General features: G+C 44.3%; 78 protein-coding genes and 3 pseudogenes. 50 read left to right on the top strand and 31 right to left on the bottom strand.

Annotated features, from left to right (window positions below; genetic code table 11):
• Positions 1 to 120: 120 nt before the first annotated feature.
• Positions 121 to 303: a hypothetical protein gene (locus NBH15_RS12100; protein ID WP_250822758.1), complete on the top strand. Its 183-nt coding sequence runs from the start codon at positions 121 to 123 to the stop codon at positions 301 to 303.
• Between the two features lie 88 nt (positions 304 to 391).
• On the opposite strand, the gene NBH15_RS12105 is transcribed toward NBH15_RS12100, so the two are convergent.
• The 4 genes from NBH15_RS12105 to NBH15_RS12120 all read right to left on the bottom strand — a co-directional run bounded on the left by NBH15_RS12105 (position 392) and on the right by NBH15_RS12120 (position 5,476).
• Entirely contained in the window at positions 392 to 610 is a 219-nt protein-coding gene (locus tag NBH15_RS12105) for a hypothetical protein (protein WP_010800879.1), read from the bottom strand.
• Positions 607 to 1,083 (bottom strand): DUF3990 domain-containing protein, encoded by a 477-nt coding sequence (locus tag NBH15_RS12110; RefSeq protein ID WP_010800878.1) that lies wholly within the window; start codon positions 1,081 to 1,083, stop codon positions 607 to 609. Before NBH15_RS12110 ends, NBH15_RS12105 begins: the two co-directional genes overlap by 4 nt.
• Positions 1,080 to 1,301 (bottom strand): DUF3791 domain-containing protein, encoded by a 222-nt coding sequence (locus NBH15_RS12115; RefSeq protein ID WP_010800877.1) that lies wholly within the window; start codon positions 1,299 to 1,301, stop codon positions 1,080 to 1,082. The genes NBH15_RS12110 and NBH15_RS12115 overlap by 4 nt, the downstream gene beginning before the upstream one ends.
• 152 nt (positions 1,302 to 1,453) lie before the next feature.
• Positions 1,454 to 5,476: a glycoside hydrolase family 2 TIM barrel-domain containing protein gene (locus NBH15_RS12120; RefSeq protein ID WP_128134437.1), complete on the bottom strand. Its 4,023-nt coding sequence runs from the start codon at positions 5,474 to 5,476 to the stop codon at positions 1,454 to 1,456.
• Positions 5,477 to 5,680: 204 nt separating this feature from the next.
• Here NBH15_RS12120 and NBH15_RS12125 point away from each other — a divergent pair, with 204 nt between their 5' ends.
• The 3 genes from NBH15_RS12125 to NBH15_RS12135 are packed head-to-tail and all read left to right on the top strand — an operon-like array spanning position 5,681 to position 10,062.
• A complete protein-coding gene (locus NBH15_RS12125; protein ID WP_186958590.1) occupies positions 5,681 to 7,891 on the top strand; it encodes a patatin-like phospholipase family protein in 2,211 nt (736 codons plus the stop codon).
• A gap of 50 nt (positions 7,892 to 7,941) precedes the next feature.
• Positions 7,942 to 9,351: a sialate O-acetylesterase gene (locus tag NBH15_RS12130; RefSeq protein WP_250822759.1), complete on the top strand. Its 1,410-nt coding sequence runs from the start codon at positions 7,942 to 7,944 to the stop codon at positions 9,349 to 9,351.
• A gap of 39 nt (positions 9,352 to 9,390) precedes the next feature.
• Complete coding sequence (locus NBH15_RS12135; RefSeq protein WP_009860024.1) at positions 9,391 to 10,062, top strand: DUF2461 domain-containing protein; 672 nt, start codon at positions 9,391 to 9,393, stop codon at positions 10,060 to 10,062.
• A 47-nt stretch (positions 10,063 to 10,109) separates the two neighbouring features.
• Here the strand turns inward: NBH15_RS12135 and NBH15_RS12140 are convergent, their stop codons facing one another.
• On the bottom strand, positions 10,110 to 11,318 hold the full coding sequence (locus NBH15_RS12140; RefSeq protein WP_250822760.1) for a hexokinase family protein: 1,209 nt from the start codon (positions 11,316 to 11,318) through the stop codon (positions 10,110 to 10,112).
• A 370-nt stretch (positions 11,319 to 11,688) separates the two neighbouring features.
• On the opposite strand from NBH15_RS12140, the gene NBH15_RS12145 reads away from it, so the two are divergent.
• On the top strand, positions 11,689 to 12,096 hold the full coding sequence (locus NBH15_RS12145; protein ID WP_186958586.1) for a DUF3836 domain-containing protein: 408 nt from the start codon (positions 11,689 to 11,691) through the stop codon (positions 12,094 to 12,096).
• Positions 12,097 to 12,199: 103 nt separating this feature from the next.
• Here NBH15_RS12145 and NBH15_RS12150 read toward each other — a convergent pair whose 3' ends face one another.
• A complete protein-coding gene (locus NBH15_RS12150; RefSeq protein ID WP_250822761.1) occupies positions 12,200 to 13,564 on the bottom strand; it encodes a TrpB-like pyridoxal phosphate-dependent enzyme in 1,365 nt (454 codons plus the stop codon).
• A 156-nt stretch (positions 13,565 to 13,720) separates the two neighbouring features.
• On the opposite strand from NBH15_RS12150, the gene NBH15_RS12155 reads away from it, so the two are divergent.
• From NBH15_RS12155 to NBH15_RS12195, 9 genes and pseudogenes are all read left to right on the top strand, one after another.
• Positions 13,721 to 14,947, top strand: coding sequence for a DcaP family trimeric outer membrane transporter (locus NBH15_RS12155; protein WP_128134441.1), 1,227 nt, complete (start codon positions 13,721 to 13,723; stop codon positions 14,945 to 14,947).
• Between the two features lie 15 nt (positions 14,948 to 14,962).
• Entirely contained in the window at positions 14,963 to 16,186 is a 1,224-nt protein-coding gene (locus tag NBH15_RS12160) for a DcaP family trimeric outer membrane transporter (protein WP_250822762.1), read from the top strand.
• Positions 16,183 to 17,070, top strand: a complete 888-nt coding sequence (locus NBH15_RS12165; RefSeq protein WP_250822783.1) for an SDR family oxidoreductase — start codon at positions 16,183 to 16,185, stop codon at positions 17,068 to 17,070. The genes NBH15_RS12160 and NBH15_RS12165 overlap by 4 nt, the downstream gene beginning before the upstream one ends.
• Before the next feature lie 20 nt (positions 17,071 to 17,090).
• Complete coding sequence (locus NBH15_RS12170) at positions 17,091 to 18,278, top strand: phosphoribosylaminoimidazolecarboxamide formyltransferase (protein WP_250822763.1); 1,188 nt, start codon at positions 17,091 to 17,093, stop codon at positions 18,276 to 18,278.
• 215 nt (positions 18,279 to 18,493) lie between these two features.
• Positions 18,494 to 19,036 carry an RNA polymerase sigma-70 factor gene (locus NBH15_RS12175; RefSeq protein ID WP_128134445.1) on the top strand — a complete coding sequence of 181 codons (543 nt, stop codon included), beginning with the start codon at positions 18,494 to 18,496 and terminating at the stop codon, positions 19,034 to 19,036.
• 72 nt (positions 19,037 to 19,108) lie between these two features.
• Positions 19,109 to 20,083 carry a FecR family protein gene (locus NBH15_RS12180; protein ID WP_250822764.1) on the top strand — a complete coding sequence of 325 codons (975 nt, stop codon included), beginning with the start codon at positions 19,109 to 19,111 and terminating at the stop codon, positions 20,081 to 20,083.
• A gap of 210 nt (positions 20,084 to 20,293) precedes the next feature.
• Positions 20,294 to 23,673 (top strand): annotated as a pseudogene (locus NBH15_RS12185) (TonB-dependent receptor).
• Positions 23,674 to 23,686: 13 nt separating this feature from the next.
• Positions 23,687 to 25,621, top strand: coding sequence for a RagB/SusD family nutrient uptake outer membrane protein (locus NBH15_RS12190; protein ID WP_250822765.1), 1,935 nt, complete (start codon positions 23,687 to 23,689; stop codon positions 25,619 to 25,621).
• A gap of 182 nt (positions 25,622 to 25,803) precedes the next feature.
• The gene (locus NBH15_RS12195; protein ID WP_128134155.1) at positions 25,804 to 27,363 is read left to right on the top strand and encodes a sulfatase-like hydrolase/transferase; all 1,560 of its coding nucleotides are present in this window, start codon (positions 25,804 to 25,806) and stop codon (positions 27,361 to 27,363) included.
• A 454-nt stretch (positions 27,364 to 27,817) separates the two neighbouring features.
• Here the strand turns inward: NBH15_RS12195 and NBH15_RS12200 are convergent, their stop codons facing one another.
• Positions 27,818 to 28,825 carry an aspartate-semialdehyde dehydrogenase gene (locus tag NBH15_RS12200; RefSeq protein WP_128134156.1) on the bottom strand — a complete coding sequence of 336 codons (1,008 nt, stop codon included), beginning with the start codon at positions 28,823 to 28,825 and terminating at the stop codon, positions 27,818 to 27,820.
• Positions 28,826 to 28,954: 129 nt separating this feature from the next.
• On the opposite strand from NBH15_RS12200, the gene NBH15_RS12205 reads away from it, so the two are divergent.
• From NBH15_RS12205 to NBH15_RS12215, 3 genes are read left to right on the top strand one after another with little or no spacing between them, the layout of a single operon-like run.
• Entirely contained in the window at positions 28,955 to 31,312 is a 2,358-nt protein-coding gene (locus tag NBH15_RS12205; RefSeq protein ID WP_128134157.1) for a lamin tail domain-containing protein, read from the top strand.
• Positions 31,313 to 31,349: 37 nt separating this feature from the next.
• Positions 31,350 to 31,601, top strand: coding sequence for a hypothetical protein (locus tag NBH15_RS12210; protein ID WP_128134158.1), 252 nt, complete (start codon positions 31,350 to 31,352; stop codon positions 31,599 to 31,601).
• A gap of 3 nt (positions 31,602 to 31,604) precedes the next feature.
• Positions 31,605 to 31,943: a hypothetical protein gene (locus tag NBH15_RS12215; protein ID WP_128134159.1), complete on the top strand. Its 339-nt coding sequence runs from the start codon at positions 31,605 to 31,607 to the stop codon at positions 31,941 to 31,943.
• Between the two features lie 64 nt (positions 31,944 to 32,007).
• Here the strand turns inward: NBH15_RS12215 and NBH15_RS12220 are convergent, their stop codons facing one another.
• A complete protein-coding gene (locus tag NBH15_RS12220; protein ID WP_250822766.1) occupies positions 32,008 to 33,138 on the bottom strand; it encodes a clostripain-related cysteine peptidase in 1,131 nt (376 codons plus the stop codon).
• A gap of 118 nt (positions 33,139 to 33,256) precedes the next feature.
• Here NBH15_RS12220 and NBH15_RS12225 point away from each other — a divergent pair, with 118 nt between their 5' ends.
• Both NBH15_RS12225 and NBH15_RS12230 read left to right on the top strand, forming a co-directional pair.
• Positions 33,257 to 33,817 (top strand): DUF3575 domain-containing protein, encoded by a 561-nt coding sequence (locus tag NBH15_RS12225; RefSeq protein WP_128134161.1) that lies wholly within the window; start codon positions 33,257 to 33,259, stop codon positions 33,815 to 33,817.
• Positions 33,818 to 33,824: 7 nt separating this feature from the next.
• Entirely contained in the window at positions 33,825 to 34,361 is a 537-nt protein-coding gene (locus tag NBH15_RS12230; protein ID WP_128134162.1) for a DUF3868 domain-containing protein, read from the top strand.
• 837 nt (positions 34,362 to 35,198) lie between these two features.
• On the opposite strand, the gene NBH15_RS12235 is transcribed toward NBH15_RS12230, so the two are convergent.
• From NBH15_RS12235 to NBH15_RS12260, 6 genes are all read right to left on the bottom strand, one after another.
• Positions 35,199 to 36,104, bottom strand: a complete 906-nt coding sequence (locus NBH15_RS12235; RefSeq protein WP_244050584.1) for a fimbrillin family protein — start codon at positions 36,102 to 36,104, stop codon at positions 35,199 to 35,201.
• A 7-nt stretch (positions 36,105 to 36,111) separates the two neighbouring features.
• The gene (locus tag NBH15_RS12240; RefSeq protein WP_128134163.1) at positions 36,112 to 37,044 is read right to left on the bottom strand and encodes a fimbrillin family protein; all 933 of its coding nucleotides are present in this window, start codon (positions 37,042 to 37,044) and stop codon (positions 36,112 to 36,114) included.
• Between the two features lie 78 nt (positions 37,045 to 37,122).
• The gene (locus NBH15_RS12245) at positions 37,123 to 38,058 is read right to left on the bottom strand and encodes a fimbrillin family protein (RefSeq protein WP_158579655.1); all 936 of its coding nucleotides are present in this window, start codon (positions 38,056 to 38,058) and stop codon (positions 37,123 to 37,125) included.
• Positions 38,059 to 38,114: 56 nt separating this feature from the next.
• On the bottom strand, positions 38,115 to 39,029 hold the full coding sequence (locus tag NBH15_RS12250) for a DUF5119 domain-containing protein (protein WP_250822767.1): 915 nt from the start codon (positions 39,027 to 39,029) through the stop codon (positions 38,115 to 38,117).
• 125 nt (positions 39,030 to 39,154) lie between these two features.
• Positions 39,155 to 40,006: an AraC family transcriptional regulator gene (locus tag NBH15_RS12255; RefSeq protein WP_128134165.1), complete on the bottom strand. Its 852-nt coding sequence runs from the start codon at positions 40,004 to 40,006 to the stop codon at positions 39,155 to 39,157.
• A gap of 9 nt (positions 40,007 to 40,015) precedes the next feature.
• Positions 40,016 to 41,545, bottom strand: a complete 1,530-nt coding sequence (locus NBH15_RS12260) for a glycoside hydrolase family 10-like protein (RefSeq protein WP_186958553.1) — start codon at positions 41,543 to 41,545, stop codon at positions 40,016 to 40,018.
• A gap of 146 nt (positions 41,546 to 41,691) precedes the next feature.
• On the opposite strand from NBH15_RS12260, the gene uvrA reads away from it, so the two are divergent.
• Together uvrA and NBH15_RS12270 are read left to right on the top strand one after the other, a co-directional pair.
• Positions 41,692 to 44,478 carry an excinuclease ABC subunit UvrA gene (gene uvrA, locus NBH15_RS12265; RefSeq protein ID WP_128134166.1) on the top strand — a complete coding sequence of 929 codons (2,787 nt, stop codon included), beginning with the start codon at positions 41,692 to 41,694 and terminating at the stop codon, positions 44,476 to 44,478.
• Positions 44,479 to 44,614: 136 nt separating this feature from the next.
• Positions 44,615 to 45,574 (top strand): Fic family protein, encoded by a 960-nt coding sequence (locus NBH15_RS12270; RefSeq protein ID WP_250822768.1) that lies wholly within the window; start codon positions 44,615 to 44,617, stop codon positions 45,572 to 45,574.
• A 75-nt stretch (positions 45,575 to 45,649) separates the two neighbouring features.
• Here NBH15_RS12270 and NBH15_RS12275 read toward each other — a convergent pair whose 3' ends face one another.
• Positions 45,650 to 46,213 (bottom strand): DUF4840 domain-containing protein, encoded by a 564-nt coding sequence (locus NBH15_RS12275; RefSeq protein WP_250822769.1) that lies wholly within the window; start codon positions 46,211 to 46,213, stop codon positions 45,650 to 45,652.
• A gap of 150 nt (positions 46,214 to 46,363) precedes the next feature.
• Positions 46,364 to 47,164 (bottom strand): DUF4846 domain-containing protein, encoded by an 801-nt coding sequence (locus tag NBH15_RS12280; RefSeq protein ID WP_128134169.1) that lies wholly within the window; start codon positions 47,162 to 47,164, stop codon positions 46,364 to 46,366.
• An 89-nt stretch (positions 47,165 to 47,253) separates the two neighbouring features.
• Between NBH15_RS12280 and NBH15_RS12285 the strand changes: the two genes are divergently transcribed.
• Positions 47,254 to 48,465 carry an MFS transporter gene (locus NBH15_RS12285; protein WP_250822770.1) on the top strand — a complete coding sequence of 404 codons (1,212 nt, stop codon included), beginning with the start codon at positions 47,254 to 47,256 and terminating at the stop codon, positions 48,463 to 48,465.
• A 258-nt stretch (positions 48,466 to 48,723) separates the two neighbouring features.
• Here NBH15_RS12285 and NBH15_RS12290 read toward each other — a convergent pair whose 3' ends face one another.
• On the bottom strand, positions 48,724 to 49,617 hold the full coding sequence (locus tag NBH15_RS12290) for a PfkB family carbohydrate kinase (RefSeq protein ID WP_244050586.1): 894 nt from the start codon (positions 49,615 to 49,617) through the stop codon (positions 48,724 to 48,726).
• A gap of 109 nt (positions 49,618 to 49,726) precedes the next feature.
• Between NBH15_RS12290 and NBH15_RS12295 the strand changes: the two genes are divergently transcribed.
• On the top strand, positions 49,727 to 50,692 hold the full coding sequence (locus NBH15_RS12295) for a helix-turn-helix domain-containing protein (RefSeq protein WP_233567214.1): 966 nt from the start codon (positions 49,727 to 49,729) through the stop codon (positions 50,690 to 50,692).
• Positions 50,693 to 50,736: 44 nt separating this feature from the next.
• Positions 50,737 to 53,088, top strand: coding sequence for a DUF2339 domain-containing protein (locus NBH15_RS12300; protein ID WP_250822771.1), 2,352 nt, complete (start codon positions 50,737 to 50,739; stop codon positions 53,086 to 53,088).
• A gap of 115 nt (positions 53,089 to 53,203) precedes the next feature.
• Here the strand turns inward: NBH15_RS12300 and NBH15_RS12305 are convergent, their stop codons facing one another.
• Positions 53,204 to 54,487, bottom strand: a complete 1,284-nt coding sequence (locus tag NBH15_RS12305; RefSeq protein ID WP_250822772.1) for a UDP-N-acetylmuramoyl-tripeptide--D-alanyl-D-alanine ligase — start codon at positions 54,485 to 54,487, stop codon at positions 53,204 to 53,206.
• A 119-nt stretch (positions 54,488 to 54,606) separates the two neighbouring features.
• On the opposite strand from NBH15_RS12305, the gene folP reads away from it, so the two are divergent.
• The 5 genes from folP (at position 54,607) to NBH15_RS12330 (ending at position 59,858) form a co-directional block, all read left to right on the top strand.
• Positions 54,607 to 55,467: a dihydropteroate synthase gene (gene folP, locus NBH15_RS12310; RefSeq protein WP_128134173.1), complete on the top strand. Its 861-nt coding sequence runs from the start codon at positions 54,607 to 54,609 to the stop codon at positions 55,465 to 55,467.
• A gap of 4 nt (positions 55,468 to 55,471) precedes the next feature.
• Positions 55,472 to 56,257, top strand: a complete 786-nt coding sequence (gene cdaA, locus NBH15_RS12315) for a diadenylate cyclase CdaA (protein ID WP_128134174.1) — start codon at positions 55,472 to 55,474, stop codon at positions 56,255 to 56,257.
• 127 nt (positions 56,258 to 56,384) lie between these two features.
• Entirely contained in the window at positions 56,385 to 57,401 is a 1,017-nt protein-coding gene (gene pta, locus NBH15_RS12320) for a phosphate acetyltransferase (RefSeq protein WP_009859984.1), read from the top strand.
• A gap of 20 nt (positions 57,402 to 57,421) precedes the next feature.
• On the top strand, positions 57,422 to 58,621 hold the full coding sequence (locus tag NBH15_RS12325) for an acetate/propionate family kinase (RefSeq protein WP_128134175.1): 1,200 nt from the start codon (positions 57,422 to 57,424) through the stop codon (positions 58,619 to 58,621).
• 73 nt (positions 58,622 to 58,694) lie between these two features.
• Positions 58,695 to 59,858 (top strand): putative hexosyltransferase, encoded by a 1,164-nt coding sequence (locus NBH15_RS12330; protein ID WP_128134176.1) that lies wholly within the window; start codon positions 58,695 to 58,697, stop codon positions 59,856 to 59,858.
• Between the two features lie 130 nt (positions 59,859 to 59,988).
• Here NBH15_RS12330 and NBH15_RS12335 read toward each other — a convergent pair whose 3' ends face one another.
• The 6 genes from NBH15_RS12335 to NBH15_RS12360 all read right to left on the bottom strand — a co-directional run bounded on the left by NBH15_RS12335 (position 59,989) and on the right by NBH15_RS12360 (position 63,751).
• On the bottom strand, positions 59,989 to 60,762 hold the full coding sequence (locus NBH15_RS12335; protein WP_244050588.1) for a UDP-2,3-diacylglucosamine diphosphatase: 774 nt from the start codon (positions 60,760 to 60,762) through the stop codon (positions 59,989 to 59,991).
• Positions 60,759 to 61,076, bottom strand: a complete 318-nt coding sequence (locus NBH15_RS12340; RefSeq protein ID WP_009859980.1) for an SUF system Fe-S cluster assembly protein — start codon at positions 61,074 to 61,076, stop codon at positions 60,759 to 60,761. Before NBH15_RS12340 ends, NBH15_RS12335 begins: the two co-directional genes overlap by 4 nt.
• Positions 61,077 to 61,227: 151 nt before the next feature.
• Positions 61,228 to 61,908: a RadC family protein gene (radC, locus tag NBH15_RS12345; RefSeq protein ID WP_199676299.1), complete on the bottom strand. Its 681-nt coding sequence runs from the start codon at positions 61,906 to 61,908 to the stop codon at positions 61,228 to 61,230.
• A 68-nt stretch (positions 61,909 to 61,976) separates the two neighbouring features.
• Positions 61,977 to 62,543: an elongation factor P gene (gene efp, locus NBH15_RS12350; protein ID WP_009859978.1), complete on the bottom strand. Its 567-nt coding sequence runs from the start codon at positions 62,541 to 62,543 to the stop codon at positions 61,977 to 61,979.
• Between the two features lie 166 nt (positions 62,544 to 62,709).
• A complete protein-coding gene (locus NBH15_RS12355) occupies positions 62,710 to 63,408 on the bottom strand; it encodes an LrgB family protein (RefSeq protein WP_250822773.1) in 699 nt (232 codons plus the stop codon).
• Complete coding sequence (locus tag NBH15_RS12360) at positions 63,401 to 63,751, bottom strand: CidA/LrgA family protein (RefSeq protein ID WP_009859976.1); 351 nt, start codon at positions 63,749 to 63,751, stop codon at positions 63,401 to 63,403. Before NBH15_RS12360 ends, NBH15_RS12355 begins: the two co-directional genes overlap by 8 nt.
• A gap of 648 nt (positions 63,752 to 64,399) precedes the next feature.
• Between NBH15_RS12360 and NBH15_RS12365 the strand changes: the two genes are divergently transcribed.
• The 3 genes from NBH15_RS12365 to NBH15_RS12375 all read left to right on the top strand — a co-directional run bounded on the left by NBH15_RS12365 (position 64,400) and on the right by NBH15_RS12375 (position 71,275).
• Complete coding sequence (locus NBH15_RS12365; protein WP_250822774.1) at positions 64,400 to 68,071, top strand: DUF6383 domain-containing protein; 3,672 nt, start codon at positions 64,400 to 64,402, stop codon at positions 68,069 to 68,071.
• Positions 68,072 to 68,670: 599 nt separating this feature from the next.
• Positions 68,671 to 69,042: a hypothetical protein gene (locus NBH15_RS12370; RefSeq protein WP_128134180.1), complete on the top strand. Its 372-nt coding sequence runs from the start codon at positions 68,671 to 68,673 to the stop codon at positions 69,040 to 69,042.
• A 118-nt stretch (positions 69,043 to 69,160) separates the two neighbouring features.
• The gene (locus tag NBH15_RS12375) at positions 69,161 to 71,275 is read left to right on the top strand and encodes a VapE domain-containing protein (RefSeq protein WP_250822775.1); all 2,115 of its coding nucleotides are present in this window, start codon (positions 69,161 to 69,163) and stop codon (positions 71,273 to 71,275) included.
• Positions 71,276 to 71,527: 252 nt separating this feature from the next.
• On the opposite strand, the gene NBH15_RS12380 is transcribed toward NBH15_RS12375, so the two are convergent.
• Entirely contained in the window at positions 71,528 to 71,752 is a 225-nt protein-coding gene (locus tag NBH15_RS12380) for a DUF4248 domain-containing protein (RefSeq protein ID WP_009859970.1), read from the bottom strand.
• Positions 71,753 to 72,474: 722 nt separating this feature from the next.
• Here NBH15_RS12380 and NBH15_RS12385 point away from each other — a divergent pair.
• Both NBH15_RS12385 and NBH15_RS12390 read left to right on the top strand, forming a co-directional pair.
• The gene (locus NBH15_RS12385; RefSeq protein ID WP_128135162.1) at positions 72,475 to 72,924 is read left to right on the top strand and encodes an HU family DNA-binding protein; all 450 of its coding nucleotides are present in this window, start codon (positions 72,475 to 72,477) and stop codon (positions 72,922 to 72,924) included.
• Positions 72,925 to 72,942: 18 nt separating this feature from the next.
• Positions 72,943 to 73,411: pseudogene (locus NBH15_RS12390) on the top strand (glucosaminidase domain-containing protein).
• Between the two features lie 130 nt (positions 73,412 to 73,541).
• On the opposite strand, the gene mgtE reads toward NBH15_RS12390, so the two are convergent.
• The gene (mgtE, locus tag NBH15_RS12395; protein ID WP_128135161.1) at positions 73,542 to 74,888 is read right to left on the bottom strand and encodes a magnesium transporter; all 1,347 of its coding nucleotides are present in this window, start codon (positions 74,886 to 74,888) and stop codon (positions 73,542 to 73,544) included.
• Positions 74,889 to 74,914: 26 nt separating this feature from the next.
• Complete coding sequence (gene rsmA / locus NBH15_RS12400) at positions 74,915 to 75,718, bottom strand: 16S rRNA (adenine(1518)-N(6)/adenine(1519)-N(6))-dimethyltransferase RsmA (protein ID WP_010800833.1); 804 nt, start codon at positions 75,716 to 75,718, stop codon at positions 74,915 to 74,917.
• 96 nt (positions 75,719 to 75,814) lie between these two features.
• Between rsmA and NBH15_RS12405 the strand changes: the two genes are divergently transcribed.
• The 7 genes from NBH15_RS12405 to ispF all read left to right on the top strand — a co-directional run bounded on the left by NBH15_RS12405 (position 75,815) and on the right by ispF (position 84,914).
• Positions 75,815 to 76,822 carry a lysylphosphatidylglycerol synthase transmembrane domain-containing protein gene (locus NBH15_RS12405; RefSeq protein WP_128135160.1) on the top strand — a complete coding sequence of 336 codons (1,008 nt, stop codon included), beginning with the start codon at positions 75,815 to 75,817 and terminating at the stop codon, positions 76,820 to 76,822.
• Between the two features lie 47 nt (positions 76,823 to 76,869).
• Positions 76,870 to 78,324: an aminoacyl-histidine dipeptidase gene (locus NBH15_RS12410; protein WP_250822776.1), complete on the top strand. Its 1,455-nt coding sequence runs from the start codon at positions 76,870 to 76,872 to the stop codon at positions 78,322 to 78,324.
• 145 nt (positions 78,325 to 78,469) lie between these two features.
• Positions 78,470 to 79,120, top strand: a complete 651-nt coding sequence (locus NBH15_RS12415) for a redox-sensing transcriptional repressor Rex (RefSeq protein ID WP_046146104.1) — start codon at positions 78,470 to 78,472, stop codon at positions 79,118 to 79,120.
• Position 79,121: 1 nt separating this feature from the next.
• Positions 79,122 to 79,736, top strand: coding sequence for a fumarylacetoacetate hydrolase family protein (locus NBH15_RS12420; protein WP_128135159.1), 615 nt, complete (start codon positions 79,122 to 79,124; stop codon positions 79,734 to 79,736).
• Between the two features lie 16 nt (positions 79,737 to 79,752).
• A complete protein-coding gene (gene porU / locus NBH15_RS12425) occupies positions 79,753 to 83,148 on the top strand; it encodes a type IX secretion system sortase PorU (RefSeq protein ID WP_250822777.1) in 3,396 nt (1,131 codons plus the stop codon).
• Between the two features lie 68 nt (positions 83,149 to 83,216).
• Positions 83,217 to 84,407: a type IX secretion system outer membrane channel protein PorV gene (gene porV / locus NBH15_RS12430; RefSeq protein WP_244050591.1), complete on the top strand. Its 1,191-nt coding sequence runs from the start codon at positions 83,217 to 83,219 to the stop codon at positions 84,405 to 84,407.
• Positions 84,408 to 84,437: 30 nt separating this feature from the next.
• Positions 84,438 to 84,914 (top strand): 2-C-methyl-D-erythritol 2,4-cyclodiphosphate synthase, encoded by a 477-nt coding sequence (gene ispF, locus NBH15_RS12435; RefSeq protein WP_009859958.1) that lies wholly within the window; start codon positions 84,438 to 84,440, stop codon positions 84,912 to 84,914.
• On the opposite strand, the gene NBH15_RS12440 is transcribed toward ispF, so the two are convergent.
• The gene (locus NBH15_RS12440; protein ID WP_250822778.1) at positions 84,892 to 86,802 is read right to left on the bottom strand and encodes a sensor histidine kinase; all 1,911 of its coding nucleotides are present in this window, start codon (positions 86,800 to 86,802) and stop codon (positions 84,892 to 84,894) included. The two genes, ispF and NBH15_RS12440, sit on opposite strands and share 23 nt — an antisense overlap.
• Positions 86,803 to 86,933: 131 nt before the next feature.
• Here NBH15_RS12440 and NBH15_RS12445 point away from each other — a divergent pair, with 131 nt between their 5' ends.
• The 5 genes from NBH15_RS12445 to NBH15_RS12465 all read left to right on the top strand — a co-directional run bounded on the left by NBH15_RS12445 (position 86,934) and on the right by NBH15_RS12465 (position 92,768).
• Positions 86,934 to 87,278, top strand: coding sequence for a translation initiation factor (locus tag NBH15_RS12445; RefSeq protein ID WP_046146108.1), 345 nt, complete (start codon positions 86,934 to 86,936; stop codon positions 87,276 to 87,278).
• A 377-nt stretch (positions 87,279 to 87,655) separates the two neighbouring features.
• The gene (locus NBH15_RS12450) at positions 87,656 to 90,919 is read left to right on the top strand and encodes a UvrD-helicase domain-containing protein (protein WP_250822779.1); all 3,264 of its coding nucleotides are present in this window, start codon (positions 87,656 to 87,658) and stop codon (positions 90,917 to 90,919) included.
• Between the two features lie 129 nt (positions 90,920 to 91,048).
• Complete coding sequence (locus tag NBH15_RS12455) at positions 91,049 to 91,723, top strand: phosphatidylserine decarboxylase family protein (RefSeq protein ID WP_009859954.1); 675 nt, start codon at positions 91,049 to 91,051, stop codon at positions 91,721 to 91,723.
• Positions 91,724 to 91,745: 22 nt separating this feature from the next.
• The gene (gene pssA, locus NBH15_RS12460) at positions 91,746 to 92,441 is read left to right on the top strand and encodes a CDP-diacylglycerol--serine O-phosphatidyltransferase (protein WP_250822780.1); all 696 of its coding nucleotides are present in this window, start codon (positions 91,746 to 91,748) and stop codon (positions 92,439 to 92,441) included.
• A gap of 57 nt (positions 92,442 to 92,498) precedes the next feature.
• On the top strand, positions 92,499 to 92,768 hold the full coding sequence (locus NBH15_RS12465; protein WP_244050594.1) for a DUF4834 family protein: 270 nt from the start codon (positions 92,499 to 92,501) through the stop codon (positions 92,766 to 92,768).
• Between the two features lie 69 nt (positions 92,769 to 92,837).
• On the opposite strand, the gene NBH15_RS12470 is transcribed toward NBH15_RS12465, so the two are convergent.
• Both NBH15_RS12470 and NBH15_RS12475 read right to left on the bottom strand, forming a co-directional pair.
• Positions 92,838 to 93,278: a nucleoside deaminase gene (locus tag NBH15_RS12470; protein WP_044215086.1), complete on the bottom strand. Its 441-nt coding sequence runs from the start codon at positions 93,276 to 93,278 to the stop codon at positions 92,838 to 92,840.
• Positions 93,275 to 93,502, bottom strand: coding sequence for a hypothetical protein (locus NBH15_RS12475; protein ID WP_009859950.1), 228 nt, complete (start codon positions 93,500 to 93,502; stop codon positions 93,275 to 93,277). The genes NBH15_RS12470 and NBH15_RS12475 overlap by 4 nt, the downstream gene beginning before the upstream one ends.
• Before the next feature lie 68 nt (positions 93,503 to 93,570).
• Between NBH15_RS12475 and NBH15_RS12480 the strand changes: the two genes are divergently transcribed.
• The 4 genes from NBH15_RS12480 to NBH15_RS12495 all read left to right on the top strand — a co-directional run bounded on the left by NBH15_RS12480 (position 93,571) and on the right by NBH15_RS12495 (position 95,988).
• Positions 93,571 to 93,936 carry a YraN family protein gene (locus tag NBH15_RS12480; protein ID WP_186961078.1) on the top strand — a complete coding sequence of 122 codons (366 nt, stop codon included), beginning with the start codon at positions 93,571 to 93,573 and terminating at the stop codon, positions 93,934 to 93,936.
• A 21-nt stretch (positions 93,937 to 93,957) separates the two neighbouring features.
• The gene (locus tag NBH15_RS12485; protein ID WP_128135153.1) at positions 93,958 to 94,311 is read left to right on the top strand and encodes an MmcQ/YjbR family DNA-binding protein; all 354 of its coding nucleotides are present in this window, start codon (positions 93,958 to 93,960) and stop codon (positions 94,309 to 94,311) included.
• Positions 94,304 to 95,056, top strand: coding sequence for a biotin--[acetyl-CoA-carboxylase] ligase (locus tag NBH15_RS12490; protein WP_250822781.1), 753 nt, complete (start codon positions 94,304 to 94,306; stop codon positions 95,054 to 95,056). The genes NBH15_RS12485 and NBH15_RS12490 overlap by 8 nt, the downstream gene beginning before the upstream one ends.
• 62 nt (positions 95,057 to 95,118) lie before the next feature.
• Positions 95,119 to 95,988, top strand: coding sequence for an endonuclease/exonuclease/phosphatase family protein (locus NBH15_RS12495; RefSeq protein WP_250822782.1), 870 nt, complete (start codon positions 95,119 to 95,121; stop codon positions 95,986 to 95,988).
• Between the two features lie 222 nt (positions 95,989 to 96,210).
• Here the strand turns inward: NBH15_RS12495 and NBH15_RS12500 are convergent.
• Positions 96,211 to 96,543, bottom strand: a pseudogene (locus tag NBH15_RS12500) (transposase); the annotation flags it as partial.

The following is a 96,543-nucleotide window of genomic DNA, read 5'->3' on the forward strand; positions in this document are numbered from 1 at the left end:
ACGCATTTACAAGAGCTGTTTAATAAGACTAATTTCAATGATGTCAAAGAACAATTTAATCCCCTTATTCCGGGATTATTTGATTAATTAATAACTCGTCCCGATTTTAACGGGACACTAGTGAGCCGGTTACCTTTTTATCCGAATATCCAGGCAACGGATGATGTGGTTATTAATCTGTGGGAGGTAACGGATATTTTGGAACTGGCAAAAAAGGATCCTGCTTTATTGGAACATAAAGCTTTACAGAATCTGAAGGAAGATGATAACCCTGTTTTGATAATCGTTACAATGAAAAAATAATACTGATTACTATTATTGTTCCGCTACTAATAACTTGTTTAAGTGAACAGCCGGCCCCTGTCCGGCTTCACTATGACGAGATAATACCTTATCCCATCACGCCTGTTCTTATTTCGGTTTCGAGATAAGAGTAAATATAATATGGACTTTGATAATACAACTCCGTAGCCGGGTTGGACAATTTAGCGAAGGTATCCGATGTATAAACCGTATCCAATGCGGTTTGTAAATCCATCCCCAAACGTTCCATCAGTAAGACAACTAAGTCTGCCGTAACCGATTCAACCATATAATCAAAGTCTGTCATAATCTTCTTAGTAAATGAATTGATTTTTCAGTTCCGAAATAATACTGGAAAGTAATCCCTTTCATATATTTTAATCGATGGAGAAATTCTTGTATATCAATAGATTTATCTTCTAATTTCTTGATTTGTAAACCAACCTTATCATTTGCTATCGGTCCATAAACGATATCATATTGAAATACGGCATTTCCATTTTTACTATTTCTATTTGCAAACACAAACTGCGCCCATTCCTCTGTATATGAACTGAATATTTTCACTGATAGATCAGTTCCGTGAAGATAGGTTTCATCAAACTCATAACGAGTCACTATAGGTTCTCCACCTAAAATAGCAGATTTTAGAGCGGCCATATGAAAAGCTTGTTCTTCATCCGAAGACAAATAGAAACCTTTCCCAAAATCCTTGTTAGGTTTAGAGCGAGTTAAATCTATATTTTCTATGATGACATTGGAACCATGATAAAGTATCATGCGATAGCCCCTCCCTGGCGTTGGCAATAAAGTGTCAGATAAGAAAGAGCTTCTTTAAAATCAAGCGTATGGATAGCCTCATAGTGCTGCTCCAGGAAGTCAATCCCGTGAAAACGGCGGATATAACGGTAAGCTTGCTGTTTATTTAAGCTATTCCGTTGTGCAAACGCATCAATCATAGCCGCTATAAATTCCACTTTGTCTCTTATGTTACTCATTGATATAACCTTTTTACAAAGAAACAGGATTTTTCCTGATTTTCCAAATAGAGGCAAATCTTTATTCAGTAAGGCTGATTGCTGCTTGGGCAATTACTAAAAAGGGCGGGCTTTTGCCCGCCCCTATAGAGACATCCTAAGATACAAATCTCTTATTCACTCAAAATAGTCAGTTCCGCCCCCGTTGCAAAATCCTGTCCGTTCTGTGAACTCAGTGCGGTGAAACGGATGTAACGTCCTTTTACCGGTTTGTCGAAGAGGACTTTCTTTTCGTCCCGGTTATTTGCGAACTGGCCTTTGCAGACAGGCTCACCCCAATTCTTACCATCGGAGCTGACCTGAATGGAATATTCTTTGATATTACCATTGTTGCTGTCTTTGCGAGGCATATAGATAAAGCCTTTGAATGCTTTCTCTTCGCTGGCATCCAGATCTACCCAGTGTGGATATTTGGCTACTGTGACAGAATACATACTGTGCCAGATCGTATTCGGATCGCCGTCTACCAGGTGTTTGGCATCGCCTTCGCCAACCTCTTCGCTGCTGGCGTAGATAACTTCTGTCTGGACACTTTCCAGTTTGTTAAAAGTCTTTGTCGACTTGATCTCCGGATTATTCTTTAACCAGGCAGTAATTGTTCCGCCTTCGCGCATCGGGATAGCTCCGGTATATTCTTTCGCTTTTTTCTCTTTGCCGATCGTGTAGCAGAAGACAGCATCCTTATCAATAGATGATAATTCAACCATACCTACACGGGAACGGGTGATGGAGAAAGGAATCTCACCGGCAGCCGATACCTGCGCGGCAGCTGACAGGTCTTGTGTGGCCGGGCGGATGATAAAGCCGATATTGTTTTGTCCGGCAAATACACGGTCATGAATCAACGGGCCACCCTGTCCGCAACTGTTACCTCCCAAACCTGTAACGGCAAGGTCAAGATGCAGATAAGTGTCACCGGCCTTCGGTAACTGATAAGGATGTCCGGCCAATGTCATATCGAGTGCGGAATATTGCAAAGCAGAAGTAGAAAGGCGGTTGGTTGCCACAAAGAGAGCTCCCTTGCCAGCCTTGTCGGTCAGTGCACACCAGCGCACATCTTCATGATTACCCATATCCTGTGGTTTCGGGAAGTTCACGAACTGGTCGGCTACGGTCGATTTATATTGCTCGATAAACTGTCCGGCTTTACGGTCGGCATAATTTTCAACCGGACCTCGTCCGTAGTATGTATAGTTTTCATAACGCTGAGGAACGATCATCCGGTAGCCTAAACGTGGCAGTACCAGGCTTGAATTGTTGGAGGTGATGCTGGCTTGCAGTTCGATGGAACCGTCACGGTAGATGGTCCATGCCTGGTCGGTCGTGAACTTGAAGTCGTCTTCGCCGAAGGCTTTATCAGTCAGTTCTTCCACTTTATTCTTGCCGCTGGATGTTCCGCCCAGTATCTTGGCTGCGTTGGGAGCCTGCGATTCTACGGTGTAGAACAATACCAGGGAACCGTCTTTCCGCTTGATCACTTTGGACGCGGTAGCTTTATGTTTCAGATTGTGTAATCCGTTTTCGAACCAGCTTCCATAGAACCAGTTATCGTTATTCGTGAAGGCACGGAAAGCATCCAGTTTCGGACCGTTTCCGTCGGCAATGATTGTTTCGCCACCATAATTCAGATTATAGATCGTACCGCTTTCATTGTCGAATGTGACATTGAAGTTCTCTCCTTTGATCGTTGAGAAGCGTGCGTCCGATTGTTTTTCGAGAGTTAATTCTACCGCTGAGGCATTTGCCACTTCGTTGATGGCAGGTTTACCGGCAGATGCTTTGACTGGAAGTTGTTCTTCTGCCATTACATAACCTTTGGGGGCCCAGGGTTTGTCCTCTTTCAGCAGGAACTGTACTTTAACGAAATATTCGTTGTCCGCTTTTAGCTGGCTGTACGTATAAGGAATGGCTACTTGCACACGTTTACGTGGTGAAACCTTACCCGGATTCAGTGAACCGCTTTCCATTTTTTTGCCGTTTTCGTAAAGCGACCATTTCACATCGTAATCGGACAGATCGTTGAAATAGTATTTATTGAACAGCTCGAAAAGGCCTTTCTGTGCATCGACTTCTGTGACGCCGATATGCTGGTATACCTTTTTCACTTCATAATACTGCGGTTTCGGTTCCAGGTCGCCGAACACGATACCGTTCATTACGAACTGACCGTCGTTGGGCGTATCGCCGAAGTCACCGCCATAAGCCAGGTAGCGTTTGCCGTCGGGCGTATAGTTGTAGAGAGACTGGTCCACCCAGTCCCAGATGGCGCCACCACAGAAGAAGTTGGTCGACTCCATTGCATCCCAGTAATCAACCAGGTTACCGCAGGCATTCCCCATCGAATGGGCATATTCTGAGATATGGAACGGATACTTGATGTCATAATCGCCTTTCACGGCACCGCGTACCCAGGAGATAGACGGATACTGGTTGGAACCCATATCTACAATTTTATTGTTGCGCTCGTACTGAACGGGACGTGACAGGTCTGCTTTCTTTAAAGCATCGTAGGCCTCTACGAAGTTGTGTCCCGGACCGGCTTCGTTCCCCAGCGACCAGATCACGATAGACGGATGGTTGATATGGGCGTTTACCATTTCCATGACACGTGCCACATGTGCATCCCGCCATTCTTTCGGATGGGACAGGGAGGCTTGGCCATAGTAATATTCGTGTGATTCGATATTGGCTTCATCTTCCAGATAAAGACCATATTTGTTACACAGGTAATACCAGTACGGATCATCCGGATAATGTGAGTTACGAACGTGGTTGATATTGGCACGTTTCATCAGCATCACTTCGTCTTCCATCATTTTGCGTGTGATGGCATGGCCTACGGACGGATTACTTTCGTGACGGTTCACACCTTTCAGTTTGATAGTCTTGCCGTTTACGTAATAATAACGTCCGGCTAGTCCGAACTCGTCTTCAGATGCCGGTGTATCCTTGATTTCTACCTTGCGGAAACCTACAGTGGTGGAAACCATATCGATCGTTTTATTCTTTTTATCTTTCAGTTCAGCAACCAGTGTATAGCGGTAGGGCTGTTCGGCCGACCATTTGTTGGGCGCTTTCACTTTGATGGTCATCAGGTTCTCTGTTGTTTCATCCGGATTGATCCGTTCGATGACAGGCGATAAGAATCCATCGACAAGTGTATTTTCGTCTGAATAGAGTTTGTTGGCATAAAGTGAATAATACACTTTATAATTCTTGATTGCTTTTTTATCGAGGTTACGAATGTCTGCCTTGACGGTCAGCGAACCGTCGGTATATGTTGCATCCAGATCGGGTGTTACTACCAGATCGCGGAAATGCACTTTCGGTGTCGAATAGAGTGCAACGGTCCGGAAGATACCCGGCAGGCGGAACATATCCTGTGCTTCGAGGAACGAGCCGTCGGAACTGCGATACACTTCGGCTGCCACAATGTTCTTTCCTTTTTGAAGATAAGGAGTAATGTTGAAATTGGCTGCATTACGGGAGTTTTTGGAAAAACCTACATAATGGCCGTTAATCCATAAGTAGAAAAAGGAATCTACTCCGTCGAAACTGATAAATACATTACGTCCGTCCCAGTCTTCCGGGATGGTGAACTCACGACGGTAAGAACCGACCTCGTTGCGGTCTTTAAAGGTCGTCCAGTTTTCCGGTGGGGTGCGCATCACGCCTCCCCGCCAGTCGTCGACAGCCACTTTGTGCTGGAAGATAACCGGTTGGTTCACGTAAATAGGGGTACCATACTTCTGTGTCCCGTCTTTCTGAAGACCGACAATGTTCCAACTGGATGGCACGGGGATATTGTCCCAGCCTGATACATCGAAGGAGGTCTGGTAGAAATCCTTCGGACGTTCTTCGGGCGTACGGGCCCAATTGAATTTCCAATCTCCGTTCAGGGATTGCCAGTAGGCACTGTTTTCCGGTAATACTTTCCGGGCACTCTCCAGATTCTGGAAGGAGAAGAACCAGGCACGGGGTTGTTCTTTGTTCAGCGCAAGGTTCTCGGGTGATTCCCACTCGTTCCCTTTCGGCGCTTGTTCTGAGGCATACTGATAGCCTTTCAGTAAATCTACTGTCGCATAGCTTTGAAATGTCAAGCAGCATAGTAATAGACAGAATGCTGATTTTTGCATATGAGTTTTTCTTCTTAAGGTGAGAAATAGGCTTCAAATTTAATACATTTATCGGAGAGTCTGTTGTTTACTTCGTGTTTTATTTATCTCATTGCGTTTCCTCCCGTATGATAAATTATGAATCCGGTATAGTAAATGCAGTAAACTCCGAATCGTTTGCATCTTTAGCGTAAACGAACTACATTTGTCGTAAATAGTGTGCAGATGAAAAAGTTACTTTGCTTTTTGCTGATGTTACTGGTCGCTTTGCCTTCCCTGACAGCTCAACGGAAGAAGGTTGGAGTTGTATTAGGCGGCGGGGGTGCAAAAGGTGTAGCTCATATTGGGGTGTTGAAAGTGTTGGAGGAAGCCGGCATTCCGATTGATTACGTGGCGGGTACGAGTATGGGCGCCATTGTCGGCGGCTTATATGCCATCGGGTATACGCCGGCGGAAATAGATACGATGGTGCTGGAACAGGATTGGACGATGTTGCTCAGCGACCGGATCAAACGAAGCAGCCTTACCTTTCCGGAAAAGGAAAACTCCGAACGATATATTCTTTCTCTGCCTTTTGGAAAGGACAAAAAGGATCGTGTCATTCAGGGGATGATAAAGGGACAGAACTTGATGAATCTCTTTTCCAACCTGACGATCGGTTATCATGATTCCGTAGATTTCAGAAACTTCAATATACCTTTCGCCTGTGTCGCTGTGGATGCAGTTGATGGGAAGGATTATGTGTTCCGTAAAGGCAGCCTGCCGCTGGCGATGCGTGCCAGTATGGCGATCCCGGCAGTGTTTACCCCTGTCCGGCTGGATAGTATGGTGTTGATAGACGGGGGATTGAACGATAATTTCCCGGTAGATGTCGCCCGGGAGATGGGTGCCGACGTTATTATTGGTGTAGACCTGGGTACCAGTGATTTGAAGACGCTTGACAAGCTGAACAGTCCCGGTGATGTGATCGGGCAGATCATCGCCTTGCACGGACATGATAAATATGCACGTAATAAGGAGCAGACCGACCTGTTGCTCCGCCCGAATATGACCTCTTATAATGCTGCCAGCTTCAGTACGGTTGCACTCGATACGCTGATCCGTCGCGGAGAGCAGGAAGCCTATGCCCATTGGGATGAGATCATTGCACTGAAAGAGAAAATAGGAATAGCGGAAGATTCCTGTCCGGAAGAGCATGGACATGTCCGGAAATCTTACCCCGCGTTGCCTACCGACAGCTTCTATATCCGGACGATCTCCTTTGTTGGTACCGATCCGAGGGACGAAAAGTGGCTGATGAAGATCAGTGGTTTGCGGGAAAACAGCCGGATCACGTTGCACGAACTCCATCATGCCATGTCTGTGTTGATCGGCTCCAATGCCTATTCGAATGTAGATTATATGCTGACCGGCGAGCAACAGCAGAATTTGGTGCTGACGGCACAAAAGAAATCAGTCAGCTCTGTGAACCTGGGTGTGCGTTTCGATTCGGAAGAGGTCATCGGCGTCTTGGTGAATGCCACTTTCGATCACCGGGCCCGCAATCATTCGAAGCTGGGATTTACCGGGCGTGTCGGGGGGAAGACTTCGTTTGCCCGCCTGGATTATGCCATCGAAAGGACTCCCTTGCGTAATCTGAACCTGGCCTACCAGTTCACTTACCAGGATTTGGATATCTACAAGAAAGGCGATAAAACATTCAATACCAGCTATACCCATCATTTTGCCGAGTTCGGTTATTCGGATATGAACTGGCTGAATTTCAAGTTCAAGCTGGGATTGCGTTATGAATATTATGATTATAATTCCTTCCTCTATACCGGTGATAATAACCAATACGAGGTAAAGCCGGAAGGTTTTATCAGTTATTTCGCTATGGCACATCTGGAGACGTTCGATAAGCGGTATTTCCCGACAAAAGGCGTTTCCCTGAAAGCAGACTATTCTTTTTATACGGACAATTTCGTCAGTTATAACGGGCATGCACCGTTCTCTGCGGTCGGCCTGAATTTCACATCTGTCATACCTGTTACTTCCCATTTCAGTATATTGCCTTCCCTGTATGGCCGCGTACTGATCGGTGGAAACCTGGCCTATCCTTTCCTGAATGCGGTCGGTGGCGAGGTGGAAGGACGGTATGTGCCCCAGCAGCTGCCGTTTGCCGGAATCAACCGGATGGAGATATTCGACAACTCGGTAGCCGTTGCCCGCCTGCATTTCCGTCAGCGTATTGCAGGGAATAACTATATTTCCCTGATCGGTAATTATGCGATTCATCATGATGACTTCTTCCACCTGCTGAAAGGGAAAAGCGTATGGGGCGGAAGTCTCGGATATGCGTATAACAGCATTGCGGGACCGCTAAGTGCGACTTTCAGCATGTCCAATCAAAACACCAGCCTTCAATTTTATTTGAATCTGGGATTCTCGTTCTAGTTTTTGTTGTACATTTGTTATCCGTTAATCAATCAAATACAAAGAGATACATGAAACTTACACGAATTACAGGGATAGCCGCCGGTCTGTCCCTTCTGGTTGCCGGTATGCAGGCACAGGTTAGTCTGCCGTCTGTTTTTACCGACCATATGGTGTTACAGCAGAAAAGTGAAGTGCCTGTATGGGGCTGGGGATCTGCAAGTGCTACAATCAAAGTTGTCGGAAGCTGGGCTCCGCAGGATACGGCAACGACTGTCGTCCGTTCGGACGGAACCTGGGATACCACCCTGAAAACGATCGGAGCGGGCGGTCCTTATACCTTATCGGTTTTGGGCGATGGCACCCGTGAACTGAAAGACGTCATGCTGGGCGAAGTATGGCTGTGTAGCGGCCAGTCCAATATGGAATGGACTCCGATGCACGGTATCGACAACAGTGAAAAAGAGGTCGCTGCCGCCAATTATCCGAATATCCGTTTCTTCCATATCCCCAAACGTGGAGCTGCTACTCCACAGAATAATTGTGAAGCGTCGTGGGCACTCTGTACTCCTGACAGGATGAAGAGTACCAGCGCTATAGCTTACTTCTTTGGACGTGACTTGCAAAAAGACCTGAATGTCCCTGTCGGCCTGATCGTGTCTGCCTGGGGAGGTACTCCGGCTGAGGTATGGGTGCCCGAAGAACAGGTAATGAATAATCCCCGCATACGTGATGTAATGCCCGATAAAACATATCCCTGGTGGCCCGTAGAGCCGGGTGTACTGTATAATCAGATGATCAGCCCGGTCGTGCCTTATGCCCTGGCTGGTGCTATCTGGTATCAGGGCGAATCCAACCGCGATCATCCGGAATCGTATGGAATCCTGCTGAAAACGATGGTCGAGAGCTGGCGTAAGAGTTTCAAAAAAGACTTTCCGTTCTATCTGGTGCAGATCGCACCGTTTACCTATAATGCCGGCGATAATGGCGCTGCTTTGGTTCGCGAGCATCAGGAATGGGTTGCCCGTACGGTTCCAGGGGCCGGGATGGTCGCTGTTTCAGATTGCGTGGCAGATGTAAAGAATATCCATCCGACCGATAAGCAAAGTGTAGGACAACGCCTGGCGAATATGGCATTGGGCAAGATATATGGCCGGCTCGATTCCGGATATGAAAGCCCTCTGTTTGAAAGTATGACCATCGATAAGAATAAAGCTGTCATCTCTTTCCTGCATGCCGGTAACGGTTTGATGTGTAAAGATAAGGAAATTACCGGATTCATGATAGCCGGCGAAGACGGTGTCTTTGTTCCTGCCAAAGTCCGGATCAAAGATAATACGGTTGTTGTAACCTCTTCCAAAGTGAAGAAGCCTGTCGTGGTGCACTATTGTTTCGATGATGCGACCATCGGCAACCTGTTCAGCAAGGAAGGTTTGCCGGTCGCTCCTTTCCGTACCGACAGAAACTGGAAGAATGAATAATATTATTCCCTATCTTTGTAGGTAAAACAGACAGAGAATATGAATAAAGAGATTATACAATTCCTGAAGGAATTAAGCGTAAACAACAACCGGGAGTGGTTCCAGGCAAACAAGGACCGCTTCGATGTCCTGCACAAAGGATTTATCGACGAAGTGCAGGAAGTAATCAACCGGATTGCCCTGTTCGATCCGCAGGTAGCAGGCCTGGAATCGAAGGATTGCCAGTTTCGCATCTATCGCGATCTGCGTTTCTCTCCGGACAAGACACCTTATAAGGTTCATTTTGCAGCTTATATGGCCCAGGGCGGACGTGCCAGCGAGCGGGGCGGATATTATATCCATCTCGAACCGGGTGCCTGTATGCTGTCCGGTGGTGTATGGTGTCCTCCGCCTAAATTATTGAAAATGCTTCGCCAGGATATTTACGATCACATCGACGAGTTTGTCGGTATCATTGAAAAGCCATCCTTTAAGGAAGCCTTCCCGGTGATGGAAGGGGAGGTACTGAAGCGTATGCCGGCCGGTTATCCGACCGATTTCAAATATGACGAGATCATGAAGCATAAAGATTTTTGTTTTGCGGCCAACTTGCCGGACGAGTTCTTTATGGCGGATGACTGGATGGATCAGACCTTAAAGCGATTCGAAGAATTACTGCCGTTTAATAATTTTCTGAATTATACGGTGGATGAATTTTTAGGAAGAGTATAAGAAATAGCGAGGGTATTTCAACTGATTGACATACCCTCGTTTTCTTATCAGGACAATGCTGCAATAGCCGTCCCTATCAGATTTGCATTATTCATTTTGTTCACATGAACTTTCACATCGCCTATTCCAAGCTCGTTCAGCAGCTTTTCCAGTTCTTCCATTACGAGTACACTGTAATTTTTATCTTTCCTGTTAATACTCCAGAACATACTTCCTTCGGCCACCAGGCATACTTTTTTGATATCCTTATTATAGGAAACCAATAAAGAGACCAGTCCCGCAAGCGAAGCAGCTACCAGTTGGGCAGAACGGTTGTATATCCAGTGGGCAACCTGTACATATTTATCTTTATGAATATCCGGATAATTCATGATAGTCGTCAACTTCTGCGCATCAAACTTTTCTTCAAATTCATCCAGCGGAAAGGTCGATTTCAATATCTCTCCCAGATACATGCCGGAGACGGCTTTCTCAAAACGTTGCATGCCACGGCTGTCGGAGCAGGCATCGACCGTGTCGTCGACAGTTGTCAGATAGGGCGGATGGAAATTTCCTGATTCCAGATTGACAGGGATTAGCCCGTGTGCCTGTACGGAAGAGGGTAATTTTGTAATCTTATCGGCAGGAATAAAGGTCGCCATATTAGTTCCCGTCCCGACTATAAGTCCGATATAGGCGTCATAACTGCTGTCGGTAAGTCCGGCGAACAGGCTGGCTACGGTATCATTAAGAACCTTTATGCCTGTAAACCCGGGGGTATTTCTGTCATTCAGATAGTCAAGCAAAGGTTTCCCAACCGGCTGTCCGAGCATTTCCTTGATATGCACTCCCTTTGTCCAGTGCAACAACCGGGCATCCCCGTCGGGAAGCGATTCGGCTGCGTACGAGAAACAATAACCGATCGGCATTTCCTGCTCCCGCTTGATCTCTCCGATAGGGTCGACCAGTTCCTTGAACAGCTCGTCACGGGTGAAACCGGGTGTTTTCATTACCGACAGATCTTTTTTCCAGCCGTTTTCAGGATGGATAGTCGGTTTGTCATTATTAAAGTTGACTGTTGCCACCCGGTAATTCGTACCTCCCAGGTCGAGAACGAGGACTTTACCGTTTATGTTTGTACTTTTAGGGGTGATGAATGTCGGGATACATTGTATCTCCTGGCCGTCTTTTGCCAGACCTTCTTCTACTTTCTGTCGCAATGAAAGAGCAATCTCTTTCAATTGGTCATTTTCCAGTTTAAAAATATTTCTCTCCATGATATACCGATTTAATTTGGATGCTAATATCCTTCTTTTATTTCTAAATAACAATCGTGAGTGTATATTTAGTTCTGAATAATGCTGCTGATGATGAAAAAAAACTATTGGTGTCAATTCGTAAGTAAGTTGGCTTTTTCTCTTGGCTTATTAAGAAAATAGTGACTAAAAACAATGTTATTTTGATGTTGTAAATCGTTTTTGTTATAAACTGTAAGTTATGTGCTCTTTTGTAGGTATTCCGGTGTAGTTTAAAATAGTTAAATAAGACTGTTTCGCTATCAATATGTCAGAATATATTTGGCTGTTACCGGAAAACTGTGTTCATTTGCACGCAATTTGAAAGTAAATCTTATAAGTAATATATTTTATGAAAGCTTCAATTTTAAGAAAAGAAATTTTATCACTTGTTGTTTTATTTGTTTGCAGTCTGGCAATGAGTGCCGCTTCTCCCAGAAACTATCTGTATGATACGAAAGAAGAGAACGGAAAGATCGTTTCAAAAGTAATATTCCTACAGGAAGAAGGGCTTTTGAACAAACAGGTGAAATATGAATTCGCCTACAATGATAACGGCAAAGTCGCTGAGAAAAAAGCGTACCGCTGGAATCAGGCAAAAGAGACATGGGATCCTTATTATCTGATTACATATCAGTATAATGAAGACGGAAATATCACTTCCGAATACGGAATGTGGGACAAAAAGAAGAAAGATTATAGCCTGAATACACAGAAAATGCTTGTTCCGGCTACCAATTATGAGGAAATTTTCTCATAATACCTATTTTAAAACATTCATAGACACACACGAAAGTGGCGCGAATAACAAAAGACGTGAGTCCCTGTTATTAGCGCCACTTTTATTTTGGTAAATAGTTCTCTTATTTGATGATCTTTTCCAGTTCTGACAAATTGTTAGCAACTTCCTCATCTGTTACTTCGTAGTTTGTCAGGTCGCCGGCCAGATACTGGTCGTAAGCTGCCATGTCGATCAATCCGTGACCGGACAGGTTGAACAGGATCGTACGGGTTTTGCCTTCTTCTTTCGCTTCCAGTGCTTCGCGGATAGCAACGGCAATAGCATGTGATGATTCCGGAGCCGGAATGATACCTTCCGCCTGGGCAAATAGGGTGGCTGCCTGGAATGTATCCAACTGTTTTACATCGTATGCGCTCATTAAGCCATCTTTCATCAACTGGCTGACAATAGAACCAGCACCGTGATAACGCAGACCGCCTGCATGGATATTTGCCGGGGCAAAATTATGTCCTAACGTGAACATCGGGATGAGCGGTGTGTAGCCGGCTTCGTCACCGAAGTCATACTGGAACTGTCCGCGTGTCAACTTCGGGCAGGAAGCTGGTTCGGCGGCAATAACACGTACATCTTTTCCTTCTGTCAGTTTATGGCGCAGGAAGGGGAATGTAATACCGGAGAAGTTTGAACCGCCACCGAAGCAACCGATTACAACGTCCGGATATTCGCCGGCCATTTCCATTTGCTTTTCTGCTTCCAGGCCGATTACTGTCTGATGCAACATAACATGGTTCAATACGCTACCTAATGTATATTTGCAGTTCGGAGTTTGCATTGCCAGTTCTACCGCTTCCGAAATAGCCGTACCCAGGCTTCCCTGATAGTTGGGATGGTCGGTCAGAATCTTACGTCCCGCTTTCGTACTCATACTCGGAGAGGCTATCACCTGTGCACCGAATGTCTGCATAATAGAGCGGCGGTAAGGTTTCTGATGATAGCTGACCTTTACCATATATACTGCCAGTTCCAGGCCGAAAGCCTTGGCGGCATAGGAGAGGGCGGCGCCCCATTGTCCGGCACCTGTTTCCGTAGTGATATTGGTAATACCTTCCTGTTTGCAGTAGTAAGCCTGTGCGATAGCCGAGTTCAGTTTATGCGAACCGATCGGGCTGACGCTTTCGTTCTTAAAGTAGATATGTGCAGGAGTATCCAGCATCTTCTCCAGTCCGTAAGCACGAACCAGCGGAGTCGGACGCCATACCTTATATAATTCGCGAACTTTTTCCGGTATTTCAATCCATGCATCTGTCGTGTTCATTTCCTGGTGTGAAACACCTTTGGAAAATAAAGGATACAAGTCTTCTTCCTTCAACGGCTGCTTTGTCTGCGGATTTAAAATAGGAAGTGGTTTGTTCTTCATGTCAGCCACAATGTTATACCAGGCTGTAGGTATGTCTTTCTCCTCCAATAAAAACTTTTTAGTACTCATAATTCTTTATGTAGTTTACATTATTAATCATTTTGGCCTTTCAGGCTTACAACTTGGAAGCAAAGTAACAAATAATATTTCGTTCTTCAAATTGAATAAACAAAAATATATACCTTTGCGCCTTCAAACTAGACAAATAGATAACAAACGACAACGATGAAAAAGCTGGCTCTGCTATTGGTAAGTATGCTGACTTTGTTTTCCGCAACTGCCCAGAAGAAAAACTTCACTTACAAGTTTTATGGTTTTGTACGTGGTGACTTGTTCTACAACACCCGTGCAAATATGGCTCCGGTAGACGGAAACTTCTACCTTTTCCCTTTGGATGAAAAACCGGATGCTGACGGGAAAGACCTGAATGCGACTCCCAACGGTAGTTTTTATACGTTCACTTCCCGCCTGGGATTGAGTGTGACCGGCCCGAATGTCGGCTCGGCCCGTACTTCAGCTTGCCTGGAGACTGACTTCGGCGGCTTTTCGGGAAGTACGACTATGTTGCGTATCCGTCAAGCATGGGTCGCATTGGACTGGGAGAAAAGTAATGTATTGATCGGTCATACCTGGCATCCTTTATTCGGTTCCGTATTTCCGGATATGCTGAATCTGTCGACAGGCGCACCTTTCCAACCTTTCAACCGTAGTCCGCAGATTCGTTACCAGTATAAGGCCGGTAAAGTAAAGCTAACCGCTTCGGCTATGTGGCAGTTGCAATACACGTCGAGCGGTCCGAAAGGGATGAGCGAAGATTATATAAAGAATAGTTGTGTGCCGGAGTTTTATGTAGGAGCCGATTATACGTCCGGCAATGGCTGGCTGGCAGGAGCCGGTATTCACCTTATTTCTTTAAAACCCCGTACGACTTCTGAGATAAATGATAAAGTATATAAAGTAAATGAGCGTATGACGACATATTCATACGAAGCTCACTTGAAATATACCGGCCGTAATTATACCTTTGCAGCCAAAAGCCTGATGGCTTCTTGTCTGGACCAGACGGCCCTGATCGGTGGCTATGGTATCAGTTCTGTCGACCCGAAGACCGGCGAGCAGGAATATACTCCTTTCCGCCATTCGACAACCTGGGCGAATTTTACCTATGGCACGAAATGGAAAACGGGACTATTCCTGGGATATACCAAGAACCTGGGGACGGATGATGAGCTGACGGCTTCGAAAACAGTCTACGGAATGGGACTGGATATCGACCAGTTGCTGACGGTAAATATGAATTTCTCTTATAATCTGCCTCACTGGCAGATCGGACTGGAATATTCTCCGGCAACGGCCTGGTATGGAACGATCGACCAGAAGAACGGTAAAGTGGGAAACACTCACGCCATAACCAATCACCGCATATTGGGACTGGTTATGTATTATTTCTAATTTGAACGCTTTTAAATGAGAACGAGATTAGGTATGTTTTTATTGGCCGGATTGTTAGCTGTAACGTCCGGTTATGCACAGAAGAAGAATTTTTCGTATAAGTTTTACGGACAGGTTCGTGGTGACTTGTTCTATAATTCCCGGGCCAATTCCGAGATAGTAGACGGATTGTTTCATCTCTATCCGAAAGATATCGCTCCGGATGCAGATGGCAATGATTTGAATGCTACGGCAAACGGTAGCTTTTACCTGTTATATTCCCGTTTGGGGATAGATGTGGCAGGACCGAGTGTCGGCAAAGCTAAGACAACCGCTAAATTGGAAGTGGATTTCCGTGGTTCGGGAAGTAACTTTGCCATGATTCGTGTGCGGCATGCCTATGTAAATCTGGATTGGGGAAAATCGGCTGTCCTGATCGGCCAGACCTGGCACCCATTATTCGGTGATATCTTTCCACAAATGTTGAATCTTTCCACCGGAGCACCTTTCCAGCCGTTCAGCCGTAACCCGATGCTTCGCTATCGTTATACCCGTCAGGGATGGAGCCTGACGGGGGCGGCTATCTGGCAGTTGCAGTATCTGTCTACCGGACTGAACGGAAAGAGCGAGGAATATATAAAGAATAGTTGTGTGCCAGAATTTTATGCCGGTGTCGATTATAAAACCAACAATTGGATGGTAGGTATAGGTGCCGACCTTATTTCGCTGGCACCACGTGTAAAATCCGAAGTCGGTGATAAGACTTATAAGGTAAAAGAGCGTGTTACCTCCGTTTCTGTCGAGGCGCATGCCCGTTATACGGATGATAACTGGAAGATTTCGGCAAAGACGATTATGGGAGAGAACCTGGCCCATCTCTGTATGCTGGGTGGTTATGGTGTCAGCAGTATCGACAAACGTACCGGCGAACAGGAGTATACGTCTTACCGTCATTCAATGACCTGGTTGAACGTGGTATATGGTAAAAAATGGCAACCCGGATTGTTTGTCGGGTATTTGAAGAACCTGGGGGCAGGCAAGGATATTGTCGGACCGACTTATGGAGTGGGCCTCGATGTGGATCAGGTCTTTACCACTAATTTGCAAATGTCATATGTGTTGCCTCACTGGAAATTGGGAGTGGAGTACAGTCCGTCTTTGGCCTGGTATGGCGACCGTACACTTGCCGACGGACGTATTCGTGATACCCATTCAGTAACTAACCACCGTGTATTAGGTGTATTAATATATTCATTCTGATGAAAACGCTGATAATTGGAGCAAACGGTTTTACAGGCAGACGTATTTTGCAACATCTGTCCCAGTGTGGTGGGTATGAATTGACAGGATGCTCCCTGCATAAAGATATTCAGCCAGAGAGTAATTCCCATTTCGTTCAGGCGGATATCAACGATCATTCGGCCATCGGGCGATTGATCGGGGAGATGCGTCCTGATGTCGTGATAAACGCTTCTGCACTTTCCGTTCCCGATTATTGTGAGTCCCATCATGAAGAGGCGCATGCTGCCAATGTACTTGCCGTTGAAAATATGGCGCGTTGTTGCGAGCGGGAAGATAGCCGTTTTATTCATCTGTCGACCGATTTTGTCTTTGACGGAAAGAATCCTTCTTTATACACCGAGGAAGATATTCCGGCTCCGGTGAATTATTATGGCCTGTCGAAATATCAGGGAGAATTGGCCGTGGCTGCCAATTGCAGTAATTATGCGAATGTCCGCGTGGTCGTTGTCTACGGAAAAGCATTGCCGGGGCAACATGGCAATATCTTGCAATTGGTAAAGAACCGCCTGGAAGCTGGTCAGCAGATACGGGTCGTTTCCGATCAGTACCGTACACCGACTTGGGTAGAGGATATCGCTATCGGAGTAGAAAAACTGATGCATGTTTCTCTAAACGGTACTTGGCATATTTGTGGAGGCGAATGCCTTTCGATAGCCGATATAGCTTACCGTGTTGCCGATTATTTCAAACTGGATCGTTCATTGATTATCCCGGTCACCACCGAAGAAATGAACGAAGCGACTCCACGTCCCCGTTTCAGCGGGCTGAGCATCGAAAAAGCAAAACGTGAGTTAGGTTATACTCCTCATACCCTTGAAGAAGGAATGGCGGAGATGAGATAGAATCATATATAACAAGCAATATGAGCACAGAAAACAAAAACTCTTTAGAACTGAAGTACGGCTGTAACCCCAACCAGAAGCCGTCGCGCATTTTTATGCAGCAGGGGGAATTGCCTATAGAGGTATTGAACGGCCGTCCCGGATATATTAATTTCATGGACGCTTTCAATAGCTGGCAATTGGTGAAAGAACTAAAAGAGGCTACCGGACTACCGGCTGCCGCATCTTTTAAGCATGTCAGTCCGGCGGGTGCCGCTGTGGGAATCGAGATGAGCGATACCCTGAAGAAAATCTATTTTGTAGACGACCTGCCTCTTACTCCTCTGGCAACCGCTTATGCCCGTGCCCGTGGTGCAGACCGCATGTCTTCTTACGGTGATTTTATCGCTTTGAGCGATACTTGCGATGAAGCTACTGCCCGCCTGATCAACCGCGAAGTTTCCGACGGTGTCATCGCTCCCGATTATACCCCGGAAGCCTTAGAGGTCCTGAAAAACAAAAGGAAAGGAACGTATAACGTGATTAAGATCGATCCGTCTTATAAGCCGGCTCCGATTGAACATAAAGATGTGTTCGGTATCACTTTCGAACAGGGCCGTAACGAGATTAAACTAGACGAAAGCTTGCTGACAAACATCCCGACTCAAAATAAGGAATTTTCTGAAGCTGCCAAACGCGATCTTATCATTGCCCTTATTACATTAAAATATACGCAGAGTAATTCTGTCTGCTATACAAAAGACGGACAGGCTATCGGTATCGGTGCCGGTCAGCAGAGCCGTATCCATTGTACCCGTCTGGCCGGAAACAAAGCCGACATCTGGTATCTCCGCCAGCATCCGAAGGTAATGAACCTGCCCTGGATCGAAAAGATCCGTCGTGCCGACCGCGATAATACAATCGACGTATATATCAGCGATGACCACGAAGATGTTTTGGCTGACGGTATCTGGCAACAGTTCTTCACCGAAAAACCGGAAGTGCTGACCCGCGAAGAGAAACGTGCCTGGCTGGACACCCTGAAAGGGGTAGCACTGGGCTCAGATGCTTTCTTCCCCTTCGGTGACAACATCGAACGTGCTCATAAAAGCGGTGTCGAATATATCGTACAGGCAGGCGGTTCCGTTCGTGACGATCATGTGATCGATACTTGTGATAAATATGGTATAACGATGGCATTTACAGGGATACGTTTGTTCCATCATTAATTATATTTATAAAAAGAAGATAAGCAGATTCCCCTGATAGCGAATCTGCTTATTTTTTGCTAATGGTTCCTTTTAAAAGGAACAAAAAAGCACCATAGGATTCTCTTTCTTCTCCTAAGTAAATAGTCGAAATAAGTTATTTCCGGGGTGTTAAATAGAATCTGATTCGTTTTGTTTTATTGTATTTGTACTATATTTGTCCGGGAGATACTTTTATGGAAAAGGATACATTATATATAAAAGAACTGGTATTGGGGAGTCATGACGCTTTCAGGTGCCTGTTTATGAATTATTTCCCAAAGGTTAAATACTTTATAAGCCATCTTATCAAATCGGAGATTATAGCCGAAGAATTAGCTCAGGATGTTTTTATGAGAATTTGGGAGAGCAGGGAACAGTTGGGGGCTGTTGAGTCGTTTAATTCGTATGTTTACCGGATGGCGAAGAATATGGCTCTGAATTATCTGCGGCGCAAATATGTGGAAGAAAGTTACCAGGAAGAGTATGAGGGAGAAACTGAACTGACTATTGAAGGGGAATTGTATGCCCGTGAGATAAAATTACTGGAGCAATTGACTGTCAGCCGTATGCCCCGTAAACGTAAAGCTATTTATGAAATGAGCCGGAGAGAGGGGCTGACAAATGATGAGATAGCGACCCGGATGGGTATTTCTAAGAAAACCGTAGAGAATCACCTGAACCTGGCGTTGAAAGAGATCAGAAAGACCTTGTTTTTATTTACTTCCTTCTTTATATAAAAAAATAGTTACTTTTTTGGGTGCATTGTTATTCTCGCGTGTCTTAATTTATAGATAACGGAAAATAACATTATGTCGAAAGTATATCAGATCATAGAAAATTTCTTTAAGAAAGATCATCCGGAAGAAATCCGGAAGAGCTTTGCTCGCTGGTTTTTCTCTTTTTCATCGGAAGAGAAGGATGAAGCCCTTTGCCGGATTTGGGATGATATTCAGATAAAAGAAGATAGATCGGTAGAGCAGTCTTTCGATGAAGTGGAAAGGCGTTTAGGATTTCCGCAACGCAGGAGGATACATTTCTCATTCCGGAAATGGGGACAGGTGGCGGCTGTTATTCTGATACCTTTACTTAGCGTATGGTTTTCGTGGCAGTATGTACAAAATCATACGGTGGAGGAAGTTGCATGGGTAGAATGTTTTGTCCCCGCAGGGGAAATACGTACCGTTATATTGCCCGATCATTCAGAGGTGATGGTCAATTCAGGAAGTTCTCTGTTTTACCCGGCTGAATTTAAAGGGAAGAATCGTAATATTTATTTAAGCGGAGAGGCTAAGTTTTCGGTTTCGCCGGATAAGAAGAAACCTTTTATTGTCAAAACACAGGATATGTCTGTAGAGGCATTGGGTACGGTTTTTAATATTTCGTCTTATCCGGATGATAAAAAAACGGCCGCTTCACTGGTGGAAGGGAAAATTAAAGTCGATATTAATTCAGGTCAGGAAAGTTTTATTCTTAACCCGGAGGAACAAATCGTATATGACAGGGAAACAGGGCGAAGTGAACATAAGCATGTCCGGTTGGATTATGTACTGGCCTGGGAAAAGGGGCAGATGGTTTTCCAAAGTGTTTCATTGTACACTGTCATAAAAGAAATAGAACGGAATCATGGGGTAACGGTTTACCTTAATTCCAAGGGATTGAAGGATGAACGTTTAACGGTTAAATTCCTGCATGATGAGACGTTGGAGGAAGTATTTTATACTTTGCAACAAATTATTGCCGGGTTTAAATATAAGATAGAAGGGGATAAAGTATATATTTATTAATGATTAACACACACATATAGTACCATGAAAAAAAGAACCGAAGAGTTTTGTTTGCGGCTCAACTCTTCGGTTTGAAATCCGAACACATTTCATAAGGCTTAATTATAAAAATAGTATTCAACAACAAAAATAATATTATTCATGAAAAAGAATAACAATTTATCTTATAAATATTTGCGAAAGATATTTACCTATTTATTCCTTTTCTTCATGACCACAATCCTATCGGCACAAAATGTAAATATAAACAAGCGAAACGTTACATTGGCCGATGTTTTTGAAGAAGTGGAAAACCAAACAAAATTATCTATTGCTTACAGTGAATCTACCATTGACAAGAACCGCCTGGTATCGGTAAATATAGCCGGTAAACCGGTAAAAGAAGCAATGGTCGAGATATTGGAAGGGACAGGCGCTGTATTTACTATCGAAGGAAACCTGATTTTAATCAAACCGGCACCAGTAAAGACTCAGCAAGATAGCAGGAAAACGATAACAGGTATTGTAACGGATGAATCCGGATTGCCTATTATCGGTGCAAACGTAGTCGAAAAGGGGACAAGGAACGGTATCATAACGGATATCGACGGAAAATTCTCGCTGACACTAGTACAAAGCGATGCGGTAGAAGTATCCTATATCGGTTATATGACACAGAATGTATCGGTTAAAAACAAGACGAATATTTCTGTCGTACTGAAAGAGGATACACAAACCCTGGATGAGGTTGTTGTCGTAGGTTACGGTACACAGAAGAAGGTGAATTTAACGGGTGCTGTTTCCTCTGTTTCGGCTGAAGTCATGGAGAGCCGTCCTGTGACAAATATTGCTCAGGCGTTGCAAGGGGTTGTTCCTAACCTGAATGTCGATATCTCAAACGGTGCGCCTAATACGTTTGCATCTTATAATGTCCGTGGTGCAACATCTATGTCGAAAAACAGTGACGGTGCATGGCAGGTTGATAATGGCAGTCCTCTTATTCTTGTAGATGGTATCGAGATGGAAAATTTCAATCTTAGTGCTTTGAATCCTAATGATATGGAGAGTATTTCCGTTATTAAAGATGCTTCAGCGTCAGCTATCTATGGTGCGCGTGCTGCTTATGGAGTCATATTGGTAACAACTAAACAAGGGAAAAAGGGGAAAGGCAGGGTACAGTATTCGTACGATGTGCAGTGGAACCATCCTTCGGCGCGTCCAGACTTCATGAACTCGTATGAGTCTGAATATGCCAGAGTGATGAACCGGGTATATACAGGTGGTACCAGAACTACGGATGATGATATCCGTTTGGAAGCATTGCAGAATTATATTGATAATCCTGTCCCCGAAAATGCCTGGATGTATGCGCCGGGAAGTAATCAGCAATCGATCTGGTGGGTAGGTAACTTTGACCCGTTTGAATTGATGGTAAGAGATTGGAGTCCTACACAGAAACACAACGTAAGCATTTCGGGCGGTACTGAAGCTTTGCGTTATTACGCTTCATTGGGTTTTCAGGACCAGGATGGTTTCTATAAACTTCGTAATGATAATATGCGTCGTTATAATGGTATGGTTAATTTGGATGCCCAGATTAATGATAAGTTTAAAGTGAATATCAAATTATCATATAACGCGACTCGTTATGACGAACCGTTACCTTATTCTTATAAAGGCAATCCGTGGTCGGTCATCTTGTATCAGGGAAAATGGAATCAGAACATGCCTCTGCTGACAGGGCCGAATGACCCTGTACCCAATGCTCCGACGAACAGCATTGTGTCGGCTTATGCTTATGTAACAGGAATAAAAAAACAGACAGGGCGGTTGGTGTATTTACTGCAAGTCCGGAATACCAGGTGTTGCCCCAGTTGAAATTGAAAGCAGACTTTTCTTATCGTCCTTCTTCTTATGATGTAAAGGATGTGGAACCTGAATTCCGCTATATCCAGGATAGCTGGGAGTCGATGGATATTGCCGTTAATACGGAAACCGGGCGTATCAGTAAGATAAAAGAAGATGTACAACTTTTTACGACTAATGTATATGCGGATTATAACCAGACATTCGGAAAACATACGTTGGGTGGATTGGTCGGCTTTAACCAGGAGGTCTGGAAGAAAGAACAGTTGTCGGCAGGAAATACAGGTATTATGAGTATCGGTGCGCCTACGCTTGGCAATACGTATGGTGTAAATCCCTCTAAAGGGGAGGTTGATGAACATTGGGCTGTACGGGGTGTATTTATGCGAATTAATTATAATTATTCCGACCGTTATCTTTTTGAAATGAACGGACGATATGATGGATCTTCCAAATTCCCGCATGACTCACGTTTCAAGTTCTTCCCTTCTTTCTCTGCTGCATGGCGTCTTTCGGAAGAGAGCTTCATGGCCGATACGCGTAGTTGGTTGGATAATTTGAAGATAAGGGCCTCTTACGGTTCTATCGGTAACCAGAATGTAGCCAACTACGGTTTCTATTCCCGTATGGGATCCAGTCAGTCTAGTGCGATGATCAACGGGCAGCGTCCTTATCAGGTGAACCCTCCCGGATTGATCAGTCCGGATTTTACCTGGGAAACAGCTACGACAATCAATGGCGGTTTGGATGTATCTTTGCTTAGTAACAGGCTTAACTATTCTTTTGATATCTACAGACGTGAAACAAAAGATATCATTATGGATGGTTCGACATATCCTTCAGTGTTGGGTACCAGTGCACCGATGGTGAATTCCGGCAAGTTGAGAACGCATGGATGGGAAATGAGTCTCGGATGGAAAGACCGTCTTTCAAACGGCTTTTTCTACGACTTGAATTTTGTATTGTCTGATTATCAAACTGAAGTTGCTCTATTCAATGGTAACGACAATTGCAGCCTGGGTTCTTTGTATACCGGTAAGAAAGTAGGGGAAATATGGGGATATGTAACCGACCGGATTTTGCAGGAAGGTGATATCGCAAACAACCTGATTATTCAATATACGGATGAAAACGGGAATAACCTGCACCGCCCGAACGAATCGAACAGCGCTTATTATCCGGGCGATATCATGTATAAAGATATCAATGGAGACGGAAAAGTAGACAGAGGCCTGAATACATTGGACGATCATGGGGATTTGAAGGTTTTGGGTAATAATACTCCGCGCTTGAAATTCGGTTTGACAGGCAATTTTGCTTGGAAAGGTTTCGACTTAAATCTTTTCTTCCAAGGTGTTGGTAAGAGAGACGTTTGGATTAGTGACAAGACATACTGGGGCGATGAAGACGGTCCGGGTAGCAAAAAGGTGTATGAAAATTCATGGACTCCGGAACAGACGGATGCCAAATATCCTCTTTACGGTGCCCGTCGTTCACAGAACTGGTATACGCAATCTGCTTATATGTTCAATGGCGCTTATCTCCGTTTGAAACAGGCAATCTTGGGTTATACGGTTCCGGCCGAGATTACCAACAAGATCAAAATGAGTAAACTCAGAGTGTATGTATCCGGTTTTAACCTGTTTGAAATTACAGAACTTCCCGATGTCTATGATCCGGATCTGCTTTCGACTTCTTATCCTCAGATGAGAAGTATCGCATTAGGTGTACAAGTTGGATTTTAAATGATATGATAATATGAGAAAATATAGTTCAAATATAAAAGTGCTGGCTTTATCAGCGTTGTCATTTTGCCTTTTTGCATGTAATGACGATTTTATGGACCGTCCTCCTAAAGACGATATAGTAAGTGAAAATTTCTGGAATACGGAGACCGACCTGGAGCTTTACCTGAATGGAATGTACCGTATTTATGCCCGCGGACATAATCAGGATCCGTATGTGGCACCACTGAATTTCAGAGGTAGTCATATTGCTTACGGTGATGCTTTTTCGGATAATGCTGTCCGCAGCGGACAAAATGTGAATGTTCGTTTGACTAATGCTTATACCGTACCGTTGAATGACAGTTACAACGGATGGAGTTGGGGAGATCTGCGCCGTGTGAATTACTTCTTGACAAACTATGATAGGGCACCTATCACTGAAGATAAGAAAAAAGCTTATGCTGCTGAAGCTTATTTCTTCAAAGCATGGGATTATTTCAAAAAGGTACAGATTTTTAGCGATATACCTTGGCTTAGCCGCGATCTGAACATCGACTCGGAAGAATTGTATGCTCCGCGCGACTCGAGGGAATTGGTGATGGATTCAGTTTTGTTTTGTATAAACCGTGCCATTGAATGGTTTCCGGAAGTTACAACTCCCAATTCGGTAGGTCGTATAAACAAGGACATGGCGCAATTCCTAAAAGCGAGAATCTGTTTGAACGAAGGAACTTTCCGGAAATATCATACAGAATTGAATTTGCGGAATACGGCTGCCATGTGGTTGGAAGAAGCTGCGAAAGCTGCCGATTATCTGATCAAGTCGGGCAGATACAAATTGTTTGATAACGGAAACAAGGATTCTTATTGGGCGCTATTCGCTCAATTCGATGCGGAAATCAGATCTAATCCGGAAGCCATATTAGGTGTGGAGTACAGTTTTGACAATAAGATAGGTAATGATTTGCTCCGTTATTATGACCAGAATAATCACATGGGTATTTGTGCTCAAAAGAGTTTAGTCGATGAATATTTGTGTGAAGACGGACGTCCGATTTATTTAAGCGGTTCGAAAGGCAATTATGATGCGAATCCTTTGTTTGAAGGATATGGAGAATGGAGTGAACTGAACAATCGTGATCCCCGTATGTCGCAGACAATCTGTAAACCGGGGGAATATATCACCATTTGGAACAGAAATACGGGGGTGTATGGTATCAAAGAAAACGGAATAACTTATCCTGATTTGAAATACCTTGGTCGTGAGCAATCCGGTTACCGGTTCATCAAACATTGGAAACCGGACCTGGTAAACTACCAAAGAGCCAGTGGATCTACACAATCTGCCATTGAATTCAGATATGCGGAAGCTTTATTGATGTATGCAGAAGCAAAATGTGAGTTGGGAACAATTTCTCAGAATGATATTGATATTACTATCAATGCGCTACGCCAGAGGGCCGGTTTCGACTTTGATAAATATCCTACTGCAAGATTGGATATGGGAAATATCCCGGCCGACCCTCGTTTGGATGCCGTTTACAGGGAGAAGTTGGATTATACCGTTTCCCCGTTGTTGCGTGAAATACGTCGTGAAAGACGCATCGAAATGGCTCAGGAAGATCTTCGTTACTGGGATTTGATGCGTTGGAAAGCAGCCGGTTTATTGACTGTCCCGATGAGGGGTGTGAAATTTACCGAAGAAGTGCAAGAGCTTTATAGCGGTGATTATAACAATGGCGTGGTAGACCCGGAAACGGGTATTCGTGAAACAGCGGTGACTGCTATTGTCGATAAGGATGTATTTCTGGATGAAGAAGGTTTCATTATCCTTCATCCGAAAAGTACGAATATCCAGAGTGGTACATTGCCATGGTCCGATTATCGTTATTACTGGCCTATTCCGAAAGGTGAATTGCTGTTGAATACGAATCTGCTTCAGACCAAAGGGTGGGAAGACAAATAGAAGGTTATTGGTATTATATAAAAAAGGTTGCCTCAATAAAAGGGGCAACTTTTTTTGTTTAGAGAAAAGGCGAACCTTATCTCTTTTGAGGGTATATTTATTTAGAAATGTAGATTTTTTAGTGTTTGTAAAATAGTATATTTGTATCCTGTACAGTGAATTTTGTTTAATAGTAAAATAGTATGAATAAAACTCTCTCATCTTCATTTGCAGCGGTTTTGTCTGTGGCAGGCGTTTCTTCCATACCCGGTTATGTACAGGCGCAGCAACCGGTTAAACCCAATGTTATCTATATCTATGCCGACGATATGGGGAAAGGCATGTTGTCTGCCTATGGTCAACGGCATTTCACGACACCTCATATTGATGCGATGGTTACCCGGGGGACTTCTTTCGATAATGCATACGGTTGTATGTTGTCAGCTCCGGCAAGAGCCTCTCTGCTGACCGGCTATCACGATTGTCATCCGGATAAATGGATGATATCGAAGGGAGGACAGTTTATTCCTCCGACTGATAATCTCTCATTGATTCCGGCTTTTGAGAAAGAGATAGACGATGGGGATATTCTTTTAGAGGAAGGCGACTATTATCTTCCGCAGGTATTTAAGAAAGCCGGTTATGTAACCGCCGAGATCGGAAAGCTGGAATGGGGTTTTACGGCTACCCGCAAACAGATGAAGGAACATGGATGGGATTATTATTATGGTTATCTCGACCATGTACGTTGCCATGGTTTCTATCCGCCGTTTCTGTTTGACAACGGTGAGATTGTAACGATTGACGGGAATACTCTTCCGAACTGTGGAAAGAGTACGGAAAATGAAACAGATGAGACTTTGTGGGAGCGATGGGATAGAAATGGTAAATCTGTTTATTCGCAGGACCTTTTTCTGGATAAGATGCTGTCTTTTATCCGCGAGAATAAGGATAAACCCTTTTTCCTGTTCCATCCGACCCAGTTGCCGCATGGTCCGGTAGCTATTCCGGCCGTTCATCCGGAGTTGGCGGCCAACCCTGAGTTAACACCGATAGAAAAAGAATACGCTTCTATGATTAAGTTGCTGGATGATCATGTGGGGATAATTATGAATGAGCTTCGTAATCTCGGACTGGATAAAAATACGATCATAGTCTTTGCCGCCGATAACGGGCATGAGATCTATTATTCGCAAAAAGGAAGATGTGAAAAACCTTATAAGAATCTGCAAACCGACCAATTGTTTGATGACTATACAGATAAATATTACAGCGACCTGGCAGGCGATATCTTTAACGGGAATGCCGGTATGGCCGGACTGAAACGGAGTAATCTGGATGGCGGCGTACATATTCCGCTGGTCTTTTACGGTGAAGGATTGATACCGGCTGGCGTGAAAAGCAAGGAATTGGTTTCCAATTACGATTTTCTGGCAACGATGGCTGATCTGTTAAACGTTTCGCTTCCGGTAAAGAAAGACGGTATCTCTTTCCTGCCTACTTTGCTGAATGGGAAGCAAACAGATCCGAAACGGTATGTCGTATATGGCTCCAATCTCGGACCGGGCATTGTTATGAACGATGGCTGGAAACTCCGTTATTACAGGAAACAAGGTGTTTATGAGTTGTACAACTTGTCCGACGATCCGCAGGAGCGCAAGAACGTGATTGATAAATATCCGGAGAAAGCGGAAGAACTGAAAGCTATTATGCTGAAGGAATGTGACGGAAGCCTGGAAAATGGGGTAAACAGATACGGATAACTACTCAGGGAACACAGATTAATGCATATCACATCTGTGTTCCTTTCATATCACAGATGGATTCCGTTTGTATCACGGTTGAGTTTCTTTTGTATCACAGATGTGATATGAATAAACTTTGGCATTTTGCTGACTCTACATTTGGCTTCGTCGGTTCGTTCAGGAGGCTAATCCATTCCTTCCGGGCGTCTGTCAGCACTACCTGTTTTCCAACAGACTGTCCTGTTCAAGTAGCCATTTCCAAATCGGAACAACAGCGATCTCTTTTCCGTCTTCCACAATCATTTCTTCTTCATCGTGAGTAATGATGAGTAGTTTATCTGTTTATCGATCATAAAAGATAAAAGAGGTATAGAGGCGATGTTTACAGAAATATGTTTGTACCCTATCAAACGAAAAGGGACGATCTCCAACAGACCGTCCCTTTCTATATAGAAAGATTGTAAGATTATTATTATATATTCTTCACCTTGATCAGGTATTCGGCAATCTGAACAGCGTTCAGGGCAGCGCCTTTCTTGATCTGGTCGCTTACAGTCCAGAATGTCAGACCGTTCGGGTTGCTGATATCCTTGCGGATACGGCCAACGTAAACCGGTTCTTTATCTGCAACGAACAGCGGCATCGGATAGTCCTTGTTTGCCGGATCGTCCTGTAGGATGATTCCTTCGCCTTCAGCAAAAGCCTTGCGTGCTTCTTCTACGCTGATAGGACGTTCTGTTTCAATCCAGGTTGCTTCGCTATGGGCACGCATAACCGGAACACGGACACAAGTGGCACTTACTTCGATATCGGAGTGCATGATCTTGCGTGTTTCGTTATACATCTTCATTTCTTCTTTCGTATAACCGTTTTCAGTGAACACATCAACATGAGGAATCACGTTGTAGGCCAGCTGATAAGCGAATTTTTCTACAGTAGGTTCTTCGCCCTTCAACAGTTGTTCGTACTGCTTGATCAGTTCAGCCATAGCTGTTGCACCTGCACCGCTGGCTGCCTGATAAGTTGATACATGTACACGCTTAATGTGCGATACCTTTTCGATTGCCTTCAATGCAACGACCATCTGGATGGTAGTACAGTTCGGATTGGCAATGATACCGCGAGGACGATTCAGTGCATCTTCCGGGTTCACTTCAGGAACTACCAAAGGTACATCGTTATCCATACGGAATGCGCTGGAGTTATCGATCATCACAGTACCATGTTTTGTAATGGTTTCTGCAAATTCGATAGATGTACCGCCACCGGCCGAAACAAAAGCAACATCGATTCCCTTAAAGTCGTCGTTATGCTTAAGCTCCTTAACGGTGTACTGTTTACCACGGAAGGTATAAACACGTCCGGCACTGCGAGATGAGCCAAAAAGCACCAGCTCATCCATTGGGAAGTTTCTTTCGTCGAGCACGCGCAGGAACTCTTGTCCTACAGCACCACTCACGCCAACAATTGCTACTTTCATTTTGAGCACTAATTAAATTGTAATATAAAAAAAATGTTATAACTTTACCGCATCCAAAATCGGACACAATAATAGTTGTAAGCTATTAGCGTGCAAAGATAGATAATTTTATAACAAAACTATATAACTATGAAACAATTTATTCTTTTTATCCTTGTATTGCTTCCTGTTTGTGCATTCGCACAGTTTACAGAAACATTTGATGGACCTGAAGTAAACTCTGCTAATCCCTGGAAAGGGGATTTGGATAAGTTTGTAATAAGTAATGGGCAATTAGTGTTTGATGGCTCTGGATTAGCAGATACATGCTCTCTTTATCTGCCGATCAATTATGCTCCTACAATGGAGTGGGAAATGGATGTCTCTTTTGCATTTAAACCTTCTAATGTCAATAAAGCCTGTATTTATTTATATAGAACAGGTAAGCCGAGTGATCTTATTTTTTATATCCAAGTTGGAAGTAATAAAGATAATGTTTCTTTGTATATATATCCTCCAAAAGGTAAGCCGAAAGCTTTAATCACTGGTAAACGTCAACTGGATGGGAGAGTCGTACATATTAAGCTTGTATTAGAAGATCATAAATCTTGGACTCTTTATACCCGTTTGGGAAATGAAAAAGGTTATCAAATGGAAGGAATTCCTGTTGTTCAGGAAATACAAGATGTTTTAGATGCGGGTAATTTGAATGTATCATGCATCTGTAAATCCACATCAGATAAGTATAAAGATCGATTTTACTATATTGATAATATTGTAGTCCGGCATAAACTTTCAGAAACTCCGCAAACTCCAGACGAAGAACCGGATGACCCCGATGTGCCATCTGTAAATATAGATTTTCCAGATGTAGAAGTTGTAAGTTTATCAGAGTTACAATTTACCTTTGAATCTCCTGTTGATATATCTAATGCTAATTCATTTATATCAGGGATAGGACAAGCCGATTACCTAAAATATGGTGATACAAAGGCAATCGTGAATGCTGGTTTTCCTAACGATATGATTCTTGGAGAATCTTATATTATTTCATTTACTGGACTTACGGATTTGTCTGGTAAACCATTGAGCTTAACATCTGAAGAGTTTAAATTGGAAGATGAGGATGAGGAACCTGAAGTTTCCTCTGGTATAATTTTTATTAATGAAATTATGGCTAAACCTGGCGACGGTCCCTTCTTCGAATATGTAGAGCTATATAATCCGACAGATCGTATATTTTCATTAAATGAATTAGAACTTTGGAATGGGAATAAACGTAAGATATTACCTGATGTTGTATTACCACCTCATGAATATGCCTTGTTATATAATAGTAATATAGATTACAGCGGTGATGGTGTCGTTATACCAATCGAAAAATTTTATGCTTTAAATGATGCCGGGCAACATTTAGCCCTGAAGACTCCATCCGGTGTTATCATTGATGAAGTAACCTATGAAAAAGCTACCCCTGCCAAATCCTGGGAGCGTTCTTCTTCCGGTTGGCATCTCTCTTCCGATCCGCGTGGCGGAACTCCCGGCTCTGTTAACTCGTCCGGTAAAGGTGAGGAAACCCCTAATGAACCGGATAAACCTGTTACACCTGACGACCCCGATGAGCCGGATACCCCGGACGATCCGTCTCTTCCAGATATTACCGTCGAACCGGGAGAATTTGTTTTTAACGAACTTCTTCCTAATCCTTTTGCCGGTGGCAGCGAATATATCGAATTGTACAACCGTTCCGATCGTGCCTTGCCGGTATCCGGCTTATCGGTCGCGGTCAGGAAAGCCGATGGAACATTGAATACCCGCTACCCGTTATCCTCTGTTACTGCAACAATCGAGTCGGATGGTTATGTGTTGTTGACGAAGAATCTGGAGGGCGTTACCGATTTTTACACAATCCAGTCTTCTTCTTCACTGTTTGAAGTCCCTAAACTTCCTATATTGGCGAATACTTCCTCTACGCTTGTCCTGTTCCGGAGCAAAGACGGAACAGTGATCGATGAAGTTTCCTATACCTCCAAATGGCATGCTTCTTCAATTAAAGATCAGAAAGGTGTCTCCCTGGAACGGATCGATCCCGATGCGGAAACGCAATCGCCTTCGAACTGGACTTCTGCATCTGCTACAGTGGGTTATGGTACTCCCGGTTATCCTAATTCACAATCGGATGTTTCCCTGCCCGATGATCCGGATACTCCGGATGAACCGACCGGCATCAAGACACCGCAGTGGGATGAAAGTGCCGGCCATTATACTATATCCTATTATCTGGACCAACCGGGATATAACTGCCGTGCTTTTGTCTTCAATATCGCCGGTCAGCGTGTAGCACAAATAGCTAATCACGAATTGCTGGGGTTGACGGGAAAATTGACCTGGGACGGTTATGCCCTGTCCGGGAAGCAACTACAGACTGGTGTTTATATCTTCTATGCTGAATTGTATCATACCAGCGGCACAGTAAAAAGATATAAACAGGTATTCCTTGTTCGGTAAAAGAATGTGGATAAGTAGTTTATTAATAAATCGCTTTATGTTTGTTGAAGATGTTTGGATGCTTTACCTTTGTAATATCTCCAATGGGCATAGAACATTAATCAAAATAATTGTAATGCCTATGAAAGAAGAAGAATTTAAACATAGAAAAGGATTCCTGGAAAGCCTTTTTATGAACTATTCAGGACAGATGAATGATCATTCTGATCAGGAAAAAGATTTAATAATGAAGAATATAGATGTTATTCTTGATTGGTATAATGCTTTAGTTAAAGAGATGGAGGAGTAATTTATGGATAATAAAGAATATTTAGAATCGCATCCGGAATATAGAAGTTTATTTCCAACGCAGGAAATGTATGAGGATTTCGTACGTTTTATGGATCTTGATGAAGACGGACGGCGTGTTTATTTTGAAGAACACAAGGCAAGATTGGATGTTATGTCTCCGGAAGAACGTAAACAAGATTGGGATAATTTGGTGAAAGGTACTGAGTTGTTGATCGAATTTGCCAAAGAGGAAATACCTAAACTAGCTTATGAAAAGAAGATGATCGAAGCTTCGAAAAAGCAGAATAAGGTAACCTGGGAAGATATACGCAAAAAGCTGAATAATATTGCGAGCCTATAATAGGGTGAAAGTAGCTATGAGGAGACTTTAACAATAATCCCTTCACAGCTACTTTTATTTTTAGTTAATAAACCGTCTTATACCAGGCAAGCTGCTTGTACCAGTCTGACAACTTCGTCAGAGAGGGTTGGGGCACGAAGACCGACAGGCCGGAGAAACGCTCGATTTTTCTTGCTCCATATAATGCCGCATAGTATGAATAAGGTGTTGTATGTTTGCTGATGACCGCTTTTTCCATACAAGCGGAAAAACGCTGATACTGTTCGTCGTTTGCTAGATACTTGATAAAATCATCGAAATCATAAAGCATATGTGGCTGCCTGGCAGTTAGATATTCAAGTATCTGCATATTCGACAAAGGGAGAGCATAAATATCCTCTTCTGTTTTGTCTTTTAATATGTCATTGACAATTTGTGCCAATTCGTTCAATTCGCTTGTCTTTATCAGAGATACTGTACCGTATGAAGCATTGCCGTTATTGCTGTAGTATTCATAAAAACTTTTGGTAACTGCTTCCAGATCGGCTTTGTCTTTAAACAAGGCAGGCAGGAAATCTTCATAAGGAAATCCGCGGGCAAGGACTTCGGTTGGCGATCCCAGGAGATAATCCGTTTTGTCTTTCAACTCATAAGTACATTCAATGCCGCTCATATAACAGGCGTCGAATAACATAAAGTCGAAATGAAAACCTTCCAGCGCCTCGTTCATTTCAGTTATTTCCATATATTGGCTGTCTTCTTCTCCGAAAGAACGTAAAGAACTGAAATTGCCCGGAAGCCATGATGTGCCGTGGCTGGATAATACCAGACCAAAACTTTCTGCTGGAAACAATTCTGTTGTTTCCTTGATCACCTTGTGCATGGTTTCCGGCAGGATAGCACTTTGGTTTTCGTAAAAACGGACGGTGTCTGTTACTATATTCCCTTTCTTGTCTTCTTTTATCTGGAACAAATAAGATCTGCTTTTGCTTTCCGAATAGTATACAACCAGATTTCCTCCGTTGAGTGCTTTATTGGAGGCTACTGTCATCATTTGTCTGATATTGGCACGTATATCACTACCAAGATTGGTACTGGCAATCATATAAGCAAGTACGGTTCGTTTGGCCGGTCCTTTTATTTCGATGTCTTCTTTACTGCAACTCCCCAGTAATAGCGCGAATAAAACGCTATATATAATATATTTGATTCTCATGCCTTATTATTTAAATTACAAAGTTACGTATAATTTGGTTGTCTCTAATGTTTTATATTTCTTTTTTCTATCTTTGTGTGCTAATAGATTTTAAAGCATGTAGAGAAAAGACACTGATATGAAAAAAGTATTATTCATCGCACTGTTGCTGTGCGGTATCGGGTGGGGAGCGAAAGCGCAGACTGTGGCAGTCAAGTCTAATATTCTGTATGATGCAACTGCAACGGTGAACCTGGGTGCCGAAGTTGCTTTCAGCCGACACTGGTCGTTGGATATCTCCGGCAATTATAATGGCTGGGATGTTGCGAGCGACAAGTCGTGGAAGCATTGGATGGTGCAACCTGAGGCACGTTACTGGCTGCATGAAAAGTTTAACGGCCATTATTTCGGAGTTCATGGTGTTTATATGGACTACGATATGTCTCATGTGAATTTCATGTCGGTAATGAAAAAGGATTTTGCTTACGACGGCAACGCTTATGGCGGCGGTATCTCTTATGGATATCAGTTGTATCTTTCTCCGCATTGGAACATCGAGTTTTCGGCGGGAGTCGGCTTCCTACATTTTGAATATGACAAGTCGGCTTACCCTTCGGATAATGAAAAGGCTTATAAATACCGTAATAACTACTTCGGACCGACTAAACTCGGTGTCAGTATTGTATATATAATTAAATAAGTGAACGATGAAAACTCCGGTCTATATATTTATTTTTCTGCTGGTTGCGCTGCTGTTCCCGGTTCAGGCACAGTCGCAGACGCAAGCTCCGGCTACTACTTATAACGGCCTGATTAATATCAAACAGAATAAGGCTGAGGTAGAAGGCGACCTTTTGAAGCTGGATATGGATATTTTGCTGAGCGGCCTGTCTGTCGGACGTTATCAGACATTGATACTGACTCCCGTTTTGCGCAAGGACAATTATCTGCTTCGTTTGTCACCCATCCGTATCAACGGGGCGAATAAACATAAAATGTATGAGCGCACGGTTGCTTTTCAAGGTAAACAGGTGGCCGACGGAGATGCTTATGTTGTATTGAAAAGTGCTCCTACTTTGTTGCAGGAGGTAAACTATAAAAAAGAGATTTCTTTCCGTCCGTGGATGGAGAATGCAGAGTTGATCCTTCTCGGCGAACTGACAGATTACGATGATATCCCGGTTCAGACTTATACGAATGTTTTGACCGATCGTTTGTATATTCGTCAGGGGCAGGAAAAATAGTTTTTCCTGAAAAAGTTTTACGAAATAAGGCTTCACTCTCCGGGTGAGGCCTTTTATCTTTGTATTCATCAGGGTTTTGAGGTGACGCTACCCTGTTGGAATGGCATCACCGGTGGTACTGTCTGTTTTTTATCCGGAAGCCTATAATTGTTTACCGCAGATATAAGCGGAGGTTAGTTCAAATCCTCTTACTTTCTAACTTTTCGACCCAGGTGAAACTATTAGTTGACCTGGGTGAAACAATAAGTTGACCTAGGTCAACTTATTGTTTTCCCTTGGTCGAAAGGTTAAAGGCTTACTTGTTCGTTGATAATTAGCTATATATTTTGTGTTAGTGTGATATAGTATAAAAGGATTACTTATAGAAAAAATTGAGCCAATGTGGCAATATGTCAATGTGCCAATTTAGAAATAATTGAACTATCTGCTAATTATAGGATGAATCAATTAGTGACGGTGCCTTCAGGCTGTAGGCCTGTAACAAACTAGCCCAGGGTTCCAACCTTGGGTTCCCTTGAATCCTTCTCTTTCTGAGGCACCCTGTAGGGGTGCGACAAGATTGAAAGGGCTGATATTTATCTTGTGCCGCCCCTACCAACGACGCTACATTCATTCACTTTTGATAAATTCTGAACCGATAGATTTCCTAGTATTTCCTCTAAGCATTCAAAACAGAATGTTGTTTTAGCTTGTTTGGGGATAAAGCCATGAGGTGAATCCGAAATCGTTTCGGGTGACGCTGCTTTTGCAGGACAGCGTCACCTGAAGATACTGATAAATACAGGGACTCCAGGAGTTTTATTGTTGGGTGACTCTGGTGTGTGTAAAAAATGATGCTTAGAAATAAACTGTTTCATCGCTGGTGCCACCGTTTAGCCAAGGATTGATACTGCCTGAGATGCTGATGTCCTGAGCTTGTATGGTGAAAGAGTAGGTTTGTTTTTTTCCTCCTTCGAATGCTTTTGTCGATTCGATGCGGTAATCCTTGTTACTCATCCGGACAATGAAAACAGGTTTCTCTACCGGGTAAAGAAGATGGTTGGTAACGATTGTCTCTTCGTTCGGAGTTATTTCTTTATTCAGGTTGTCGATAAGTGTATAAGGCGTAGTCGAGGGAGCGGCACTTAGCTTGCCGGTTTGTACGTTCAGTTGTATAGTTGACGGATAGTTTTCCATCGAAATGCTTTGCAGGATCATCTCTTCCTTAATATCATCCGCTTTCTTGAATTTAAGCGTAATGGCGGAAAGGATATGGTTGAAAGAGAGATTGACAGGGGTATCGCCAGAAGTTTTATCCCGGTCCAGTACGGGAGTTGCCCACATGATGTCGTCTTGTTTCTTCAGGTCAAAGGGGATGTTTAACGGAGCGGCTGTCGCTGCTTCGGTGTAAGGGTAATAAGCGTAAAAGTTTAGTAAGGTGTCGGGGTTGATGGGGTAATGGGCGTGGGTGTCGCAGGTGAGTTCATTGCTGCCGGCGGTTTTGGTGTAGGGAGAGTTGTTAAGGTCCTTGCGGAGAGCCATATTTCCTCCGGAATTGTTTTTATTATATCCCCAACCTAATATCCCGACCTGGGAGTTCTCAGGAAAAGCTGTATTGTCGACAATTGCTTTCGTCAGAATGATATTCCCTCCAAAGCGTATAATACTTCCTTGACCATCGGTTGATTTTATAACATCGCCATCATTATTGCAACTAAAAGTCGCAAAGAAAAGAACAGAGAGTAATAGCTTTATATTCTTCATTTTGTAATTATTTTATTTGTATAATATTGCCTTGAATGAAAGAATCGGATGACGATTCGGCTTTGTTGTCCGATTTAGTGAATGATTTTAGAGTGTTTAATTTCTTGATTGTGATTGTCAACAGATAGGAAATGCCCGCTTTCCATGCAGGTGAGTTGGTTGTGTCTATCTGTATATTATAAGATTGATCGCCAATCTTTAGTTTGAAAGTATAAGCTAGTTCGGGGAATAGCAATAGATTTCCGTTTACGGATATTGTCTCTTTGCTAGCCATTGTGTTTGCATTGATATCGGTTGATAATGTGAATGTTGTTGTGGAAGTTTGGTCGATTGTTACTATGCCATTCGACAGATCCAGACTTCCGCTATTGGGAGCATCGGTCGTAATGGATATATTTCCGTCAGGCAACATATTTTCTGTCCCGTTTACCAAGTTGAATTTTACACTGGTTAGCTTGTGGGTGAAGTTTAGGTTGACAGCTTCCGGCGTTTTTTTGTTTCCGGCATTGATTGGAGCGGCATGCATTAAGTCTTCTTCACCGGTCAGTGTGAACTGCAAAGAGTTATTATTGATTGTATAGGCTGTACCTTTTGATTGACGGGGGAAATATCCGGCTAAAGTGATTGAATTTCCATCTGTCGGATAAACCAGTGATGGATTCGTAAAGATTAATTCCTGATTGCTTCCTATTTGGCCGGGAGAGATTCCGTTGTAAATGATTTTTGTACTACTTGTACCGTAAATACCTATTTCATTAATATTATCATTTGTGAATACATCTACTAATGCCTTAGTTGTAGCATCAATCCCTTTTGGCATAATCAGGATGGGAACAGGAACTTCGTTTATCGGATGAGGTTCCTCTTTTATCCCGATTTCATTGCTACATCCGGTGAGGATGAGAATGAGGGCCAAAAGGTATGAAGTATTAATATTCATATTTTTATTTGTAGAATATGATCACCTATCTTTAATTTGTATTAGATAGGTGATCTTAAACTATTTTACGAATACAGATTATTGAACATCACCAGTGCCAACTCCAGTTTTCCATTCACCGATCTTAGCAGTTGCGCCAATTTCGGTTGCTTTGAAAGTTAATGTAACAATGTATGATGTACTTTTAACAGAAGCTACTGTTAGTGGAATCTCGATACCTGGGTTCTTTTCTGTAACAATCTTGACTTTCATATTTGTTTGATCTGGCTTTACCATAATTGGTGAGCCGTATGTGACTGCATTGTTTACTGGGTCTGTAGCGTCAAAGGCTTTTGCTTCATCTCCCACGGTTATTTCCCCAGTACTTACTCCGGTAAATTCTACAGTTTTTGTATCTAAGGTGAGTGTTGCAGCTGTTTGTTGTCCAATAAGTTTAATGCTTGAGATTTTACCCCATGTTGCTACAGCTTGTTGGTCTTCAGCCTGAATCTTAAAAGTATACTGTGCCAATTGATGATCGAAAGTGAAATCTAGTGCTTTGGTTTTATTATCCTCTTTATTCCCGCTTACTATACCTGTACACATTATATCTTCTTGTCCTGTTATAGTAGTATAAGTCACAACATTATTACTCCTTGAACCACCTCCTTCAGTTTTAGGGTGGTATCCAATCAAGTGACTTTTTATAGTGCTAATAGGATTATAGTATTGAGGGGTCGAGAATTTAAAACCATCAGTATTAATGGTTGCATCTGTTGCTTTTAATGCTTCTGTGCTCCAATCAGAAGGAACACTCTCCTTTTCTACTATTACAAACTCAATGTTTTCTACATCTTTTCCGTCGGTAATTACTCCCGCAGTTTTTGTAATAATTTGTCCGATACCTGCTGATGCTTTTATCTCCACCGGTTGTCCATTATCAATATTATCTATTGGATCACCTTCGCTTGTACAAGCGGTCATTGCTGCAATTGTTGCAGCAATTGAAATCATACTTAATACTAATGTCTTCATAATTATAAAAATTAGATTGTTATTACTTAATTCGTTGCTTATTATTATCATTCAATTCATTCGATGACCATGTTATCTCCGGCAGAGACTTCCCACTTGTTGATTGTGACAGTGAAGGATGCGTCTTTTTCTACCGTTACTGATACGTTTACATTTACTTTGTTTCCTTCCGTTTCTCCGATCGAGTTGCCCAGGTCGAGGGTGGAAGTGGTGGTACTTCCGTCATTGAGGGTGAAATCCAGCTGTACTTCGTTTTTGGGGAGGGCAGGTGGGGTTGTTCCTTGTTTGGGGGGAGTGCCTAATATCAATACATTTGTTTTTATACCTTCCGCTGAAGTTGTTGTTTCAATGTTAACTGTCGTCGTTCTGTCCGGTACGATCTCTTGCTTGCTCAGGTTGAAAGCGGCAGGTACGCCTGTCAGCTGCCCTTTGCATTCTTTTATGTACTCCATACCCTCGACTTTTATGTCGAGCGTTACTTCGCGGATCAATGAAGCCGGACTGAACTCACGTTGGTTGTTTGTCCCGTTGTTGGCTTCCACTACCAGGTTGTCGATGGCTATTCCATATAAAGGAATGCGTCCCGATGTCGTGCCCCCGGCCGCTTTCGTTTCCGGGATAAATGCTTCTGCCGTCTCAAATGAATTCATATTGCGGAACTGGATGTTGTCGGCATCGCAATTGAAAACCAGTAAACGGTATGTATCCGGTGGCAGTGTGAACTTCAGACCGCTTGTGTCACTCTCGATCTGTATCATTGCACCCTTTCCCAAAGGATAAAAGCAATAACGAACTTTTTTAGGACTTTCATAGCCGCTCATGGCCTGTTCCCATTTCAACGAATACCAAATGAAACCGTAGGAAGACTGCTCTGGCTTTTCTTCCGAACTGCATTTAATGAAACATGTAATGATCATTAATATACAGACTGCGATTCCGCACGAGCAACCTAGTTCACTTCTTATCATCATTTAATATGCGTTGAAAGTCAATTCTTCTTGTTTCTGACGCAAATGTATCGGGAAAAAGCAGACGTAAAATTGCTTTTTCTATTCAATAAGTTGTAAAAACTGCGAAAGTTGTTGATTTTTACTGGTTATTCCTCTTTCTTGTTGCGAAGTGCACGGGGAGACATGCCGAAATTGGTCCGGCAGAAGTGGGAAAAGTTGGAAAGCGATTCGAAACCGTATTTGTAGCTGATCTCTGAAATAGACATTTCGGTAGTGGTTAAGTCGTTCTGGATGTCTTCACATTTCTTTTTCAGCATCCACTGGTAAGCGGGTTCGCCGAATGTCTCTTTAAACAGGCGGCGGAAAGTAGGTGTGCTGTAGCCTCCCATCTGGGCGAAGGCTTCCACATCTTTTACCTTCATATAATTCTGCATGACGAAGTAACGGAAGCTTTTGCTGTACCGGTAGATCGGCGAGTAGAAAGCGGCCAGTTCTTTTAATGTATAGTAGCAATTGAGCAGGTAGACCAGTTCCGTCCGTTTGGCATTCAGGAAACCGGCGCACAGCAGGTCGTCGTTCAGGTACATCCGTACCCCTTCCACGAAATACTGTAACGGCGGGCACATATTCATTACAATCGGTTCGATACGGGAGGTCTCTGCTATGCTGGCCCCTTTGTTGAAACGTTCGTTGCAGATATTGATCGGGCGTTCAAACAGGTACAGGATACATTCGGCGGTTTCGAGGATCTTGAATTCGACCTTCGAGCCGATCGGTTGCAGGATGAACTGGCCTGCACTGAAAATGGTATTGGGATGTTCTTCGCTATTGACTTGCACGGAACCTTTCAGCAGAAAATACAATGTATTCTGCAAACAACGTTCCCGTGGGATGATAAGTCCTTTGGGATAGGAACGATATTTAAAGATGTTTCTCCTGTATTCGGCACAGGAGCCACAATCCGTAAATTTGCTGTATCTAAGGTCCGGAGAGAACATAGACGGTCATTATAATTTTACCTTTATACTTTTTCCCGTATTCTCGTTATGAAAACGGTCTACGGCGGTCACAATATAGCGATATTTTTTCTTTCCGTTATCATAAGGCATTAAATATCTTGTGTTACGGGTGATTTTTACGATTTTTGCCGGGTTACTGAGGTCGATCGGTTCTTTATCCTCGAAACGGTAGACGACAAAGTAGGAGGCAAGTTCCGGATTTGTCGGGCTTTGTTCGGCCTTCCAGTGCAGCATATAACCGTCGGCGGTCCATTCTTTTTTCAGCTTTTTCACCTCCTGCGGTGCCCGATTGTGCATATGGGTATAGGCCGGGATCAGTGCCGGATAACGGTGGTAGTTCCTTTTCAGGCTGTCGGCTACGCCTTTGTTGTTCCACAACAGTTCGTTGGCGGGCCAGAAGCAGTTGCCTTTGACTTTCGACAGGGCGCGTTCGTAACGCATTTTGCGGGTCAGCTGGCTGGCTTTCATGGTGCGTGCCACGTCCTGACCGATATAGAGATGGGGACCTTCGAGGGTTGCGTTCTTATTCCACCATTGGATCAGGGTGATATAGTCGGCTGCCGGATGGTCTATCTCCCAATATATCTGTGGCATGTTATAGTCTATCCAGCCTTCTTTCACCCAGTGGAGGATGTCGGCATAGAGGTCGTCGTAGTTTTGCAGGCCGTTGGTGTCGCTACCGGAACCGTCGGACGTGCTTTTCTTGTTACGGTAGATACCGAACGGGCTGATGCCGAAACGCACCCAGGGTTTGGTGAGCAGGATGGTCCGTTTCAGTTCGCGGATCAGGGTGTTCACGTTCTCCCGGCGCCAGTCACTGCGCTGTGCATTGGTATATCCTTTGTTCAGTCCGTATTTGCGGAAGCTGTCATCATCGGGGAAAGGCATGCCGGCTGCCGGATAGGGGTAGAAATAGTCGTCCATATGGATGGCGTCCACATCGTAACGACTGACAATGTCGCGTACTACCTTATTAATGAACTGGCGGCTTTCGGGCAATCCCGGGTCGAACAGGATCTGTTTATTATAGGTAACGAACCATTCCGGGTGTTTGTTATAAATATGCGAATCGGCAAAACGGGTGTTGCCAGCCGTGCTGGCGCGGTAAGGGTTCAGCCAGGCATGGAACTCCATATTCCGTTTGTGGCATTCTTCGATCAGAAATTCCATCACATCGAAATTGCCTGCCGGAGCGACGCCCTGTTGTCCGGTATAGAAACGGCTCCAGGGTTCGATGTCCGATTTATAGAAAGCATCGGCTTCGGGACGGACCTGGAAGATGATGGCGTTGATACCGCAGGATTGCAGGTAATTCAACTTACGCACGAAATCTTTCCGTAGCTGGGCGGGAGTCATATCCTTATATTCTCCTTGGAAAGCTGTTTGTATCCAGGCTCCTCTGAATTCCCGTTTGTCTTTTCCTTCTGTCTCACGGACAGGAAGTTGGCGTGTAGTCGAACAGGAGGTAACTACACAAAGGACCACTGCCAGAAGCAGGCGGATATACTGATTGTTCATGAATATTGTCTGGTTTGAGATTATTGTAACACTTTCTTCATTTCCGCGGCAAAGATAATAAATAATAACAAACCCGAATACCTCTGTACTAAATTCAGGTTCTCGTTTCTTTTTGCTATTTTTGTATCCTTATTAGGAAAAGATTTATGTCTGAAAATAATGCTATATTTATCAAAGGGGCTCGTGTTAATAACCTGAAGAATATTGATGTAGAGATCCCGCGCGACAAACTGGTCGTGATAACCGGATTATCCGGCAGCGGAAAATCCTCCCTTGCTTTCGATACGTTATATGCCGAAGGGCAGCGCCGCTATGTGGAGAGTCTTTCTTCTTATGCCCGCCAGTTCCTGGGGCGTATGAGCAAGCCGGAGTGCGACTATATCAAAGGCATTCCGCCCGCTATTGCGATCGAGCAGAAGGTGAATACCCGCAATCCGCGTTCGACGGTGGGTACATCTACCGAAATATATGAATACCTGCGGCTGCTTTATGCCCGGATAGGCAAGACGATTTCGCCTGTGTCGGGGATGGAAGTGAAAAAGCATCAGGTGAAAGACATCGTGAAGGAGGTTCTGGCATATCCGGCCGGTACCCGCTTTGCCGTGTTTGCCCCGGTAGTCCTGCCGGAAGGCCGCGGCATGAAGGAGCAGTTGGAGATTTTACAGAAAGAAGGATATACCCGTTTGTCGATCAACGATACGGCTTACCGTATCCAGGAAGTGTTGGCGGATGAGGCATTGCTCAGTTCTCCCACTATTGAATTGCTGGTCGACCGTCTAACGGTTTCGGACGATAAGACATTGAAAAGCCGTCTGGCCGATTCGGCGGAAACGGCGTTCTTTGAAGGGCATGATACCTGTATCATCCGTATCTATGCTGCCGAAGGGACGGTGGTAAAAGAGTATTCCAAGAAATTTGAAGCGGACGGTATCACGTTTATCGAACCGACCGATATGATGTTCAGCTTTAACAATCCGCTGGGAGCCTGTCCGGTCTGTGAAGGATTCGGAAAAGTGCTGGGTATCGATGAGAACCTGGTGGTGCCGGATAAGAGCCTGTCGGTCTTTCAGGGGGCGGTAGTCTGCTGGAAAGGCGAAGTGATGGGAGAGTGGTTGAAGGAGTTTATCGCCAAGAGCGAGAAATACAACTTCCCGATACATCGTCCGTATTACGACCTGACGCAGAAGGAAAAAGACCTGTTGTGGCATGGTGCCCGCGGCTTGCACGGCATCGACGACTTTTTCAAGTTTGTGGAAGAGAATCTTTATAAAATACAATACCGTGTCATGCAGGCTCGTTATCGGGGAAAGACAACCTGTCCTTCCTGTAAAGGGGCCCGCCTGAAACCGGAAGCGCTCTATGTGAAAGTAGGCGGCAAGAATATTGCTGAACTGGTGGCATTGCCTATCACGGAAGCAAAAGCCTTTTTTGACAACCTGGTGCTGGACGAAACGGATGCGGCTGTGGCAAAACGTCTGTTGACGGAGATTATGAACCGCTTGCAGTTCCTGCTGGATGTCGGGCTGGGGTATCTGACGCTCGACCGTCTTTCGGCTTCGTTGTCGGGTGGTGAAAGCCAGCGTATTAATCTGGCGACTTCGTTGGGCAGCAGTCTGGTCGGTTCCTTATATATATTGGATGAGCCGAGTATCGGGTTGCATTCGAGAGATACCGATTTGCTGATAAAGGTGTTGCGTCAGTTACAGGCGTTGGGTAATACGGTGGTCGTGGTGGAACATGACGAGGATATTATCCGTTCGGCCGATTATATTATAGATATAGGTCCGAAGGCGGGACGTCTGGGGGGTGAAGTGGTCTACCAGGGGGATGTGAATAACCTGCAAACCAGCAGCGACAGTTATACGGTCCGTTATCTGACCGGTGAAGATAAGATTGAAGTTCCCGCTTTCCGCCGCCTGTGGAATAATTATATAGAGGTGAAAGGGGCCCGTAAGAATAACCTGAAAGGGGTGGATGTGAAATTTCCGTTGAACGTAATGACGGTTGTTACCGGTGTCAGCGGTTCGGGAAAGAGTTCGCTGGTGCGGGATATCTTTTACGAAGGGGTAAAGCATTATCTGGATGATGCGGCCCGGCTGATGGTGGATTGTTCCGGCCTGGAAGGTGATATGAAGATGATACAGGGGATCGAGTTTGTCGACCAGAACTCGATCGGTAAGAGTTCGCGTTCGAATCCGGTGACTTATATCGGTGCTTACGACGAGATCCGTAAACTGTTCGGTGAACAGCCGCTGGCAAAACAGCTGGGATATACGTCTGCCTATTTCTCTTTTAATAAGGAAGGCGGACGCTGTGAAGAATGTAAAGGGGACGGTCGTATCACGGTGGAAATGCAGTTTATGGCGGATATCACGCTGGAATGCGAAAGCTGCCATGGAAAGCGTTTCAAACAGGACGTGCTGGATGTGGAATATCATGGTGTGAATATCTATGATATGCTGGAAATGACTGTCAACCAGGCAATCGAGTTCTTCGAAGCACATACCGGTTCGCAGGAAAAGAAGATCGTCAAAAGGTTGAAGCCGTTGCAGGATGTCGGCCTGGGGTATATCAAACTGGGACAGACTTCTTCGACTTTGTCCGGCGGTGAGAACCAACGTGTGAAGTTGGCCTATTACCTGGGGCAGGAAAAGCAGCAGCCGACTTTGTTCGTATTCGACGAACCGACTACGGGTTTGCACTTCCATGATATAAAGACCCTGCTGAAAGCATTTAACGCGCTGATCGATAAAGGACATACGGTAGTGATCATCGAACATAACATGGACGTAATCAAATGTGCCGACTACCTGATCGATTTAGGACCGGAAGGAGGTAACGCCGGCGGTTATCTGGTTTGTGTCGGAACGCCGGAAGAGGTGGCCTTGTGCCCGGAATCTTATACAGGGCATTATTTGAAAGAGAAATTGTAGTAGACCAATCCTGAAAAGATTGTTGAATATAAGAATCTCCTTCCGGTTACATGTTAATTCGTATACAGGAAGGAGATTTTTTATGTTTATATAAATATATTTCTTACCTTTGATACTATCAAATGATACTATCACAATGAAACCTCCTTATAAAATAACACCTTATATATTGGCTAAAGTCGCTTCTATTTCAGAAAAACTGGGTGAAATTAAAGCGGTCCGTTTGCATAGGCCTCCTACTGAGCTAAGAAAAAGGAACAGGATACGCACAATTCACTCTTCTCTTGTTATTGAAGGAAATACGTTAACATTCGATCAGGTTACGGCTTTATTGGAAAAGAAACGTGTAATAGCTCCATTAAAAGATATTACCGAAGTGAAAAATGCAATTCGTGTTTATGAAAATATTGCCCTTTTTGATCCTTTTAGCATAGAATCCTTATGTGAGGCGCACCGGATATTGATGGATGGTCTGGTAGAAAATGCTGGCAGGCTGAGGAATAAATCTGTTGGCATCATGAAAGGAAAACAGTTGGCACATGTTGCTCCCTCAGGGACTCTTGTTAAATCGCTGTTGAATGACTTGTTCGGTTATTTGGAGAATGAGGATGAAATATTGCTTGTCAAGAGTTGTGTTTTCCATTATGAGTTTGAATTTATCCATCCGTTTCTTGATGGAAACGGAAGAATGGGACGTTTGTGGCAAAGTGTTATTTTGATGAAGTATAATCCGGTGTTTGAATATTTGCCGGTAGAGTCTCTCATTAAAGAAAATCAGGAAGAGTATTATCGGATTTTGGCTATTGCTGACAGACAAGGGGAGTCTACTGTCTTTGTTGAATTTATGCTGAGAATAGTAGAAGAGTCGCTCGAAGAATTACTGCAATCGCAGAATGTAACACTTACGGGGCGTGACAGAATTGCTTTGTTTAAGGATTATATAGCAGATGCTTCTTTTACTCGTAAAGACTATCTGAGATATTTTAAAGAGTTATCAACAGCTACGGCCAGCAGGGACTTAAAAGAGGCGGTTGATAGTAATCTGTTGCGGAAAGAAGGAGAGAAAAGTTTGACGCGCTATACATATATTATATAGGACCTGTTGTTGGAATACAAAAACGGAGAATGCTTTCAATGAAACATCCTCCGTTTATATTGGATAGAATTAGTCTTATTTCTTCTTCATATCGAAAGACAAGTCCATCGGAGTCCAACCAGGGAGGTCTGTTCCACCTACTTTTACGTTGGCTGCTTTTATGTCGAATTTCAGATTTTTATCTTTGATGGCATAAGAAGCTGTTTTTTCTGCTTCAATAGTAACTTCAACTGCAGCAGCTTCAATTTTCAATGCTGTCGGTTTTAATGTGATTATAACAGAATCCTTTGCTGCATTCATTGTAGCTGTGTAATTGATCTTATATTCCAAATCTTTTACCAATTCAACAATACCTGGAACATTTTCTTCTCCAACAATTTTGGCAGCTAATGCTTCATAAGGAAACTTATTAAAAATGATTGAGTCATTTGCTACTTTCAGTTCTAATTCTGTAGCAGTAGGATCAGCTTCTGCCTCTGCCTTAGATTCTGCATAAGTCATCTTTCCTGTAAATTCGCCATTAACATCTTCTACAGTTCCTACTGTAGGAGTGTCATCATCATCATCACTGCAAGAAGCAAAAGTTAAACCAACTACTGCTAACATCATCATAAGCGACCATTTCAACGTCTTCTTCATTTTTTCTTTTATTTTAGTGTTAATAAATTATGTACGACTAATAAGATGATAGAAGCTGCAAAAAGGCTGCATCTTTATTGAATAATAAATGAGAAAAATAATATATTTAAATGTAAGGCGTTGATATGTAGTTACTTTTGGAATGCTTTTTTATTTGAATTGTTTCAGATCTTTTTTATTGAATACCCATTCCGGGGTATAAACTTTTTCGTCATCCGAGTCGCTCAGTTCGTACCAGGGGGATTTCTTCCAGTTTACCGGATTGGTCAGTATATGGATATGCTGGGCAGGCATATAACTTTGTGCCAGCAGGAATACTTTCTTTTTTGTCTTTGGGTGAACGGCTATATCGACGACAATAACGGCATGCCCCGGGTGACCGCCCTGGATAAATACGTCACCTATCTTCATATCCTGGTAATTGACCGGAGCCAGTTCTTTCGATAGGGAGGCTGTTCCTGCATAGGAAAATACCATATCCAGATAGGAACGGAATGTTTTATAGGAATAATCTTCGCCTTTGGATGGATACCACGACACCGTATTGCCGTTCACACGGATGCGGTTGCCCTTTGCCCATTTGGTATATTCGGCATTGAATCCGTTCGTGAAATTGAAGTGGATGGCTGCATACTGTTTCTGTCCGTAAAGATATTCCGCCCTCAGCCGGATAACGGCATCGGCACACTGCTGAAGGTCACGTTTCCCGATATCCAGATCGACGACGGCATAAGCAGCTAGTTGGTTAAACTTTGTCTCTCCATTATAAAGCAGAACCTTGCTTCCTTCCGGTTGCAGAGGTAGCTGACGGAGATATGCGGCAAAAGAATTTGTTGCAACCTCTGTTCGGACATATCCTTCGGGAGGTGTTATTCGTTCTGCAATCGTTTGTCCTGAAAGCAAGGTTTTGCAGAAAAACAACAGGAAGATAATTAGTATTCTGGTTTTCATGTCTTTTGGATTTAGTACAAACATACCTTTTTTTCTGTTATTTCCTGTTCTAATGAGTATATTTGTCTGTTCAATAAATATCTGACGAAATGGATTCTAATAACCATGTAGCTTATTCGAAAGAACATATACGTTTTGCGGTTCTTTCTTTTTTTCTTGCTCAGGGGCTTTGCTTTTCAAGTTGGGCGAGTCGTATTCCTGATATTAAGGAGATTTTTACGGTGAATGATGCTCTGTATTGGGGGATTGTGCTGTTTATGATTCCGGTGGGGAAGTTTGTGGCGATCCCGCTGGCGGGTTATCTGGTGTCGAAGCTGGGAAGTCGTATTATGGTGCAGATCAGTATTATGGGATATGCCCTTTCTCTATTTGCGATTGGGACGGCATTGAATATTTATATGCTTGGGGTGTTTCTGTTTTGTTTCGGTGTGTTCTGGAATCTGTGTGATATATCGTTGAATACACAGGGGATCGGGATAGAGCGACTTTACGGGCGGACGATCATGGCTTCTTTTCATGGGGGATGGAGTCTGGCTGCCTGTCTGGGGGCGTTGATCGGTTTTATTATGATCGTTTCGGATATTACTCCGTTCTGGCATTTTACGTTGATAGCTGCATTGATACTGTTGCTTACCATGGTGAGCCGCAGGTATTTGCAGGATGATGTATCTACAGCAGATGTGAAGGAGGAAGCTGTAGAAGATAAGTCGGAGAAATGGCAATATATAAAGAAGCCGGAGATGTTGCTGATTAAGTTGGGACTGGTCGGTTTGTTCGCTTTGGTGGTTGAGAGTGCGATGTTCGACTGGAGCGGTGTCTATTTTGAATCGGTTTTGCAGGTGCCTAAATCATTGCAGATTGGTTTTCTGGTGTTTATGGTGATGATGACTGTCGGTCGCTTCCTGGCTAATTATGCGTACCGTATATGGGGAAAGCAACGGGTGTTGCAGTTGTCCGGCGCTTTTATTTTTATCGGGTTCTTTACTTCCGCCTTATTAGGCAGCACAGTTGATTCGATGGCCTTGAAGGTGATTGTCAACTCATTCGGATTTATGTTGGTCGGATTGGGGATTTCGAGTATGGTTCCTACTATTTATAGCCTTGTCGGGGCAAAGTCGAAAACACCGGTGGGGATTGCGCTTACCATTCTATCAAGTATCAGTTTTATCGGTTCGCTTGTCGCACCATTACTGATCGGAGCAATCTCACAGGCTTTCAATATGGAATATGCTTATATGGTGGTCGGCTTGCAGGGACTTTGTATTCTGTTGATGACCACGTTCAGCAAGGCGTTTAGATAATTCAATTTTTATCAAAAATGAACTATCCCGTCATCAATGTCACTTGGCTATTACAGGTTCATTTGCCGTCTGCTTTAGCTGACGGACTAATAAAGTATTTATCTCTTTGGACTTTAGTCCCATTTCTTAAAACTCTCTATCTGGGAGAAATGTGGCTAAAGCCAAAAAAGAATCAGCTTGTAAACCGTCAGCTAAAGCAGACGGCAAATGAACCTGTAACAGATGAGTCACTTTGACAGTTGGATAGCTCAATTATTTCTAAATTTCCGGAAACCTCTGTTCCGCCGTCTCCATGCAATGGATGACATCTTCTTTGCTTCCGCTGAAAGGGCCGGAGGCTTCGATCTTGATGGTGGACATGGCGGCGGCAAAACGGCCGGCTTCATCTATGGAAGCACCTTTGGCACGCTGATACAGGTAACCGGTCATATAAGTGTCGCCACAGCCGGTGGCATCAACCACTTCTCTTGGTTTGTAGGCCGGTATTTTATGGAATGTTTTCCCATCGTATATAACAGAGCCCAGGCTGCCCAAAGTGATCAGTACTTCTTTTACTCCCCATTCATACATTTTCAATGCAGCGCCGACAATATCGTCGTGGCCTGTGAGCACTTCCATTTCATGTTCGTTTGCTTTCAGGAAATGGATATATTTTAATGCTTCTTCCTTTTCTGTCCAGTCGACAGCGTAGACTTTTTTATCACGGACTTCGCGGAGATAACCCTGAGAGTCGGCGGATACAAGTCCTTTTCCTGCCATGTATTTCACGACATCCAGTGAGAAATCGTCAGCCAGGAGGCTTCCCAGATGAATGATCTTGGCCTGTATATCTTTCAGATAATCGACTGTGAACGGGTCTGCTTTCGCCAGAACCCGCTGCGTGCGGTTATCCTGGTTCTCTCCGTAGATGTTCTCGAAATAAACGGAATGTTTGCTGGGCATAACCGCCACATCGATTCCTTCCGACCGTAACTTATCAACCTCTTTCATCTCCGATTCGGCTAAAGCCGTGATCAACGAATAATCGATGTCGTTGAAATGTTTGATTGCATGGGAGAAGTAAAAAGCGGTTCCTCCCGCCATGTGTACTGTATTTTTAGGGGTCACAATTTTATCCAGTGTGATATGACCTATACAACAAAGATCGTGCATATTATTATATTGTTTATAAATGTACAAAAGTAGTCAAAAATGAGTATTGGTAGGAATGGTTCTTTATTTTTATTATTTTTGTCTACTGGCAATCATTAAAATTGTTATTATGAGTAAAGACCTGATTTACGAAAAGTTAATCAGCGCGATCAGAGAGAAAATGCCACATAAAGCGACCCTGACCAATGCTTTGGTTGATTTACTGTGTATAGAAAGAGAAGCTGTGTATCGCCGTATGAGGGGCGATGTGGCTTTTTCTTTTGCAGAGATAGCTGCGATCTGCAATAAGTTTGGGGTCTCGTTGGATAATCTGGTCGGAGGATGTGCGGCAAAGAGTCGTCCTTATCAGCTGAGTCTGGTGGAGTATGTAGAACCGATAGAGGATGATTTTAAAATGTGGGAAATGTATAACGAACGGTTGCGGGAAGCCGGCACCGATCCGTCTTCCTGCGGGGTGGAGTGTATGAATGTTCTTCCTGCTACTTTCTTGCTTGATTACGATTATATAACCCGTTTTTATCTCTGTAAATGGTATAACCAGTACGGTCATTCGGATAAAGCGGTTCATTTCAGAGATATAGAACCTTCGGCGAAATTACTGGAAGTGCAGCGGGTTACCGCCGCAGAATCGAAGCATATCGGAAAAACTACTTACATCTGGGACCCTCTGATTTTCCAATATATCGTGAATGATATATTGTATTGTCGCAGTATTCAACTGATAGATACTGAAAATATCCGTCTTTTAAAACAGGATTTATTCCGTTTCCTGAATAATATGGAACTACTGGCAACCCATGGTATGTATAGCGAGACTGGTAATCCGGTTTCGTTCTATATTTCGAATATTAATTTTGATGCCAGTTACAGTTATCTGGATTCGCAAAATTACCGGATAAGTATTATTCGGGCATTTATTTTGAATACGGTTGTTTCGCAGGATGAAAAGGCGTATGAGATTGTCCGTAACTGGCTTCAGTCATTGCTGAAAGCCTCTACTATGATATCGGTCAGCGGTGAACAACAGCGTATTTTGTTTTTTGAGAAACAAAGAAGGATTATGGATAGCCTGTAATTTAAATTAATCCGTATCTTAGTTGCGTTCATTAAATTAAGATCATGGAAACACTGCTTGTCATACTGATCGTCGTTGTATGGATCAGCCTCTATTCGCACATAAGTAAGATGAATACTCATATGGATTCCTTGCGGAAAGATCTGTATAGTTTGCGAAAGTATATCGAGACTCAGTTGGAAGAACTCAGGAGACAGCAGGCGGTAACAACATCGTCCGATGAAAAGCAGGTTGAGGAGGTTGTTGGGAAAGTGGGCGAAGAGATCGCGGAAAGGCTGGTAGAGAAACCTGTGGAAAAGGCGACGGAAGTGACTCCTGTTGTAGAAAAGCCGGTTGAAAGTAAACCTGAAGAGACCGTTCCGTCCGTCGGCATTGGAGATAAAAAGGTTGTCCCTAAACCGCAGATCAAGCCATTCGGACTTGTCGAAGAAAAGAAAAAAGTCAATTATGAGAAATATATCGGAGAGAATCTGTTTGGGAAGATCGGTATCCTGGTGCTGGTGGTCGGTATGGGATTGTTTGTCAAATATGCGATCGACAAGAACTGGATCAATGAACTGTTTCGTACAGTACTCGGATTTGTAGTTGGCGGAGGGTTACTGTTTTTATCACAAAGGCTTAAAAATACATACCGTACGTTCAGCTCCCTGCTGGCAGGTGGTGCATTTGCCATCTTCTATGTAACGGTGGGGATAGCTTATCATTATTATGGATTGTTCAGTCAGACGGCTGCTTTTATCATATTGGTGGTACTGACGGTCTTTATGTCGCTTCTCTCTGTATTGTATGACCGGCGGGAGTTGGCGGTTATTGCGCTGATCGGTGGTTTTATTGCTCCTTTCCTAGTGAGTAACGGGATGGGGAATTATCTGGTGCTGTTCACTTATATGACGATTCTGAATATGGGAATGTTCGGATTGTCGTTGTATAAAAAGTGGGGCGAACTGCCGCTGATCTGTTTTGTGGCGACCTATGTGATCATGCTCGGTTATTCACTGGTGGCCGATCTGGATATTGCCCGGAGTACGCAATTGGTTCATATGTTGCTTTTCTCTACCTTATATTATCTGATTTTCCTGTTGCCGGTTGTTTCGGTACTGCGTACGGATAACAGGAAGGTGAATCAGCCGTTAATGATCGTTGTGGTCTTGAATAATTTCTTCTTTCTCTATTTTGCGCTGTGGTATCTGAAAGATTTACAACTTGCTTATAACCTGAAAGGGGCGGTTACCTTATTTATTGCACTGGTGAATGCCTGTATTGCTTTTGTGATACGCAGCAGGCAATCGGATGCCGGTTTCCTGTTTACGGCACTGATCGGGATGGCGCTGGCATTTGTCTCCATTACCATACCGATCCAGCTGGATGGAACGTTTATTACGTTGCTTTGGGCAACGGAGATGGTTGTTTTGCTATGGATATTTATAAAGTTCCGTTTTCCCGTTTATGAATACTTTACTATCATTCTTGTTTTTCTGACGATCATATCTTTCCTGATGGATATCGAAGATGTGCTGGTAGCTGGTATGACTGAACCTTTGCTGATGAACGGAACGTTTATGACCGGTCTTTTTGCCGGTTTGGCTTTTGGGGTATTTTCCTGGTTGATGGAACGTGAAAAAGAATTGTTCCGGCAGGCTACGAGTCTGAAATATATACCTTTCAGTGTGATCGCTTTGTTTGCCGGTTGCGGTATCGTATATCTGTCGTTTATTGTAGATTTTCATAGGAATATTATTTTTGAATCGTTGTCTGACTGTTCCTGTCTGGCTTTCAGTAGTTTGACATTGTTTTTAGTGCTGGCCGGTATGAGAAAGCGGTTTCCGATAGAACGTTGTGCGACTGTTTATGCTATATTGGCGGGATTTTCCGCAGGTTTCTTTCTTTGGTTGTCTGCAAAGGCGAATGGTTCGGGTTATACTTCTTTGTATTTGTTACAATGGGGTGTGTTGGTGGTTTTGATCGCTCATCTGTCTTTGTTTGCCAAATGGTATTACGCTTCATTTGATTTCAGACGGAAGAGTTCGGATAAGATGACTTCGTTTATTGCGGTTATCTCAACGGTCCTGTTGGCGGTAGCGGTTAATAATATGTTATATCTGACCGGTTTGCAGAATGAATCGAGTGCGGCACTGTCCATTTCTTTAAGCATTGCCGGATTTATCCTGATGGCGTTGGGGATGCGTTTGCATCTGAAAATATTGCGTATGATCAGTCTGGTTGTTTTCGGTCTTGTCCTCTTGAAGCTGGTCATTGTCGATCTGTGGTTACTGCCAACGGTTGGTAAGATCATTGTATTTATCATGCTGGGAGTCATCCTGCTCGTATTGTCTTTCCTGTATCAGAAGCTGAAGAAGGTATTGTTTATGGATAATCAGGAGGAAGGAACTACTTGATCATATTGGCTGCCGATAATTATGGACAGGCTTGTCGACAATTATGAGCAAACTTGTCGATAATTGTGAGCAGGCCTGCCGACAATTGTCGGCAAGCGAACAGGACAGAAAGTTATTATAGAACTTCTATTGTCTTTTCCAATGCCATCCCGTGTGAACCTTTGATCAGGATATGGTATCCTTTTAACGGGTTGGCTTTTAATGCGTCGATCAATTCCTCTGTTGTGGCATAGGTGGCAAAGTCTTTGCCTGCTTTTTGGAAATGTTCTCCGCAGAGGAATACTTTATCGAATTTTCCGGCTTTGATTTCTTCTATCGCTTCGGCATGCAATTCGTCGCTAGCCGGCCCCAGTTCACGCATGTCACCCAAAATGACGGCTTTAGGGGATACCGGCATGGCTGTAAAGTTCTCTAACGCAACTTTCATGCTGCTGGGGTTTGCGTTGTAAGCATCGATCAGCAAGGTGTTGCTCGCTGTTTCTTTTAGCTGCGACCGGTTGTTTGTCGGCTCGTAAGCGGCAATGGCACGACTGATGCGTTCTGCCGGAATTTTGAAGTAACGGCCTATGGCGACGGCGGCAAGTACATTATCCAGATTATATGCCCCGATCAGGTGTGTATCTACAGTATGAATTTTCCCCTGTTGTTTCCAGTCGAAAGTGAGGAACGGGTTACAGCTGATCACATGACCTGAAGCGAACGAAGTATCGTCTGCCCCGTAAGTGATTTGTTCGATCCCTTTAGCTATCCTCTGCAGGTCTTTATTTTCTTTCTTTATAAATATCTTTCCCTTTGTGCGGCGGATATAGTCGTACAATTCCCCTTTTGTTTTTACGACGCCTTCAAAGGAACCGAAACCTTCCAGATGGGCGCGTCCGACGTTGGTAATGATACCGTAGTTCGGCAAAACGATCTCCGCCAGCTCCTTGATGTCTCCCGGATGACTGGCGCCCATTTCGATAACAGCCATCTCATGATCGTGTGTCAGTCGAAGCAGGGTCAGGGGGACACCGATATGATTGTTCAGGTTGCCTTCGGTATAAAGCAGGTTGAACTTGGTGGATAATACGGCCGCCAGTAATTCTTTGGTGGTTGTTTTCCCATTTGTCCCGGTAATACCGATAATGGGAATACCTAATGCTTTACGATGGCGGTGTGCCAATTGCTGTAAGGCCGTCAATACATTGTCGACCAGGATGGTGCGTTCGCCTGTGACATAGTCCGGGTTATCGATCACGGCATAAGAGCAACCTGTAGCCAGTGCCTTTTCTGCATATTGGTTTCCGTCAAATTTTTCCCCTTTCAGGGCGAAAAAGATGGAACCACGCGGACAATTGCGACTGTCTGTCGTTATTTTCGGATGGTGTATAAATAATTCATACAGTTCTGAAATACTCATAGCTTTCTTTCGTTTGCTGATTATTAGAGAGCAAAAGTAGTAATTAAATGAAGAATGAGGAATGAAGAGGGAAGATTTCAGTGATAATCGTGTATCTTTGCTGGAAATATAAAATTGAAATGTCAGATAAAACGCTCAATATTAAGGGAACACTCATGTCGCTCTCTACTCCGGTAGTGATGGGGATTCTGAATGTTACCCCTGATTCTTTTTATGCCGGAAGCCGTAAACAAACGGAAGCAGATATTGAAGAACGCATACGGGCTATATTGTCGGAAGGCGGTCAGATCATTGATATCGGCGGATATTCGTCCCGTCCCGATGCAGAGGAGGTTTCGCCGGAAGAAGAGATGGAACGGCTGGCTTTTGCCTTAAAGATATTGAACGCACATTATCCGGAGGCTGTCGTATCGGTCGATACATTTCGTGCTGATGTGGCCCGTAAATGTGTGGAGGATTATGGTGTTGCCATCATAAACGATATATCGGGCGGCGAATTGGATCCGGCTATGTTCGGTACTGTTGCCGAGCTGAATGTTCCTTATATTATGATGCATATGCGCGGAACTCCCCAAACAATGCAGCAGCATACCGGTTATACGGATATGATGGAAGAGATCATGCTGTATTTCGCATCGAAAGTACGTGAACTTCGTTTGCTGGGGGTAAACGATATTATCCTTGACCCAGGGTTCGGTTTCAGTAAAACGGTCGATCAGAATTACCTTTTGATGAATCGTTTACAGGAGTTCGGCGTGTTCGATCTTCCTCTTTTAGTCGGTATATCCCGCAAAAGTATGATCTACCGTTTCCTGGGAGGAACGCCTGCCGACAGCCTGAACGGAACTACGGTACTGAATACGCTGGCACTGATAAACGGAGCCGATATTCTTCGCGTTCATGATGTGAAAGCTGCTGTAGAAGCGGTGAAGCTGGTCACCAAAACTGTTAACTGTCAATTGTCAACTATCAACTCATAATATTATGTGGATGCATTTCGGAATAAAAGACCTGATCGATGTACTGCTGGTAGCCTTCTTCCTTTATCAGACATACAAACTGATGAAAAGTTCGGGCACGCTGGCTATCTTTAGCGGGGTCGTTTCGTTTATTGTTGTATGGATCCTGGTTTCGCAGGTGTTGGAAATGCGTTTGATGGGTGCCATACTGGATAAGTTTATCAGTGTCGGTTTTGTCGTACTGGTTATATTGTTTCAGGATGAAATCAGGCGTTTCCTGCTGGCCCTCGGTTCGCACCGCGGCTGGAAGTTTCTGGGGAAACTGTTTTCAAAAAGAGGAGCGGATAAGGAGAGTGAAGGTAAGTTTGTCGCTCCGGTGGTTCTGGCCTGTATGAATATGGCGCGTAAAAAGACCGGTGCCCTGATCGTTATCCAACAAGATGTAGACCTGTCGGTTTATGAACATACCGGCGAAATGTTCAATGCTGATGTGAATGCCCGTTTGATAGAAAATATCTTCTTCAAAAACAGTCCTTTGCATGATGGTGCCATGATCATAGCGGACGGAAGGATCAAGGCTGCCGGCTGTATCCTGCCGGTTGCGCAGAACGCCAATCTGCCGAAAGACCTGGGTTTACGCCATCGTTCGGCACTGGGAATGTCGCTGGAGACGGATGCTTTGATTATTATCGTATCGGAAGAACGCGGCAAGATATCTGTGGCTCATAACGGCAGGCTGGCAATCAATATCTCAGCCGAAGAACTCCAGCAAATCCTTTCCGGAGAGCGTGAAGTAGTGAATTACTGTTAAATGTTCTGAAAGTGGCAGGTCGGGATGCAATTCTTTTGCACTTTTTGCAAACTCTATGTTGCATTTTGTCTACTTTTGTATCCGCAAACAGTAGCAATTACTAAATTCTATAAAAATATCTTCCGCTATGGATTTAATGCAAGAGATTATTGCACGCGCTAAAGCTGACAAGCAGCGCATTGTTCTTCCCGAAGGAACAGAAGAAAGAACATTAAAAGCCGCCGACCGTTTATTGGCCGATGGAGTTGCTGACATCATTTTGATCGGAAATCCTGCCGAGATTTCTTCTCTGGCAGCAAACTACGGTCTGAACCACATCGGACAGGCTACTATTGTTGACCCCAAAAATCATGAAAAGAAAGCCGCTTACGCCGACCTGCTTTTCCAATTGCGCCAGAAAAAAGGCATGACTCCTGAAAAGGCAGCCGTTATGGTAGAAGATCCTTTGTTCCTTGCCTGCCTGATGATCAAGGCCGGTGATGCCGACGGTGAAATTGCCGGTGCGCAGAATACGACAGGTAACGTGCTTCGTCCTGCTTTGCAGATCATCAAGACTGCTCCGGGCATGAGTTGCGTATCAGGTGCATTCCTTATGTTTACAAAGAAACCGGAATACGGTAAAGAAGGTCTTTTGGTTTTTGCCGACTGTGCCGTAATGCCGAATCCTACTGCTCCGGAACTGGCAAGTATCGCTGTAGCAACAGCTGCAACAGCCCGCGATATCGTTGGTGTTGAACCGCGTGTGGCTATGTTGAGCTTCTCTACAAAAGGCAGTGCTTCTCATGAAATGGTAGACAAAGTAGTTGAGGCTACCCGTCTGGCAAAAGAAATGGCTCCGGAACTGAAGATCGACGGCGAATTGCAGTCGGATGCAGCTTTGGTAGAATCGGTTGCTTCATTGAAGGCTCCGGGCAGCGAAGTGGCAGGAAAGGCTAACGTACTGGTATTCCCGACACTGGAAGTAGGTAATATTGCTTATAAACTGGTTCAGCGTTTGGGTGACGCAGAAGCTGTAGGCCCGATCCTTCAGGGTATGGCTGCTCCTGTTAATGACCTGTCACGCGGTTGTTCAGTAGATGATATTTATAAGATGGTTGCTATCGCCAGCAATCAGTCTATCGGCTTAAAAGCTGCTAAAAAGTAAAAAGACACAACAAGAAAGATATGAAGATATTAGTATTAAATTGCGGAAGCTCGTCTGTTAAGTACAAGCTGTTCAATATGGACACACACGAAGTACTGGCACAGGGCGGCGTAGAGAAACTGGGTTTGCCGGGTTCTTTCCTGAAATTCACTCAGCCGGATGGCAAGAAAGTGATTCTCGAAAAAGAAATGCCTGAACACAATGCAGCTATCGAGTTCATCCTGAGTGTGCTGACTGACGATAAATACGGCTGTATCAAGTCGTTTAACGAAATTGATGCTGTAGGTCATCGTGTGGTACACGGTGGTGAAGCATTCAGCAGTAGTGTGGAAATTACTCCGGAAGTGATCGGTAAAATGGTTGAGTGCATCGACTTGGCACCGCTTCATAATCCGCCAAACCTGAAAGGTATCCGTGCCATGAGCGCATTGATTCCGGGAATCCGTCAAGTAGGTGTGTTCGACACAGCTTTCCATCAGACAATGCCGGATTATGCTTATATGTACGGTCTGCCTTATTCTTTGTATAAGAAATATGGTATCCGTCGTTATGGCTTCCACGGAACCAGCCATCGCTATGTATCAAAACGTGCTTGCGATATCTTGGGTGTTCCTTACGAAGAACAGCGTATCATTACGGCTCACGTAGGTAACGGTGGTTCTATCGCAGCTGTTAAAAACGGTAAGAGTATAGATACTTCTATGGGACTGACTCCGGTAGAAGGTTTGCTGATGGGAACCCGTTGTGGTGATGTAGATGCCGGTGCACTTGCATTTATCATGGATAAGGAAAAACTGGATGCCAAAGGTTTGTCTGATCTGATCAACAAACAGAGCGGTGTACAGGGACTTTCCGGTATTTCTTCCGATATGCGTGAAATCGAAGCTGCTGTTGCCGAAGGAGATAAACGTGCTATCATGGCATTGAATATTTATAACTACCGCATCAAGAAATATATCGGTGCGTATGCTGCTGCTATGGGCGGTTGCGATATCCTGGTATGGACTGGTGGTGTAGGTGAAAACCAATGGGCTACTCGTCGTGTTGTATGTGAAGACATGGAATTCATGGGCATGAAGATCGATGTTGAAAAGAACGAAGGTATGCGTGGTGAAGAAATGGTGATCAGCACTCCGGACAGTAAAGTTACAATTATCGTTGTGCCGACTGACGAAGAATATATGATCGCTTCCGATACAATGGATATATTAGGTAAATAAATATTGGTAATTGATAAAGACCGAGGAAGGGTGTAAAAGCTTTTCTCCGGTCTTTTCATTAAAGACTACTATTATGCAGAAAATTATCTCTTTTTTGTTTTCTCTTTTCAGAAACAAAAAGTTTCTGGTTTTGTTGATTTTGTTCGGCATAGTAGTAAAATTATGTATGCTTCCTTTTTACCCTCAACCGGGGGATTATACTTTTTTCCTTCTGCCGTGGGTGGAATTTATCAAGTCGAACGGTTATTTTGAGGCTTTCCGTTATCCGTTTGCTAATTACACACCGGCTTATCTGTATTTTTTATTACTGATAGCTAAGCTTGGGGTAGCTCCTTTAGTGGGGATTAAATTGTTGTCTGTTCTCTTTGAGTATGTGGCTGCCTGGTTTGTGGGGGCGATTGCTTATCAGAAATATAAGGAAAATTGGGTGAGATGGTGTGCGTTTGCTGTGGTGCCGCTTCTTCCGACAGTCCTTATTAATAGTTCTTACTGGGCTCAATGTGACTCAATTTATGTCTCTTTCCTGTTGGGGAGTATTTATTTTGTGATGAAGAAGCGCTCGCTTCTTTCCGTTTTGTTTCTGGGGATTTCTTTTTCCTTTAAATTACAGGCTGTACTTCTCTTTCCTTTTTTCTTTGTTTTGTTGCTGAGGAACAGGATTAAATGGTATTATTTTTTGTTGATTCCTGCTGTTTATCTGGTATCGCTTCTTCCTTCTTATATAGCCGGTCGGCCATTGGTGGATTTGTTGTCTGTGTTTATAAAACAGTCATCGCATTATGAGGAACTTTCTTTACAGTTTCCCAATATTTATATGTGGATCAGCAATGATTACTACGAACCGGTAAAATGGATAGGAATACTGTTTACTTTTTTGTTCGCGTTAATAGGGGGTGGATATCTGGCCTGGAAACGTCCGGTTAATTTGACGAACGAGTATTTGGTTCAGTTGGCATTGCTTTCGGCTGTGGTTTTTCCTTTTATTTTGCCGGGAATGCATGAACGATATATGTATGCGGGTGATTTGCTGGCCGTTGTTTATATGTTGTATTTCCCCCGGAAATTCTATTATGCAGTGGGGATTCCTATTGTCTCTTTCTTTTCTTATGCACTTTGTACTTCGCTCAACGAGACATTGATTCATTATCTGGGAGTACCGATGACTATTTTTTATTTCTTGGTAATCATTGGGTTGATACGCAATTTTATTCTATCCGGTAATACTTCGGAAAAATAATCCTCTTGTTTTTGTCTATAATTAGAGAAAACTGTGTAACTTGCATCCGGTTAATAATAACTAATCCTCACAGCTTACAAAACACAGGATTAGTGTTTAGACTGCTCTGACACCGGTTGGGGCAGTTTTTTTAATCTTCAATTAGTTCGAACTGTTCAAGGAACAGGTTTTCCCCATCCCATACGATATAAGAAAAGAGTGTCATCCAGTCGCCGGCGATCAGCAGGCGGGAGGTGCGTGAAAGCATCAGGTCGAGCATGATATGACGATGGCCGAAAATAAAGAAATTGATGTCCGGATGTGTTTTCAGATAGTCTTTGGCAAAAAGGACGAGATATTCTGCCGCTTCACCTTTATATTTCAATGCATCTTCTTTTTCCAGTCCGCTTTTACGACTGCTCAGTGACCAGCCTAGGGCAAAACCGAAAGTCCAGCGAGGATGAATGCCGGCATAAAGCCACTGGCAGAATTTGTTACGGAAAAGGGCACGGATAAAACGGAAGGCTTTGCTGCGGTAGTCCACCTCGTCGCCATGGCCGAGAAAGAAACGTTTGCCCAGCAGATCGGTCGTCAATACGTCCCGATGGATCACTGCACCGATTTCATTGGGCAGGTAATCGAACATCCAGATGTCGTGGTTGCCGATAAAAATATGGATTTCTATGCCGCTGTCCGATAATTCGGCCAGCTTACCGAGGAAACGGGTAAATCCTTTGGGTACTACATATTTATATTCGTACCAGTAGTCGAACATATCTCCCAGAAAATAGATTGCCATAGCTTCGTCTTTGATGCTGTCGAGCCAACGCACCAACTTTTTCTCAACGGCCAGCGGGTCTTTATGAAAACGGGCGCCCAAATGGGCGTCCGAGGCAAAATATATTTTCTTCCGGGATGTATTCATAGGAAACCTAGTTCGAGTTTCGCTTCTTCCGACATCATATCCTTATCCCATTCCGGTTCGAATACGAGGTTGACTTCCACGTTGTTCACACCATCTACCGATTCCACTTTCATGCGGACATCTTCCAGAATAAAATCGGCGGCCGGGCAATTCGGAGCCGTCAGGGTCATATCTATGCGGACGTTCTTTTCGTCGTCTATATCTACTTTGTAAATCAGGCCGAGATCGAATACGTTGACCGGTATTTCCGGATCATATACCGTTTTCAGCATGGCGACAATCGCTTCTTCTGTTTGGAGGAATTCGTTGTTCATCTTCTTTTAATTTGAATGCAAACTTACTAAATAATTGAGAATTGAAAATTGAAAATTGAAAATTTATAAGAAAACACTCTGCAAGTCCCTCTTGTTCACCCTTATCGTCTCTCATTTAATTTTCAATTTTCAATTCTTAATTTTCAATTCCTCAAAGCCGTCCTTCGTCTGCATAACTGAAGTAGCTGCCGTCGGCAAGGATGATATGGTCTAATAAGTTTATTTCAAGTAATTCGGCGGCCTTATGCAGGCGTTTGGTCAGGGAGTCATCCTGCGAACTCGGGTGAGTGTTTCCTGAAGGATGATTATGGCAGAGAATAATGCCGGCAGCCAGTCCGTTGATAGCCGTTTTCAGTATGATACGCAGGTCGGCGGAGGTTTCGGCCGTTCCTCCCTGGCTGATCCGGGTTTTGCCGATCACTTTTCCGGCCCGGTTTGTCAGGGCAATCCATAATTCTTCGTGAGGTAAATCGCAGAGCAAGGGGTGAAACAAAGAGTAGGCGTCGTGGCTGCTCCGGATCGACTGGCGCAGGACCGGATCGGACAGGTTGCGGCGTTTGCCGAGCTCGAGTGCAGCACATATTGTGATCGCTTTCGCTTCACCGATACCTTTGAATCCGGAGATCAGTTCCCGGATTGTCAGTTTAGCCAATGCATTCAGATTATTGTCTGCCGTGTTGAGGATACGCTGCGATAGCTGTACGGCTGTTTCATTGCTGTTACCCGAACTGATGAGGATGGCTAAAAGTTCGGCATCACTGAGAGAGGCGACACCTTTGAGTAACATTTTTTCGCGCGGGCGGTCTTCTGCTGCCCATTCTTTTATTTTCATAGTGATATGTTTTGGATAAGAAAAAATAGAAGGGCAGTCCATAAAACCGCCCTTACAATATATAAATATTATTCACGGATACGTCCTACGTAAGAACCGTCTGTTGTGTTGATTTCGATGATTTCGCCTTCATTGATGAATAACGGAACACGAACTTCTGCACCAGATTCCACGGTAGCCGGTTTCAATGTGTTTGTAGCGGTATCGCCTTTTACACCCGGTTCTGTATAAGTTACTTTCAACTGTACTTTGGTAGGCATGTCAGCAAAAAGAACAGTATCTGTAGATGCATCGGAAACAACTTCCACAATCTGACCTTCGATCATGAAATCTACTCCGTTAATCAAGTCTTTGTCGATGATTACGTCATCGAATGTTTCCTGGTTCATGAAGTGGTAATGTTCGCCTTCTGCATAAGTATATTGGTAAGGACGACGTTCTACACGTACATCTTCCAGTTTTTCACCGATATTGAAGCGGCGTTCGATCTGGCCTCCTTTTACTACGTCTTTCAATGTAGTACGCATAATTGTGTTACCTTTTCCCGGTTTTACGTGAAGGAAGTCAACACAGAAATAGAGTTTACCGTCCAAACGTATACAAGTCCCTTTTTTAATGTCTTGTGAATTAATCATATGAATGTTTTTATTTATAATGTTTTTTTGAATTGTCTTCGATCATTTTCGGGTACAAAAGTAGTGTTTTCCTCTTAAAGTACCAATATATGCCTATGTTTTTATTCAGAAATAGGTTGCAAATCAGTCTGATATGATTTCAGAAGGCACAGAAGAAGGTATTATCCTAAAACAGGGAAATGATAAAACTGATTACCGGAACCAGAATGGCGGTCATAATTCCCATCAGGCCGATAGCCAGTCCGCTCAGTGCTCCTTCGACAGCTCCGATCTGTATGGCAACGGAAGTTCCCAGCCCATGTGATGATGCGCCCAATGCCAGCCCTTTGGCGATCCGGCTTTCAATACCTAATACTTTCATCACGAACGGGCCGACAATACTGCCGAATATACCTACTGCTACAACGATAACGGCTGTTAGCGAAGGCATTCCTCCGGCCTTTTCGGCAATACCCATAGCGATAGGAGTCGTTACGGATTTCGGTTGGAGGGTGGCGATCAATGCCTGGTCGGCTCCCATCAGGTCGCCGATCACGATCACGCTCACGATGCCGATAATGGCTCCGACGAATACGGAGGTGAGGATAGAGATCATATTTCCTTTCAGGTATTGCATCTGTTCGTATAAGACAAATCCCAATGCGACAACCGATGGCCCCAGCAAGAAATGGATCAGATGGCTTCCCCGCTGAAAAGACTCATATTCGATTCCCATCATTTTCAGTACGGCAATAATAACGAGGATAGATGTCAACAGCGGATGCAGCAGGCTGATGCGGGTTTTCTTATACAAAGCCAATGCCGCCATATAAGTACCGATCACCAGTGTGAGTGAAAATACTTCCGATTGCGCGAGGTTATTCATTGCTTCCGACCTCCTTGCCGAGTTTTTGCTGGATAAGTGCGACACTCGCTATTACCAGGATCGTACTGACCACGGAGGCAGTAAGAATAACTGCCCAATATTGTGATATGACTCCCAGCGACGTCATAAGCCCGACGCCTGCGGGAAGGAAGAACAGCCCCATGTTTTCAGTGAGGATCGTGGATAGTTTTTTTACGTTGGCAGGCTTTACCAGCTTAAAGACCAATGCCAGGAATAACAATATCATACCGATCACGCTTCCCGGAATGAAACCGTCGATAAAAGAGCTGATAAACTCTCCGGTAAAATAGAAGAACAGAATGTAAAATGCTTGTTTTAGCATATTTCTTTGCTGTTTAAATAGACACTGCAAAGATAACAGCTTTGTAGGAAATATGTTCTACAACATAGTAATTTAACATAAATACTTGTTGAATGAGGCTGCTAGGTACTTTAGCGTGGTTGTGTTATAACTTGATGTATTTGTTCTATACTATAGTCTTTTTTCTGAATGAAAATCCCCCGCTTATTCCCTCCTAAAACAGGCTAAATCCTATCTTTTAACAATTCTCGGCAAAAAGCTGAAAAAGTAGATATTGAAACACAGTCTATTATGAAACGCGCGTGGGTACATATTTATATGTATAATGGTAATAAATAATAGCTTATGATCTGTTGAATAATAAAGGATGGAACGTGAAATGAGAATGACTAATTTTAAGGTTCCTTTTTTCTCGCCAGCAAAGTTACTACATTCTTTTAATCCTCCAATCTTTTTCAAAATATTTTTTCCTTTCCTATATCCTTTCTTATCAACAGAATAGCAAAACTAGTACGAAAATCATCCTTTTGACTACAAAGACAAAATAGGCAAGAAACAATGACTAGAAAAAAGGAACGTTTTCTCTAGTCATCTGCTCTTAGAGACGTTCCTGATCTGAGGTTAAAAGACTTTTTAAATAACACTATTATTAATATTAAACGAAAGATTATGAACAAAAAGTTTTCTACTTTGATGACGGGAGCGTTATTGGTAGGATCAATTACTGTCGCAAGTGCTCAGCATGCGAACAAGAGTGATTGGGAAGTACCGTTTCGCACCCAAGATGTAACTGCAGCCAAGCTGGATCAGGCCGATGTTGCTAAAATCAATAAATTTGATTCAAACAAGTATTACCAATTGGTGGTAAATGAAAAAACTGGAGCAGAAGCGGAAGGAGCAGAAGTAAAAGTACTTGTACAAGACAGAGACTATACAACCGGCAAATTGTATTTGAAGGTTGTTGCTCTTAGTGAAGCCGAAGAGAATGGAGCTAAACTGACATCTTCTTTATGGAAGATTGATGTACAGCCTGATGCATCTAATGGCGTCAACTTCAAATTTGTAAATAAGGAAACTGGTTATCCTTTGACATTTGACCATGAAAATGCAGTTGATGGAGGAACTCTTACTTCTGAATCTGTGAAAGCTGGTGCAACTAAAACATTAGTAGACGGTTGTATCGACAGATGGACTTGGTACAATGTTGCTAAATTAACAAAAGGAACGTTTGGTGCGCAAAAATTATGGGCTTTTGTACATGATACTAAAGTAGCAGTCGCTTTAGCTCAGAATGATAATGGCGAAGTTGTAGCTGTTAAATATTCAGATGCAGATGCCGGTGTAAACATGGCAGACCAGAATGTAATTGCTTTGACTCCGGTTGTTGCTGGTGCTAAAGTTCTTTCTGCTGATGATATCAATAGCATGATCGATGCCGATGGCTCATGGGAATATGGTAATAGTGTTGCCGGAGATAATTGGAATAAGGCTATGTTCGATATGTTCCATTCTGGCAAAACAGCAGAAGTAGCTCTTGCTGATGCTTATAGCTATTTCGTAAGAGAAAAAGGTTATGTGGCAGAAGAACATACACTTTTAGAAAATGGAGCAAGTACAGCTTATGCAGGCTTCAACATCGTTTTGAATGTGAAGAAGGTTTCAACTAGTGAGCCTGATTCTGTATTAATGGTATCTACAGAAGCTTACGAAGCAGATAAATTGAACCCGGAAAAGAGTCCTAACTTGAAGTTGGTGAATGCTCCGGCTCCTGCTAATTATGCAAACTTGACTGCATATAATGCACGTTCTATCTTTAAGTTTACTTATTTCCCGACTCAGGACAGTTTGGTTATTGAACCGTTGAATGCTTCTTCTATGTCTGTTGCCGAATATCAGGCAAATACAGCTTGGACTGCTACAACATTGGCAAATGCAACTATCGATCAATTCTATAACTCAGTGAACGAAGGTAAAGCTCGTGGTACAGGTGCTTTAACTGCTGCTGATAATACAGGTGTAAAGAAAGCTGCGCAAGAACCGGTTGCAATAACAATCGCTTACCTATCTGATGGATCTGTTGTTCCGACTGTAGGTCGTGCTCGCACATATGCAGGTGACGAATTTGCAAATGCAGGTCTGACAGTTCAGGATAAAGCAAATGGTAAGGCTTATGTAACTAACAAGCAGGCTGATATGTTAATCCGTATCGGTTTCGATCACGATTATTCTTATTTGGCTCGTGCTTCAAAAGTGGACGGTACTTACTTTGTTCGTTTGTCTACAACAAAAGCAGCTAGCCAGGGTGAAAAGAGAGTAGACGGTTCATATATCGTTTCCGATTTTGCCGGACATATGTATTATGATGTAAAAGAAAACGAACAGGACTTCAATCATATGCCTGCCACTCAGTGGGTGGTTAAACAACTGGGATGTGATAACAGAACTGCTCCTCAGGACAATGAAACTCCGCGCGTAAAAATTACTAACCGCGAGTTTGATAATATAGCATTCGAAGGTCAGCTTTACAATGTGAAAGATGCTGAAGGTAATGTTGTTGCCGGTAAATATTACTTTATCGATCATACAAAAGATGCTAATGTAAATTATCTGGAAGGTCTGAGCCAGCATGGTGCAGCTTATAACTTCCTGAACTGTGGCGATACAATCTATTTCGATGACGTGAAAGATGCTACAAGAGGTTATCTGGACCTGAGCGGCAAACAAGTTACCGATACAACTTACGTATTCAACCTGATCGATGGTTTGAACAATGAAATGTTCCTGACTGCAGATGTAAATGACACATTGACAATTGCTAAAGAACAATTGGAATTCCAGTTGGACAACGCAACATCTGTTACGGCAAACGGTTGGACGAAGACTATCTACAGATTGAAGATTAAAGATGCTAACCAGATCGATAACGATTACAAGTATATCGCATTGGATCAGAATCATAAGTTTGTAGCTAAATACGAAGAAGATATTACAAGCGATCCTTCTTTGACAATGGCTTGGTTTGCATTTAAAGAAGATGCACATGCAAATGGCGCTCATTATTATGCAATGATCCTTACAAATGCAAAAGGTGAAGCTCTGCAGGTATTGCGTCGTCAACCGATCAGCAATGAAATGAAAGTGGATGATCTGTGTACATCAATGGGTACAACAACTACTACAATCTTCGATATCAAACCGGTTAAGAGTCATATCTATGTACAGTTGGCTGACGAACAGGTTTATGTTCCTGCTAATATCCAGAAAGAACCGTATCAGGCATTCTTGTATGAAGATGGTGGTTCTGTTTACTCAGCAGGTAAAGGCATGAATTTCGTAGGTGTTCAGCCGAAGAATGTAACTCCGGAAGCTCCGTCTGTATATATCGACCTTGCAAAGAAAGATGATTACAGACCGTTGTATATGTTTGTTGTTGATCCGGATAGCGTACCTGCTTACACATTCTGTAAAGACGGTAATATCGAAGCTCCTCACGGATTGAATCCTTCTTGCGGACACGAAGAATCTTATGATGGTTACCTGGCTGGTCGTTTCATGATCAACTTGCAGGATTCAGTAGACCTGTATGAAAACATCAATAAGCTCCAGAATGCCAGCATCTTCAAACATAACAACAAAACTCGTTTGGCATTTGTAGAAGCAATCCATAAAGGAGATAAGCTGTATATCCTGAAATCTGACTATACATTAGGTTTGAAAGCATGGGAAAAGAAAGACAGCAAGACTGTTATCGCTATCGAACAGGATGGTCACAAATATATCAATCCGAAATATTTCAAGGATAACGAAGCATTCCTGGCTGTAATTGATGTAACTAAGGCTGACGATGCTAACAAAGCTGCATTTGCTTTGAGAAGAGTTGGTTTCGAAGGTGACGGTTCAGCTGTAGAAAATCAGTTCTATATCGAAACAGCTGCAACAGGTTATGGTGCATTCAAGGGTGAAACAGCTGCTTGGTTGAAAGAAGAAGACGGTGTTGCCGTATTAGCTCAGAAAGCAAACAAGAACGGTAACCATGAAGGTTCTGATGATGCAATCAACGAAGGTATCAACCAGGCTACTCCGTTCACATTTGACTTTGAAAATGCTACAACTCCGACAGAGAACGAAACTATCGGTACTTCTGCAATCAGCGTAGTAGCAACTGACGGTGCTGTAATCGTTAAGGGTGCACAGGGCAAGAAAGTTGTTATCAACAACGTACTTGGTCAGGCAGTAGCTAACACAGTGATCACTTCAAGCGAAGCTACTATCTCTGTTCCTGCAGGTGTAGTATTTGTAGCTGTAGAAGGCGAAGCTGCTGTTAAAGCAATCGTAAAATAAGAAACTATTTATAATCAATAGATTTTGACTGCGTGTCTTGTCTTCGGACAATGATAATTACCCCGTGAGGGCGAACAAGCGGTCAGTATTAATACTAAAGTAATGAAATAAAGTTCTTCTGTTCGATCTCTGTGAAGAGCGAAGGCAGACAAAAACAAGCCCCGGGGGATTTCCTCCGGGGCTTCGTTGTTAGAAAAAATTGAGTTATCTGCAAATTATAGGATGAGCCAATTAGTGACGGTGCCTTCAGGCTGTAGGCCTGTAACAAACTAGCCCAGGGTTAGAACCCTGGGTTCCCTTGAATCCTTCTTTTTCTGAGGCACCCTGTAAGGGTGCGACAAGAAGGAAATGGTTGATATTTATCTTGTACCACCCCTACAGGGCGGAAAGACAAGAGCGAGTTTTCATAAACCCAGGGTTAAACCCTGGGCTGGTTTGTTAAAGCCTTACAGGCTTACATTGACACCGTAAGGGCGGTTTGCGAACCGCACCTACCAACGATGCTACATTCATTCACTTCTGATAAACTCTGAACCAACAACCAGTCAATCACTAATAATAAAAACAATCCAAATGAAAAAAAACTGGAAGCCGGCCTTTTGACAGAGGCGGCACAAGAATTGAGGCTCCGTTGCGAGCAGCTCGAAGGCGAACTTCGGGAAGTGAAAAAACAATGTAACAAACTGGCACACCTGCTGGAACATGCCGTTTGGGAAGAAGATATGATAGCGGAAGAACCTATCGTCTTCAACGGACTGACGGCCGATTTCGTGGAACTGATCGGTCCTTTGGTGATGAGCCGTAAATGGACGGTGAACGGACGGCACGATGTGCAACCTTTCCTCCGTTCGCTCGACTCGGTCTTTCATGTACGCTATGATCCGGAGAAAGACTACCTGGCGTTGGGCAGACTGACGAATGTCGTACAGGAATATCTCGACAATCACCGGGATGACGATCTCCCCGGATAAGCGCTTGAATTTACAGGGCCCGTGTTTATCATAATAAAAGAGAAAATAACGGGCCCCTTTGTAAAGAATTGCCGACCTTGAAAGCAGTAATAATAACCTCAATTTTAAACGAACTGTTATGATAAAAGTAACTGTGTTTGCCCGGTTTAAAACCTGTATGGGCGACGTCAACCTGATAGACGTTCTTTCTGATATCCGGAATGGCAAATATGCCACGTCTATTAACCGTATCCGTGCCTGTATGGACAAGGGGGATCTCGAAGCGGCCGATATGCTGAAAAAAGCATTGCCGGCTATAACAATTTCCGCTACCTATCGCGGGCAACGCCTTGTAGAATATATGACAGCCTACAATCCATTGATTATCCTCGATTTTGATGACTTGAAAAAAGAGGATTTACCCCACCTGCTCGCTCTGGTGCGTGAGGCTGTTTATACGGTGGCCTGCTGGATCAGTCCGCGCGGGCATGGCATCAAAGTCATTGTCTACCCGGTGGTCGGACTTGAACTGGTGCCTCAGAGTCATCCGGCTATCTACAAGCGGGTGAAAGACTGGTATCAACGCCTGCTGGGTACTAAAGCCGATACTTCGGGAAGCGATGCCGGGCGTCTCTGCATTGTTTCGTACGATCCGCAACTTTATCTCTCCCCCCGTTTCGAACCCTGGCTGAGAGGGGAGGGCACTTTGCCCGGCGATCTGCCGCCGATAGAAGCCGTTATCGGAAAAGATGTCATGCAGCTGATTTCTTCCGCCCGTAAACAGACTACTCGTAAATTTACTTATGCCGAGGGCAACCGCAACAATTACGTCCATCTCTTTGCCGCCAACTGCAACCGTCTGGGAGTGGCCAAAGAAGAAGTTGTGAAGTATGCCTGTAAAACCTTTACCGACCTGCCGGCCGAAGAGTGCCTGCAAGCTGTGGATAGCGCTTATATGCATACGGAGGAACATGGTGCCGGGAAGACGGCGCTTCGCTCGCATCGTGGGGATAGTTTTGTCGTTCAGATACAGGAGTTTCTAAACAAAAGTTTCAAACTTCGCCGCAATATCGTCCGGCGTATAGTGGAGTATCGGAGCCTGACGAAGCACGATGCTTATCAGCCTGTCACCGATTATTGGGAAAACTCTGTCTGGTGTGCCTTGCAGAAAGCGGATGTGTTTTGCCGTGTGTCTGACCTGCGTTCGGTGATCCATTCCGATTTCAGTCCCGAATACAATCCATTCCGGTCTTACTTCGAAAACCTGCCAGCCTGGGACGGGAAGACGGACGCTATCGGGCAGCTGGCCGGCACTGTCGACACCACCTGCCCTGAATATTGGGGGAAGTGCCTGAAGAAATGGCTGGTGGCCGTTGTGGCCTGTGCCATCAACGAGCAGAAGGCAAACCATACGGTCTTGTTGCTGAGCGGAGCGCAGGGATTGGGCAAGACTACCTGGTTGCGTAACCTGGTGCCTCCCGCACTTAGAAACTATGTTTATTCGGGCAATCTCGATCCTACGGCAAAAGACTCGTCGTTGCTGATGAGCGATTGTTTCCTGATCATCCTCGATGAGTTGTCGGGACAGAGCCGCGTGGAGTTGAACCAGTTGAAGGCGTTGATTACGAAAGACTCTATCCTTGAACGCCGCCCGTATGCCCGCAATGCGGAGACGTTCGTGCGCCGTGCTTCGTTTGCCGCCACGGTGAACGACAGCCAGATACTGACCGACCGTACCGGTTCGCGCCGTTTCCTTTGTTTTGAAACGCTCCGCATCGATTATACCTCCGGGATAGACCATACCGCCATTTATGCTCAGGCGCTGGCGCTTTATAAACAGGGGTTCCGTTATTGGTTTGCCGACCAGGATATAACGGAGATAAACGAGAACAACGAGCCTTTCCAGCAATCGAGTCCCGAAGCGGAATTGCTTTTCACGTATTTTCGCAAACCGGTGCGTTTCGAGGTGTATATTTTGCTCTCCACCAGCGAAATCATGTCTAAAATAGCGGAACGAACACGCTATTCCGTGACCACAATGAGCGTAAATCAACTGGGAAAAGTGTTAAAAGGTGCCGGTTTTGAGTCGCAAAAGAGACATGGAAAGCGTCTTTTTGCCGTCATTGAACTGACGAATGACCAGATAGAAGCCCGCCGTAAGGGATTCGGGTATGATCCGGTAGATGGAGAGGAACGGCCTGACGGAGAGGGCGATAACGAAGAGGAACCTCCTGAGCCTACACTCCCGTTTTAAGGATCGGGGGCGGATGGGGGCGGCAAAAAGGCTTTTTGGGAAACTTCTGTATAGTGTGTTCCTTGTTCCTTCTACGATCTGATCGTAGAAGGAACAAGGAACATCTTATTATAAAGTTTTCAAAACCCTCTTTTTGCCGCCCCCATCCGCCCCCGGACAGATTGGCTGCCGCAGCTATTTTATTTTACTGCGGCAGCCACCGGAAATGGGTGCCGCAGCCGGTAAAAACAGCTGCGGCACTTATCTTTTTCTTCAAGGCTCTCCCAGATGCTCGACAATACATTCTACCTGGCGGGGCGTAAAGCTTCGTATGCCGGGACGGAAGCCCAGTTCAAGCAGTTTCGCTTTCAGTACGCCATGATAATTGATCCACCGCCAAAGTTGCATAATCGCTCCTCTGTGACTCATATGAGGGCTGTAAAGCTCGGCCAGCTCACCTACTCCGTAGGCTCGTATTTCGAAGGTTGTTTGTTTCATAATATGAATGGGTTTATTTCTCTAAGATACGAATAATCAATGTATGAATCAAGGTTTTAGCTTCGTTTTTTCAGGGATTTTGCTGATTTTTTGTTTCAGAATTTATCAAATTTGAATGTAGCATCGTTGGTAGGGGCGGTTCGCGAACCGCTCTTACGGTGTCAATGTAAGCCTGTAAGGCTTTAACAAACCAGCCCAGGGTTCTAACCCTGGGTTTATGAAAACCCGCTCTTGTCTTTCCGCCCTGTAAGGGCGGAACAAGCTAAATATCAACTCTTTTCGTCTTGTCGCACCCCTACAGGGTGCCTCAGAAAGAGAAGGATTCAAGGGAACCCGGGGTTAGAACCCTGGGCTAGTTTGTTACAGGCCTACAGCCTGAAGACACCGTCACTAACTGGCTCATCCTATAATTAGCAGATAGCTCAAATCTTTCTAAATTGGCATATTGCCACATTATTCCCTATGTTCCATCGCGAAGCCCGATTTTCAAATCTCAATAAAAAAAGGCTTCCAACCAGTGGAAACCTTCTTCGTGTTATTTTACTTAAAATAGATCTTTCAACAATCCTGCTCTTCGTGATGACGTGCTTCTTTGCGGTTCTACAATATTTATCGGAAATAAAATGTCGTTTCGTCACACCACGTCACCGCTGTCTACAAAGTGGGTAGGCGCTTGCCGTATCTTTGATATGTAATTAATAATCAACTAAAAACAATAAAGTATGGCATTGCAGTTTCATTTGGTTCAAAGGAAGAACCTTAGTAAAAATGTAGAGGTAGGGAAAGAGAAACTCTACTATGCGCAGACCCGGGCGACGGGGACGTGTTCCTTCGATGAGTTGTGCGAAATTGTGGCAGAGAGTTCTACTGCTTCGAGCGGTGATGTGAAGGTGGTGATAGACCGTGTGATCAAATTCCTGCTCCTGTTCCTGGCCCGCGGGGAGGTGGTGCAGTGTGGCGAGCTGGGTACCTTCCAGTTGTTGCAGACCAGTTCGGGGAGTGTGACTACTGAGGAGTTCTCTTCGAATATGTTGTATCGCGCCCGCCTTCGCTTCCGTCCCGGTCCTAAGTTGCGTGAGTTGATCCTGACGGCTAAGAGCGAGCGTTTCAAGCTCGAAGAGTCGAAACCTGCCACACCAGGTGGTGGAAGTGATCGTCCTGAAATTGAATGATCTCTGTAACCTGTGTGTATGGATAAGTATTCATTTACCCGCAAGTACCTCCCCGCCGCACGTATGGCGGGTGAGTTGTACGGATTGAACCCGGTGGTGATCCTGGCTCAGTCTGCTATTGAAACCGGCTGGGGGGAGAGTTCCCTGGCTACCTGCTACAATAACTTTTTCGGACTGACGGGGTATGGTGTTGCCAATGCTTACTGGCATGGCGGCAAGACTGATCTGGATAAGCCGGACGGTCTGCTGTTTCGCCGTTACAACAGTCCTGAAAATAGTTTCCTGGATTTTGCCCGCCTGATAGCGACGGTTTATAAGCAGGCGGCAGCTGTAAGCAATCTCACGGGCGTATGCCCGTGAGATTGCTTACAGCAGGTATATCAGTGAAGTGAACGGGGATAACCGGGCGGCTTATTGCAAGATGCTGGAGAGCATTGCACAGTCGCTGGTTCCCATAGTGTATAATCTTAATAATGACAGCGTATGAGCGAGAAGACAAACAAGGTGAAAACGATCCTGCAATTTATTATGGATCTGCTGGGATTCCTGTTGGGAAGAAAGAAACAAGGATGATCCCCGTAAGGGCGGTTCGCGAACCGCCCTTACCGAACCGTCCCTTATGTCAATGCCGAAGAGATGAACATATAAATCATCATCCCGATAATGTCGTTCGTGATGGTGATAAATGGTCCGGTAGCCAATGCCGGATCAATTTTCAGGCGGTCGAGCGTCATCGGAACAAGCGTACCGAAAATACTGGCGAACATAACGACGGCGAACAAGCTCAGGGAGACGGAAGCCGTTATCCCTTTGTCGCCCAGCATAAAGAAGTTATATATGAATACGACCAGACTGATGATGCTGGCATTGATCAACGAAACGATCCCTTCCTTCAATATCTGCGGAAGAATGTTATCCTGTTTCAATGAGTTGTTGGCCAGGCCCTGTACTACGATAGCGGACGACTGTATACCGACATTTCCTCCCGTTCCACCGATCAGAGGAATAAACAAAGCCATTTTGGGATTACTCGCCAGATTCCCTTCGAACCCCCCGAGGATAACAGAGTTTGCCAGTCCGCCGATCATACCGATCAGCAACCAGGGTAGGCGGGCGGCCGTCTGTGTAAATACATTATCCGAAGTTTCCACGTCCTGCGAGATACCGGATGCCAACTGGTAATCACGTTCGTGTTGTTCGCGGACTTCATCCATTACGTCGTCGATGGTGATGCGGCCGACCAGGCGACCGATACTGTCTATTACCGGTAAGGCTACCAGGTCGTATTTCTCAATCGTTTCGGCAACCTCTTCGATACTGTCGCTTTCGCGGACCGAGATCGGATCTTTCTTCATGACATGCTTGATCTTCGAGACGGACGGATTGGTGATCAGCCGCTGGAGGGGAAGTACGCCTTTCAGTCGTTCGTCGTCGTCTATGACATATACATAATAGATTTCGTCCATATCTTCCGCCTGCTTGCGCATTTCATCGATACATTGAGGCATACTCCAGTTCTCGTTGACCACGATCATTTCCGTACCCATCAAACCGCCGGCGGTATCTTCATCATATTTCAGCAGGTCGACGATGTCGCCGGCCTGTTCGACGTCTTCAATATGCGAAAGAATCTCTTCCTGTGTATCTTCGTCCAACTCACGCATCAGGTCTACCGCGTCGTCGGTTTCCATATTGTCGACGAAGCGTTTGGCGATCAGTTCGTTGGGTAGTTCTTTCAGTAATTTATGACGGTCCTCTTCATCCAGTTCCATCAGGACGTCGGCGGCCTTGTCGCCGTCCATCAGCAAATACAGATAGATTGCTTCCCCAAGATTCAACTCCTGGTATAGTTCGGCAATATCTGCCGGATATAAATCGTGAAGCAAAGCCTGTGCTTTGGCATCATCTTTTTCTGCGATGATACTTTTCAGGTTGTCGATATAGTCTTTCGTCAGTTCAATCATAGGTCATGTTGTTTGTAACCCCGTTTTTATTCCTTCTGTATAGTCCCTGTCTGCTTCAGCCACCGGTCCGCAATCAACGTCAGTTCGACGAACTGTTCAACCGAGAGCTGCTCGGGCCGTTTGTCGAAAACCGGCAGTGCGTAGTCCGGACAATCCTTTCCCAGCAGTGGTTTCATCGAGTTCCGGAGTGTCTTACGACGTTGGTTGAAAGAGGTCTTGACTACCGTTTTGAATAATTTCTCGTCGCATCCCAGTTCTTTCCGGTCGTTCCGTACCATGCGGATGACTGCACTTTTCACTTTTGGAGGCGGGTCGAATACGAATTCACTGACAGTAAAGAGATATTCTACCGTATACCAGGCTTGCAACAGGACGCTGAGGATACCGTAGGTCTTGCTGCCCGGTCCGGCTGCCAGACGTTCTGCCACTTCTTTCTGGATCATCCCCGAACAGCAGGGCACGTGTTCCTTAAAGTCGAGGACTTTAAAGAATATCTGGCTGGATATATTATAAGGATAATTCCCGATCACACAGAACTGGCCGGGGAAAAGTTTGGAAAGGTCCAGCCGCAGGAAATCTTCTGCCAGGATACGCCCTTCAAGCGCCGGAAAGTTTTGTTCCAGGTAATCTACCGATTCCATATCCAGTTCCACCACGGTCAGGTCATGGCCCGCTTCCAGCAGGTATTGGGTAAGCACTCCCATGCCGGGACCGATCTCCAGAACCGGTAAATCTTTGTAGTCCGACAACGTATCGGCAATACGCTGAGCGATTTGTAAATCCTTCAGGAAATGCTGTCCTAATGCTTTCTTTGGCTTAACTAATCTCATCCAGTTCTTTGGTGTAAAATGTTCGTATTAAAATATAATGCTTATCTTTGCGGGTGCACAAAAATACAACAAATAATTTAAAGTATCCTACGTAGAATGAATTTTAAGAGTATCCTACAAACGTTTGTCAAGATATTTTTACCCTTAGCTTTTGGCTGTTTGCTGCTTTGGTTTTTATATAGTCATATGGATGTCACCGAGATATGGCGTGTCATCCGTGAGGGGGTAAGATATGATATTATATTGGTTTCTTTACTGTTCGGTCTGTTTGCCAATGTGGTTCGCGGATTGCGTTGGGGGTTGTTGATCTCCTCATTGGGCGAGCGTTTTAAAATGAGTAATATCATTTATGCCGTGCTGGGAAACTATGCCGTGAATATGGTGCTGCCGCGTGTCGGTGAAGTCTGGCGTTGCGGTATTATCACCAAGTATGATAAGATCCCGTTTACCAAGTTGCTGGGAACCTTGCTGATCGACCGTGTGAGCGATACGATCGTAGTGGGATCGATTACTTTGTTGATTTTTATTTTCAATTTCGACTTCTTTGTCAGCTTCTTTGCGAAGAACCCCGCGCTGCTGGAAGGTTTCCAGAAAATGTTCGATTCGATATGGATTTACGTCGGTGCAGTAATTTTAGTGGTCGGAATTTGGTTTGTTTTCAAATATATGAGTAACTTTACGCTGGTGCAGAAAGCAAAGGCGTTGTTGCTGAATGTATGGGACGGAATGAAGAGCATCTGGCTGCTGAAGCAGAAAGGACGTTTCGTGGCACAGACATTGATGATATGGGGTGGCTATTTCTGTTATTTCTATATAACGTTCTATGCATTCGACTTTACCCGTGATCTGGGAATAACGGTCGGACTGATTGCTTTTACCATGAGTAGCATCGGGGTTGCCGTCCCTGTACAGGCGGGAATCGGTGCTTGGCATTTCATGGTGATCGCTACGCTGGTTTGCTTTGGTGTCAACGAAAATGATGCTGCCGCTTTTGCCCTGGTGGTTCATACGGTGCAGACGGCATGGACGGTGTTGTGCGGCCTGTTCGGCATTGTGGCTCTGCCACTTACGAACAAAGAGGCACCCGCCGTTGTTTCAGAATAGATACTATATGTATAAAATAAGAGTTTTTAAAATTAAACATTAAGTCTATGTCAGCAGAAATCAAGAATCTTTCCCCGCAGCATGTCTGGGGTTATTTCTATGACCTCACACAAATCCCCCGTCCGACAGGACACATGGAAGCAGTCACTCGTTTTGTAGAAGCTTTTGGAAAAGGATTGGGATTGGAAACTTTGCGGGATGGAGCAGGAAACGTTCTGATCCGTAAACCGGCCACTCCCGGAATGGAAGGCCGCAAAACAGTAATCCTGCAATCTCACCTGGATATGGTTCCCCAGAAAAATTCTTCTGTGAAACATGATTTTCTGACTGACCCGATTGATGCTTATATAGATGGCGACTGGGTAACAGCCCGTGAAACGACATTGGGTGCCGACAATGGTATCGGTGCTTCGTTGGCTATGGCGGTGCTTTCTGATACGACTATCAAGCACGGACCGATAGAAGCTCTTTTCACGATCGATGAAGAAGAGGGAATGGATGGCGCTTTCGGTTTGAAGCCCGGTTTCCTGAAAGGAGAAACATTGATTAACTGCGATTCGGAAGAAGAAGGTGAATTGTTTGTCGGTTGTGCCGGCGGTGCGGACCTGAATATTTCGATCCAGTTTAAAGAAGATACTTATATTCCTGAAGGGGATGTGGCTGTAAAGCTGAGCCTGACAGGATTGAAAGGCGGTCACTCAGGTGTGGATATCCATCTGGGACGTGCCAATGCCAATAAATTAATATTCCGTTTCCTGAAAGAGGCCGTTTGCGACTATGGAGCTCGTCTGTCGTCTATCGAAGGCGGTTCGTTGCGTAATGCGATTCCGCGTGAGGCATTTGCCGTTGTTACCATTCCCGGTGATAATGTAGAGGCTTTATGGGAGTTGGTAAGCGATTATCAGGATATGTTCCGGGAGGAATATAAAGGCATTGAGAATAATATCAGCTTTGTTGCCGATATGACTGATCTGCCCGGCACGCTGATTCCGGAAGAGATTCAGGATGATATTATCAATGCGATCGAAGGTTGCCAGAATGGTGTGATCAGTATGTTGAGTGATTTCCCGGGAACGGTGGAATCTTCTTCCAACCTGGCCATTGTCAAATCATACAATGAATTGATTGAAATAAAGATATTGGTCCGCAGTTCATCGGAGAGCCGTAAGGCCTCTGTTTGTTCAAGCCTGGAAAGTATATTTGCTTTGGCAGGAGCTAAGGTGGAATACGGCGGTTCTTATGGCGGATGGCAGCCGAACATCAATTCTCCGATTCTGAACGTAATGCAGCAGACATACGAGGAATTGTTTGGAAAGAAACCTTCGGTAAAGGTCATGCATGCCGGACTGGAATGCGGCATCATCCAGGAATCTTATCCTACAATGGATATGATTTCTATCGGTCCGGATCTGGAGCACCCGCACTCACCGGATGAAAGGGTGAATATCGCGACTGTGCAAAAAGTGTGGGACTTCATTGTCGCTACGCTGGAAAGAATTTAATAAAATATAGAAATAAAAAAAGGCAATCCTTTGAATGCAAAGTGATTGCCTTTTTTTTATAAGTTTGGAACAAAAAACTCATGCTTTTGCCTAGGATTAGGAACAAAATTGTACTTTTGTAGGCTACATTAATAATGTAAAGAAAATGGCTAATGATGACTTGAAACAAGCCTGGAAAATTCCGGAGCCGACGCTTCGGAGATTGCCCTGGTATCTTGCTTTTCTGAAACTGATGAAAGGTAAGGGAGAGACGTTTGTATCATCTACCCAGATTGCTAAAGAAATTAATGTAGATCCTAGCCAGGTGGCGAAAGATCTTTCGTTTGTAAATATTTCGGGGAAAACCAGGGTAGGCTATGATATTTGTGCCCTTGTGGATGTGTTGGAGGATTTTTTAGGTTTTACCGCGCAGCACAAGGCCTTTTTATTTGGTGTTGGTAGCCTGGGAGCTGCTTTATTGCAGGACACCGGGTTGAATCAGTACGGTCTGGAGATCGTTGCCGGATTTGATGTCCGCAAGGAACTGGCCGGAACGGTTGTCAATGGCATTCCTGTATTTCATTTGGATGATTTTCCTGCTAAGCAAAAAGAATTCGGGGCGACGATCGGTGTTATTACCGTGCCTGTCGATAAAGCGCAGGAGGTGACCGAGCAGATCATTGCCGGGGGAATCAAAGCCTTATGGAATTTTACCCCGTTCCGTATCCGTGTCCCGGAACATATTGTAGTACAGAATACTTCCATGTATGCCCATCTGGCTGTCATGTTTAATCGCTTGAACTCAATTAATCACTGAAATGAAGATTATAGCAGTAGGAATGAATTATGCAGAACACAATAAAGAGCTGCATCATTCGTTAGAATTATCGGAGCCTACTATCTTTATGAAATCCGATTCCTCCCTGTTGAAGGATGGAAAACCGTTTTTCATTCCCGATTTTTCATCGGAGATACATTATGAAACGGAGATTGTCGTGAAGATAGACCGGCTGGGTAAGAACATCGCCGAACGTTTTGCACATCGTTACTATAATGAAGTAACAGTCGGTATCGATTTTACCGCCCGTGATCTGCAAAGAGAGTTGCGTGCGAAAGGATTGCCTTGGGAGATCAGTAAAGCATTTGATAATTCGGCTGTTATCGGGGCGTTTGTGCCATTGGACAGAGTTGGGGATATCAACAGTATCCCGTTCCATCTGGATATAAACGGTCAGAAAGTGCAGGAGGGAAATACCTCGGATATGCTTTTTCCGGTAGACAAGATTATCGCTTATGTGAGCCGTTTCTTTACCCTGAAGATAGGAGATTTGATTTTTACAGGTACGCCGGTGGGTGTAGGGCCGGTTAAGATCGATGATCATTTGCAGGGCTATATCGGCGAGCGGAAGCTTTTGGATTTCCACGTGAGATAACGGGAAATGAATGACTATGCTACGAATACTATATACATTAATAATAAGTATCTGCTTTTTTACTTCTGCCTGGGCGGATGGTAGCAAATATGCAGCCAGTTCCGCATTGTCGTCCGGCAAATGGGTGAAGGTACAGGTTGAAGACAGAGGATTTTATAAACTGACATATGCCGACCTGCGTGGAATGGGGTTCTCTGATCCTGCCAAGGTTTCCGTGCATGGGTATGGCGGTTGTATGTTAGATGAAGATTTCTCGAAACCTTATATAGACGATGTGCCCGCCGTGCCGGTCTGGCGTGGTGACGATTATTTGCTGTTCTATGGTTGCGGTGTTACCGACTGGACGTACGACAACAAGGAATTAAAAAGTTTTGTCCATACCAATAACCCTTATTCCAATTACGGTTATTACTTCCTGACGGATGCAACAGGTACAAAAGAAATGGAATCTGTGGCGTCTGCTGCCGGTGCATCTCTGAAAGTGACGACTTATGATGATTATCTTTTGCATGAAAAAGACCTTGTTTCCGTTAATAACTCAGGACGTGAACTTTTTGGGGAAGCGATGGATATGACTCTTTCAAGGGACTTCTCATTTAACGGTATAACCGGTATAACCAATGATGACGGTAAGGTCACGTTGCGCTTTATCGCCAAGCCGACAAGTGGTAACGGAAGTGTGACCATGAGCGTGGATGGAAACAAAGTGTTGGAAAGGAGTATCTCTTATAGCAGTACGGGTGGTAGTGAAACGTATACTATGGCACGTTCGGTATATGAGGTCGTGGATTGGAAGGGGGACAAAAGTACAAATGTGAAAGTAAATGTAAGATACGGACAGTTAGGGCATAAGAACGTACATCTGGATTTTATCCGTTTGCAGATGAAACGTGAACTGCAACCCTATGACGCCTGTACTTTTTTCCGTAGCCTGGCTTCGGTAAATAACGCTTCCCGTTTCGTTATTCAGAATGCGAATGCGAATACGTTGGTCTTTGATGTGACCGATAAGTTGAACCCGAAACGGATGGAAACGGAATTGAGCGGAAGCGAATTGTCTTTCTCTATTCCGGCGGGAACGTTGAGGGAATTTGCCCTGGTGCAGCGAAACCAGACATTACCGTCCCCTGAAGTGATAGGTGATGTGACGAATCAGGATTTGCATGCTTTGCCGCAGACAGATATGGTTATTATCGCTCAGTCAGGTTTGGCTTCGCAGGCAGAACGTCTGGCCGAAGCACATCGTACCCGCGACGGGTTGACCGTTCAGGTCGTTTCTCCGGATGCGATTTATAATGAATTTTCCAGTGGAACCCCGGATGCGACAGCCTACCGTCGTTTTATGAAGATGTTTTATGACCGGCAGACTTCGGAGGCCGATGCTCCCAAATATCTGCTTCTTTTCGGTGACGGGGCGTTTGATAATCGCTTCATTACTTCAAGTTGGCAGAATGTGGCAAAGAACAATATGCTGCTGACTTATCAGACTGAGGAATCTTTGGATGATAAATCATATGTGGTAGATGACTATTTCGGTTTTCTGGATGACAGCAATAACGGAAAGGGGTTAGTGTCAGCCAGAGTGGATATCGGTATCGGACGTTTCCCTGTCCGGACATTGGCCGAGGCGACCAATATGGTGGATAAGGTTATCAACTATATGGATAATAAAGAGACCGGATCGTGGAAGAATAACGTCTGCTTTGTAGCAGATGACGGAAGTAATGCGGACGGTTACATGATACAGCATGCTCAACAGGCTGATGATCTGGGCGAATATATAAATACCAGTCATCCGGAGTTCATGGTAAACAAGATTTATTTTGATTCTTATAAAAAGGACTTTTCCGGAGGTTTAAGTACCTATCCCGATGTAAAAACGAATCTTCAGAAACAGCTTAAGAACGGATTGTTGCTGATCAATTATACAGGTCATGGTAATACCGTATCCTGGAGTGATGAAAAGGTATTGACAGAAAGTGATATAACGAAATCAACTTATACCCGTCTGCCTGTGTGGATTACGGCGACTTGTGACTTCTGCCGTTTTGATGCTCCGGTTACTTCTGCCGGCGAGCAGGTGTTCCTGAATAAGGTAAGTGGTGGCATCGGTTTGTTTACTACGACTCGTGTGGCTTATTCCAGTCCTAACTTTTCTATTAATGACAACTTGATCCGTAACTTGTTCGAGAAAAAGAACGGACGCCGGCTAACGTTGGGTGAGGTGATGAAAGCAACCAAACGGGCATTGGGTTCCAGCCGCTATAAGTTGGGATTCGCTTTGATCGGCGACCCCGCATTAAAGCTGGCTTATCCGGAGTACCGGATGCGGGTGACTGCTATAAACGGGAATCCGGTAACGGACGAACCGGTCGATTTTAAAGCATTGCAGAAGATAACGGTGGAAGGTGAAGTGTTGGATCCGGGAGGAAATATTGCAACCGGCTTTAATGGTCTGCTCAACCCGACCGTTATGGACAGCCGCTTATCTTATGAGACATTGGATAATAATAAGACCGGAACGAAATTTAAATATACAGATTATTCGAATATACTTTTTATCGGCAATGATTCAGTTCGTGCCGGAAAGTTCAGTTTCACGTTTACTGTGCCGAAGGATATTTCTTATTCGAATGAGTTCGGTAAGATGAACCTCTACGCATCGGATGAGACAAATAATCTGGAGGCGCAGGGTGCTTATCTGAATTATCGGGTCGGGGGAACTGATGATAACGCGGAAGACGATCATGAGGGGCCCGAAGTCCGTGCTTTATACCTGAACGATTCGACATTCGTCAGTGGTGGCCAGGTTAATACAACCCCGTTCTTTGTGGCGCGTCTTTGGGATAAGAGTGGCGTGAATATAACGGGTAGCAGCATCGGTCATGATATGATGCTGATTATCGACGGTGATCCTTCGTTCAGCTTTAATCTGAACAGTTATTATGAACTGATTCCGGGAAGTGACGGAGAAGGGATCGCGAAATACCTGATCCCTGCCTTAACGCCGGGAATCCATACCGCAGAGTTTAAAGTCTGGGATATACAGAACAATTCGACGACATATGAATTTGAATTTGAGGTAGTCGAGGGATTGAAGCCTTATCTGTTGGAGTTGACGGCATCCCCCAGTCCGGCACGTGAACAGGTGGAGTTCCATTTGTTCCATAATCGTCCGGAAAGCCAGCTGACAGTCGGTATCATGGTGTACGATATGATGGGGCGTCTGCAATGGAAGCATCAGGAGACCGGCGCTTCCGAACTGTTCAAGTCCTATACGGTAACCTGGGATCTGACGAATAACCGGGGAGGATGCCTTCGTCCCGGGGTGTATATTTATCGTGCGGCGATCAGCTCGGGTGGCTCCAAAGAGGCAACAGACGCAAAGAAATTAATAATCCTCGCACAATAAAGTAATATAAAATCAGTTTATATGTTGGTAGGGTAAATTTTATTTACCGCGTTTTTAACAGATATAGTATGATAAAAGAATTAAGAATCAGTACATTTATAGTAGTATTCAGCCTTTTGGCTGTATTATCCGTGTGGGCTCAGAAGAAAAATACATTTGCTCCGGTTAATACTGCAGTGCCTTCGCTATCAATTGCACCTGATGCACGTGGTGGTGGTATGGGTGATAACGGGGCGTCGACTACTCCCGATATAAACTCTCAATATTGGAACCCTGCTAAATATGCGTTTATGTATAGTAAGGCAGGCGTTTCTTTATCATATACTCCCTGGTTGCGTAAGTTGGTCAATGATGTGGCTTTGGCGAATCTGTCCGGTTACTATAAAATCGGTGATAGCGATTTGCAGGCTGTCGGTGCTTCCTTGCGTTATTTCTCGTTGGGAGATGTACCCTATAATCCGCTGACCGGCGAACAGACGGGTTATTCGGTAAGCCCTTATGAAATGGCTTTCGATGTAAGTTATAGCCGTAAATTGTCTGAATCTTTTTCGATGGCTGTGGCTATGCGTTATATCCGTTCGGATATGGGAACCGACCCGGCTGATGAAAGCCGCGTGCCCGGTAATGCCTTTGCTGCGGATATTGCGGGTTATCTGGAGAAATATGTGATCCTGGGTAACAGTGAATGTTTGTGGAGTTTCGGTTTCAATGTGTCTAATATTGGTACTAAAATCTCTTATGACGGGGGAGAACATAATGAATTTATTCCGACAACACTTCGTCTGGGTACCGGTTTGCTGTATCCGATCGATGATTATAACCGGATCGGTTTGTATCTGGATTTGAGTAAATATCTGGTTCCGAGTCTGCCTTATTTGCAGGAAGGGTATACGGATGAAGAGAAAGCCGAATACGATAAGAAAAAAGAAGATTATAATAATGTATCCGGTATCTCCGGTATCTTCAAATCTTTCGGTGACTCGCCTGACGGTTTCAAGGGTGAATTGCAGGAAGTAATGGTCTCGATCGGTGCCGAGTATAGCTATAACGAGCAGTTTTTCCTTCGTGGAGGTTATTTCTATGAGAATGCCAATAAGGGTAACCGCCAGTATTTCTCTGTCGGAGCCGGTTTCCGCATGAGTGTATTCCAGTTGGATGCAGCCTATCTGGTAAGTACCGTTCAGAGTAACCCGTTGGACCAGACACTTCGTTTCACACTGTCGTTTGATATGGACGGGATAAAGAACCTGTTCAGATAATTGAAGATTGAAAATTAAGAACTGAAAATTATGAAGATACGGGTTGGTTTCGGCTATGATGTGCATGCGTTTGTCGCTGACCGTGAGTTATGGTTAGGAGGGATTCGAATCGAACATTCAATGGGGTTGCAAGGGCATAGCGATGCGGATGTGTTGATACATGCCATTTGTGATGCTTTATTGGGGGCTGCCAATATGCGCGATATCGGTTATCATTTTCCTGATACGGCTGAAGAGTATGAAGGCATTGACAGTAAAGTTTTACTATATGAAACAATGGAGTTGCTTCGTGATGCCGGCTATACGTTAGGTAATATAGATGCAACGATAGCAGCTGAAAAACCGAAATTGAATCCGCATATCCCGCTGATGAAACAGACATTGGCTGAAGTGATGGGAGTAGATGCAGAGGATATATCCATCAAAGCGACTACCACGGAAAAGCTGGGCTTCACCGGACGCCAGGAAGGAATTGCCGCTTATGCTACTGTCTTGATTCAGAAATGACAATGTCTTTATGATGAACTTCACAGGGGATGGTGAACCAGAAGGTGCTTCCTTTCCCCTCTTCCGATTCGACTCCGATCTCTCCGTTCAGACGTTTTACAATTGTCAGGCAGATAGATAATCCCAGTCCTGTACCTTGTATGAAATTGTCGAATTTGGCAAAACGTTCGAACACGTGCGGAAGGTTTTCTTTGGAAATACCTTTGCCGGTGTCGGAAACATAAAAACGCAGGCCGCCCTCTATTTCTTCATATCCCATTCTTATAGTTCCTCTGAAAGTGAATTTGCAGGCATTGGTCAGAAAATTGGTTATGACCTGTGTCAGGCGTGTCTTTTCCGAATAGATAAAACAGGGATGTCCGGGTATTGAACATTCCAGGGTTACTTCCTCCTTTGTCCGGCTTTTGAATGTCTGCGCCAGTGTTGTGAGCAACGAAGAAACATTGATGTTGGAAAAGGTAAATTCCAACTGGCCGGCCTCTATCTTTGATAAATCCAGTATGTCGTTGACCAGTTGGAGCAATAGCTCGTTATTGGTCTCGATGATATTACAGAATTGGGCAGTGTCTTCCGGACTTTCCAAATGGGCGATCAGGTTGGAGAAGCCGACGATGGCATTGAGCGGAGTGCGTATTTCGTGGCTCATGTTTGCCAGGAACGCAGATTTCAGCCGGTTAGCCTCTTCCGCTTTTTCCTTTTCGCGGCGTTCATCTTCCTGTTTTAGTTTCTGGATATAAAGCCGGAAGCGCAGGACGGCAATTGTCGCCAGCAGGATAATGATTGCAAATGCACTGAACAGATGTATTTTATATTTCTGAAAGAATGTCGGTGGCTGCTGGTAATAAATGGCATTGGGTGGAAAGCGGGACGGTTCGATGCCGTGGTTGAGCAGATGCTGGTAATTGAGATAGGTGTGCGGCTCCCCTCCGATATGGGTTTGGATATCCCGGGCTGCGGTTCCTTGCCATATTAACCGGACGGTGGCAATAACAGATTCGCTGAAATCATTTTCCGAGATATAATGTCCCCCGGCAAAATTGCCGGTCTCGATGTTCAGGTCTGCCAGAAGATAGACCGGTGGCAGGGAAAAGCTGTTGGTCATCTTTTGCACGTTATCGATCAGGTAATGATTCTCTTTGGAGTTCTTGAAGACAAACCAGGAGTAATAGATGATGCCTGCTTTCTGGTCATATATACTTAAGCTGTCCAGCAGATTTTCGGTAGAGAGGGCTGGAGTGGACAACACTTCCAGTTTTAACTCGGGATAATTTGCCTGTATTGTTTTTGAAAGCTCCTGCTTGGTATATAAACTGATGTAGCGGTTGTCGCAAATAAAGATTATTTTTTTCAGTTCAGGCTGTAGCTTCTTTATTGTTTCAATGGTCTCTTTTACGAAAAGGGGCTGGATCAGTCTGGTTGTATTGTATCCTTTTATCTCATCTTCCGTAAGAGCCATATGTTCGATAGTTTCCAGGTCTCTTTTCAGTAAATATTCTATTTTTATCGGGACCAGTTCCTGTGAATGGCAGATGATGGAAGGTACATTTTTCCATTCATTATCAAAAAGGGGACGGCAGAGCAACCAGGCCGGATCGCCTATGCAAACAACGACTTTGGGAGGGGTGGGGTATTTATTACGTAATATTTCCAGTTTCTCATTTACATCTGTCGTATCTTTTATAGCAGGGATAGATAACTCCTCGCCAAGCACTGTTATATGTTCCTGGGAAAAAGTCTTATTGATTGCTTCGTAAATACCTTGCGTCCATACTTCGTTAAAGTTGATGGAATGGATAACTAAAATATAATCGTCCTTATCGTCCGGCAGGGCATACATGGAACGATCAATCAGTAGTATAAGGGATAATATGAAAAAAAGTCTTTTCATACGAACTAGTGTGATAATTAAAATAGTTATGAAAATCAGTCTGTTTCAAGCAAAGATATGTATTATTCTCCGTTCTTTTGCTTATCCCGCTGTTAATTTGTAGTTTTGAACCAAATAAAATGTAATGAATTATGAAGAATAATGACTGGAAAGACCGTTTGGGGGTGATGTATTCCACCAATCCGGATTTTCAATATAATACAGGGGATGAGGTAGAAGAAGATACACTTCCCAAAGAGAAACAACAATTGCGTATCTCGCTGGACAAGCGGAACCGGGGTGGTAAAGCCGTTACATTGGTGACCGGATTCCGTGGTACGACAGAGGATATGGAGGCTTTAGGTAAATTCCTGAAGGTAAAATGCGGGGTAGGCGGTTCCGCTAAGGACGGAGAAATCATCGTACAGGGAGATTTGCGTCAGAAAGTACTTGAAATCCTCCAAAAGGAAGGCTATGTAAAGAGCCGGATTATTTGAGGAGATTCAATATTTGTCAGGTTTGAATGTAGTGTCGTTGGTCGGGGCGATTCGCGAACCGCCCTTACGGTGTCAATGTAAGCCTGTAAGGCTTTAACAAACCAGCCCAGGGTTCTAACCCTGGGTTTATGAAAACCCGCTCCTGTCTTTCCGCCCTGTAGGGACGGGACAAGATAAATATCAACCTTTTCAATCTTGTCGCACCCCTACAGGGTGCCTCAGAAAGAGAAGGATTCAAGGGGACCCAGGGGTAGAACCCTGGGCTAGTTTGTTACAGGCCTACAGCCTGAAGACACCGTCGCTAATTGGTTCAATTCAATAATTAGCATATAGCTCAATTTTTTCTAATTTAAAACCTCTCATTAATAATTAAAACTATGCTGACTGTTTACAGAGCCTCGGCGGGAGCCGGAAAAACCCATAAGCTGACTGGTGAATACCTGACCTTGCTGTTTGGCGGGACGGGAGCTTATCGCCGTATCCTGGCGGTGACGTTTACCAATAAGGCTACCGATGAGATGAAAGGCCGTATTGTGGAGGAACTTTACAACCTCTCTTCCGGTCGTAAGTCTGATTATGTGGAATCTTTGCGGGCTACCTATGCGCTGACCGAAGAACAAGTCCGTAAACAGGCAAAAAAGATATTAACCGATATCCTGCACGATTATTCGGCATTCAATATCAGTACCATCGACCGTTTCTTCCAGCAGACTATGCGTGCTTTTACCCGTGAAATAGGTTTGCAGGGCGGCTATGGCATTGAAATGGACCAGGAGCTGGTGCTCACTTCAGCTGTCGATAACCTGCTGGCGGATCTTGAAAAGCCGGAAAGCAAGAAACTGTTAGGCTGGCTGCTTCGTTTCGCCGAAGATAAGATAGAGAATGGAGGCGAATGGAATCTCCGTAAAGATATCATGTCGTTGAGCCGTGAAGTTTTTAAGGAAAGCTACAAGGCTTCCAGTGAAGAAGTGGCTAAAGATATTGAGGATAAGGAAGCACTCGAAAACTATAAAAATGAATTATTCGGTATTATCCGTTCGGTAGAAGCCGAAGCGAAACGATTGGGCGAGAGCGGTCTTGCTTTACTCAATAAGTATGCTATCCGTACAACCGATTTTAAGGGAGGAAGCCGTTCTCCGCTCACCCTGCTGGACCGTCTGGCGAAAGGCGAGATGAAAGAGCCGACAGCCACCTTTATCGGCCTAGCCGATAATCTGGAAGGCTGTTTTACCAAAACAACTCCGATAGGAATGCGTCAGGTCATCGGTTGTGTTTTTGAAGACGGTCTGAATGATTGTATCAAACGTATCATCGCCCTGTTCTCTAATCTGACCGCTTATAATACGGCCCGTGAAATCGTACGTTATTATTATACTCTGGGTATCCTGACCGACGTTTCCCGCCAGATAGCCTCCTATCGGGAGGAAAAGAATGTCATGCTGATTGCCGATACGACCGAGCTGCTGAATAAAGTGATCGGAGGCAGCGATGCCCCGTTCATCTATGAAAAGACCGGTACGCACGTCGATCATTATATGATTGATGAATTTCAGGACACCAGCGGTATGCAATGGAACAACTTCCGTCCGCTGATCGAAGAAAGCCTGGCACACGACCGGGCCAATCTGATTGTGGGAGACGTAAAACAAAGTATCTACCGCTTCCGCAACTCCGACTGGAAATTGCTGGATGAACAGGTGCAAGCCGATTTCTCGCAGGAAGAAGTACAGGAAGAAACATTGAAGGAAAACTGGCGCAGCTGCCGGAATATCGTTGAATTTAATAATACGTTCTTTACCGCTATCCCCGGTGTCTTGCAAAGCGTATATAACGAAAGCCTGCTGACCTCTTCGCTGAGTGAAGAACAGCGTGCCGCCTATCTGACAAAGATCATGTCGGCTTATACGAAAAGTTATCAACAGGTTCCGCCGCCGTTCAAACAGAAAGACGGCCATGTCAAAATAGAATTTCTTGCCGGTGATGAAGAGAAAGACTGGAAAGAAGAGGCCCTGGACCGTCTGCCCGGTGTGGTGGAACAATTACAGGATAACGGTTATGCCCTGAAGGATATCGCCATTTTGGTCCGTACCAATATGGAAGGGGCGATGGTGGCTGAAAAGCTGCTTTCTTATAAGGAGGCAAACCCTTCCGACCGTTATCATTACGACATAATCTCCGACGACGCCCTGTTTGTCAGCGGATCGCCGGCAGTCCGTTTTATGGTTGCCTTGTTACGGTATCTGAGAAATCCGGAAGATAAAATCAATGAACAGACAGCCTTGTACTCTTACCGGATTTTACAGGGAGCGACGAAAGACGAGAATCTCTCGGAGGCATATTCCGTAACCGTTTCCGGTCTGGCTTTTCCGCCGGAGATTGCATCGGAGTTGCAGACTCTTTCCCGCCAGTCGCTGTATGAAATATCAGAAGGACTTTTCCGTCTTTTCTCCGGAGAATTTCAGGATAACGAACAGGTCTTCGTTCAGGCGTTTCTCGATATGGTATCGGAGTATACCCAAAAAGAAAGTGCCGATCTGACTCGCTTCCTGAAATGGTGGGATGAGACGGGATACCGTAAAACAATCGCTACCCCGGATGCGCAGAATGCCATCCGTATCCTTACCGTCCATAAGTCGAAAGGACTCGGATTCAAGGTCGTCATTATCCCGTTCGGTGACTGGGAGATAGACCATAAGCCCAGCAAACCGGTTATCCTGTGGTGCAAACCGGAAACCAAGCCGTTCAACCGGCTGCATCTGGTTCCTGTTCGCTATAGCCAGTCGCTGGGGAATACCATTTTTGCGGAAGACTATTTCCGTGAGCGATTGCATGCTTTCATTGATAATCTGAATACATTATATGTCGCTTTCACCCGCTCCAAAGACGAACTGATCGTTTTTGCTCCCCGTCCGAAAAAGATAAAGGAAGAGACCGGCGAAGTCGAAAAGATCTCTTCCATGGCCGATGCTTTATGGGCAGGCTTGTATCTGGAGGTGAAGGATACCCGGGAAGGAGACGCGCTTGTTTCATTGCCTTCTTCTTTTGATACGAAAGAAGGGATCTTTGAACTGGGTAGTTGGTGGCATCCCGCGGTAGCCAAGCAGGATGGACACAGTCCCGAGGAGATCGCGATGGCTCGTATCAACTCTATTTCCCCCGACGACCGTTTACAGCTTCGTCTGCATGGCAAAGGCTTTTTCTTTGATAATGCCCGTCGTAAACACGGTGCCCTGATGCACGAGGTGCTCAGTCAGATACGGACACAAAAAGATATCCCCGCGGCCGTCGAAAGCTATCGTTTGGCCGGTGTCATCAATAAGGATGAAGCAGAGTCGCTGATTGTCCGGCTGGAAGAATTGCTGGAAATGCCGGAAGTGCATCCTTGGTATGACGGGACGGCCCGTGTGCTGAATGAAGTCGATATCCTTTTCGGAAAAGGATTGTCCAAACGTCCCGACCGGGTCATGATATCGGAAGATAAAGTCGTGGTGATCGACTATAAATTCGGTGAAATTCAGGATAAGAGATATCATAACCAGGTGAAGAATTATATGAAACTGATCCGGCAGATGGGATATGAAAAGGTAGAGGGTTACCTGTGGTATGTGGAACTGGGAACTATCGAATCTGTAGACAGTTGATGACTCCCGGTTGACAGTCCGGCTTCGCATCTGTCCGCAGTCAACTGATTTGTCATCTTATTTGTTTTGTTATTCCGTAAAAATGAATACTTTTGCAAATTGTAATAAAAACGCAGTTTAAGAAGAAGGATGAAAGTACATAAAGAAGGAACAGGCCTGCTACTTACGTTATTTACGGTTTTATTTGTCGTAAATGTCGCATTATACCATACCGTAGGTAAGGGAGTGCTGTTCTATTCTGTTGCGACAGTTTCGACTATTCTTTTCCTGCTGATCCTGAATTTCTTCCGCAGTCCGTTTCGTCGTTTCCCTTACGACTCTGAAGGTCTGGTGATTGCACCGGCCGACGGTACGATCGTAGCAATCGAGGAAGTGATGGAAAACGAGATCCTTCACCGGAAATGTTTGCAGATATCTATCTTTATGTCCGTGTTTAACGTACATGCCAACTGGTTTCCGGTAAACGGCACTGTGAAACATGTCTCTCATAATAACGGACGGTTCATGGCGGCCTATTTGCCGAAGAGCAGTACCGAGAACGAACGTTCGGCCGTTGTTATCACAACCAAGAATGGGGTGGATGTACTGGCACGCCAGATTGCGGGAGCACTTGCCCGGCGTATTGTTACGTATGCCAAGGTTGGAGAAAAATGTCACGTGGATGAACAGATGGGTTTTATCAAATTCGGGTCGCGTGTAGATGTTTATTTGCCGGTGGGAACCGAAGTCTTGATTGAGATGGATCAGAAGGTGACCGGTAACCAGACACCGATTGCACGGTTAAGCAAATGCCCGTGCGAATAGAATCCGGAAAATATACGAAAGAATGAATATAAGAAAGCATATTCCCAATACAATCACTTGTTTGAGTCTTGTATCAGGATGCATCGCCACTGTGATGGCTTTGCAGGATAATTATTTGTGGGCTGCCATATGGATCATCATTGCTGCCGTGTTCGATTTTCTCGACGGCTTTGCCGCCCGTTTGCTGAAGGCTTATTCTCCGATGGGAAAAGAGTTGGACTCATTGTCGGATATGGTGAGTTTCGGAGTGGCACCCGGTATGATCGTATTCTCCATGCTGGGACAGGCAAGCCTCCCTTTAGTCGAGATAGGGCGTTATATTCCTTATCTGGCTTTCGTGATTCCTGCTTTCTCCGGTTTGCGTCTTGCCAAATTCAATATTGATGAGCGGCAGACAACTTCATTTATCGGTATGCCGGTTCCGGCACATGCGTTATTCTGGGCTTCGGTCGGATATTCATTGTCCCCTTTGAGCCAGGCGAATAATGTCTTATTTATTGTGGTTACGCTGGTGGTGGCGTTGGCTACCTCCTTATTGCTTGTGTCTGAGATCCCTATGTTCTCGTTAAAGATCAAGTCGGTTGCATGGAAAGGTAATGAAAGACGCTATATATTAGTGGGTTGCGCAGTCCTGTTCGTTGCCTTTTTCGGTATGCTTGGTATAGCGGGAACAATTCTTCTCTATATCCTCTTGTCTATTTTTAACAAAAGACAATAAACAAGAGGTCTGGTCTATGTGTTTCTCTTATAAACCAACTAAGTAACGAATAATATTATGTTTAAGTTTTTGTTTGTAATGTTTTTCTTCTTCATCCTGTTAGTATTCCTGATGGGTTTCTCTATCCTGCGTACATTTAAGAATATGTTGTTTGGTAGCGGAAGCAGCAATGCAAAGAAAGGGGAACAGCGTCGTCAGACAAGTAGTTACTCCGGTGGGCAGCGTCAGTCGCATGATACCGCAGAGGAAGATTATGCCGCAGCCAATCGCAAGAAGATCTTTACTAAAGAAGAGGGCGAATATGTCGATTTCGAAGAAGTAAAATAAGTATATACAATTTATTCAGGAACAGATTACACGGTTATGAAAGCCACGTAATTTGTACCTGATTTGTTTTTATCTGCGTGACTTAAAGAATTTCTGCATCTCTTCCGCACACTCTTTCTCCATTACTCCCTTTTTTACTATCGCTTTGGGATGGAAAGCCTTCGGCGCATATTGCTGAAAGCCTCTTTTCTCGTCGCTTGCCCCATATACGATGGTGCTGAGTTGGGACCATCCGATGGCGCCGGCACACATGATACAGGGTTCTACCGTTACATAAAGACTGCAATTAGTCAGATACTTGGCACCCAGTACGCCTACGGCTGCCGTAATGGCCAACATCTCCGCATGGGCGGTCGGGTCGTTCAGCCGCTCCGTCTGATTATGGGCTCGGGCAATAATCTGATTGTTACATACAACAACGGCCCCTACGGGCACTTCTCCTTCGTCGGCGGCAGCACGTGCCTCCACCAACGCCTGTTTCATAAAATATTCGTCGTTAAATGGATTCATCTTCTCATTTCTGTTTCCTTGAAGAGGGTAGGATAATCCTCCTCCAGTGTCTTGAGTATATGTGAAAGGATTGTCTCCCGGTACCAGCGGGATTTGTTTTCGATATTATATCTGGCAAGATAGCGGTCGACAGCCTTCTGCTCTTCATCGTTGAGCATAAAAGTAACCTTATGCACCCTCGGGCGATTGGGTTGGGGTGGTGAATATTTCCGTTTTAATGCCATATTGTGCAAATGTACAAGTGAAAGCCCAAATAAAAAAGAAAAACAGTATATTTGTGCAAATTAATAAGATGGCTGAACAAAACGATTTAGGCAGGGATGGTGAAGCAAGGGCACGCGATTATCTGATCCGTCAGGGCTACACGATTTTGCATACCAACTGGAGATGGCATCATTACGAACTGGATATTGTTGCCGTCAAGGAGAAGGAACTGGTTGTCGTAGAGGTGAAAACCCGCTCGGAAGATTATCTCCTTTCGCCCGAAGAAGCTGTCGATAATAAAAAGATCAGGCGTATTGTAGCGGCGGCAGATGCCTACGTCCGTTATTTTAACCTGGATTTGCCAGTCCGTTTCGACATCATCACCCTGGTAAAAGGGAAGGATGGTTTCCGGATCGAGCATATAGACGATGCTTTCTACGCTCCGTCCCGATAAAATAGAAAACAGAGAAAACGTATGAATATAGAAGAAGCCCGTGAATATTGTTTGTCGTTGAAAAACGCTACCGAGTGTTTTCCTTTCGATGATGTCTCGCTCGTCTTTAAAGTGGAGAACAAGATGTATGCCCTTTTGCCCCTGGACGCAGAGGAGCCGTATATAGCCTTGAAATGTAATCCCGACTATACGGAAGAATTGCGCGACCGTTATGCAGCAGTCGAGGGAGCTTATCATTTTAATAAGAAATACTGGAACGGGGTTTATCTGGAACGCGACATGTCCGACGACGATATCCGCCACTGGATTCGCCATTCCTATCGTGAGGTAATAGCCAAACTACCGAAGAAAATAAGAGAAGCATACGATGAATGAAGAAAATGAACAGCCGCGTATTATCCGGCTCGAAGAAACAACCTCTACAAATAATTATCTCCGCGGACTGGTAGGAAAAGAACCCTTACCGGAAGGGAGTATCGTTGTTACAGAATACCAGACAGCCGGACGGGGTCAGGTCGGTAACACCTGGGAGTCGGAACCGGGAAAGAATCTGATGTTCAGCGTTATCCTGTATCCGGATTTTCTTCCGGCTAATCGTCAGTTCCTGATCTCTCAGATAGCCGCACTGAGCGTAAAGGAAACGCTTGATGCTTATGTGGACGGTATAACGGTGAAGTGGCCGAACGACATTTACTGGCATGACCAAAAGATATGCGGCATGCTGATCGAGAACGACTTGACAGGGCATTCCCTGTATTGTTCCGTGATAGGTATCGGTATTAATATAAACCAGCGGGAGTTTCTGAGTGATGCTTTGAACCCTGTTTCACTGGTACAGATAACGGGTCGGGAATATGACCGGGAGGAAATCCTGAACAGTTTCCTGAAGCGTCTTTACGACCGCTACCTCGGTCTGCTCCAGGAAAAGGAGGAAGAGATTCGGAGTGCTTATATGGCAGCCCTGTATCGTGGTGACGGCTTTCATCCTTACTGGGATGAACAAGGTGTCTTCCGAGCTTGTATCCAGGGAATAGAACCCACAGGACACCTGATTCTGAAAACGGATAACGGAGAAGTGAGGCGCTATGCATTCAAGGAAGTGTCGGTGGTAAACACTTAAAAATAGCACTTTGGGGGCACTTCTCTAAATAACATAGTATTAATCTAATATCAGAAATAACAATGAAACAGTTATCTAATAACAAATGTATTCTCTTCCTTTTTGCATTATTCTTTATTTCCGGTCTGAATGCTCAGACTTCAAGTACCTATGAACGTGACTGGCGCACCGACCGTCAAAAGATAAAGATCATCTCCTACAACATCATGGATGGTTTCAGCAACGGTTCGGATAAGGATCGTATCGCCCGTTTTACCGCCTGGGTCAAAGAACAATCCCCCGATGTACTGGCCTTGAACGAACTTTGTGGCTTCACCGAGGCGAAACTGAAAGAACTGGCAGCTTCTTATGGTCATCCTTATGCCGCAATCGTAAAGGAAAACGGCTATCCGGTCGGGCTTACTTCGAAAACGCCTATCAAGGTTGTCGACAGAAAGATTGACGGTTACGGCCATGGCCTGTTACATTGCAAAGTCCTGAATATGGATTTCCTGGTGACGCATTTGAATCCTCATGATCGGTTAAAACGCAAAAAGGAAGCCGATAATATTATCAATTACATCAATAAAAATCAGTTAACCAATTGCCTGTTGATGGGTGATATGAATGCCCATTCTCCTTTCGATGCCTCATGGACGGATGAACATCTGGAGAATTATGCTGTGATTTCTACTTTTATGGCAGCTTCGTTGCATGACATTTGTTATATGTTCACTCCTGATAACCAACGTTATTCTTACCCTACCCGTATATTAACCAGTTCACCGAAAGGAGAGGCGCTGCGCCGTCAGCAGGAGCGAATCGATTTCATATTTGTAACCGACAACCTGCGTCCTGATTGCGTAGATGCACAGATTTATAACGGTCCGGACAACGATTATCTTTCCGATCATTACCCGATAGGGATCAGTATGTTCATACCCAAAGAGTAGTTACAAATAAAGTTTCTTGAGATGTGGTGTCACTCGCTATACTTCGGATGCTTATGTCGTTATAAAAGAGTGAATTATGATGGTGATGCTGAGGTGTTATTCAGCGTCACCATTGTTATCTTATAGCGCCGCTTATCGTTCCTTTGAAGCTTAAATTCCCACACTATTATGTTTAAGGATGTAGTATAGTATTAATAGTCCGTTAAAAATTCAACATATCGGCTAAGCGGCTTCTGCCACTATGCCAAAGAGTTCTTTGATAAGTTTAGTATTAAAAGTTCTGTTCGGTTTCAGACCGGACTTGCTAAAAAATCTTTTGAGCATATAAATATTACTCAGATAGGCCTTTAGCAGTCCGATGGAAAGCGACGGATAGTATCGTTGCCGCATGACCTTTGCGATGTTTACCGAGGCCAGTGAAGCATTGAAAGCGAAGTCGAGTTTCCTCAAGTCTCTTGCCTGACAATCATTGAGTCCGGTAAACTGCTTGGAATCCCGAAAGCAAAACTCAATCTGGAATCGTGTACGGTAGTATTCGATGATGTCTTTGTCCGA

This window comes from Parabacteroides caeci (assembly GCF_023656795.1).
In the GTDB taxonomy this organism is placed as follows: domain Bacteria; phylum Bacteroidota; class Bacteroidia; order Bacteroidales; family Tannerellaceae; genus Parabacteroides; species Parabacteroides segnis.

Excerpts from the sequence above, each read along its gene's own strand:
- NBH15_RS12355 (WP_250822773.1), bottom strand. The coding sequence starts at position 63,408 with ATGAATAACCTCGCGCAATCGGAAGTATTTTCACTCACACTGGTGATC.
- NBH15_RS12490 (WP_250822781.1), top strand. The coding sequence starts at position 94,304 with ATGAATGAAGAAAATGAACAGCCGCGTATTATCCGGCTCGAAGAAACA.
- NBH15_RS12115 (WP_010800877.1), bottom strand. The coding sequence starts at position 1,301 with ATGAGTAACATAAGAGACAAAGTGGAATTTATAGCGGCTATGATTGAT.
- NBH15_RS12235 (WP_244050584.1), bottom strand. The coding sequence starts at position 36,104 with ATGAAGAATATAAAGCTATTACTCTCTGTTCTTTTCTTTGCGACTTTT.
- radC (WP_199676299.1), bottom strand. The coding sequence starts at position 61,908 with ATGAAAATAAAAGAATGGGCAGCAGAAGACCGCCCGCGCGAAAAAATG.
- NBH15_RS12375 (WP_250822775.1), top strand. The coding sequence starts at position 69,161 with ATGATAAAAGTAACTGTGTTTGCCCGGTTTAAAACCTGTATGGGCGAC.
- NBH15_RS12475 (WP_009859950.1), bottom strand. The coding sequence starts at position 93,502 with ATGGCATTAAAACGGAAATATTCACCACCCCAACCCAATCGCCCGAGG.
- NBH15_RS12290 (WP_244050586.1), bottom strand. The coding sequence starts at position 49,617 with ATGCACGATCTTTGTTGTATAGGTCATATCACACTGGATAAAATTGTG.
- NBH15_RS12325 (WP_128134175.1), top strand. The coding sequence starts at position 57,422 with ATGAAGATATTAGTATTAAATTGCGGAAGCTCGTCTGTTAAGTACAAG.
- NBH15_RS12195 (WP_128134155.1), top strand. The coding sequence starts at position 25,804 with ATGAATAAAACTCTCTCATCTTCATTTGCAGCGGTTTTGTCTGTGGCA.
- NBH15_RS12415 (WP_046146104.1), top strand. The coding sequence starts at position 78,470 with ATGGCTAATGATGACTTGAAACAAGCCTGGAAAATTCCGGAGCCGACG.
- NBH15_RS12130 (WP_250822759.1), top strand. The coding sequence starts at position 7,942 with ATGAAACTTACACGAATTACAGGGATAGCCGCCGGTCTGTCCCTTCTG.
- NBH15_RS12275 (WP_250822769.1), bottom strand. The coding sequence starts at position 46,213 with ATGAAGAAGACGTTGAAATGGTCGCTTATGATGATGTTAGCAGTAGTT.
- NBH15_RS12455 (WP_009859954.1), top strand. The coding sequence starts at position 91,049 with ATGAAAGTACATAAAGAAGGAACAGGCCTGCTACTTACGTTATTTACG.
- NBH15_RS12280 (WP_128134169.1), bottom strand. The coding sequence starts at position 47,164 with ATGAAAACCAGAATACTAATTATCTTCCTGTTGTTTTTCTGCAAAACC.
- NBH15_RS12155 (WP_128134441.1), top strand. The coding sequence starts at position 13,721 with ATGAAAAAGCTGGCTCTGCTATTGGTAAGTATGCTGACTTTGTTTTCC.
- NBH15_RS12225 (WP_128134161.1), top strand. The coding sequence starts at position 33,257 with ATGAAAAAAGTATTATTCATCGCACTGTTGCTGTGCGGTATCGGGTGG.
- NBH15_RS12105 (WP_010800879.1), bottom strand. The coding sequence starts at position 610 with ATGACAGACTTTGATTATATGGTTGAATCGGTTACGGCAGACTTAGTT.
- efp (WP_009859978.1), bottom strand. The coding sequence starts at position 62,543 with ATGATTAATTCACAAGACATTAAAAAAGGGACTTGTATACGTTTGGAC.
- NBH15_RS12495 (WP_250822782.1), top strand. The coding sequence starts at position 95,119 with ATGAAACAGTTATCTAATAACAAATGTATTCTCTTCCTTTTTGCATTA.
- NBH15_RS12340 (WP_009859980.1), bottom strand. The coding sequence starts at position 61,076 with ATGAACAACGAATTCCTCCAAACAGAAGAAGCGATTGTCGCCATGCTG.
- NBH15_RS12190 (WP_250822765.1), top strand. The coding sequence starts at position 23,687 with ATGAGAAAATATAGTTCAAATATAAAAGTGCTGGCTTTATCAGCGTTG.
- NBH15_RS12445 (WP_046146108.1), top strand. The coding sequence starts at position 86,934 with ATGAAGAATAATGACTGGAAAGACCGTTTGGGGGTGATGTATTCCACC.
- uvrA (WP_128134166.1), top strand. The coding sequence starts at position 41,692 with ATGTCTGAAAATAATGCTATATTTATCAAAGGGGCTCGTGTTAATAAC.
- NBH15_RS12305 (WP_250822772.1), bottom strand. The coding sequence starts at position 54,487 with ATGAGTATTTCAGAACTGTATGAATTATTTATACACCATCCGAAAATA.
- NBH15_RS12440 (WP_250822778.1), bottom strand. The coding sequence starts at position 86,802 with ATGAAAAGACTTTTTTTCATATTATCCCTTATACTACTGATTGATCGT.
- NBH15_RS12365 (WP_250822774.1), top strand. The coding sequence starts at position 64,400 with ATGAACAAAAAGTTTTCTACTTTGATGACGGGAGCGTTATTGGTAGGA.
- NBH15_RS12145 (WP_186958586.1), top strand. The coding sequence starts at position 11,689 with ATGAAAGCTTCAATTTTAAGAAAAGAAATTTTATCACTTGTTGTTTTA.
- NBH15_RS12330 (WP_128134176.1), top strand. The coding sequence starts at position 58,695 with ATGCAGAAAATTATCTCTTTTTTGTTTTCTCTTTTCAGAAACAAAAAG.
- NBH15_RS12110 (WP_010800878.1), bottom strand. The coding sequence starts at position 1,083 with ATGATACTTTATCATGGTTCCAATGTCATCATAGAAAATATAGATTTA.
- NBH15_RS12255 (WP_128134165.1), bottom strand. The coding sequence starts at position 40,006 with ATGTTCTCTCCGGACCTTAGATACAGCAAATTTACGGATTGTGGCTCC.
- NBH15_RS12125 (WP_186958590.1), top strand. The coding sequence starts at position 5,681 with ATGAAAAAGTTACTTTGCTTTTTGCTGATGTTACTGGTCGCTTTGCCT.
- NBH15_RS12135 (WP_009860024.1), top strand. The coding sequence starts at position 9,391 with ATGAATAAAGAGATTATACAATTCCTGAAGGAATTAAGCGTAAACAAC.
- NBH15_RS12140 (WP_250822760.1), bottom strand. The coding sequence starts at position 11,318 with ATGGAGAGAAATATTTTTAAACTGGAAAATGACCAATTGAAAGAGATT.
- porU (WP_250822777.1), top strand. The coding sequence starts at position 79,753 with ATGCTACGAATACTATATACATTAATAATAAGTATCTGCTTTTTTACT.
- NBH15_RS12470 (WP_044215086.1), bottom strand. The coding sequence starts at position 93,278 with ATGAATCCATTTAACGACGAATATTTTATGAAACAGGCGTTGGTGGAG.
- folP (WP_128134173.1), top strand. The coding sequence starts at position 54,607 with ATGTCAGATAAAACGCTCAATATTAAGGGAACACTCATGTCGCTCTCT.
- NBH15_RS12200 (WP_128134156.1), bottom strand. The coding sequence starts at position 28,825 with ATGAAAGTAGCAATTGTTGGCGTGAGTGGTGCTGTAGGACAAGAGTTC.
- NBH15_RS12215 (WP_128134159.1), top strand. The coding sequence starts at position 31,605 with ATGGATAATAAAGAATATTTAGAATCGCATCCGGAATATAGAAGTTTA.
- porV (WP_244050591.1), top strand. The coding sequence starts at position 83,217 with ATGATAAAAGAATTAAGAATCAGTACATTTATAGTAGTATTCAGCCTT.
- NBH15_RS12465 (WP_244050594.1), top strand. The coding sequence starts at position 92,499 with ATGTTTAAGTTTTTGTTTGTAATGTTTTTCTTCTTCATCCTGTTAGTA.
- NBH15_RS12120 (WP_128134437.1), bottom strand. The coding sequence starts at position 5,476 with ATGCAAAAATCAGCATTCTGTCTATTACTATGCTGCTTGACATTTCAA.
- NBH15_RS12270 (WP_250822768.1), top strand. The coding sequence starts at position 44,615 with ATGAAACCTCCTTATAAAATAACACCTTATATATTGGCTAAAGTCGCT.
- NBH15_RS12250 (WP_250822767.1), bottom strand. The coding sequence starts at position 39,029 with ATGATGATAAGAAGTGAACTAGGTTGCTCGTGCGGAATCGCAGTCTGT.
- NBH15_RS12160 (WP_250822762.1), top strand. The coding sequence starts at position 14,963 with ATGAGAACGAGATTAGGTATGTTTTTATTGGCCGGATTGTTAGCTGTA.
- rsmA (WP_010800833.1), bottom strand. The coding sequence starts at position 75,718 with ATGAGATTAGTTAAGCCAAAGAAAGCATTAGGACAGCATTTCCTGAAG.
- NBH15_RS12380 (WP_009859970.1), bottom strand. The coding sequence starts at position 71,752 with ATGAAACAAACAACCTTCGAAATACGAGCCTACGGAGTAGGTGAGCTG.
- NBH15_RS12240 (WP_128134163.1), bottom strand. The coding sequence starts at position 37,044 with ATGAATATTAATACTTCATACCTTTTGGCCCTCATTCTCATCCTCACC.
- NBH15_RS12385 (WP_128135162.1), top strand. The coding sequence starts at position 72,475 with ATGGCATTGCAGTTTCATTTGGTTCAAAGGAAGAACCTTAGTAAAAAT.
- pta (WP_009859984.1), top strand. The coding sequence starts at position 56,385 with ATGGATTTAATGCAAGAGATTATTGCACGCGCTAAAGCTGACAAGCAG.
- NBH15_RS12210 (WP_128134158.1), top strand. The coding sequence starts at position 31,350 with ATGTTTGTTGAAGATGTTTGGATGCTTTACCTTTGTAATATCTCCAAT.
- NBH15_RS12335 (WP_244050588.1), bottom strand. The coding sequence starts at position 60,762 with ATGAATACATCCCGGAAGAAAATATATTTTGCCTCGGACGCCCATTTG.
- NBH15_RS12260 (WP_186958553.1), bottom strand. The coding sequence starts at position 41,545 with ATGAACAATCAGTATATCCGCCTGCTTCTGGCAGTGGTCCTTTGTGTA.
- NBH15_RS12285 (WP_250822770.1), top strand. The coding sequence starts at position 47,254 with ATGGATTCTAATAACCATGTAGCTTATTCGAAAGAACATATACGTTTT.
- cdaA (WP_128134174.1), top strand. The coding sequence starts at position 55,472 with ATGTGGATGCATTTCGGAATAAAAGACCTGATCGATGTACTGCTGGTA.
- pssA (WP_250822780.1), top strand. The coding sequence starts at position 91,746 with ATGAATATAAGAAAGCATATTCCCAATACAATCACTTGTTTGAGTCTT.
- NBH15_RS12150 (WP_250822761.1), bottom strand. The coding sequence starts at position 13,564 with ATGAGTACTAAAAAGTTTTTATTGGAGGAGAAAGACATACCTACAGCC.
- NBH15_RS12420 (WP_128135159.1), top strand. The coding sequence starts at position 79,122 with ATGAAGATTATAGCAGTAGGAATGAATTATGCAGAACACAATAAAGAG.
- NBH15_RS12170 (WP_250822763.1), top strand. The coding sequence starts at position 17,091 with ATGAGCACAGAAAACAAAAACTCTTTAGAACTGAAGTACGGCTGTAAC.
- mgtE (WP_128135161.1), bottom strand. The coding sequence starts at position 74,888 with ATGATTGAACTGACGAAAGACTATATCGACAACCTGAAAAGTATCATC.
- NBH15_RS12205 (WP_128134157.1), top strand. The coding sequence starts at position 28,955 with ATGAAACAATTTATTCTTTTTATCCTTGTATTGCTTCCTGTTTGTGCA.
- NBH15_RS12410 (WP_250822776.1), top strand. The coding sequence starts at position 76,870 with ATGTCAGCAGAAATCAAGAATCTTTCCCCGCAGCATGTCTGGGGTTAT.
- NBH15_RS12405 (WP_128135160.1), top strand. The coding sequence starts at position 75,815 with ATGAATTTTAAGAGTATCCTACAAACGTTTGTCAAGATATTTTTACCC.
- NBH15_RS12180 (WP_250822764.1), top strand. The coding sequence starts at position 19,109 with ATGTCGAAAGTATATCAGATCATAGAAAATTTCTTTAAGAAAGATCAT.
- NBH15_RS12295 (WP_233567214.1), top strand. The coding sequence starts at position 49,727 with ATGAGTAAAGACCTGATTTACGAAAAGTTAATCAGCGCGATCAGAGAG.
- NBH15_RS12360 (WP_009859976.1), bottom strand. The coding sequence starts at position 63,751 with ATGCTAAAACAAGCATTTTACATTCTGTTCTTCTATTTTACCGGAGAG.
- NBH15_RS12480 (WP_186961078.1), top strand. The coding sequence starts at position 93,571 with ATGGCTGAACAAAACGATTTAGGCAGGGATGGTGAAGCAAGGGCACGC.
- NBH15_RS12450 (WP_250822779.1), top strand. The coding sequence starts at position 87,656 with ATGCTGACTGTTTACAGAGCCTCGGCGGGAGCCGGAAAAACCCATAAG.
- NBH15_RS12485 (WP_128135153.1), top strand. The coding sequence starts at position 93,958 with ATGAATATAGAAGAAGCCCGTGAATATTGTTTGTCGTTGAAAAACGCT.
- NBH15_RS12175 (WP_128134445.1), top strand. The coding sequence starts at position 18,494 with ATGGAAAAGGATACATTATATATAAAAGAACTGGTATTGGGGAGTCAT.
- NBH15_RS12230 (WP_128134162.1), top strand. The coding sequence starts at position 33,825 with ATGAAAACTCCGGTCTATATATTTATTTTTCTGCTGGTTGCGCTGCTG.
- ispF (WP_009859958.1), top strand. The coding sequence starts at position 84,438 with ATGAAGATACGGGTTGGTTTCGGCTATGATGTGCATGCGTTTGTCGCT.
- NBH15_RS12245 (WP_158579655.1), bottom strand. The coding sequence starts at position 38,058 with ATGAAGACATTAGTATTAAGTATGATTTCAATTGCTGCAACAATTGCA.
- NBH15_RS12300 (WP_250822771.1), top strand. The coding sequence starts at position 50,737 with ATGGAAACACTGCTTGTCATACTGATCGTCGTTGTATGGATCAGCCTC.
- NBH15_RS12220 (WP_250822766.1), bottom strand. The coding sequence starts at position 33,138 with ATGAGAATCAAATATATTATATATAGCGTTTTATTCGCGCTATTACTG.